General features: G+C 59.2%; 102 protein-coding genes, 3 tRNA genes and 2 pseudogenes (2 of these 107 cut by a window edge). 55 read left to right on the top strand and 52 right to left on the bottom strand.

All coding sequences use genetic code 11. From position 1 onward, the window contains the following. Positions 1-763, top strand: partial view of a single-stranded-DNA-specific exonuclease RecJ gene (gene recJ, locus LRO94_RS23215; protein WP_179179911.1) — the end only. The gene continues 947 nt to the left of window position 1, outside the view; 763 of the gene's 1,710 nt are visible here — the last part of the coding sequence; the start codon falls outside the window, past its left edge; it ends in the stop codon at positions 761-763. A 137-nt stretch (positions 764-900) separates the two neighbouring features. Here recJ and LRO94_RS23210 read toward each other — a convergent pair whose 3' ends face one another. The 4 genes from LRO94_RS23210 to LRO94_RS23195 all read right to left on the bottom strand — a co-directional run bounded on the left by LRO94_RS23210 (position 901) and on the right by LRO94_RS23195 (position 5,483). Then, the gene (locus tag LRO94_RS23210) at positions 901-2,181 is read right to left on the bottom strand and encodes a virulence factor family protein (protein WP_179179912.1); all 1,281 of its coding nucleotides are present in this window, start codon (positions 2,179-2,181) and stop codon (positions 901-903) included. Beyond that, positions 2,181-4,823 carry a bifunctional lysylphosphatidylglycerol flippase/synthetase MprF gene (gene mprF / locus LRO94_RS23205; RefSeq protein WP_032890807.1) on the bottom strand — a complete coding sequence of 881 codons (2,643 nt, stop codon included), beginning with the start codon at positions 4,821-4,823 and terminating at the stop codon, positions 2,181-2,183. Before mprF ends, LRO94_RS23210 begins: the two co-directional genes overlap by 1 nt. Positions 4,824-5,089: 266 nt before the next feature. Continuing rightward, positions 5,090-5,166: transfer RNA gene (locus tag LRO94_RS23200), tRNA-Met, on the bottom strand. Positions 5,167-5,406: 240 nt separating this feature from the next. Beyond that, positions 5,407-5,483, bottom strand: a tRNA-Met gene (locus tag LRO94_RS23195). Between the two features lie 279 nt (positions 5,484-5,762). Between LRO94_RS23195 and dinB the strand changes: the two genes are divergently transcribed. After that, the gene (gene dinB / locus LRO94_RS23190; RefSeq protein ID WP_032890809.1) at positions 5,763-6,821 is read left to right on the top strand and encodes a DNA polymerase IV; all 1,059 of its coding nucleotides are present in this window, start codon (positions 5,763-5,765) and stop codon (positions 6,819-6,821) included. A gap of 130 nt (positions 6,822-6,951) precedes the next feature. Here the strand turns inward: dinB and LRO94_RS23185 are convergent, their stop codons facing one another. From LRO94_RS23185 to LRO94_RS23170, 4 genes are all read right to left on the bottom strand, one after another. Continuing rightward, positions 6,952-7,905 (bottom strand): hypothetical protein, encoded by a 954-nt coding sequence (locus LRO94_RS23185; protein WP_032890811.1) that lies wholly within the window; start codon positions 7,903-7,905, stop codon positions 6,952-6,954. A 20-nt stretch (positions 7,906-7,925) separates the two neighbouring features. Beyond that, positions 7,926-9,641, bottom strand: a complete 1,716-nt coding sequence (locus LRO94_RS23180; RefSeq protein WP_179179913.1) for a proline--tRNA ligase — start codon at positions 9,639-9,641, stop codon at positions 7,926-7,928. A gap of 168 nt (positions 9,642-9,809) precedes the next feature. After that, a complete protein-coding gene (locus LRO94_RS23175; protein WP_032890815.1) occupies positions 9,810-11,342 on the bottom strand; it encodes an AmpG family muropeptide MFS transporter in 1,533 nt (510 codons plus the stop codon). A 43-nt stretch (positions 11,343-11,385) separates the two neighbouring features. Further along, positions 11,386-11,769 (bottom strand): MGMT family protein, encoded by a 384-nt coding sequence (locus tag LRO94_RS23170; protein ID WP_050442874.1) that lies wholly within the window; start codon positions 11,767-11,769, stop codon positions 11,386-11,388. 133 nt (positions 11,770-11,902) lie between these two features. On the opposite strand from LRO94_RS23170, the gene LRO94_RS23165 reads away from it, so the two are divergent. The 5 genes from LRO94_RS23165 (at position 11,903) to groL (ending at position 16,532) form a co-directional block, all read left to right on the top strand. Then, the gene (locus LRO94_RS23165) at positions 11,903-12,910 is read left to right on the top strand and encodes a DUF481 domain-containing protein (RefSeq protein ID WP_179179914.1); all 1,008 of its coding nucleotides are present in this window, start codon (positions 11,903-11,905) and stop codon (positions 12,908-12,910) included. A gap of 106 nt (positions 12,911-13,016) precedes the next feature. After that, positions 13,017-13,748 (top strand): HugZ family pyridoxamine 5'-phosphate oxidase, encoded by a 732-nt coding sequence (locus LRO94_RS23160; protein ID WP_095185794.1) that lies wholly within the window; start codon positions 13,017-13,019, stop codon positions 13,746-13,748. A gap of 66 nt (positions 13,749-13,814) precedes the next feature. Further along, positions 13,815-14,291, top strand: a complete 477-nt coding sequence (locus LRO94_RS23155) for an FxsA family protein (RefSeq protein ID WP_032890823.1) — start codon at positions 13,815-13,817, stop codon at positions 14,289-14,291. 247 nt (positions 14,292-14,538) lie between these two features. Then, positions 14,539-14,835: a co-chaperone GroES gene (locus LRO94_RS23150; RefSeq protein WP_003175874.1), complete on the top strand. Its 297-nt coding sequence runs from the start codon at positions 14,539-14,541 to the stop codon at positions 14,833-14,835. Between the two features lie 50 nt (positions 14,836-14,885). After that, positions 14,886-16,532: a chaperonin GroEL gene (gene groL, locus LRO94_RS23145; protein ID WP_032890825.1), complete on the top strand. Its 1,647-nt coding sequence runs from the start codon at positions 14,886-14,888 to the stop codon at positions 16,530-16,532. Between the two features lie 79 nt (positions 16,533-16,611). Here the strand turns inward: groL and LRO94_RS23140 are convergent, their stop codons facing one another. Further along, positions 16,612-17,331 carry a phosphatase PAP2 family protein gene (locus LRO94_RS23140; protein WP_179179915.1) on the bottom strand — a complete coding sequence of 240 codons (720 nt, stop codon included), beginning with the start codon at positions 17,329-17,331 and terminating at the stop codon, positions 16,612-16,614. 50 nt (positions 17,332-17,381) lie between these two features. Next, complete coding sequence (locus LRO94_RS23135) at positions 17,382-19,331, bottom strand: LTA synthase family protein (RefSeq protein ID WP_179179916.1); 1,950 nt, start codon at positions 19,329-19,331, stop codon at positions 17,382-17,384. 201 nt (positions 19,332-19,532) lie between these two features. Here LRO94_RS23135 and colR point away from each other — a divergent pair, with 201 nt between their 5' ends. From colR to LRO94_RS23110, 5 genes are all read left to right on the top strand, one after another. Beyond that, a complete protein-coding gene (gene colR / locus LRO94_RS23130) occupies positions 19,533-20,216 on the top strand; it encodes a two-component system response regulator ColR (protein WP_027605482.1) in 684 nt (227 codons plus the stop codon). Further along, complete coding sequence (locus tag LRO94_RS23125; RefSeq protein ID WP_179179917.1) at positions 20,206-21,486, top strand: sensor histidine kinase; 1,281 nt, start codon at positions 20,206-20,208, stop codon at positions 21,484-21,486. The genes colR and LRO94_RS23125 overlap by 11 nt, the downstream gene beginning before the upstream one ends. Positions 21,487-21,674: 188 nt before the next feature. Further along, positions 21,675-22,355 carry a class I SAM-dependent methyltransferase gene (locus LRO94_RS23120; RefSeq protein WP_032890833.1) on the top strand — a complete coding sequence of 227 codons (681 nt, stop codon included), beginning with the start codon at positions 21,675-21,677 and terminating at the stop codon, positions 22,353-22,355. A 4-nt stretch (positions 22,356-22,359) separates the two neighbouring features. Next, the gene (locus LRO94_RS23115) at positions 22,360-23,079 is read left to right on the top strand and encodes a lipopolysaccharide kinase InaA family protein (protein WP_032890835.1); all 720 of its coding nucleotides are present in this window, start codon (positions 22,360-22,362) and stop codon (positions 23,077-23,079) included. After that, positions 23,076-23,303 (top strand): hypothetical protein, encoded by a 228-nt coding sequence (locus LRO94_RS23110; protein WP_032890836.1) that lies wholly within the window; start codon positions 23,076-23,078, stop codon positions 23,301-23,303. The genes LRO94_RS23115 and LRO94_RS23110 overlap by 4 nt, the downstream gene beginning before the upstream one ends. Before the next feature lie 54 nt (positions 23,304-23,357). Here the strand turns inward: LRO94_RS23110 and LRO94_RS23105 are convergent, their stop codons facing one another. The 5 genes from LRO94_RS23105 to LRO94_RS23085 form a co-directional block, all read right to left on the bottom strand. After that, positions 23,358-26,384 carry a multidrug efflux RND transporter permease subunit gene (locus tag LRO94_RS23105; protein ID WP_095185788.1) on the bottom strand — a complete coding sequence of 1,009 codons (3,027 nt, stop codon included), beginning with the start codon at positions 26,382-26,384 and terminating at the stop codon, positions 23,358-23,360. 3 nt (positions 26,385-26,387) lie between these two features. Next, the gene (locus tag LRO94_RS23100) at positions 26,388-27,518 is read right to left on the bottom strand and encodes an efflux RND transporter periplasmic adaptor subunit (protein ID WP_032890841.1); all 1,131 of its coding nucleotides are present in this window, start codon (positions 27,516-27,518) and stop codon (positions 26,388-26,390) included. Positions 27,519-27,719: 201 nt separating this feature from the next. Beyond that, positions 27,720-28,817: a DUF1513 domain-containing protein gene (locus LRO94_RS23095; RefSeq protein ID WP_032891083.1), complete on the bottom strand. Its 1,098-nt coding sequence runs from the start codon at positions 28,815-28,817 to the stop codon at positions 27,720-27,722. 2 nt (positions 28,818-28,819) lie between these two features. Next, positions 28,820-29,884 carry an imelysin family protein gene (locus LRO94_RS23090; RefSeq protein WP_032890843.1) on the bottom strand — a complete coding sequence of 355 codons (1,065 nt, stop codon included), beginning with the start codon at positions 29,882-29,884 and terminating at the stop codon, positions 28,820-28,822. A gap of 31 nt (positions 29,885-29,915) precedes the next feature. Further along, on the bottom strand, positions 29,916-31,355 hold the full coding sequence (locus tag LRO94_RS23085; RefSeq protein ID WP_179179918.1) for a di-heme oxidoreductase family protein: 1,440 nt from the start codon (positions 31,353-31,355) through the stop codon (positions 29,916-29,918). Between the two features lie 138 nt (positions 31,356-31,493). Between LRO94_RS23085 and LRO94_RS23080 the strand changes: the two genes are divergently transcribed. Then, a complete protein-coding gene (locus tag LRO94_RS23080; RefSeq protein WP_032890847.1) occupies positions 31,494-32,057 on the top strand; it encodes an NAD(P)H nitroreductase in 564 nt (187 codons plus the stop codon). A gap of 125 nt (positions 32,058-32,182) precedes the next feature. Here LRO94_RS23080 and LRO94_RS28150 read toward each other — a convergent pair whose 3' ends face one another. From LRO94_RS28150 to gap, 8 genes and pseudogenes are all read right to left on the bottom strand, one after another. Next, positions 32,183-32,938 carry a methyl-accepting chemotaxis protein gene (locus tag LRO94_RS28150; RefSeq protein ID WP_371260757.1) on the bottom strand — a complete coding sequence of 252 codons (756 nt, stop codon included), beginning with the start codon at positions 32,936-32,938 and terminating at the stop codon, positions 32,183-32,185. 102 nt (positions 32,939-33,040) lie between these two features. Beyond that, positions 33,041-34,180 (bottom strand): annotated as a pseudogene (locus LRO94_RS28145) (PDC sensor domain-containing protein); the annotation flags it as partial. A 277-nt stretch (positions 34,181-34,457) separates the two neighbouring features. Then, positions 34,458-34,859, bottom strand: coding sequence for a YbaN family protein (locus LRO94_RS23070; RefSeq protein WP_032890851.1), 402 nt, complete (start codon positions 34,857-34,859; stop codon positions 34,458-34,460). 156 nt (positions 34,860-35,015) lie between these two features. Further along, positions 35,016-35,624, bottom strand: coding sequence for a biliverdin-producing heme oxygenase (locus tag LRO94_RS23065; protein WP_179179919.1), 609 nt, complete (start codon positions 35,622-35,624; stop codon positions 35,016-35,018). Between the two features lie 134 nt (positions 35,625-35,758). Continuing rightward, entirely contained in the window at positions 35,759-38,323 is a 2,565-nt protein-coding gene (locus tag LRO94_RS23060) for a TonB-dependent receptor (protein ID WP_179179920.1), read from the bottom strand. Between the two features lie 115 nt (positions 38,324-38,438). After that, complete coding sequence (locus tag LRO94_RS23055; protein WP_122680786.1) at positions 38,439-39,407, bottom strand: FecR family protein; 969 nt, start codon at positions 39,405-39,407, stop codon at positions 38,439-38,441. A 74-nt stretch (positions 39,408-39,481) separates the two neighbouring features. Continuing rightward, positions 39,482-40,000 (bottom strand): RNA polymerase sigma factor, encoded by a 519-nt coding sequence (locus LRO94_RS23050; RefSeq protein WP_032890856.1) that lies wholly within the window; start codon positions 39,998-40,000, stop codon positions 39,482-39,484. Positions 40,001-40,193: 193 nt separating this feature from the next. Beyond that, positions 40,194-41,195 carry a type I glyceraldehyde-3-phosphate dehydrogenase gene (gap, locus tag LRO94_RS23045; RefSeq protein WP_032890857.1) on the bottom strand — a complete coding sequence of 334 codons (1,002 nt, stop codon included), beginning with the start codon at positions 41,193-41,195 and terminating at the stop codon, positions 40,194-40,196. Positions 41,196-41,416: 221 nt separating this feature from the next. Here gap and edd point away from each other — a divergent pair, with 221 nt between their 5' ends. The 4 genes from edd to LRO94_RS23025 are packed head-to-tail and all read left to right on the top strand — an operon-like array spanning position 41,417 to position 46,449. Then, entirely contained in the window at positions 41,417-43,243 is a 1,827-nt protein-coding gene (gene edd, locus LRO94_RS23040; protein WP_032890858.1) for a phosphogluconate dehydratase, read from the top strand. Next, positions 43,240-44,196 carry a glucokinase gene (locus tag LRO94_RS23035; protein WP_032890859.1) on the top strand — a complete coding sequence of 319 codons (957 nt, stop codon included), beginning with the start codon at positions 43,240-43,242 and terminating at the stop codon, positions 44,194-44,196. Before edd ends, LRO94_RS23035 begins: the two co-directional genes overlap by 4 nt. 59 nt (positions 44,197-44,255) lie before the next feature. Continuing rightward, positions 44,256-44,990 carry a response regulator gene (locus tag LRO94_RS23030; protein WP_032890860.1) on the top strand — a complete coding sequence of 245 codons (735 nt, stop codon included), beginning with the start codon at positions 44,256-44,258 and terminating at the stop codon, positions 44,988-44,990. After that, a complete protein-coding gene (locus LRO94_RS23025; RefSeq protein WP_032890861.1) occupies positions 44,980-46,449 on the top strand; it encodes an ATP-binding protein in 1,470 nt (489 codons plus the stop codon). Before LRO94_RS23030 ends, LRO94_RS23025 begins: the two co-directional genes overlap by 11 nt. Positions 46,450-46,569: 120 nt before the next feature. Here the strand turns inward: LRO94_RS23025 and LRO94_RS23020 are convergent, their stop codons facing one another. After that, positions 46,570-47,499, bottom strand: coding sequence for an AraC family transcriptional regulator (locus LRO94_RS23020; protein ID WP_032890862.1), 930 nt, complete (start codon positions 47,497-47,499; stop codon positions 46,570-46,572). Positions 47,500-47,827: 328 nt separating this feature from the next. Here LRO94_RS23020 and LRO94_RS23015 point away from each other — a divergent pair, with 328 nt between their 5' ends. Both LRO94_RS23015 and LRO94_RS23010 read left to right on the top strand, forming a co-directional pair. Further along, a complete protein-coding gene (locus LRO94_RS23015; protein ID WP_032890863.1) occupies positions 47,828-48,169 on the top strand; it encodes an antibiotic biosynthesis monooxygenase family protein in 342 nt (113 codons plus the stop codon). 44 nt (positions 48,170-48,213) lie between these two features. After that, positions 48,214-48,459, top strand: a complete 246-nt coding sequence (locus LRO94_RS23010) for a hypothetical protein (RefSeq protein WP_032890864.1) — start codon at positions 48,214-48,216, stop codon at positions 48,457-48,459. A 124-nt stretch (positions 48,460-48,583) separates the two neighbouring features. Here the strand turns inward: LRO94_RS23010 and LRO94_RS23005 are convergent, their stop codons facing one another. Continuing rightward, the gene (locus tag LRO94_RS23005; RefSeq protein WP_095185779.1) at positions 48,584-49,216 is read right to left on the bottom strand and encodes a flavin reductase family protein; all 633 of its coding nucleotides are present in this window, start codon (positions 49,214-49,216) and stop codon (positions 48,584-48,586) included. Between the two features lie 191 nt (positions 49,217-49,407). Here LRO94_RS23005 and LRO94_RS23000 point away from each other — a divergent pair, with 191 nt between their 5' ends. Beyond that, complete coding sequence (locus LRO94_RS23000; RefSeq protein ID WP_032890866.1) at positions 49,408-50,163, top strand: COG4705 family protein; 756 nt, start codon at positions 49,408-49,410, stop codon at positions 50,161-50,163. Positions 50,164-50,217: 54 nt separating this feature from the next. Here LRO94_RS23000 and LRO94_RS22995 read toward each other — a convergent pair whose 3' ends face one another. From LRO94_RS22995 to LRO94_RS22980, 4 genes are all read right to left on the bottom strand, one after another. Further along, positions 50,218-51,537, bottom strand: a complete 1,320-nt coding sequence (locus LRO94_RS22995) for an MFS transporter (protein WP_032890867.1) — start codon at positions 51,535-51,537, stop codon at positions 50,218-50,220. Positions 51,538-51,702: 165 nt separating this feature from the next. Continuing rightward, complete coding sequence (locus tag LRO94_RS22990; RefSeq protein WP_095185777.1) at positions 51,703-53,037, bottom strand: sigma-54-dependent transcriptional regulator; 1,335 nt, start codon at positions 53,035-53,037, stop codon at positions 51,703-51,705. Further along, positions 53,031-54,797, bottom strand: coding sequence for a sensor histidine kinase (locus LRO94_RS22985; RefSeq protein WP_179179921.1), 1,767 nt, complete (start codon positions 54,795-54,797; stop codon positions 53,031-53,033). The genes LRO94_RS22990 and LRO94_RS22985 overlap by 7 nt, the downstream gene beginning before the upstream one ends. Before the next feature lie 105 nt (positions 54,798-54,902). Next, entirely contained in the window at positions 54,903-56,426 is a 1,524-nt protein-coding gene (locus tag LRO94_RS22980) for a fumarate hydratase (RefSeq protein WP_032890870.1), read from the bottom strand. Positions 56,427-56,644: 218 nt separating this feature from the next. Here LRO94_RS22980 and LRO94_RS22975 point away from each other — a divergent pair, with 218 nt between their 5' ends. Both LRO94_RS22975 and LRO94_RS22970 read left to right on the top strand, forming a co-directional pair. Next, on the top strand, positions 56,645-57,577 hold the full coding sequence (locus tag LRO94_RS22975) for an iron-sulfur-binding ferredoxin reductase (protein WP_179179922.1): 933 nt from the start codon (positions 56,645-56,647) through the stop codon (positions 57,575-57,577). A 30-nt stretch (positions 57,578-57,607) separates the two neighbouring features. After that, the gene (locus LRO94_RS22970) at positions 57,608-58,357 is read left to right on the top strand and encodes an enoyl-CoA hydratase-related protein (RefSeq protein ID WP_179179923.1); all 750 of its coding nucleotides are present in this window, start codon (positions 57,608-57,610) and stop codon (positions 58,355-58,357) included. Between the two features lie 63 nt (positions 58,358-58,420). Here the strand turns inward: LRO94_RS22970 and pyk are convergent, their stop codons facing one another. After that, entirely contained in the window at positions 58,421-59,872 is a 1,452-nt protein-coding gene (gene pyk, locus LRO94_RS22965) for a pyruvate kinase (protein WP_032890873.1), read from the bottom strand. A gap of 175 nt (positions 59,873-60,047) precedes the next feature. Between pyk and LRO94_RS22960 the strand changes: the two genes are divergently transcribed. Then, positions 60,048-60,422, top strand: a complete 375-nt coding sequence (locus tag LRO94_RS22960) for a tol-pal system YbgF family protein (protein WP_032890874.1) — start codon at positions 60,048-60,050, stop codon at positions 60,420-60,422. Between the two features lie 225 nt (positions 60,423-60,647). Beyond that, complete coding sequence (locus LRO94_RS22955) at positions 60,648-61,007, top strand: PilZ domain-containing protein (protein ID WP_095185774.1); 360 nt, start codon at positions 60,648-60,650, stop codon at positions 61,005-61,007. 61 nt (positions 61,008-61,068) lie between these two features. On the opposite strand, the gene LRO94_RS22950 is transcribed toward LRO94_RS22955, so the two are convergent. Genes LRO94_RS22950 through LRO94_RS22925 form a run of 6 tightly spaced genes read right to left on the bottom strand, consistent with a single transcriptional unit; the run spans position 61,069 to position 67,730 of the window. Then, positions 61,069-62,400 (bottom strand): DUF58 domain-containing protein, encoded by a 1,332-nt coding sequence (locus tag LRO94_RS22950; protein ID WP_179179924.1) that lies wholly within the window; start codon positions 62,398-62,400, stop codon positions 61,069-61,071. A 7-nt stretch (positions 62,401-62,407) separates the two neighbouring features. Then, positions 62,408-63,403 (bottom strand): AAA family ATPase, encoded by a 996-nt coding sequence (locus LRO94_RS22945; RefSeq protein WP_032890877.1) that lies wholly within the window; start codon positions 63,401-63,403, stop codon positions 62,408-62,410. Further along, positions 63,400-64,557, bottom strand: coding sequence for a DUF4350 domain-containing protein (locus LRO94_RS22940; protein ID WP_099602758.1), 1,158 nt, complete (start codon positions 64,555-64,557; stop codon positions 63,400-63,402). The genes LRO94_RS22945 and LRO94_RS22940 overlap by 4 nt, the downstream gene beginning before the upstream one ends. Continuing rightward, positions 64,554-66,074, bottom strand: coding sequence for a DUF4129 domain-containing protein (locus LRO94_RS22935; protein WP_179179925.1), 1,521 nt, complete (start codon positions 66,072-66,074; stop codon positions 64,554-64,556). The genes LRO94_RS22940 and LRO94_RS22935 overlap by 4 nt, the downstream gene beginning before the upstream one ends. Beyond that, a complete protein-coding gene (locus tag LRO94_RS22930) occupies positions 66,061-67,041 on the bottom strand; it encodes a stage II sporulation protein M (protein ID WP_179179926.1) in 981 nt (326 codons plus the stop codon). The genes LRO94_RS22935 and LRO94_RS22930 overlap by 14 nt, the downstream gene beginning before the upstream one ends. Next, complete coding sequence (locus LRO94_RS22925; RefSeq protein WP_179179927.1) at positions 67,038-67,730, bottom strand: RDD family protein; 693 nt, start codon at positions 67,728-67,730, stop codon at positions 67,038-67,040. The genes LRO94_RS22930 and LRO94_RS22925 overlap by 4 nt, the downstream gene beginning before the upstream one ends. Positions 67,731-67,897: 167 nt before the next feature. Between LRO94_RS22925 and sbcB the strand changes: the two genes are divergently transcribed. After that, positions 67,898-69,325: an exodeoxyribonuclease I gene (gene sbcB / locus LRO94_RS22920; RefSeq protein WP_179179928.1), complete on the top strand. Its 1,428-nt coding sequence runs from the start codon at positions 67,898-67,900 to the stop codon at positions 69,323-69,325. Between the two features lie 89 nt (positions 69,326-69,414). Here sbcB and mvaT read toward each other — a convergent pair whose 3' ends face one another. Then, on the bottom strand, positions 69,415-69,789 hold the full coding sequence (mvaT, locus tag LRO94_RS22915) for a histone-like nucleoid-structuring protein MvaT (protein WP_003175830.1): 375 nt from the start codon (positions 69,787-69,789) through the stop codon (positions 69,415-69,417). Positions 69,790-70,139: 350 nt separating this feature from the next. Here mvaT and purU point away from each other — a divergent pair, with 350 nt between their 5' ends. Next, a complete protein-coding gene (gene purU, locus LRO94_RS22910) occupies positions 70,140-70,988 on the top strand; it encodes a formyltetrahydrofolate deformylase (protein ID WP_015885632.1) in 849 nt (282 codons plus the stop codon). 86 nt (positions 70,989-71,074) lie between these two features. Then, a complete protein-coding gene (locus LRO94_RS22905; protein WP_163033193.1) occupies positions 71,075-71,245 on the top strand; it encodes a hypothetical protein in 171 nt (56 codons plus the stop codon). Between the two features lie 6 nt (positions 71,246-71,251). Here LRO94_RS22905 and LRO94_RS28140 read toward each other — a convergent pair whose 3' ends face one another. Together LRO94_RS28140 and LRO94_RS28135 are read right to left on the bottom strand one after the other, a co-directional pair. Next, a complete protein-coding gene (locus LRO94_RS28140) occupies positions 71,252-72,016 on the bottom strand; it encodes a methyl-accepting chemotaxis protein (RefSeq protein WP_371260758.1) in 765 nt (254 codons plus the stop codon). Positions 72,017-72,109: 93 nt separating this feature from the next. Continuing rightward, a pseudogene (locus LRO94_RS28135) lies at positions 72,110-73,141 on the bottom strand (HAMP domain-containing protein); the annotation flags it as partial. 190 nt (positions 73,142-73,331) lie between these two features. Between LRO94_RS28135 and LRO94_RS22895 the strand changes: the two are divergent. Continuing rightward, positions 73,332-74,810: a helicase HerA-like domain-containing protein gene (locus tag LRO94_RS22895; RefSeq protein ID WP_032891084.1), complete on the top strand. Its 1,479-nt coding sequence runs from the start codon at positions 73,332-73,334 to the stop codon at positions 74,808-74,810. A gap of 4 nt (positions 74,811-74,814) precedes the next feature. On the opposite strand, the gene LRO94_RS22890 is transcribed toward LRO94_RS22895, so the two are convergent. Continuing rightward, complete coding sequence (locus LRO94_RS22890; RefSeq protein ID WP_032890886.1) at positions 74,815-75,270, bottom strand: DUF721 domain-containing protein; 456 nt, start codon at positions 75,268-75,270, stop codon at positions 74,815-74,817. 294 nt (positions 75,271-75,564) lie between these two features. Between LRO94_RS22890 and secA the strand changes: the two genes are divergently transcribed. The 3 genes from secA to LRO94_RS22875 all read left to right on the top strand — a co-directional run bounded on the left by secA (position 75,565) and on the right by LRO94_RS22875 (position 80,605). After that, positions 75,565-78,300: a preprotein translocase subunit SecA gene (gene secA / locus LRO94_RS22885; protein ID WP_032890888.1), complete on the top strand. Its 2,736-nt coding sequence runs from the start codon at positions 75,565-75,567 to the stop codon at positions 78,298-78,300. A gap of 124 nt (positions 78,301-78,424) precedes the next feature. Continuing rightward, on the top strand, positions 78,425-79,642 hold the full coding sequence (gene argJ, locus LRO94_RS22880) for a bifunctional glutamate N-acetyltransferase/amino-acid acetyltransferase ArgJ (RefSeq protein WP_179179929.1): 1,218 nt from the start codon (positions 78,425-78,427) through the stop codon (positions 79,640-79,642). Between the two features lie 18 nt (positions 79,643-79,660). Further along, positions 79,661-80,605: a Nudix family hydrolase gene (locus tag LRO94_RS22875; RefSeq protein WP_179179930.1), complete on the top strand. Its 945-nt coding sequence runs from the start codon at positions 79,661-79,663 to the stop codon at positions 80,603-80,605. 78 nt (positions 80,606-80,683) lie between these two features. On the opposite strand, the gene LRO94_RS22870 is transcribed toward LRO94_RS22875, so the two are convergent. From LRO94_RS22870 to LRO94_RS22860, 3 genes are read right to left on the bottom strand one after another with little or no spacing between them, the layout of a single operon-like run. Further along, complete coding sequence (locus tag LRO94_RS22870; protein WP_179179931.1) at positions 80,684-81,262, bottom strand: cob(I)yrinic acid a,c-diamide adenosyltransferase; 579 nt, start codon at positions 81,260-81,262, stop codon at positions 80,684-80,686. A 2-nt stretch (positions 81,263-81,264) separates the two neighbouring features. Further along, positions 81,265-83,301: a sensor histidine kinase gene (locus LRO94_RS22865; RefSeq protein WP_032890895.1), complete on the bottom strand. Its 2,037-nt coding sequence runs from the start codon at positions 83,299-83,301 to the stop codon at positions 81,265-81,267. A gap of 46 nt (positions 83,302-83,347) precedes the next feature. Beyond that, positions 83,348-84,265 (bottom strand): putative 2-dehydropantoate 2-reductase, encoded by a 918-nt coding sequence (locus tag LRO94_RS22860; RefSeq protein ID WP_032890897.1) that lies wholly within the window; start codon positions 84,263-84,265, stop codon positions 83,348-83,350. A 123-nt stretch (positions 84,266-84,388) separates the two neighbouring features. Between LRO94_RS22860 and LRO94_RS22855 the strand changes: the two genes are divergently transcribed. Next, positions 84,389-84,874, top strand: coding sequence for a YajQ family cyclic di-GMP-binding protein (locus LRO94_RS22855; RefSeq protein WP_003175814.1), 486 nt, complete (start codon positions 84,389-84,391; stop codon positions 84,872-84,874). Between the two features lie 136 nt (positions 84,875-85,010). Beyond that, entirely contained in the window at positions 85,011-85,850 is an 840-nt protein-coding gene (locus LRO94_RS22850) for a mechanosensitive ion channel family protein (protein WP_032890899.1), read from the top strand. 267 nt (positions 85,851-86,117) lie between these two features. On the opposite strand, the gene LRO94_RS22845 is transcribed toward LRO94_RS22850, so the two are convergent. After that, the gene (locus LRO94_RS22845) at positions 86,118-87,458 is read right to left on the bottom strand and encodes an OprD family porin (protein WP_032890901.1); all 1,341 of its coding nucleotides are present in this window, start codon (positions 87,456-87,458) and stop codon (positions 86,118-86,120) included. Positions 87,459-88,200: 742 nt separating this feature from the next. Between LRO94_RS22845 and LRO94_RS22840 the strand changes: the two genes are divergently transcribed. Both LRO94_RS22840 and LRO94_RS22835 read left to right on the top strand, forming a co-directional pair. Further along, a complete protein-coding gene (locus LRO94_RS22840) occupies positions 88,201-88,626 on the top strand; it encodes an HIT domain-containing protein (RefSeq protein ID WP_032890903.1) in 426 nt (141 codons plus the stop codon). 3 nt (positions 88,627-88,629) lie between these two features. Then, entirely contained in the window at positions 88,630-88,836 is a 207-nt protein-coding gene (locus LRO94_RS22835) for a SlyX family protein (RefSeq protein ID WP_032890904.1), read from the top strand. 69 nt (positions 88,837-88,905) lie between these two features. Here the strand turns inward: LRO94_RS22835 and LRO94_RS27955 are convergent, their stop codons facing one another. Continuing rightward, positions 88,906-89,508, bottom strand: a complete 603-nt coding sequence (locus tag LRO94_RS27955; RefSeq protein WP_032890906.1) for a cold-shock protein — start codon at positions 89,506-89,508, stop codon at positions 88,906-88,908. A gap of 426 nt (positions 89,509-89,934) precedes the next feature. On the opposite strand from LRO94_RS27955, the gene LRO94_RS22825 reads away from it, so the two are divergent. The 20 genes from LRO94_RS22825 to LRO94_RS22730 all read left to right on the top strand — a co-directional run bounded on the left by LRO94_RS22825 (position 89,935) and on the right by LRO94_RS22730 (position 105,001). Continuing rightward, complete coding sequence (locus tag LRO94_RS22825) at positions 89,935-90,408, top strand: Dps family protein (RefSeq protein WP_003193874.1); 474 nt, start codon at positions 89,935-89,937, stop codon at positions 90,406-90,408. A 180-nt stretch (positions 90,409-90,588) separates the two neighbouring features. After that, on the top strand, positions 90,589-90,930 hold the full coding sequence (locus LRO94_RS22820; RefSeq protein WP_095185763.1) for a ribbon-helix-helix domain-containing protein: 342 nt from the start codon (positions 90,589-90,591) through the stop codon (positions 90,928-90,930). 179 nt (positions 90,931-91,109) lie between these two features. Continuing rightward, positions 91,110-91,331: an FmdB family zinc ribbon protein gene (locus LRO94_RS22815; RefSeq protein WP_010208103.1), complete on the top strand. Its 222-nt coding sequence runs from the start codon at positions 91,110-91,112 to the stop codon at positions 91,329-91,331. A 107-nt stretch (positions 91,332-91,438) separates the two neighbouring features. Beyond that, positions 91,439-93,214, top strand: coding sequence for an aspartate--tRNA ligase (aspS, locus tag LRO94_RS22810; RefSeq protein ID WP_032890910.1), 1,776 nt, complete (start codon positions 91,439-91,441; stop codon positions 93,212-93,214). A gap of 135 nt (positions 93,215-93,349) precedes the next feature. Further along, positions 93,350-94,096: a YebC/PmpR family DNA-binding transcriptional regulator gene (locus tag LRO94_RS22805; protein WP_122753129.1), complete on the top strand. Its 747-nt coding sequence runs from the start codon at positions 93,350-93,352 to the stop codon at positions 94,094-94,096. A 157-nt stretch (positions 94,097-94,253) separates the two neighbouring features. Continuing rightward, positions 94,254-94,778 carry a crossover junction endodeoxyribonuclease RuvC gene (gene ruvC / locus LRO94_RS22800; protein WP_032890913.1) on the top strand — a complete coding sequence of 175 codons (525 nt, stop codon included), beginning with the start codon at positions 94,254-94,256 and terminating at the stop codon, positions 94,776-94,778. A 68-nt stretch (positions 94,779-94,846) separates the two neighbouring features. Continuing rightward, a complete protein-coding gene (gene ruvA, locus LRO94_RS22795) occupies positions 94,847-95,458 on the top strand; it encodes a Holliday junction branch migration protein RuvA (RefSeq protein WP_003175802.1) in 612 nt (203 codons plus the stop codon). Next, positions 95,459-96,517, top strand: coding sequence for a Holliday junction branch migration DNA helicase RuvB (gene ruvB, locus LRO94_RS22790; protein ID WP_003175801.1), 1,059 nt, complete (start codon positions 95,459-95,461; stop codon positions 96,515-96,517). Positions 96,518-96,656: 139 nt separating this feature from the next. After that, positions 96,657-97,112, top strand: coding sequence for a tol-pal system-associated acyl-CoA thioesterase (ybgC, locus tag LRO94_RS22785; protein WP_032890914.1), 456 nt, complete (start codon positions 96,657-96,659; stop codon positions 97,110-97,112). Between the two features lies 1 nt (position 97,113). Further along, entirely contained in the window at positions 97,114-97,809 is a 696-nt protein-coding gene (gene tolQ, locus LRO94_RS22780) for a protein TolQ (RefSeq protein ID WP_032890916.1), read from the top strand. 23 nt (positions 97,810-97,832) lie between these two features. Next, positions 97,833-98,285 (top strand): protein TolR, encoded by a 453-nt coding sequence (gene tolR / locus LRO94_RS22775; RefSeq protein WP_160384999.1) that lies wholly within the window; start codon positions 97,833-97,835, stop codon positions 98,283-98,285. Next, positions 98,285-99,358 (top strand): cell envelope integrity protein TolA, encoded by a 1,074-nt coding sequence (gene tolA / locus LRO94_RS22770; RefSeq protein WP_032890917.1) that lies wholly within the window; start codon positions 98,285-98,287, stop codon positions 99,356-99,358. Before tolR ends, tolA begins: the two co-directional genes overlap by 1 nt. 17 nt (positions 99,359-99,375) lie before the next feature. Next, positions 99,376-100,656, top strand: a complete 1,281-nt coding sequence (tolB, locus tag LRO94_RS22765) for a Tol-Pal system beta propeller repeat protein TolB (RefSeq protein WP_032890919.1) — start codon at positions 99,376-99,378, stop codon at positions 100,654-100,656. 55 nt (positions 100,657-100,711) lie between these two features. After that, positions 100,712-101,212: a peptidoglycan-associated lipoprotein Pal gene (gene pal / locus LRO94_RS22760; RefSeq protein ID WP_003209827.1), complete on the top strand. Its 501-nt coding sequence runs from the start codon at positions 100,712-100,714 to the stop codon at positions 101,210-101,212. A gap of 6 nt (positions 101,213-101,218) precedes the next feature. Beyond that, positions 101,219-102,055, top strand: coding sequence for a tol-pal system protein YbgF (gene ybgF, locus LRO94_RS22755; RefSeq protein ID WP_233896895.1), 837 nt, complete (start codon positions 101,219-101,221; stop codon positions 102,053-102,055). Between the two features lie 164 nt (positions 102,056-102,219). Next, positions 102,220-102,867, top strand: coding sequence for a 7-carboxy-7-deazaguanine synthase QueE (queE, locus tag LRO94_RS22750; RefSeq protein WP_095185762.1), 648 nt, complete (start codon positions 102,220-102,222; stop codon positions 102,865-102,867). A 1-nt stretch (position 102,868) separates the two neighbouring features. Further along, positions 102,869-103,546, top strand: a complete 678-nt coding sequence (queC, locus tag LRO94_RS22745; protein WP_122753127.1) for a 7-cyano-7-deazaguanine synthase QueC — start codon at positions 102,869-102,871, stop codon at positions 103,544-103,546. 63 nt (positions 103,547-103,609) lie between these two features. Next, positions 103,610-103,685, top strand: a tRNA-Lys gene (locus tag LRO94_RS22740). Between the two features lie 190 nt (positions 103,686-103,875). Next, positions 103,876-104,454, top strand: a complete 579-nt coding sequence (locus LRO94_RS22735) for an NAD(P)H-dependent oxidoreductase (RefSeq protein WP_032890927.1) — start codon at positions 103,876-103,878, stop codon at positions 104,452-104,454. A gap of 163 nt (positions 104,455-104,617) precedes the next feature. Beyond that, on the top strand, positions 104,618-105,001 hold the full coding sequence (locus LRO94_RS22730; RefSeq protein ID WP_032890929.1) for a MerR family transcriptional regulator: 384 nt from the start codon (positions 104,618-104,620) through the stop codon (positions 104,999-105,001). Between the two features lie 102 nt (positions 105,002-105,103). On the opposite strand, the gene LRO94_RS22725 is transcribed toward LRO94_RS22730, so the two are convergent. The 7 genes in view from LRO94_RS22725 to LRO94_RS22695 are tightly spaced (at most 50 nt apart) and all read right to left on the bottom strand, a layout consistent with a single transcriptional unit that may run on beyond the window. Further along, positions 105,104-107,713 (bottom strand): efflux RND transporter permease subunit, encoded by a 2,610-nt coding sequence (locus tag LRO94_RS22725; protein ID WP_179179932.1) that lies wholly within the window; start codon positions 107,711-107,713, stop codon positions 105,104-105,106. A 35-nt stretch (positions 107,714-107,748) separates the two neighbouring features. Further along, the gene (locus LRO94_RS22720) at positions 107,749-108,579 is read right to left on the bottom strand and encodes an outer membrane lipoprotein-sorting protein (RefSeq protein WP_032890933.1); all 831 of its coding nucleotides are present in this window, start codon (positions 108,577-108,579) and stop codon (positions 107,749-107,751) included. Positions 108,580-108,629: 50 nt separating this feature from the next. Then, on the bottom strand, positions 108,630-109,871 hold the full coding sequence (locus LRO94_RS22715; protein WP_233897090.1) for a DUF1302 family protein: 1,242 nt from the start codon (positions 109,869-109,871) through the stop codon (positions 108,630-108,632). Between the two features lie 44 nt (positions 109,872-109,915). Beyond that, positions 109,916-110,680 (bottom strand): SDR family NAD(P)-dependent oxidoreductase, encoded by a 765-nt coding sequence (locus LRO94_RS22710; RefSeq protein ID WP_095185758.1) that lies wholly within the window; start codon positions 110,678-110,680, stop codon positions 109,916-109,918. After that, positions 110,677-111,414, bottom strand: coding sequence for a 3-oxoacyl-ACP reductase family protein (locus tag LRO94_RS22705; RefSeq protein WP_179179934.1), 738 nt, complete (start codon positions 111,412-111,414; stop codon positions 110,677-110,679). The genes LRO94_RS22710 and LRO94_RS22705 overlap by 4 nt, the downstream gene beginning before the upstream one ends. A gap of 9 nt (positions 111,415-111,423) precedes the next feature. Further along, positions 111,424-114,291 carry an aminotransferase class III-fold pyridoxal phosphate-dependent enzyme gene (locus LRO94_RS22700; RefSeq protein WP_179179935.1) on the bottom strand — a complete coding sequence of 956 codons (2,868 nt, stop codon included), beginning with the start codon at positions 114,289-114,291 and terminating at the stop codon, positions 111,424-111,426. A 44-nt stretch (positions 114,292-114,335) separates the two neighbouring features. Beyond that, a protein-coding gene (locus LRO94_RS22695) for a beta-ketoacyl synthase N-terminal-like domain-containing protein (protein ID WP_179179936.1) crosses the window boundary here: on the bottom strand, positions 114,336-114,435 show its end. Its footprint extends 1,118 nt past the window's final position; the window shows 100 of its 1,218 coding nt (coding positions 1,119-1,218); its start codon lies beyond the right edge, outside the window; its stop codon occupies positions 114,336-114,338.

The following is a 114,435-nucleotide window of genomic DNA, read 5'->3' as shown; positions in this document are numbered from 1 at the left end:
GGACGGCATGAACCAGGACCGTAAATCCATCGAGCAAGGTATGCAGCGCGAGGCTCTGGCCCAGCTCAAGGACTTGCCGGTGGAATCAATGCCCTATGGCCTGTGCCTGTTCGACCCTGAATGGCACCAAGGCGTGATCGGCATTCTGGCGTCACGCATGAAAGAGCGTTATTTTCGCCCGACCATCGCCTTCGCCGATGCGGGTGATGGCCTGCTTAAGGGCTCTGGGCGCTCTGTGCCGGGTTTTCACATCCGTGATGCGCTGGCGGTGGTCGCCAGCCAGCATCCCACTCTGATCGCCAAGTACGGCGGCCATGCCATGGCGGCGGGTCTGACATTGCCAGAGGCGAATTTCCCTCTGTTTGCCGAAGCTTTTGATGCCGAAGTGCGTCGTCAACTGCGTGAAGAAGACCTCACCGGTCGCCTGTTGTCCGACGGCACACTGGCGGTTGAGGAGTTTCACCTGGAGCTGGCCCGCGCCCTGCGGCACGCCGGTCCTTGGGGGCAGCACTTCCCCGAGCCGCTGTTTCACGGGGTGTTTCATTTGGTGGAGCAACGTGTGGTGGGGGAGCGGCACCTGAAAGTGGTGCTCAAGAGCGAATGCGGGTCAGTGAAGCTCGATGGCATCGCCTTTGGCGTGGACCGTGAGGTCTGGCCGAATCCGACCGTGCGATGGGTGGAGTTGGCCTACAAGCTGGACGTGAACGAGTTTCGTGGGAATGAAACCGTGCAGTTGATGATTGCCCACATCGAGCCGCGTTAGATTTTACTAACACCGCAAAACAACTGTGGGAGGGGGCTCGCCCCCGATAGCTGAGTGTCAGTCAACAATGCTGTGACTGACCTACCGCTATCGGGGGCAAACCCCCTCCCACATTTTGATTTGTGTAAGGCCTGGGGTTATTCGCTTTTGGCCTGGTGCTTGACGATGATATCCACCAACCGCTTGGCCAGCGCCGGGTAGTTCTCATCGAAGTGATGCCCGCCGGGCAGCTTCAAAGCCTCGCCCACGGCGGTCTTGTCGGTGCAGCCACTCTCGTCGACTTCTTCGGCGCCGTAGATGCACACCACTTTCTCAGGCGGCAGCTTGGCCATTTCCGGGCCGGTCGCGGCTTCTTTGCCGGCGTTGCCCAGCCAGCCTTCCACTTCGATCTCAAAGCTACCGGTGCGGGCGAAGGCCAGCAGGATGATCGCATCGACGCGCTGTTGCTCGTTCTCCGGCATGCGGTTATAGATCGCTGGCAACACGTCGGCGCCGAACGAATAACCGGTCAGCACAAAGCGCTTGGTGCCCCACTTTTGCCGGTAGTGCTGCATCAGCTCGGTCAGGTCTTTGGCGCTTTGTTCCGGCGTCTTGTGCTGCCAGTAGTAGCGCAGGGTATCGATGCCGACCACTGGGTAGCCGATCTTGGCCATTTCACCGGCCACGTCGCGGTCCAGGTCCCGCCAGCCGCCGTCCCCGGAGAGGAACAGGGTCACGGTGTCCTTAGCCTGGCCTGCCGGGACTTCCACCACGGGAATCGCCAGGCCACCGTTATCCGAACCCACCAGTTGCTTGCGCAGTTCGTTGTTCAGTACTTGCGGGTAGTGAATGTCGTAGTCACTGATGCTGGTTGTGGCGCGTGGTGTATCGCGTACGAAACTGGCGCTTTCGTCGTCAGGGTTGTCATTCCACGCCACCAGCCAGTTGCCGTGCTCTGCAGTTTTCGGCAGTGGATCTTTGCAGCCTTCCTGCGCCAGAGCGAAGCCAACAGAGATGGCATTGGCCTTGTCGTCGTTCTGAGTGGCCAGCCAGCGCCAGGCAAGCGCCGCGCCAGGGCCGATGCCGCTGACCAGCGTCGCTGGGCCCTTGAGCTGGCTCAAGGCGCTTTGCAGCGCTTGTTCCTGCAGCTTGCAGTCATCTTTTGGCAAGACCACCTGGACGATCTGCGCTTTGCCACCCTGGCTCAGGGTTAACAACTGGCTATCGGTCAGGGTTTCGTCGGCCATTACCGCCACGGCCACACGGGCTTTCGGGTTGCCGGCCGGGGTCACGCGGGTCATTACCGAGCCATCGGCCTGGGGCAGTTGCTCCAGGGTCGGCTGCGGGGCAGGGCGTTTCAAATACCAAAAGCCGCCACCCAGAACCAGGGCCAGCAGCACTACAAAGGCCAATACATACCGCCAGGAGCGTCGAATCATCAGCGTTTCACCAATCCAGTCAAGCCACCCGCGATCAGGGCGGCGGTATCGGCCAGTGCCACCAGCGGATCAAGTCCTGCGGGCACGGCCATGTAACGGGGTTCCCAGTCTGGCTGGAACTTGTCTTTGAAGCGGCGCAAACCTTGGAAGTTATACAGTTGCTCGCCACGACGGAACACCATCGAACCCAAACGCTGGGTCAGTGGCGCGCCGCGTCGCGGTTGCAGGCCCGACAACGGCACCATGCCGAGGCTGAAACGGGCGTAGCCGTGACTCTTATAGTGTTGAATCAGACCGACCATCATGAATTCCATGGTCAACTTGGGCGCATCCGGATGGGCGCGCATCAGGTCGAGGCTGGCCAGGTCGTGATTGTAAGTCTCAAGCAAGTTGGCGAAGGCTACCGGGCGTCCTTCGAAGCGAATGATCGCAATCCGAAAATGCTTGAGGTAGTCGTCACTGAAGCGTCCCAGGGAAAACCCTTTTTCGCGCACATTCTTACCGGTAAGCCATGCGTCCGAGATGACTTTTAATTCATCCATCGGCGCCGTACCCGGTTCATGGATCTCCAGGGACAGACCGTCTCGGGTGCCACGGTTCCAGGTGTAGCGCAGATCCTTCATCTCTTTGCCTTTGGCTTCCAGGTCAAAGCGTTTCAGGTCGACGCGCGCCTCTTCGCCCAGCTTGATCGCGGTTAGGCCGATGTCCATGTAGTAGGGCAGGTTCTCTGCCCGTACCTGATAGAACACAGGACGCGCGTGGTGGATGTCGCACAGGTCGCGGAACTGCCAAATCATCTCGGCCCTTGGTTGGGTCGGTCCAATTGGGTCGTACAAGGCCACCAGGCTGCGGCCGCGACGGGCATACATCAGGAAGGCTTCGTCGTTGGGGTGGAACAGCAGCGCCTTGTCACCGGTCAGCGCAAGGCCACCGTCGGGTTGGGACGAAGCCATCAGGATCTTCGAGGCGCGCTCCAGCTCATCCGGGGTCGGCAGGTGGATCACCGGGCGGGCGGTGCGCAGCAACCAGGTCAGCGATACGATCACCAGCAGCACGGCGGCTCCCAGCAATGAGCGCAGGCCGCGTGGGGCGTTGGCATCGAGGGTGAACTGCCACCACAGTTGATGGCTGTACGGCACATCTTGATAGGCAAACAGCAGCAGCCAGATCGAGGCACCCAGCACGCAGACGCTGGACACCAGGTACAGCGGTGAGAACGGCAGTTCTGTCAGGCGGCTGGCGCGGTAGAACGAGCGGCGAAAGATCGCCAGCAGCACCGCCGTCATGGTCATCAGGCTGGCTTCTTCCCAGTCGAAGCCTTTGAGCAGCGAGAGCAGGGCGCCCACCAGCAGCAGCACCATGGTCAGCATCCAGGCCGCCGACAAACGCCGACGCAGGCCCTGGGCCAGCAACAGGCACAGTACGCCTATCAGGCTGGCACCAAAGTGCGAGGCATCAATCAGGCGGTGGGGAATCAGGAAGCCGATGTTTTCCAGGCGTGAATCGATCTCTGGCGTGGCGCCTGAAAACAGCAGGACCACGCCGGACAAAAAAACCAGTACGGCCAGCACTGGCGCCGCCAGACCTGAGGCCACGCGCAGGCTCTGCTGGGTCTGGAATAGTCGTTGCGCCTCGTTGATCAGCAGGAACACGCACGCGATCAGGAGCGGCAACACTACGTAGATCATCCGATACAGCAGCAGGGCAGCGGCCAGTGGTGCGGCGCCGAGCTTGTCTGCAAATGCGGCGAGCAGTATCGCTTCGAACACCCCGACTCCGCCCGGTACGTGGCTGAGCACGCCAGCGGCGAGGGCCAGCAGGTAAACCAGCAGGAATGGACCGAAGGGCGGCGCTTCTGGCAGCAATAGATAGAGGACAGTGGCGGCGGCGGCGACATCCAGGGCAGTGATGACCAATTGCAGGAGCGTCAGGCGCCGGCCGGGCAGGCGCAGGGTGCGACGGCCGACTTTGACCAGCAGGTTGTCCGGGTAAGGTTGCTCCGGCAAGCGGCGGCGGTAAATGCCGATACACAGCGCGGCCGACAACAGCAGCACGGCACCGGCAATCGCGCCGAGCAGGCCTTGCGACAGATGCAGGTAGGTCGACGCTGCAGGCAGGTTGCTCAGTGTCGCGAGTGCGGCCAGCGGGGGCAGGGCGCAGCCCAGGGCCAGGCTGGCGAATACAGTCATATGGGCGACTTCCGAGGCCCCAATGCCATGGCGTGCATATAAACGGTAGCGCACCGAGCCGCCGGAGAGCATCGACAGGCCAATCGCATTGCCAATGGCAAAGGCGGTGAAGCCGCCATGGGCCAGTGTCTTGGCGGGCAGCTTCACACCGGCATAGCGTGCGCCGGAGAACTCATAGCCGAGAAGAATGACAAACCCTGCGACGCCCGCGGCAAATGCTCCCAGCAGTGCAGGCTTAGGCACTTCCAGGATCGAGTCGTGAAGTGCGTACAGGTCGAGTTCCAGCAGAAGGTGGCGGCAAGCGATCAAGGCGATGGCGAACAGCAACAGGGTGACCGCCAGCCCGAGGGGTTGCCGGTACTTGCTGATCAGATCCAGCCAACGCAATCGGGTAGGCGTGATCGGTTGTTCTGCTGTGACGGTGTCTTGTGGTTCAGACGAGTTGGCGCGCATCAATCACCTCGTGGATTGTGCGCGACAGGATGGGGGTATCCAGCCAAGTTACCAATCCCTATGGACAAAATAATTACAAATATTAACGCGTATCACCGGGGGCGGCGACAGCGGCCCTTGGTCGTAGAGGAGTAAGCATAGCGTGCGATGAGATGGACTCTACAAACCGTGTACGGTTTCATGAAAGATGCCATCCCATTGTTTCAGAAGAACTTTTTCACCGGATACAAAAAAGGCCACTCTTTCGAGTAGCCTTTTTTGATGTTTGGTTGCGGGAGCCGGATTTGAACCGACGACCTTCGGGTTATGAGCCCGACGAGCTACCAGACTGCTCCATCCCGCGTCTGTGGGCGGCATTCTACAGCCAAGCGGCGAGGTGTCAACCGTTAATCAACCGATGGTGCAAATAAGTGTGAATTAACCGCCCATGCAACCTAAGTTCTCGATTGAGAAGGCTTTTTGTGGTGAGCAGGCTTGCTCCGCGTCGGGCGCGAAGCGTTCGTAATGAAGTGCACGCGATCCAGGTTTGAAAAACACACGCGCACAAAAAAGGCCACTCTTTCGAGTAGCCTTTTTTGATGTTTGGTTGCGGGAGCCGGATTTGAACCGACGACCTTCGGGTTATGAGCCCGACGAGCTACCAGACTGCTCCATCCCGCGTCTGTGTGTCGGCATTCTACAGAGGATCACGAGTGTGTCAACCTGTGAGTTGAAGAAAAGCGCTTGTGCTTCAATCGGTTAGCTCTCCAGAAAGCCTTGTAAGGGCCGCGCGAGCCAGGCGGGCCAAGGGTTTCGGCTCTATCGGGATGCTGTTTTCGATTGAAAAAATAAATCCATTTGTGAAATTTCCTACCGCTTAGGCAGAAGATTCAAACTACTGGTGCTATATACAGGTGCGAGTGCGATACTGCCCACCCGTAGGATTTCACCCCTCTATATATGACGCAGCGCAAAATCATCCACGTCGACTGTGATTGCTTCTACGCCGCTATCGAGATGCGCGATAACCCGAGCCTGGCGCAAAAGCCTCTGGCTGTGGGTGGCTCGGCGGACCGAAGGGGCGTGATCGCTACGTGCAATTACGAAGCGCGGGCGTACGGGGTGCGCTCAGCCATGTCGTCGCGCCATGCCTTGAAGCTTTGCCCGGACCTGACCATCGTCAAGCCGCGCATGGATGCTTATAAAGAAGCGTCGAAGGAAATTCAGACGATCTTTCGCGACTACACCGACTTGATTGAGCCATTGTCCTTGGATGAAGCCTACTTGGACGTCTCGGACAGCCCGCATTTTGGCGGCAGTGCCACGCGTATTGCCCAAGACATTCGTCGGCGGGTCTCCAACCAATTGCACATCACCGTATCCGCCGGCGTGGCCCCGAATAAATTCCTGGCCAAGATCGCCAGCGACTGGAAAAAGCCCAACGGCCTGTTTGTGATCACCCCGGACCAGGTCGAAGACTTTGTCTCGCAGTTACGCGTGAGCAAGTTGCACGGCGTCGGCAAGGTCACGGCCGACAAGCTGGCTCGTTTGGGTATTGAAGACTGCCTGCAACTGCGCGAGTGGAGCAAACTGGCGTTGGTACGGGAATTCGGTAGTTTTGGCGAGCGACTCTGGAACCTGGCTCGTGGGATCGATGAACGCGCAGTGCAGAACGACAATCGTCGGCAATCGATCAGTGTGGAAAATACCTACGACGTGGACCTGCCGGATCTCTCAAGCTGCCTGGAAAAACTCCCTGAACTGATGGAGACCCTGGCCGGGCGCATGGCGCGCATCGACAGCAGTTACCGTGCGGGCAAACCGTTCGTTAAGGTGAAGTTTCACGACTTTACCCAGACCACCTTGGAGCAGGCGGGGGCAGGGCGGGATCTGGAGAGTTATCAACAGCTGATGACCCAGGCGTTTAATCGTGGTGATAAACCGGTGCGATTGTTGGGTATTGGCGTGCGGTTGCTGGACCTAAGCGGCGGCCACGAACAGTTAGAGTTCTCTTGGTAGAAACCGGAAACAAAATGTGGGAGGGGGCTTGCTCCCGATAGCGGTGGGTCAGCTACGTATAAGCTGACTGATGCACCGCAATCGGGAGCAAGCCCCCTCCCACATTTGGATCTACAGTGTTTTCGAAGTCTCAGCGTGCTCCGGGATCTGCGACTAACCGCCCCGCGTCCTTGGTCAGCGCCTGCAGGAATTCCTGCTGTAGCTCCGGATCATTGCGGGTCAGCTCAATCAGGCTTTGTTCCAGTTCACTGGCTTCTTCTTCCAAGCCCAGCTCCGACAGACGCTTGACCCGGTGCACCCATTGGCTGACTTCGTCGTCTTCCAGGTCGTCGTAGATCAGGCCGTGGGCTTCCAGCAACTTGCCGCGCAAGGTACTGCTGATTGCCAGGGTCGAGTCCGAATGTACGTCGTCCTGGCCATCTTCCACGCTGATCTTCAGCGTCGTGATGCGATTCAGGTCTTGCTCGGCAAACGGGCTGTCCAACAGGTTCAGGCGCAGGACGCCGTTGCGGTCGGTGGTCAGCTCGTGGATCTTTTTGCCGGCGGTGACCTGCACCGGTCGTTCGCTCCAGGGCAGGCTTGAATACTCCACGCGCTTGTCACGCTGGACTTCATCGATACCTGCCAGATTCTGTTGCGCCCGGCCGTGGGATTGCACGTTCATGAACGGGTTGAGACCGTCCACGCCGTAAGTCAGCCAGTCGTGGGTCATGCTGGTAGGCAGGTTGCCGAGGGCGAAGATATTCGCCACGTTGGCACCCGCGCCCGCCACCAATGCCACCGCACCCAGGGGCAACTCATAGAGTTTGCGCCAGGGCTGGTAAGGCGTGTAGCGGTCGTAGCGACGGGTGACTTCGAATTCGGTGACCTCGAACGTCTTCTGCTCGTGAATGCGAACCCGGCGTTGCGGCAGTTCCAGCACTTTGGGATCGCCTACATCGATCTGCAGACTGTGGTCGAGCAACTTACGCTCGACCCGCTCCTCGTGCTCACTGCGTTGCGACATCTGGTTGGCGCAGCCGCTGACCAGCAGGGCGCCGCACAAGGCGGCGCCCCCCAGGGCTCTGGTGTTTCGCTTGAACATGACTTCTCTTGATCTGGTTTTCAGCGACGAATACGCGCCTGAAGGAAAGACAGCACTTCAGCCACCGGCAACGGCTGGGCTTCGGCTTCGGTCCGGCTCTTGTATTCCAGATTGCCATCGGCCAGGCCGCGGTCGCTGACCACGATCCGGTGCGGGATGCCAATCAGTTCCATGTCGGCGAACTTGATGCCCGGGCTGGTTTTCTTGTCCCGGTCATCGAGCAGCACTTCAAAACCGGCGGCGGTCAGTTCGGCATACAGTTTGTCGGTGGCTTCGCGTACTTGCTCGGTTTCGTAACGCAGGGGTACCAGGGCGATCTGGAACGGCGCCAGTGTGTCGCTCCAGATGATGCCTTTCTCATCGTTGTTCTGCTCGATGGCAGCAGCAACCACGCGGGATACGCCAATGCCGTAGCAACCCATGTCCAGGGTGATCGGCTTGCCGTTCTCGCCCAGCACTTCGCACTTCATCGCCTTGCTGTACTTGTTGCCCAACTGGAAGATGTGCCCGACTTCGATGCCGCGCTTGATTTCCAGGGTGCCCTTGCCATCCGGGCTTGGGTCGCCGGCGACGACGTTGCGCAGGTCCGCTACGGTCGGAACTGGCAGGTCACGTTCCCAGTTCACGCCGAAATAGTGCTTATCGTCGATGTTCGCGCCGATACCGAAGTCGCTCATCAACTCTACCGAACGGTCGATGATGATCGGCAGCGGCAGGTTCAGCGGGCCGAGGGAGCCGGCGCCGGCGCCAATGGCGTCGCGCAGTTCGGCATCGGTGGCCATGACCAGCGGGCTGGCCACGCCAGGCTGCTGGGCAGCCTTGATTTCGTTGAGTTCGTGGTCGCCACGGATCACCAAGGCGATCAGCTTGCCTTCTTCCTCGGCGCGCACGATTAGGGTCTTGATGGTCTTTTCAATCGGCAGATTGAATTTTTCCACCAGGGCCGCGATGGTCTTGGTTTCTGGCGTGTCCACCAAGCGCAGTTCTTCAGCCGGCGCTGGGCGTGAGGTTTCGCGCGGTACGGCTTCGGCTTTCTCGATGTTGGCCGCGTAGTCGGAACCGTTGCTGAACGCGATATCGTCTTCGCCGGATTCAGCCAGTACGTGGAACTCGTGGGAACCGGCACCGCCGATGGAGCCATTGTCCGCTTCAACTGCCCGGAACTTCAGGCCCAAGCGCGTGAACACATTGCAGTAAGCCTGGTGCATACGATCGTAGGTGACCTGAAGCGATGCCTGGTCAGCGTGGAACGAATAGGCGTCCTTCATGATGAATTCGCGGCCGCGCATCAAACCGAAGCGTGGGCGGATTTCATCACGGAATTTGGTCTGGATCTGATACAGGTTCAGCGGCAGTTGCTTATAGCTGCTCAGCTCGTTGCGCATCAGGTCGGTGATCACTTCTTCGTGGGTCGGGCCAGCGCAGAAGTCGCGGCCATGACGGTCTTTGAAGCGCAGCAACTCAGGGCCGTACTCTTCCCAGCGCCCGGATTCCTGCCACAACTCAGCCGGTTGGGTGCTCGGCATCAACACTTCGAGAGAGCCGGCGGCGTTCATTTCTTCACGAACGATGGCTTCGACCTTGCGCATCACCTTCAAGCCCATGGGCAGCCAGGTGTACAGGCCGGAGGCCAGTTTGCGGATCATGCCGGCGCGCAGCATCAGCTGATGGCTGATCACGACCGCGTCGGAAGGCGTTTCTTTCTGTGTGGCGAGCAAATATTGACTGGTACGCATGGTAGGCCGTTGTCGGTTGCTTGGACTTGAAATGACTTGGGATTGTACGGGCGCAAACTGCCGCCGTACAGGCATCAGAATATAGGGCTGTTTGAAGGAGCGAGGGGGACGCCTAGTTCTTGCTCGCTATGGGGGCGCCGCAGTCTGGCTTTTAAAGGGCCCCCAAAATCAGTCTTCTGCCGGCGGATTCAACCGAATCCGCCGATTCTCCTGAAACCAGTGCAACGCAATCAGCAGCAGCGTCGGCACCCCCAGCATGCAGGTGATCAGGAAGAAGTTGTGATATCCGAACTTCTCCACCATCACCCCCGAATACCCACCGATCAGGCGCGGCAGCAGGAGCATGATCGAACTGAGCAAGGCATATTGAGTGGCGGAAAACTTGAGGTTGGTAAGGCTCGACAGGTAAGCCACAAATGCCGAGGTGGCCAGGCCGGAGCTGAAGTTGTCCAGGGAGATGGTGAAGATCAGCATCTGCAGGTCGGGGCCCATGTCTGCGAGCATCACGAATAGCAGGTTGGTGCCGGCCGACAGGACACCGCCGATAAACAGGATCGGCAGGATGCCGAACCGCACAATCAGCAAACCACCCATGCCGGCGCCGAGCAGGGTCATGATCAGGCCGAAGATCTTGCTGACCCCGGCGATCTGATCCTTGGTAAAGCCCTGGTCGATGTAGAACACGTTGGCCATCACGCCCATCACGGTGTCGGACATGCGATAGGTGGCGATTAGCCCGAGCAGCAGCAGTGCCTGCCAGCGGTAGCGCAGGATAAAGTCGTTGACCGGTGTCAGCACCGGCGCCAGGCCGCGACGGCCCATGGTCGAGAGGCACAGGGCGGTGAGGATGATATAGAGAATGGCGCGCAGGAACGCGCGGTCCTCCATCAGCAGGTCCCACACGCTGGTGTCGTGGAACACCACGCTTCCGAAGTCGGTGTTGTACAACTGGGTAAACATGGCGGGCACTGACACCAGCAGAACGATCAGCACAAACACCGACATCAGTTGGTGCATGAAACTGTAGCGCCCAGCCTGCAACTGGGTGCGCAATGGCACATTGGGTTCGCGCATGAACAGGGTGGTCAGCAGCGCCGGGATCATCAGCACGCCGAACAGCACATAGGTGCCGGTCCACGCCGAGTGTTTATAGTTGAAACCGGTGGAGCCGAAGCCTTCGGCAAAGAACAGTGCTCCCGCCGTGGCCAGCAGGGCGGCTATGCGGTAGCCGGACATATAGCTGGCGGCCAGCGCGGCCTGGCGGCTGTCGTCGGCGATTTCCAGGCGATAGGCATCGACCGCGATGTCTTGGGTGGCGGACGCGAAGGCGACGACGACGGCAATAGCGATCAGCCAGGACAAATGTTTCTGCGGGTCGCAGAAACCCATGCCGATCAATCCAAGGATCACCAGCGACTGGGCCAATACCAGCCAGGAACGACGCCGTCCAAGTTTGCCGAGCAGCGGCAGGCGCCATTGGTCGAGCAGTGGTGACCAGACCCATTTGAAGGCGTACGCCAGACCGATCAGGCTCGCATAGCCGATGGTCTCGCGGGCCACACCGGCCTCGCGCAGCCACACCGAAAGCGTCGAGAACACCAACATGTAAGGCATGCCGGCGGCAAAGCCGAGCAACAACAGCACTAACGTCGAGGGGCTGGCATAGGCGGCGAGCGCGGCGCGCCAGGTTTTACGGGGCATGGGCTGGAGTCTGCCTCAGGTTTGCGGAAACAAAGCGCGCACTCTAACCGCTGTGCTCTACCGGGCGCCAGCCATGGCGCTGAATATCCACGCGATTATTACGGACAGTGACGCCTTCATCGCGCAAACGCGCACGCTGCTCGTCGCCCGAGGCGCTGCCCACCGGCAGGCTTATCCGACCGCCGGCACCCAGCACGCGATGCCAGGGCAATGTGGTGCCTTCTGGGAGTTGGCTCAAGGTGCGCCCCACCCAGCGTGCAGCGCGGCCCAGCCCGGCCAGTTGCGCCAGCTCGCCGTAACTCACCACGCAGCCGGCGGGGACTTGCGCCAATGTCAGGTACAACGCGGTACGGCGCATCTCGGCCGCGTTTTGCGGGGTGTCGGCAGATTGATTCACTGAGGTGCTATCCGTTGAAAATGTCGGCATATCTGTAAGAAATATGCTGTAAGCAGGGTGTTGAGAATTGAACTCAATACAGATCCTTGAGTCAGTCCTTGCTAACACGTCATCTAAGACGATAATGCCCTCTTTTCGCCAAAACCGAGCCTCGAATCCGCATATGTTGTCCAGAACCCTGCTGTGCCTTGCTGTTTTCAGCGCCTCAACACCTTTGCTCGCCGATACCGTCTGGTTGAAGAACGGTGACCGCCTGACCGGCAAGATCAAGGTATTTGACGGTGGCAAGCTGCTGATCCAGACCGACTACGCGGGTGCAATCCCGGTGGACTGGAAGCAGGTTAAAACCCTGGAGAGCGACCAGGAGTTGTTGGTCAAGCAGGACGCCTACACTGGCGAGAAGGCCAAATCCCTCAAGGCTGCGGATGATGGCAAAGTGGTGCTGGCCAATGGCGAAGCGCCCAAGACTGTAGAACTGGCCAGCATCCAGCAGATCATCAAGCCCAAGCCTGTGATCGAAGACCTGGTGTGGAAGGGCAACGTCGACATGGCGCTGGACTACAAACGCGCCGAGAACGACACCAACGACTACGATATCGACTTCAAAACCACTGCCCGCCATGGCCAGTGGCGGCATACCGGTCAAGGTGAGTACAACCGCGAATTCCAGGACGACGTGGCCACCACCGACAACTGGGCTTTGGAATACGACCTGGACCGGTTCATCACCGAGCATTGGTTCTGGCAAGGGCGTTTGACCTACAAGCGCGACAAAGTGGAAGATCTTGCGCGTCAACGCACGGTCGGTACCGGTCCGGGCTACCAGTTCTGGGACGACGAATTGGGTGCGTTCTCCCTGGGGTCGCTGGTCAACCGCACCGATTATGAATATGCCGATGGCGGTAAGGACAACTTCTATTCCCTGGCTATGAAGTGGAACTACAACCGCTATCTGGTGGGCAAGACCGTCGAGTTCTTCACCACTGGCGAACTGGGCAAGCCTATCGATGCGCCCGCGGATTACTCTCTGGATGCGGAAGTCGGCCTGCGCTACAAGGTCACCGAGTGGGCTTCCCTCAATCTCAAGGCCGAGCGCGACGTTATCAGTGGCGACTCGGAAAGCAGTTTGAGCAAGACCCGCTACACCGCAGGCTTCGGCGTGGCCTGGTAATAAGGCTGCATAAAACCTGCTTGGCAACCTGCGCGGATATTGATTACCTTGTGTTGCGATCCATTCCCATATGGGTTGGGCGGCTGAATACCCTAGGAGTCACACGTTGAGCGCGCACGTTGCCAAGAACGCCCGAGAGCTATTGCTCAAGGAATACCGTGGGGCTCTCGCCACACAGTCAAAAGCCATGCCGGGTTTTCCCTTTGGTTCAGTCGTGCCGTACTGCCTGGACGAACAGGGTCGCCCGCTGATCCTGATCAGCCGTATCGCCCAGCACACCCACAACCTGCAAAAAGACCCCAAGTGCTCACTGCTGGTGGGCGAACGTGAGGCCGACGATGTGCAAGCCGTTGGGCGTCTGACCTACCTGGGTGAAGCCGAGAAGTTGGAGGAGGGCGCCGCCATTGAGGCTGCCGCCGAGCGCTATTACCGCTACTTCCCCGATTCCGCCAACTACCATAAAGCTCACGATTTCGACTTTTGGGTGCTCAAGCCGGTGCGCCACCGTTACATCGGCGGCTTTGGCGCGATTCACTGGGTCGACCAGTTGACCCTCGCCAACCCGTTCGCGGGCAAGGCTGAGCGCAGCATGATCGAGCACATGAACAGCGATCACACCAAGGCCATCGCCCATTACGTCCAGCTTGCCGGCCTGCCTGCCGTGGAGCCCGCGCAATTGGCCGGTATCGACAGCGAAGGCATGCACCTGCGTATCGGCCAATCCCTGTACTGGCTGCCGTTTGCCGAGCCTTGCAACACGCCGACACAAGTACGCGAAGCCCTGGTTTCATTGGCCCACGCCGAAGCCTGGCCGAAAAAAGCCGCGGCTGACGCTTGAATTCACGAAACGGCGACGTCATCTAAGGTGGACTGGCAAGGCATTCTTGCGTTGAGGAACCATTTGATGCGCCCTTTTTTATTGCTCTTTCTGCTGTTCCCGGTGTTGGAGCTGTTCGTATTCGTCCAAGTCAGCAGTGCGATCGGGTTTTTCCCGGCCCTGTTGCTGATCATTCTCGGCTCGATGCTTGGCGTTCTGGTGCTGCGCGTCGCCGGCCTGGCAACGGCACTGCGTGCCCGTGAAAGCCTGAACCGTGGCGAACTACCGGCCCAGACCATGCTTGAAGGTCTGATGATGGCCCTGGCGGGTGGCCTGTTGATCCTGCCGGGTTTCGTCAGCGATGTTGTCGGGCTGTTCCTGCTGCTGCCGTTCACTCGCAAACTTCTGGCGGGCAAGATGCGCCAGCGCGCCGAAGAGGCGGCGATTCGCCAGCGTGCGTTCGCAGACGACCTGCAACCCCGTGGTGGCCCGGCTCCGCGCCAGCCTTTGGGGCGTGAAGGCGATGTGATCGAAGGTGAGTTCGAACACCGCGACAGCAAATAACCGCTTTATTGACACGGCACCTGCGGGTGCCGTGTTGCTTTTATCGCTCGGCGACTGCAAAAAAATTCCGCCGATCGCCCTTGTAATAAGCTTATGCGCCCTTATGTAACGGTCACCGCAAGGTTTCTGGTGGCGACACCAGACAGACTTCCGCGTCTTGCTTGGCGAGGCGCGACCGGCACAGCCGGATAACAACCTGCCGGTACTGACACCGGCCGATGAAAAACACAATTAGGAGAGATCGACAATGAGCAAGCTTCGTCCTCTGCACGACCGCGTCGTAATCCGTCGCAGCGAAGAAGAAAAGAAAACCGCTGGCGGTATCGTTCTGCCAGGTTCGGCTGCTGAAAAAGCCAACCACGGTGTGATCGTCGCTGCAGGCCCAGGCAAGACTCTGGAAAACGGTGACGTACGTGCGCTGGCCGTTAAAGTCGGTGACAAGGTTGTATTTGGCCCTTACTCCGGCAGCAACACTGTGAAAGTCGACGGCGAAGACCTGCTGGTTATGGCTGAGAACGAGATTCTCGCTGTTCTGGAAGACTGATTTCCCCGCTCATTTTCCCGTTACTACAAAGTATTTAAGGAATATCGATCATGGCTGCTAAAGAAGTTAAATTCGGCGATTCCGCCCGTAAAAAAATGCTCACCGGTGTCAACATCCTGGCTGACGCAGTAAAAGCTACCCTGGGCCCGAAAGGTCGTAACGTGATCATCGAGAAGAGCTTCGGCGCTCCGACCATCACCAAGGACGGCGTTTCTGTAGCTAAAGAAATCGAACTGGAAGACCGTTTCGAAAACATGGGCGCGCAGCTGGTCAAAGACGTTGCCTCCCGTGCCAACGATGACGCAGGCGACGGTACTACCACCGCCACCGTTCTGGCTCAGTCGATCGTCAACGAAGGCCTGAAAGCCGTCGCTGCCGGCATGAACCCGATGGACCTCAAGCGCGGTATCGACAAGGCCACCATCGCCGTTGTTGCCGAGCTGAAAAACCTGTCCAAGCCATGCGCTGACACCAAGGCTATCGCTCAGGTAGGTACCATCTCCGCCAACTCCGACAGCTCCATCGGCGACATCATTGCCGAAGCCATGGAAAAAGTCGGTAAAGAAGGCGTGATCACCGTTGAAGAAGGCACTGGCCTGGAAAACGAACTGTCGGTTGTAGAAGGCATGCAGTTCGACCGTGGCTACCTGTCCCCGTACTTCGTCAACAAGCCAGAAACCATGGTTGCCGAGCTGGAAAGCCCGCTGATCCTGCTGGTCGACAAAAAGATCTCCAACATCCGCGAAATGCTGCCAGTGCTGGAAGCCGTTGCCAAAGCCGGCCGCCCACTGCTGATCGTTTCCGAAGACGTTGAAGGCGAAGCCCTGGCGACTCTGGTTGTGAACAACATGCGTGGCATCGTCAAGGTTGCAGCCGTCAAGGCTCCAGGCTTCGGCGACCGTCGCAAGGCCATGCTGCAGGACATCGCTGTTCTGACCGGCGGTACCGTAATCTCCGAAGAGATCGGCCTGAGCCTGGAAAGCGCCACCCTGGAAAACCTGGGTAGTGCCAAGCGCGTGACCATCTCCAAAGAAAACACCATCATCGTTGACGGTGCTGGCGTTGATGGCGACATCCAGTCCCGCATCAACCAGATCCGCGCCCAGGTTGCCGAGACTTCCTCGGACTACGACCGTGAAAAACTGCAAGAGCGTCTGGCCAAGCTGTCCGGCGGCGTTGCAGTGATCAAGGTTGGCGCCGGTTCCGAAGTTGAAATGAAAGAGAAGAAAGCCCGCGTTGAAGACGCCCTGCACGCAACCCGTGCAGCCGTTGAAGAAGGCGTGGTACCTGGCGGTGGCGTTGCGCTGATCCGTGCTCTGGAAGCCTTGGTTGACCTGAAAGGCGATAACGCTGACCAGAACGTCGGTATCGCTGTTCTGCGTCGCGCCGTTGAATCCCCACTGCGCCAGATCGCTTCCAACAGCGGCGACGAGCCAAGTGTTGTGGTCAACGAAGTGAAGAACGGTAAAGGTAACTACGGTTACAACGCTGCAACCAGCGAATACGGCGACATGGTTGAAATGGGTATCCTGGACCCAACCAAAGTCACCCGTTCGGCACTGCAAGCTGCCGCTTCGATCGCCGGTCTGCTGCTGACTACCGAAGTTGCCATTGCTGACAAGCCGAAGGCTGAAGGCGCTGGCGGTGGCGGTATGCCAGACATGGGCGGCATGGGTGGCATGGGCGGCATGATGTAAGCCAGCCTTACCCCTGTACTGAAAAAGCCCCGCCTGCAGTGATGCAGGCGGGGCTTTTTTGTGGGCGTTGCTTTGGGGGTCAGGTGTGCGTTGCGCGCTTGGATGGCCGGTACAGCAACAGGCAATACAGCCCCAGGCAGATCAGCCAGCAGAAAATCGCCGTCCACACGTTATGGGAAAAGAAGTGTGCGCCTTGCATCATACGGCTGACGGAAAAGACGCTGCCCAAGCCGACGGCGAAGATGAATGCGTAGCGAGCCATGCGCGGCTGCCTGTCACGCAGTGCAAAAAACAGCGCGAACAAGGCGAACCCGGTGGCGGCATGACCGCCTGGCCAGCAGCGCCCGGGTTTATCGGTGGGCGGGCGAGGGCTCAGCAGTTTGCTGTAGGTCTCCTGACCGCCGAACTCTTGGACGCTCCATGGGCACTGGACGCCGGTGATGGTTTTCAGCGGAGAGACAAACGCCGTCGCCAGCCCGAGTGAGAGCACCAGGCAGCCCAGTTCGCGGCGATAGGGTTTGAGCCGTTGGAGGACAAACGTGCCGACAAATCCCAGGATCGCCAAGACCGAGAACAGGATGACCAACTCTTTGGCGCGGTCATGCAGGATGTCTTCGAGGAAGAAACTGTAACGCCCGATGAAACCGCCCTCCGCGCCGTTGTAGAACAGCTTGGCGAGGTACATGTCCAGCGAGGTCAGCTCCAGCAACAGCAATAGAAGCGCAGCGCCGCCAGGGATGCCGAGGCATAGCCATAAGTTGAGAGGTTTGGAAGCCGGTACGGCGGGGGTGGTTCGCATGGTGAACCCTGGTGAAACAGTCCCGTACTGACCTGTACGGGACGTTTTGGTTAGCGCGTGCTCAATGCCGGGGCCTCTTCCTTGGGCGCCCTCCAGCTCAGCAACTGTTGTTTGAAGTCATAACTGGCAGCCTGGTAGTAGCTGATCGCCCGCTGGATCAACGGATCATCGCTGCCGACGCGCAGCTCTTTGCTTTCACCCAGGGCTTGGTCGTGGCGGCGTAGGCCCAGGCGCGGGCTGAGAATGGCCAGGTCCTTGCCGTCGAACAATCCCAGGTGCTGGTAGTTACCGACCACGACCCGAGGTGACAGTGGGTTTTCCTGCAGCAGGTTACGGCCAAAGAACGTTGATTCGTAGCTCAGGTTGAGCAGGCCCAGCAGCGTAGGCGCCAAGTCGATCTGGCTGGCCAGTTGTGCGCTTTCTCGTGGGTCGATCAGCTTGGGCGCATAGATGAATAGCGGAATCTGGTAGTTGGTGATGGGCAGATCTTCTTTACCTGCGCTGCCGGCGGTGTGGTCGGCGACGAAGATGAAGATCGTGTTATCGAACCAGGGTTTTTGACGGGCGGCTTCCAGGAATTGGCCGATGGCATGGTCGGTGTATTTCACGGCGCCGTCGCGGCCATTCCCGGATTTGATGTCGATACGCCCATCCGGGTAGGTGTAGGGGCGGTGGTTGGAAGTGGTCATCAACTGCAGCAAAAATGGCTGCTGCTTGGCGTAGTCGGTGTCGGCCAGTTTCAGGGTTTGTTTGTACAGGTCCTCGTCAGCCATACCCCAGGCGTTCTTGAACGAGATTTCCGACTCGGGCACGCTGCTCTGGTCCACGACGCGATAACCGTTACCGCTGAAAAACGCGTTCATGTTATCGAAGTACCCGCGCCCGCCGTACACAAACACGCTGTCGTAACCGACGGCCGTGAGTTGCTGCCCCAGGCTGGCGAAGCCGCTTTCACGACCAATGCGCTTGACGATCGAGCGCCCGGGCGTAGGGGGGATCGCCAGGGTAATTGCTTCCAAGCCACGGTCGGTACGGGTGCCGGTGGCATAGAAATTATTGAAATACAGGCTCTGTTTGCGCAGTGCATCGAGGTAAGGCGTGAGGTTGCGTTCGTCGCCGTTGCTGCCCATGTATTTGGCGCTGAAACTTTCGATAGTCACCAGCACGATATTGGGTTTGCGCGGCGTCCCGGGGTTGGTGATGGCGCGGCGAATATCCAGCGGGTCCTGACCGATAAAACGGGCGTTGGGCTCGCTGAGTTCGGTGCGCATTTGCTGGGCAACGACGTCCGTTGGCAGGGTTTTGTAGAACTGCGGGTAATCCAACTCATTATTACGGAAGGCGGCAAAGAACTGATACGGGCCATTGCTGGCCAGTTCGTTCTTGTAAGCGTTACCGCCCTGGGCGCGTGGGCTGTCTTGGCTGATCAGTTGCAGGCTCAACCCGCTGACGATCAACAGGCCCAAGGCATTCGCCAGCCGGCCACGCATTGTCGGCAGTGGGGCGCTCATCGCCGCGTTGAACGGCTTGCGCAAGGCCAGGCTCAGCACAATGGCCAGCATGGCTAGCAGGCTCAGCAGTTTGCCGATCGGATAGGACTCCAACAGGTTGTTCAATACCTCATCGGAATACACAAGGTAATCAACGGCGATAAAGTTGAAGCGCACGCCGAACTCATCCCAGAACAGCCACTCGGCCACCGAGGTAAACAGCATGGCGAACAGGCTGACGGTGAGCACCGCCTGCAGGAACCAGCGGTGACCGCGACGGCGCCACAGCGCGGGTGGGCATAGCAGCAAATACAGCCCCAGCGGCAGTGCTGCATAGGCCAGGAAACCCAGGTCGTACAGCAGGCCCACGCCAAACACCGGCAGCAGGTTGCCGCCGACTTCATCCAGGTGGGTGATGAGCAGTACGCTGCGAGTGAGCAGGAAAATAACCAGCCAGGCACCGGTTACCAACAGCAAATAGCGCATTGGCGCCATCTTGAGAAACCCCATGTCTATGTTCCTTATATCAATGGGTGGCGATCTTCTGCCTGACACTGTAGTCAGTTTGTGAAGCTATAGTGAAAAACTTGTTCAACTCCTTACAAGGTTGAAAACCTTTATCGTCGTACCTTTCAGCTCTATCCCTTAGCCACACTTGGCCTTAAGCTGCGCGAGCCAACACGGCCGTTACCGCGTACGGAGACACTGCCCATGCGAATTCTATTGGTTGAAGACAACCGCGATATTCTGGCCAACCTGGCCGACTACCTGGGGCTAAAAGGCTACACCGTGGACTGTGCGCAGGACGGTTTGTCGGGCTTGCACCTGGCCGCAACCGAGCACTACGACTTGATCGTGCTCGACATCATGCTGCCTGGCATCGATGGCTACACCTTGTGCAAACGCCTGCGTGAAGACGCCCGCCGCGACACACCGGTGATCATGCTCACCGCTCGCGACCAGTTGGATGACCGGTTGCAGGGCTTCAAGTCCGGCGCCGACGATTATTTGCTCAAACCGTTTGCCCTGTCGGAATTGGCCGCGCGTATCGAAGCCGTGCTACGCCGTGCCCAAGGTGGCGGTCGTCGCGCCCTGCAAGTGGCCGATCTTAATTACGACCTCGATACCCTGGAAGTTACCCGCGAAGGGCGCCTGCTCAAACTCAACCCGGTCGGCCTGAAGCTGCTCGCGGTCTTGATGCAGAAGAGTCCCCACGTACTGCGTCGGGAAGTGCTTGAAGAGGCGCTGTGGGGCGATGACTGCCCGGACAGCGACAGCCTGCGCAGCCATGTGCACCAGTTGCGGCAAGTGATCGATAAGCCGTTCGCCAAACCGCTGCTGCAAACGGTGCATGGTGTGGGTTACCGCTTGGCCGAGGGCCGTGATGGAGTTTAAGCAAAGCCTTGCCCAGCGGATCATCATCGCCTTTGCCTTGATGAGTGCGTTGGTGGCGGGCGCCTTCGCCATGGGCATCGTCGCGACCGTGCACCTGGTGGAAGAGAAGTTGATCTCGGCAGGCTTGGGCGGTGACTTGCAGCGCCTGCTGCTGATGGACACCGTCGAGGACTGGCGGCACCGGCCCGAGCCCGATCAGCTGTTTTACTTCAGCGGTGGCCCCGGCGATTTTGAATTGCCCAAGGACCTGCGCCATCTGGAGCCAGGGTTTCATGAGGTGTTTCGTGAGGCGCTGTCGTACCACGCCATGGTCGAAGTAGTCGACGGTCGGCGCTATGTGCTGCTGCAAGATCAAAGCGATTTCGAAGAGCGCGAGCGCGTGCTGTTTGCCGTGGTGTTGGTGGGCTTCGTGCTCAGCCTGGCGCTGGCGGTGTTCCTCGGTTGGGTGCTGGCCCGTAAGGTGATGGCGCCGGTGGTGCGCCTGGCTCGTCAGGTGCGGCACCGTGACCAGTTGCTTGGCCTGGCGCCGCCCCTGGCGCCCGACTATGCCGCCGACGAAGTCGGGGAGTTGGCCGTGGCCTTCGACGCCACGCTGGGGCGCCTGCGTCAGGCATTGTCACGCGAGCAGTTGTTTACCAGCGATGTCAGCCACGAACTGCGCACGCCCCTGATGGTGCTGGCCAGTTCCTGCGAACTGCTACTGGAAAACCCCGCGATCGATCAGCGTGGGCGTAACCAGGTCGAGCGAATCGCCCGTGCCTGTGAAGAAATGCGTGAACTGGTCCAAACCTTCCTGATGCTCGCCCGTGCCCAACATGACGATGGCAGCATGTCGCCCAAGGTCAACCTGTCGCAGGTGGCTGATGATCTGCTTGGCATTTGGCGCGAGCCCATTGAGCACAAGGGCCTGGAGTTGATCTACCAACCGGGCAACCCTTTGGATACCCGCTACAACGCGACCTTTCTGCATGCCGTGATGGGCAACCTGTTGCGCAATGCGCTGCATTACACCGAACGCGGTTTTATCCGGCTGACCCTGGAGCCTACCGGGTTTGTGGTGGAAGACAGCGGCGTCGGTATTCCCGAAGATAAGCGCGAAGCGATGTTCGAGCCGTTTGTCCGCGGCAGTGACAAGCGCGGTGAGGGCCTCGGATTGGGTTTGTCACTGGTCCAGCGCATCTGCGAGAACCAGGGCTGGAGCGTTACCCTCAGCACTATGGAACCCAATGGCTGTCGCTTTCATGTTCAGTTGAGTCAGGTCAACGCCTGACCGTTTCCCCTGCCGTTATCCTGCCAGAGATCGCCGTAATTCGGCGAAGATGGCCCCATGATATTGCTTGTATCTGTAAAGTCTTGAAATATATGAGATTGGACAGGACAAGTTTTTCACAATGGGTTGACCTGTTGATCACAGGACGCTGCTTAAGGTTGTAGGCATCAGCAACAGGAGATCCGTTGATGCCTACCCCGATCAAACTCGAATTTTCCGACAAGTACGACGACGAACACGCCCACGAATATTTGCTCAAGCATCAGGACAATTTGGCCCGCCGCTTGTCCCACAAGCGCGACGAACAATTGGCCCGTGGTGCGTTGGCGATGGCGGGTGAGCCTAGCCTGGTGCTGGACTTGCCGTGTGGTGCGGGGCGCTTCTGGCCGTTGCTGGCGGAAAAACCCAACCGTGTGATTATTGGCGCCGACAATTCCGCGTCGATGTTGAAGGTCGCAACCGCCGCCCAACCGGCGGATGTGGTGAAACGGGTACGACCTTTGCAGACATCTGCCTTTGATATCGATTTGCCGGATAACTCGGTCGATAGCATTTTCTGTATGCGCCTGTTGCACCACATTGGTGATCCGGCGCACCGACTGGCGATATTGCGGGAGTTTCAGCGTGTTACCCGCGACAGCGTGATCATTTCGCTGTGGGTCGATGGCAATTTCAAAGCCTGGAAACGCAAACGCCTTGAAGGGCAGCGACGCAAGAACGGTGAGCAAGAAGGTTACCAAAACAGATTTGTGTTACCAGCTGCTACTGTTGAAGCAGAATTTGAGCAAGCGGGTTTCCGTGTTCAGGATTCTCTGGATTTCATCCCGCTGTACGCCATGTGGCGAGTGTATGTATTGCGCAAGAGGTAAGAGCATGGCAGTTGAGTGCGTAGCAGGCAGTCACGTAGCTCCCGAAGAAAGATTTGATTATTTCTGGCGCCAACAAGGCGAGTGGGTCGAAGAGCCCAATCGTCGTCGCGGCGGTGAAAGTGGTGTGCAGCGAGTGATGAGCGCCAATGGGCGTCTTCTCTACAGCAAGCGCCAGACTGGCCACATCTACCGCAGTTGGCTGCACCCCTTTGGGCGCCCTACGGTGCTGCGCGAGCGTGATGCCCTCAAGGGGCTGCGCTTGCTGGATGTGCGGGTGCCGGAGTTGGTGTTCTGCGAGGCGCGCCGCGATGCTGAGCACCAGTGGCAGGCGTTGCTGGTTACCGCGTCCCTTGACGGTTTTGACGAAATTGAAAACTGGTACTCCGCGGGTGGCCGTGAACGCTACGGCGAATTGGTCCACGAGCGCGTACTCAAGGAATTGGCCTGCACCCTGGCACGTATGCACAAGGGGCGTTGGCAGCACGGTTGCCTGTACATCAAGCATATCTTTGTAAGGGTGACGGGCGAGGGCGACGCGGCCAACGTGGAAGTGGCACTGCTGGATTTTGAGAAGTGCCGCCAGCGCATTACCGCTCATAAGGCAGCGTCCCACGACATGCTGCAACTGCGCCGCCATTCGTCGTGGAACGATAGCGACTGGGCAAAACTCAGCTACTTTTACGAGACGGCGTTTGGCAGCGCTATCAAGGGTTTAACCAAATGAAGCTAGAAATAGCACGAGGTGTGTTTCTGGTAGGGGCGTTAGGCGTTGCAGCCTTGGCCCTGGCCGCGTGGGAACAGCCTCGCACACAGGTACTCAGTGCGACGCAGGACGGGGCGCAATGCCTGTTGCCGCGCGTCGTCAAGGCGAGTGTGGCGGCCAAGCCTGATCACGAGTTGCTCCTGTTCATGTTTGGAATGTCTCAAGGGATGAGGCCGCAGAGTTGAAACGATTTAAACCACCCCGAAAGGGCCTTGCGATGCGAGGCCCTTTTTTTTGCTTCAAGCCTTATCCGGTTTGGCCAGGAGGGTATAAACGCAGGGCAGTACAAACAGCGTAAACAACGTACCGATCGACATCCCCGTCGCAATCACCATCCCGATATCAAACCGGCTGACGGCACCCGCCCCGGTCGCGAAAATCAGCGGCACCATGCCGAACACCATGGCGGCTGTGGTCATCAGCACTGGTCGCAGGCGAATCGATGCGGCTTCCTCCACGGCTTGTCGGGGCGTGAGGCCCTTGTCCTTACGCAACTGGTTGGCAAATTCCACGATCAGAATGCCGTGCTTGCTGATCAAGCCGATCAGCGTTACCAACCCCACCTGGGTGTAGATGTTCATGCTCGACCAGCCCAGGAACAGCGGAATCAGCGCCCCACAGATCGACAACGGCACCGTCACCAGGATCACCAACGGGTCACGGAAGCTTTCGAACTGCGCCGCCAACACCAGGAAGATAATCGCCAGGGCCAGGCCAAAGGTTACCCACAGCGCCGAGCCTTCCTGAATAAATTGTCGGGACGCACCGCTGTAGTCGAACGCATAGCCGGGCGGGGTTTCTTCAATGGCGATCTGGCGCACGGTGTCGATGGCCTCGCCCATGCTCACGATCGGAAAGCCTGATATCAGCGCCGAGTTGAGTTGCTGGAACTGGTTCAACTGGCGCGGTCGGGCGCGGTCGGTGAGTGTGATCAGGGTCGACAGCGGCAACAATTCACCCTGGGTGTTTTTCACGTAGTAGTTGTTCAGCCAGTCGGGGTTATCGCGGTAGGCCCGTTCTACCTGAGCGATCACCTTGTAACTGCGCCCATCAAGGGTGAACCGGTTGATCTCCGCCTCCGCCAGCAGGGTTGCCAGGGTGCCGCCGAGGTCTTGCATCGACACACCCATCTGCGCCGCCTTGGCGCGGTCGATATCCACCACCACTTCGGGTTTGTCGAAGGCCAGGTCGATGTCGACAAAGGCAAACTTGCCCGACTCCATCGCGCGCTTTTTCACGCGGTTGGCCACTTCCAGCAACGACTCATAGTCATTGGCGGTGTTGATCACAAAGCCAAACGGCAGGCCCTCACCCGTGCCGGGCAGGGACGGCAGGTTGAAGCCGAACACTTGCAGGCCGGGAATCTGCTCGAGGCGATGCTGCACCTCGGGGAGGATTTGCATCTGGGTGCGGTCACGCTCGTTCCACGGCTTGAGCAGGAAACCGCCGATGCCCGATTGCACGCCGTTGAAGCCATTGATCTGGAACGACGAGTAGTACTCCGGAAACTCCTTGAAGATGTTGATGAACTCGTCGGTGTAGGTGTTGAGGTAGTCCAGGTTGGTGGGCTGCGGCGCGCTGGCAATCATGAAGATGATGCCCTGGTCTTCGTCCGGGGCCAGTTGCGACTGGGTGAACTTGAGGAACACCGGGATCAGGCACAGCACGATCAGCGCAAACACGATCACCACCGGCCGCGTATTCAGGGTGCCGTGGAGCATGCGTTGATAGCGCCGCTTGAGTCTGTCAAAAATCCGGTCGAGGCGATGAGCCAGGCCGCTCGGGTTTTCATCGTGGCGCAACAGCAGGGCGCACATCATCGGTGACAGGGTCAGGGCGACAATGCCGGAAATGATCACCGCCCCGGCCAGGGTCAGGGCGAACTCCTTGAACAGCGCCCCGGTGAGCCCTTCGAGAAAACCAATGGGCGCATACACCGCGGCCAACGTGATGGTCATGGACACCACCGGCAGGGCAATTTCCCGCGCGCCTTCCAGCGCCGCATCCAATGGCGTCTTGCCTTCCTCGATATGCCGGTGGATGTTTTCTACGACCACGATGGCATCGTCCACCACCAGGCCGATGGCCAATACCATCGCCAGCAGCGTCAGCAAGTTGATCGAATAGCCCATCAATTGCATGAAAAACAGCACGCCGATCATCGACAGCGGGATGGTGATCACCGGGATCACCACCGAGCGCAACGCGCCGAGGAACAGGAACACCACCACGATGACGATCAGTACCGCCTCAAACAGGGTCTTGACCACTTCGTTGATGGAGGCCTGGATAAATAGCGTGGCGTCGTAGGCAATTTCTGCCTTGAGGGTAGGCGGCAGCTGGGCTTCCAGCTCTGGCATGATCTTGCGCACTTCCTTGATCACCTCCAGCGGGTTGGCGCTGGGGGTAGCCTTGATGCCGATGTACACCGAGGGCGTGCCGCCAAACGAGCTGATGGCGTTGTAGTTTTCCGCGCCCATTTCTACGCGGGCCACGTCCCGCAGCAGCACACGGCTGTCACCGTCGGTTTTAACAGCGATGGCGCCAAAGGCTTCAGCGGATTTGAGGTCGGTGTTGGCGTTGATGCTGGTCACCACGAACTCACCCTTCACCTCGCCGGCGGCGGACAGGAAGTTGTAACGGCGCACGGCGTCGGTGATGTCGCTGGCGCTGAGGCCGAAACCGGCGAGCTTGACCGGGTCCAGCCAGATACGCATGGCGAACACCTGATTGCCGAGGATCTCCGCTTCTGCCATGCCCGGCAGGGTGGCGAGCTTGGGCTGGATGACGCGAGACAAGTAGTCGGTGATCTGCGGGTTGCTCAATTGCTGGCTGGAGAAACTGATGTACATCAGCGCCGAAGCGTCGGCCGCCTCTTTGCTCAACACCGGGTCTTCGGCGTCTTGTGGCAGTTTGTTTTTTACCTCATTGGCTTTGGCCAGCAACTCGGTAAACAAGCGGTCGCTGTTGGCGCCGATGCGCGCGTAGATGGAAATCACCGAAAAGTTCTGGCGACTCACCGACGTCATGTAGTCGATGCCCTCGGCGCTGGCCAGGCTTTGCTGCAACGGCTGAGTGATATAGCCCTGGATGGTTTCGGCGTTTGCACCGGGGTAGGCGGTGGTCACCGTTATCAGGGCGTTTTCCATGGTCGGGTATTGGCGCAGCGGTAACTTGCTGTAGGCCTGCAAACCCAGCAGCACGATGAGCAGGCTGACCACCATGGCCAGCACCGGACGGCGGATAAAGGCGTCTGTGAACTTCATGGCTCAGTGCCCTGCCGGCAGGTTTTTGTCCGGACTGATGGCGATGGGCGTGCCGTTATCCAGCTTGAGCTGACCGGCGCTGACCACCTGCTCACCGGCGCTCAAGCCCTTGCTCACCAGCACCAGGCCGCCGCGTCGTTCGCCGGTCTCGACAAAGCGTCGCTCGGCGATCAGCAGCGGTTGGCCATTGGCGTCCTTTTCCAGCGCGCCGCTTTCGTTCTTCTTCTCGGCCACGGCGTACACCGAGTTGCCGTAGAGGGTGTAGGTAATTGCGCTTTCCGGCACCACGATCTGTGCGGTGGGGTTGGGCAGCAAGACGTCGAGGCTGGTGAACATGCCGGGCAGCAGTGTGTTGTCCGGGTTGGCCAGGGTGGCGCGCACCAGGACATTGCGTGTGCTGTCCTCGACCTTGGGGTTGATTGCGCTGATGCGGCCGGGGAATTGCTGCCCGGGGTAGGCTGAGACCTGCACCTGCACGGTTTGGCCGATGGCGACCTTGGGCACCGCGTGCTCGGGGATATAGAAGTCGACATACAGGCTGCTGATGTCCTGCAAGGTGGCGATCACCGTGCCGCTGGCCAGGTAGTCGCCCACGTCCACCTGGCGAATGCCGATGGTGCCGCTGAACGGCGCGACAATATGCTTCTTCGCCAGCGAGGCCTTGAGCTGGTTGACCGTGGCTTTGTTCTTTTGCAGTTGCGCGGACAGGCGGTCGAACTCGCCCTTGGAAATCGCCTGGCTGCCCACCAACTGGCTGCCGCGTCCGTAGTCCAGCTGGGCCAGGCCCAAGTCGGCCTGGGCAGTTTCCAGCAGCGCGCTTTCTACGGCGCTGTCCAGTTGCACCAGGGGTTGCCCGGCCTTGACCTTCTGCCCGGATTCGAACTTCACGTCTTTGACCGTTCCCGCAATTTCCAGGCTCAGGTTGACGCCTTGCAAAGCCTTGAGCGTGCCCACCGACGGTAGGCGTTGCTGCCATGGCTGTTCGACAGCGGTGGCGACGGCGACACTCACGGGCGGCTTGGGTTTGGAAAAGACCTGGATCTGCTGATAGATGGAAAAGGCTTTATAGCCCGCCAGCAGCAGGACGATTAACAGGACGACACCCAACATGATCAGCATGCGACGGCGCAGCATATTCCGGTTCCTTGGAAAAACTGAGACAGACGAAAACAGACAAGCTCGAAACATTACTCCGAGTGTAGTGGGGATTCCAGACGGTATTTTTGACAGGTCAACGGCCCTGTAATAGCCCGACTTGCCGGCGATGGCGCCTTCAAGCCCTGCGGCGATTTGAAGTACACCATTGCCGGCAAATCGGGCGACTACAGGGGGATGTCAGATCAGGTGGAGATGGTTGTCCCAGAGCCCTGCTGGTAATTCCAGCGGTTTGGCGACCAACTGTTTCTGGCGGCAATCGTAGTAGCGGCAACGGCCTTGGCCGGAGGTGACGACAAATCCATCCTCTACTGCACCGACCCCTGCGCAATCGGGTAACGGACCATCAAGACGCAGTTCGCCGCTGTCCATGTCCCAGATAAAGAAGCGATTGCCACGTGGCGCCGTCAATGCCACCAGGCGCAACTCGCTGTGCACCGCGACGCTGGCGGTGTAATGCCCCATGGCCTGCAATTGCTCGTCTGCCACTGGAAACGCCACGAACGGTTGCCCCGGACGCTTGATCGCCAGCAACTCGGAACGCTCCTGGGACGGCCCCATGAACTGCTGCCCGGTAAGGATGGTGCCATCGCTGGCGATGCCCATATGGCGCACGCTGTTCATCTGCTGGGCCAGGGTTTCCTTGCTGATGAGCGTGCCATCGCGCTGCATCAACACCAGGCTCGGCTCCATGGCATTGAGGTTCATCTCCACGCGGCTTTCGGCTTCGGTGCGAATGCCGCCATTGGCCACGATCAACGTCTCGCCGTCGGGCATCCACGACACCTGGTGCGGGCCAATGCCGTGGGTGGAAAGTTCGCCGCTGTGCACCAGCCGCTCGCCTTCGAACTTATACACACCGAGCAAGCCACGGCCGGGGTCTGACGTATCGTTCTCGGTGGCGTACAGCCAGTCGCCGCTCTTGTGAATCACCGCATGGCCGTAGAAGTGGCGATTGGTGTTCGAGGTGATGGTTTGCAGCAGCGCGCCATCACGCAGGTCGATCAGGTAACTTTCGGTGCCCGGGCGACGGGCGACGAACAGCGCAATCGGCAGTGTCGGGTGGTTGATGATGTCGTGGCAGCGCTGGCCGACCTGAGTGGCAAACACTTGCTTGCCGTCCAAGTGATAGCCCACGGCGTAGTGCTTGCCGTCTGCATCATCGCGCGCCGACAGCAGCAGCGGACCCTTGTCTTTCTGTTTGAACAACGTCCAACCACCCAGTGTGAGTGCGCTGAGCAGTACGCTGCCAACCGCCAAAGCCTGTCGCCTGAGCATCATCAGTCACCGTCGTTGGCGTTAAAGCCCAGTTGGATGCCCAGCGCCTTGGCCAGTTCGCCTTCGTGCAGGCGGTGGACGACGTTGAGGCTGTCATAGATGTCGTTGAGTTGCTGGCGACCGGCGTCATCGTTCAACAGTTCGTTGAGGGTGCGCTGGTTGCTGGCGAACAGTTTCAGGGACGCGGCGTAGGCGGCGTCGATTTTGTCGGCCAATGGTTTCTGATCCGACGGCAGCAGGCCACGCAGGCCTTTGTTGTCGACGCCGACCCATACGGTCTGGGCGGCAGCAAGGCTGGCCTCCAAGCTTTGCAGGGACGACTGGCTGCGCCACGCGTCGGCCTGGAACGGCTGCGGGATGCCCTTGGTCTGGCGGCCCATGGGCGTGCCGAGTTTTTTCTTCAGGCTGTCCAGGGCGGTCACTTGGACGCGCAGCAGGTCGGCGATGGCTTCGTGGGAATCGGCGTAGCGCTGGTTCGGAAACTTGGTCATCTGCGCGAGCATGCCATCGGTGCTGTTCCAGCTGGCTAGGATCTCTTCGGCCAGGGTTTTCTGACGCTCGCCGATGGCCACCAACAGTGGGCAATAACGGGCTTTGTTCGCATCGTCGGCGATGTCGGTCTTGGCGTCGTAGAGGATGTATTCGTAGGCCGACAGGCCTTGCACGACTACGCTGGACTTGGCCAGGGCGGCGCCGTCGATCTGCGGCTGGCTGGTGACCAATTGCTCGACCTGGCGCCCGACCAGGTTTTTCTTGTCCGGCCAGAACTGTATTTGCCATGCACGGTTGCCCTCGGCCAGCGGGCCGATCAGCAGCGGTTGCAACTCGGCCCAGGCTTTTTGCGCATGGATGAAGTCGGCGCGGGCGGTGTCCAGGCTTTCCTTGCCCTGGCAGTAGGCGAGGGCGCTGACGGCCAACTGACGGTCGGCTTCGACCCAGCGGCTGTAGGTCGGCAGGATCACTTGTTTGGCGATCGCTGCAGAGGTCACAGCTTGCGGGTCTTGTGGCGAGCAGGCACCCAGGGCGAGGGCGGCCAGGCTGGTGAACAACAACTTGGGACGGAACATGTCGAGCTCCCTTCTGTAAGTGGGGCGAAGCTTATAAAGAATTCAGGAACGCCAGCAACGCAGCGCGCTGTTCGGCATTAAAGGACAACACATGCTGCTGCGCCGCTTGTGCCTCACCGCCGTGCCAGAGCACGGCTTCCAGCAGGTTGCGGGCGCGGCCGTCATGCAGAAACTGGGTATGGCCACTTACGGTGTGTGTCAGGCCAATGCCCCACAACGGCGGCGTGCGCCAGTCGCGGCCACCGGCCTTGAATTCGCTGCGGTTGTCGGCCAGGCCATCACCCATGTCGTGCAGCAGCAAATCGCTATAGGGGCGGATCACTTGGTTGGCCAATTCAGGCTCGGCGGCATTGGCTGAGGTGGTGAACGTCGGCTTGTGGCACCCCTGGCAACCGGCCTGGAAGAACAGGTTTTTCCCGGCCAGGACTTGCGGATCGTTGACCTGGCGGCGCACGGGCACGGCAAGGTTACGGGTGTAGAACAGCACCAGGCGCAGAATGTTATCGCTGACTTCCGGCTCGCCATCGGCGCCATTGCCGTTGGGCGCCTGTTTGCAGGCCACTTGGGCGTCGGTGCAGTCATCGAAGGGTCTCAGGGACGTAGTGAGGCCCATATCACCAGAAAACGCGTGAACATTTTGTTGATTGAGGTTGGGTTGTCCGGCTTTCCAGCCAAAACGCCCGAGCACGGTTTTTTGCTGGGCGTCATCCCACACCTGATTGGCCCGGCCGACGATGGCTTCTTTATCGGCGGTTTTGGGGTCGGTATTGCGCAGGATGTCCGCGTCGCTGATGGCTTCAAGCAGGCCAAGGCCGATCATCGGCGGGGCGATGCGCGCCGAAAAACGGGTGTCGGGGTGCATTGGGCCGTAGCCGAGTTGGGTGATCTGCAGGTCCGGCTTGCGCAGTTCGACGACGGTGCCGTCCTTGAAAGTGACGTTGACCGGTGTGTAGTCGACCCGCACCTTGCCTTCCGGGGTGACGCCGGGCACGGCCATGTCCTGCAATTGCCCGCCGTATATCGGCTCTGGCACCACGCCTGCTTGCTCGATGAGTTTGGCGTAGGGTTGCTGATCCTGAGTTGGCAGGGCGATCGACAGGCGCACCAGCATCGAGACCGCATTGGCTGCGTCGGGCAACGGCGGGTGGCCACGGCCGTCCTTGATGTGGCAGTTCTGGCAAGCGTTGGTGTTGAACAACGGTCCCAGGCCATCACGGGCGGTGGTGGTGGACGGCGCGATCACCCAAGGACTGCGAAAGAAACTGTTGCCGACGCTGAAGTCCAAGCGGCGCGTCGGCGACAAGTTGGCCGACGGCAGGGAAAACGCGTTCTGGTCGCGCTTATTCACCGTCGTCGCGCCGCCTGCCCGCGATTCACCCGGCTCGGCCTTGGTGAACCTGGGGGCGTCATCGCACGCAGCCAGGCCCAAGGCCATGCATACGACGGACAGACGAAGAAGCGAACGGAACATCGAGTTTCCTGAACGAGCGTGAAAAATATGGTCGCAAAGTCTAACAGGGCCGGGGGGAATGAATAAGAGCAATTATCGTTTGGTGGTCGCCGGTTTATTCCCGCTAGAATGACCGCACATTTTTTCTGGAGGTGGCCAATGCAGGCTCTCGACGCTTTGCTCAACCGTGTTTCCGTGCCGCGTTTGCTGGAGCCGGCACCGACCCAGGAGCAGCGCGACGTGCTGTTCGCCGCTGCCATGCGTGCACCCGACCACGGTCAATTGCGCCCTTGGCGTTTCCTCACCGTAGAAGGCGCCGCCCGTGAGCAGATGGGGACGCTGCTGGCCGAGGCTGCACGCCTGCAAGACGCCGACGCTCCGCAAGCCGCCATCGACAAGGCCCAGAACGGCCCATTGCGCGCACCGTTGGTGGTGGTGGTGATCGCCCGTTTGCAGGAGCACTTCAAGGTACCCAAGTCTGAGCAACTGCTGGCGGCGGCCTGTGCGGCCCACGGCATTCTGTTGGCGGCCTATGCCCAGGGGATAGGTGCGGTGTGGCGTACGGGTGAGTTGTCCTACTCGGCCCACGTTGCCAAAGGCCTGGGGCTGACGGCGGATGAGGAAGTGATTGGCTTCCTCTATTTGGGTACCCCGCAGAACCCGCCGCGTACGGCGCCGAAGGAAGATGTGGCGGCGTTTGTGCAGGCTTGGACGGGTCTCTAAGCAGTACGCGATCAAAATGTGGGAGGGGGCTTGCCCCCGATAGCGGTGTCTCAGTCAATGAATCTGCTGACTGACACACTGCTATCGGGGGCAAGCCCCCTTCCACATTTCACCTGTGGTGTTTCTTAAACCTTGAACTGATCCATGAGTTTCATCTGCTGGCTGGCCAACGCATTGAGTTGGCTGCTGATAGCCGCCGATTCGGTGGCCTGGCCGGTGAGGGTTTCGGTCACGGTGCGGATCGCCGAGACGTTACGGTTGACCTCTTCGGCCACCGCGCTCTGTTGTTCGGCGGCGCTGGCGATTTGCAGGTTCATGTCGCTGATCACCGTCACGGCGTCGCTGATCTTGCCCAAGGCCTGCACGGCCTGATGGATCTGCCCGGCATTGCTCTGGGCCTGGCTTTGGCTTGAGTGCATCGTCGCGACCACGCCACGGGTGCCGCTCTGGATGCGTTCGATCACCAGGCGGATCTCCTCCACGGAATCCTGGGTGCGCTTGGCCAAGTTACGGACTTCGTCGGCCACCACCGCAAAGCCGCGGCCGCTTTCGCCCGCGCGTGCCGCTTCAATCGCCGCGTTCAGCGCCAGCAGGTTGGTCTGTTCGGCAATGCTGCGGATCACTTCCAGCACCGAACCGATTTGCTCGCTGTTGACTGCCAGGGCTTCGACTTCGCCCACGGCCCTGCTGACTTCTTCGGCGAGGATCGTGATGTCCCGCGTACTCTTTTCAATGATCTGCATGCCTTCGCGCGCCGACTGATCGGCACCGCGTGCCGCGCTGGCGGCATTCGAGGCGCTGTTGGCGACGTCATGGGCGGTGGCGCTCATTTCGTTGGACGCCGTGGCCACTTGGTCGATTTCACGGAACTGCACCTGCATGCCTTCGCTGGTCTGGCGGGCGATGGCCGAGGACTGGTCCGCCGTGCCGCGGGCCTCGGTGATGCTTTGCTTGATCTGGGCGATAGTCGGTTGCAGCTTGTCGAGGAAGCGATTGAACCAGTTCACCAGTTCGCCCAGTTCATCCTTTTTACTGTAGGCCAAGCGTTGGGTGAGGTCGCCGTCGCCGCTGGCGATGTCCTTGAGCATCGCGGCCACGCTGTTGATCGGGCGGGTTACGCCGGTGGCGGTCAGCCAGATCAGCAGCAAACCCAGTAGCCCGGCGGCAGCGCCCACCAGCAAGGCCTTGAGGGTGCCGGTCGCCTGGGCTTTGTCGAGGACCTCCTGCAGTTTTACGGTGTCGGCCAGCATCACGTGTTTGGGCAGTTTAATCACCACCCCCCAGGCTTTGGCATCGGCGATCGGCTTGACTGCGTAGACCGCACGAATCGTATCGCCCTGCTCAAGATTGACGTGGCTGTCATTGGCCAGCAGTTGCACGATCTCATTGCCCTCGGCGCCCAGCGTATCGATCAGATTTTTGCCGACCCGCGCAGGCTCGCCGCTGTAGGCGGCAATCAGACCGGTGCTGGAGATAACCTCTAGGTGCGCGGCGCCATCGAACAGCGTCTTTTGGGCCGCATCAGCCAGGGTTTGCAGGCTGTTGAGCGCAATGTCCACACCCACCACACCAATCACTTTTCCATCCACCAGCAGCGGTTGGGAAATGGTGGTCATCAATACCGGTTTGCCGGCCACAGTGTCTTCGTACGGATCCAAGAGGCAGGTGCTGCGGGTGTCACGTGGGCAGGTGTACCAGATGTTGTAGGGGGTGCCGTTTAGGTTGGGGGTGGTCTTGGTCAGGTCTTCCTCGACCATGATGGTGTTCAGGCCTTCACCCCCGGCACGGCTCCAGTAGCTGGAAAAGCGGCCTTTTTCATTGGAGACGCGGGCCTTGTCGTTGATGAATTCGCTGTCCTTACCGTCCAAGCCATCGGGCTCGAACGACAGCCAGATTCCGAGCACCTTGTTGTTGCGTTCAAAGGCGGTTTTCAGGCTCTGATTGAGTTCTTCGCGAAGGGCTGCGGGCTCCAGAGCACGTTTGGCGGCGAGGTTGCGCAAGTCTTTGACTTGGTCGGCCAGGGCGGTGACCGCGGTTAGATTTTCGCCGAAGGTTTTCTGCAACTGCACCGCTTGTTCAGCGGCCCTTGCCTGCAACAGGCTTTGCACGCTGCTGGTGAGCATGCGTGAACTTGAATCGCTGATCAGATGGTCGTTCTGGTCCGTTTCGTACAGATTGATGCTCACGATCAGCGTAATCACCCCCAGCAGGCAAAGGCCGGACAGCAGCACGATTTTCAAGCGGATAGAGAGGGTGTCGAACATAGGTTCACTCACGAATGGTCTTGTTGGAATGCACAGCACGGCCAAGTCCATTCAGCGCTATATCCGGAGCATCGGCGCGGTAGGGGCTTTCATGAGCAGAAGGCGATGGGCGGTAGGAAAACGCCTACAGGTAGGGTTATACGGGCTGTGCGAGCCGTTCGGGGCGTGACCAGATCCACAGATTGCCCAGGCTCATCCCGGCAATCGCCAGGTAGATGGGCCAGCCATGGTCGAGCATCACCAGCATCAGGATCGCGCACAACAGCATGCTCACGGTGGCGCTGACTTTGGCCCGGCGCGCGATGATCTTGCCGTTGCGCCAGTTGAACAGGATCGGCCCAAACAGGCGGTGGTTTTCCAGCCAGGCGCTGAGGCGTGGCGAGCTTTTGGTCGCGGCCCAGGCGGCCAGCAGGATGAACTCGGTGGTGGGCAAACCGGGTATCACAATCGCCACCAGCCCGATGCCCAGGCTGACATAGGCCAGCAGGCCAAACAGGATCTGTGCGATTTTCGAGGTGGATTGGGTTTTGCCGGTCATGGTGAAGCTTTTCTTGGGGAAGGTTTACAAAAAAGTCCGAACTCAAATGCGATCAAAATGTGGGAGGGGGCTGGGTCAGTTACCTATTTGTTGGCTGATGCACCGCTATCGGGGGCAAGCCCCCTCCCACATTGGGTTGCATTTCAATTTGCGGGATCAGGCCAGTTCAGGGGCGCTAGCGTACGCCTGTTCCAGCAACACGGTGAAGCGCACAAACGCATCCACCGCGCCTTTTTCTACTGCGGCCTCTTCCTCGGGGCTGAATTGCAGGCCGTCGAGGGTGCGGGTGAAGCTCTTCCAGCCTTCGGCACGACCGCCGGCTGGCTCACCCAAGTGGCGGGCCCCAAAGGTTTCGCTCAAGCCGAGGTCTACGGCGCGCTTGATCAGGAACGCGGCGCCCAACTTGGAGCCTTCCGAGACGAACAGCCAGCCCAGGGCTTCTGCTTTGCTCGGGTTGCTCACTGCACCGGCCACCGCAGCCGGTACTTCGGTGTCCAGGTCGGCGAGGTCCAGCTTGGCGGCTTCGGCGCGGCAGCGTGCGGCCAGGTCAGGCACGATCTTGATCAGTTCGGCGTCGTTGTACAGGGCCACCAGTTCCGACTGGAACAGGTACTGCGCTACCACGAAACGGGCAAAGTTGGCCTGAGTTTCGAACGGGGCATGGGCCTTTACCAGTGCATCCAGCTTGGTGTGCGGCTCGTTGGTGATCTGGTTCAGGCGCTGGGAGCGCAGGCTTGGACGTTCTGCGTTAGGAGAAGCGGTCATGAAAAAGTCCTTGAGAAGGGGAGCGCCTTGGTGCCCGAAAGAGAGCGGTTATCAACTAGACGAACAAGAAGACGCGGCACAGTAAAAAATCCTCACCTCGTCATTGAAATTTCGACGAGGTGAGAGGGGCTTGGTCAGATATCCCAGATCACGTTAATCGCAAAGTTTCGGCCGGGCTGGGTCAGGCGGTCGAGGTTGGCCGGGCCGGTTACCGCGGCTTCGCCGACGCTGTCGTAGCTGCGTACGTCATCCCAGTTCCAGTACTTCTTGTCGGTGAGGTTGTAGAGGCCGCCATTGATGGTCACGTCGCTGGTGACTTTGTAGTAGGCGGTCAGGTCGACAACGCCGAAGCCGGGCGTCTTGAATGGGCCGCTGGTGTCGCCGTCCGGCGCGTGGAAGGTGGAGCTGTCTACGCGATTCTGCTTCTTCACCAGGGTCCAGCTCAGCAGGCCGCCGTAATTGTCCTGGTCGTAGCCCAGGCCGAACACGCCCTTGAGCGGGTTGACGCTGTTCAGCGGTTCGCCGTTTTGGTCGTTTCGACCGTAGGCATAGGAGACCGCACCCTGGGTGTATAGGCCTTGTGGGGCACCGAATGCATCCAGGTTCAGGCGGCCCTTGGCTTCGGCGCCCTTGACGCTGGCGCGCTTGATATTGACGGCTTGGAACTGCTCGGCAGTGCCGCCGACCACGACGTTGTCTTCGTCGATAAAGTCGCGGTATTTGTTATAGAACACCGCCACCTCGAAGGAACCCTCGTCGAACTTGCCGCGAATCCCGGTTTCGATGCCTTTGCTGGTCTCCGGCTTGAGGTCCGGATTGGGTTCGACGGTGTAGCCCAGGTTCAAGTTTTCAAAGCGGCCGTACAGCGACTTGGCGGACGGCGTGCGGAAACCTTCGGCGTATTGGCCGAACCAGGTGTATTGGTCCGTCAGCGCGTAGGTCAGGCCAAACTTGGGCGTCACGCGGTGCCAGGTTTTCTTCTTGTCGCTCACCGTTTCCGCACCTGTCGGGTTGACGGTGTTGAGGAATTCCTGGGTCAGCTTGGGTTTGAGCTGGGTGTAGTCATAGCGCACGGCGGGGAGGAAGGTCCATTTGTCCCAAGTGATCTGATCCTGTGCGAACAGCGAATAGGTGTTGATGGTCGGGTCGGGGAAGTCGCTGGCCTTCTTCACGCTATCGGAGGCCATCGGGCTGGGCGCGCCGATGGCGGTGCAACCGCTGCCGACGGCCACGCAGGTCGCGCTGCCCTCGCGCGAGCCGGTGACTTTCTGCTGCTTGAGGGTGGTGCCGTAGGTCACTTGGTGATCGGTTTCACCGAGGCTGAACGCTTTGTCCAACTGTGCATCGAAAACCCACTGTTTTTCCTGGTAGAGCGTGTCGCGGGTGCGCAGGACGCGACGACCGGATTGATAGATTTCAGCGGTGGTCTGGTCGGTCTTGGCGATTTGGTAATTGACGCTGGTCTTGATGCGGTCGGCAATCGGCGACTCAAGGGCGAAGCTGTTTTCCAGGCCGAAACGTTCACGGGTGATGGTGTCGTTACCACGACGATCACGGTAGAGGTTGAAGCCTCGGCCGCCGATGAACGGGCCGCCCACCGCGTTCTTCAGGTTGACGTCGCGATCATCCTTGTACTTCTCGTACGTCAGACCCAGGCGGTTGTCATCGCCATAGTTCCAGCCGAGCTTCGCCAGGATGTTAGTGGTGCGCGCTTCTTCCGGGTTGGCGCCTGTGCGATCCAGGCCGGTGGCGTTGTTGCCGTCGTAGGACTCAGTTTCGTGACCGTTGCGCTGGCTCAGGTGCACCAAACCGTCGAAGTCTTGAACGCGGCCGGCGAAGGTGCCAGAGGTCAGCCAACTTTCGTCGGCGGAGCTGTAGCCGGTCTTCAGGCGGGCGCCGAAGTCTTGGCCTGGCTTGATGATGTCAACCGGGTCGAGGGTGAAGTAACTGACGGCGCCGCCGATGGCGCTGCTGCCGTAGAGGGCCGACGCCGGCCCGCGCAGGATTTCCACGCGCTTTACGATTTCCGGGTCTACGTAGTTGCGGCGAGTCTTAGCGTAGGGGCCGTTGAAGAAGTTGCCCGGCACTTCCACACCGTCCACTTGAGTAAGGATACGGTCGCCATCGATGCCGCGAATGTTGAAGCCGGCATTACCTGCTCGTGTACCAGCGCCGCCCACCGAGACGCCGGGCTCGTAGCGCACCAGTTCCCGGATGTTGTTGACGTTCTGGCGGTCCAGTTCCTCACGCTCATGCACACTGACGGTACTCGGCACGCTGTTCACATCCTGCGCGTTACGGGTTGCGCTGATGGTCACCTGTTGCAGATTGAGGGTGCTGCCCGCTGCGCGCTTTTCCAGCACGATGTTGTTATTGCCCAGTTTGCGGTAGCTCAGGTTGGTCCCCACCAACAGCCGGTCCAACGCTTTTTCTGGCGACAACGGGCCGCGTGCGCCAGGAGACGACACGCCCTGGCCCAGCTCTGCGGGCAGGCCGACTTGCCAGCCGGTCACGGCGGTAAAGGCGTTGAGCGCCGAGACCAGCGGCTGCTGTTCGATGCTGAAGGTGTAGTTGCCCTGGCTGCGCGAAACCGGTTCGGCAGCGGTGGCGGCCATGGCCGGCGCGCCGGCCAGCAGGATGGCGGCAGTCAACAAGGACAGAACGGGCGAAGAAGACCGGCGGTTGAAACGAGAGGACATCGAAAGCGCTCCGGGGGACGAATCTTATAGTTGCAAACCGAATCAAATAGGAATCAGTTGCATTGGCTAAGACGAGACGTACCGCCGAAGGTTATCGAGTAAAAATAATTCTCATTTAGTTCAGGATGACCAGCGCCGGGTATTCCGAGAGCTTGGCAGAGGTGATGTGCGCCAGTGAGCGCACGACGTCCAGGGGTTGATCGAGCCGGTAATTGCCGGTGACCGCGACGCTGGCGAGTTGGTCGTTGGTGTTGACGATCCAGCCGGGGTAATAGCGGCGCAACTCGGCGAGCACTTCGCTCATCGGGCAGTTTTCAAAAATCAACCGGCCTTGCACCCAGGCCAGGTCCTTATTGGCGTCCAGCTTGGCCGGTTGGCCGAAGCCTTTGGGGCCGATGCGGATACTTTCGCCGGCGCGCAGGCGTACGCGGGCATCGTCGAAAGTGTTGCTGAGGTCGACATCACCGCGCTGCACTTGCACCTGGGCCTCGCCATTGAGGTAGCGCACGGCGAAGGCGGTGTCGCGCACGCTGGCGCGCACCGGGCCGGCGTCGATTTCCAGGGGCTGGCCATGGTTGGGCACAACTTCGAAAAAAGCCTCGCCCTGGTACAGGCGGGCGATGCGCTGGTGGTCCTTGATGCTGCTGGAGAACGCCGAGTTGGTGTTCAGCAATACTTTCGAGCCGTCGTCCAATTGCAGACGTTGTCGTTCGCCCACCACGGTGAGGTGGTCGGCCTGCAGGCGCACCGGCAGGTTGCTGAAGCTGAACAGCCCGATCAGCAACACGGCGGCGGTGGCGAGCGGTTTCCAATGGGGTTTGATTCGGCGCCAGGCGCTGGGCTTGCGCGGCGCGGCCAGGGCCACCGCGGCGCTGTGAACCGGCGCGCCACCCCAGGCGGCCTGGGCCTTGGCGAAGGCGTTGACGTGGGCCGGATCGCGGGCCAGCCAGGCTTCAAACTCGGCCTGCTGCCCAGCTTGCGGGCACTGCAAGGCAATCAGCCAATCCAGGGCCTGGTCCATAGCCGTGTCTTGCAGCACCTCATGAGCCAGCTCATGAGGGCGCAGTTTATTGGGGTCCGTCACGGTGTTCCTCGGGTCTTCGCCACGTTCTATTCATTATTCCTACAGCTCGGGTCGACATTTCTGTCGCGTGCAGCTTAAGGCCGATCCAGCCGGTCGGCCACACCTACGCAGATGGCCATGATCAATTTCAGTTCCTTTTGCACCGTGCTCAGGGACACGTCCAACTGATCGGCAATCTCCTGATAGCTGCACCCATGCAGGCGGCTGAGGATGAAAATCTGCTGCTGGCGGGCGCTCAATTGGCCCAGGCTGACGCTCAGGTGCTCAAGCAGTTGCTCGGCCTGAGTCGCATCTTCGGGGGTGCTGATAGGGGCGGCGACGCTTTGCAGGATGTCCAGCGGGACATCTTCCTGCAGCGTGCGGGCCTGGATTCTGCGTGAGCGCAGGTGATCCAGCGCGAGGTTACGTGCGGTTTGATAAACGAAGGGTTCAAGGTGATCGATCGGCCGCTCGCTGAGGGCCCGTGTGACGCGCAGGTAGGTTTCCTGCAGCAGGTCCTCGGCGGTGCTGTGGTTATTCACCATCCGCTGCAAGGTGCGTAGCAGAATCACCCGTTGGGTGAGAAAGACTTGGTTGAAGCGAGATTGGCTCACAGTGATACCAGACCGATTTGCAGCAAATGATAATGCTTATCATCAACTCAAATGGCAAGTGGCTATTTCTCTGGGCCTACTTAGAACAATGTGGGAGGGGGCTTGCCCCCGATAGCGGTGTGTCAGTCAACACATTCCTGCCTGATACACCGCCATCGGGAGCAAGTCGAATCGCCCCTCCCAAAGGATCGCTTTATTCGGCGTTACACAGCGCCAGGCAGTTATCCAGCATACGGTTGGAGAAGCCCCACTCGTTGTCGTACCAGGCCAATACTTTGAGCAACTTGCCGCTGACCTTGGTGTGATTGGCGTCGAAGATCGACGACAGCGGGTTGTGGTTAAAGTCACTGGAAACCAGCGGAAGGGTGTTGTAACCGAGGATCTTCGAGTGCTGGCTGGCTTCCTTGAGCAGCGCGTTGACCTCTTCGGCAGTGGCTTCTTTCTTCAGCGTTACGGTGAGGTCTACCAGGGACACGTTGATCACTGGAACGCGCACGGCCATGCCGGTCAGCTTGCCCGCCAGTTCCGGCAGCACCAGGCCCACCGCTTCGGCAGCGCCGGTCTTGCTTGGGATCATATTCTGGGTGGCGGAGCGCGCGCGGTACGGGTCGGTGTGGTAGACGTCGGTCAGGTTCTGGTCGTTGGTGTAGGCGTGGATGGTGGTCATCAGGCCACTCTCGATGCCCAGCTCGCGGTGCAGCACCTGGGCGACCGGCGCCAGGCAGTTGGTGGTGCACGAGGCGTTGGAGATGATCTGGTGGGACTGACGCAGAATGTCGTGGTTCACGCCATACACCACAGTGGCGTCCGCGCCTTTGGCCGGTGCCGAGATGATCACCTTGCGCGCGCCGGCGGTAATATGGGCGGCGGCCTTGTCACGGTCGGTGAACAGACCGGTGCATTCGAATACCACGTCAATCTTGTGTGCAGCCCATGGCAGGTCAGCCGGGTTGCGAATGGCACTCACGGCAATCCGGTCACCGTTGACGGTCAGGCTTTCCTGATCGTGGGCGACCTCTGCGTCGAATGTGCCATGTACGGTGTCGTATTTGAGCAGGTGGGCATTGATCGAGCTGTCGCCCAGATCGTTGATGGCGACGATCTGCAAATCCTGGCGGTAGCCTTGGGTATACAGTGCGCGCAGGACATTACGGCCAATACGGCCAAAACCATTGATTGCGATACGAAGAGTCATTGGAGAGTGCCTGTCGTCGATTTGTTGTAAGAATTACAAGATTATTCGCATAAAAATAGAAAACAAGCCTTTTTAGTGGCAATATTTTGTTCAATCTACAACGAGTGACCTGAATCAACTGGTCCGATGATTCAAACGACACCCTGCCATCCCATGCGCTGCGGGCGTTTGATCAGCATAGACACTCAGGTCGCCACATCCGTTAGCCTGGAGTTCTACACATGCATCCCCGCGTTCTTGAGGTCACCGAACGGCTTATCGCCCGCAGCCGCGCCACCCGCGAGGCTTACCTTGCGCTCATTCGCGGCGCCGCCAGCGACGGTCCGATGCGCGGCAAGCTGCAATGCGCCAACTTTGCCCACGGCGTGGCCGGTTGCGGCACCGAAGACAAAAACAGCCTGCGCATGATGAATGCCGCCAACGTGGCAATTGTTTCCTCATATAACGACATGCTGTCGGCGCACCAGCCGTACGAACATTTCCCTGAACAAATAAAGAAAGCTCTGCGTGAAGTCGGCTCGGTCGGCCAGTTCGCTGGTGGTACGCCTGCAATGTGCGACGGCGTGACCCAGGGCGAGCCGGGTATGGAGCTGAGCCTGCTCAGCCGTGAAGTCATTGCCATGTCCACGGCGGTGGCGCTGTCCCACAACATGTTCGACGCCGCACTGATGCTGGGCATCTGCGACAAGATCGTCCCCGGCCTGATGATGGGCGCGCTGCGCTACGGTCACCTGCCGATGATCTTCGTACCGGGCGGCCCAATGCCGTCGGGTATCTCCAACAAGCAGAAAGCCGACGTGCGCCAGCGCTACGCCGAAGGCAAGGCCACTCGCGAAGAGCTGCTGGAATCGGAGATGAAGTCCTACCACAGCCCCGGCACCTGCACCTTCTACGGCACTGCCAACACCAATCAACTGTTGATGGAAGTGATGGGCCTGCACTTGCCGGGCGCTTCATTCGTCAACCCGTACACGCCGCTGCGTGACGCGCTGACCCGTGAAGCCGCGCATCAGGTTACGCGCCTGACCAAGGCCAACGGCAACTTCACGCCGATCGGCGAGATCGTCGACGAGAAATCCATCGTCAACTCCATCGTCGCCCTCAACGCGACCGGCGGGTCCACCAACCACACCCTGCACATGCCGGCCATCGCCATGTCGGCAGGCATCATCCTCACCTGGGACGATATGGCTGACCTCTCCGAGGTGGTGCCGACCCTGTCCCACGTGTATCCAAACGGCAAAGCCGATATCAATCACTTCCAGGCGGCGGGCGGCATGTCGTTCCTGATTCGTGAGCTGCTGGAAGCCGGCCTGCTCCACGAAGACGTCAACACCGTGGCCGGCAAGGGCCTGAGCCGATACATCCAGGAACCGTTCCTGGTCGACGGCGAGCTGGTTTGGCGTGACGGTCCTATCGAAAGCCTCGACGAAACCATTCTGCGCCCCGTGGCCCGTGCGTTCTCGCCGGAAGGTGGTCTGCGCGTGATGGAAGGCAACCTCGGCCGCGGTGTGATGAAAGTCTCTGCGGTAGCTCCAGAGCACCAGATCGTCGAAGCGCCGGCGGTGGTGTTCCAGGATCAGCAGGATCTGGCCGATGCGTTCAAGGCTGGCCAGTTGGAAAAAGATTTCGTCGCGGTGATGCGCTTCCAGGGCCCGCGCTCCAACGGCATGCCCGAGCTGCACAAGATGACGCCGTTCCTGGGTGTGCTGCAGGACCGTGGTTTCAAGGTGGCATTGGTGACAGACGGGCGTATGTCCGGCGCGTCGGGTAAGATTCCCGCCGCGATTCACGTCAACCCCGAAGCCCAGAGCGGCGGGCCGCTGGCGCGAGTGCGCGATGGCGATATCATTCGTGTGGATGGCGTTACCGGCACCTTGGAGCTTAAGGTGGACGCCGAAGAATTTGCAGCGCGCACGCCTGCCACGGGCCTTCTGGGCAATAACGTGGGGGCCGGCCGCGAGCTGTTTGGATTTATGCGCTTGGCCGCAAGCTCCGCAGAGCAGGGCGCCAGCGCCTTTACCTCTGCCTTGGAGACGCTTAAGTGAAGTTAGCGCTGGTCGGTGATATCGGGGGTACCAACGCCCGTTTTGCAGTGTGGCGGGATTCGGCACTGCATTCGATTCGGGTGCATGCCACGGCGGATTACCCAACCCCTGAAGAGGCGATCAAGGTCTATCTGAAGGAAGAGGGCCTGGAAATCGGGGACATCGGCGCGGTGTGCCTGTCGGTGGCCGGGCCGGTGAGTGGCGATGAATTCAAATTCACCAACAATCACTGGCGCCTGAGCAAGACGGCGTTCTGCAAGACCTTGCAGGTGGATGAACTGCTGCTGGTCAATGACTTCTCCGCCATGGCCCTGGGGATGACCCGCCTGCAACCCGACGAATTTCGCGTGGTTTGTGAGGGCACGCCGGAGCCGTTGCGCCCGGCGGTGGTGATCGGGCCTGGCACTGGTCTGGGCGTCGGCACACTGCTGGATCTCGGCGCAGGTCGTTACGCGGCGTTGCCGGGGGAGGGCGGCCACGTCGACCTGCCCCTGAGCAGTCCTCGGGAAACCCAGTTGTGGCAACACATTTACAACGAGATTGGCCACGTCAGCGCTGAAACGGCGTTGAGCGGTGGCGGCTTGCCGCGTCTGTACCGCGCGATTTGTGCGGTCGACGGTCACGCGCCGGTGCTGGACACGCCCGAAGCCATCACGGCTGCAGGCTTGGCCGGCGACCCGGTGGCGATGGAGGTGTTGGAGCAGTTCAGCGTCTGGCTGGGCCGAGTGGCGGGCAACAATGTGCTGACCACCGGTGGACGCGGTGGTGTGTATATCGTGGGTGGGGTGATTCCGCGGTTTGCCGACTTTTTCATCAACAGCGGCTTTGCCAAGAGTTTCAGCGACAAAGGCTGCATGAGCGACTACTTCAAAGGTATTCCGGTGTGGTTGGTGACCGCGCCGTATTCCGGGTTGACCGGGGCGGGTGTGGCGTTAGAGCAGGCATTTGCTTAGGCAGTGACCTGCCCCCGATGAGGCCATAAAGAACACCCCATAACAACAAGGAGGACCCCGTGAGCGTAATCAGTAAATCGATTCTCCTCGTCGACGACGACCAGGAAATCCGCGAATTGCTGCAAACCTACCTCAGTCGCGCCGGTTTCCAGGTGCGTGGCGTGCCGGATGGCGCGGGGTTCCGCCAGGCGATGAACGAGGCGCCGTGCGACCTGGTCATCCTCGATGTGATGTTGCCGGACGAAGATGGCTTCAGCCTCTGCCGTTGGATCCGCCAGCACCCGCGCCAGGCGCAGGTGCCGATCATTATGCTTACCGCCAGTTCTGACGAAGCCGACCGCGTGATCGGCCTGGAACTGGGCGCCGATGACTATATCGGCAAGCCATTCAGCCCTCGCGAGTTGCAGGCGCGGATCAAGGCCCTGTTGCGCCGCTGCCAGTTTGGCCAGGAGCGCAGTGGGAGTGGTGATGTGCTGGTGTTCGATGAATGGCGCCTGGACATGATCAGCCATCGGCTGTTCCACGTGGACGGCGAGGAAGTGATTCTCTCCGGTGCCGACTTCGCACTGCTCAAGTTGTTTCTCGACCATCCGCAACAAATTCTCGATCGCGACACTATCGGCAACGCCACCCGTGGCCGAGACCTGATGCCGCTGGACCGCATCGTCGACATGGCGGTCAGCCGCCTGCGCCAACGCCTGCGCGACACCGAAAAGCCCCCGAGGCTGATCCGCACCGTACGTGGCAGCGGTTATCAACTGGCAGCCAGCGTGGTTGCCGGCAATGTCCACTGAGCCGGTGACCGAACGCCGGCGCCGCTTCCCGGTACCGCGCTCGCTGCTGGGACGCATGCTGCTGCTGACATTGCTTGCGGTGTTGTTCGCCCAGGCGTTGTCCAGCGTGATTTGGGTTTCGCAGTTGCGTGCTACCCAGCTTGAGGGCCTGGTCACCAGCGCTCGCAGCCTGGCCCATTCGATGACCGCCAGTGTGAGTTACTTCCGTTCGTTGCCGGTGGCCTATCGTCCGCTGGTTCTCGACCAATTGCGTAGCATGGGCGGCACCCGGTTTGTAGTCACCCTTAATGACCGTCCGCTGGACATGCAGGTATTGCCCGAAACCCCACGCAAGCAGGCGGTGCTGGTGGCCGTGGACGAAGTACTTCGCCAGACCCTGGGCGCCGACGTGCACATCTCGGTGGAGTTCGTCAGCGCCGAAGACCTGCGCATCTTCAACGCCGGCCTCAAGCTCGATGAGTTGCCGCGCTCTTGGGCCCATTACGCGCTGACCCTGGAACCGGTAAACCCGCCGGTGCTGGTGACCCAGATCCAACTCGCCCCCGGCGAATGGCTGTACATCGCCTCGTTGCTGCCTGAGCCCTACACCAGCCTTGAAGAACAGGGCCTACCGTCCCAGCAGGTGTGGTTTATCGTGTTGACCAGCGGTTTTCTGCTGTTGTTCATTGGCCTGCTGGTGCACTGGCAAAGCCGCCCCCTCAAGCGCTTGGCGCGGGCGGCGCGAGACATGTCTCTCGGCGCCGATGTGGAGCCGGTGGCCGAAGGCGGCGGCAGTGAAGTGGTGGAAGTGGGCCGCGCGTTTAATGCCATGCGCGAGCGCATCAGCCGCTATTTGACCGAGCGCAGCCAACTGTTCAGCGCGATTTCCCACGACCTGCGCACACCGATCACCCGCCTGCGTCTGCGTGTGGAACTGCTCGAAGACGAAAACCTGCAAACCAAATTCGGCCGTGACCTGGATGAATTGGAGTTGCTGGTGAAGGGCGCGCTGCAATGTGTGAAAGACACCGATATCCACGAGAACATCCAGCCGGTCGACCTCAACCATGTGCTCGAATGCCTGGTAGAGCCTTATGTGGCGCCAAACGGTAATGGCCGTGTGACCCTGGATGGCGCTGCATTGGCGACCTATCCGGGCAAGCCGCTGGCGCTCAAGCGGTGTATCGGCAACCTGATCGATAACGCGTTGAAGTACGGGCAGAACGCGCATTTGCATATCGAAGATGATGGTGCGCAGTTTGTCCTGCACGTCGACGATGAAGGTCCCGGCGTTCCGGAGCAGCGTTTGGAACAGGTATTCGAGCCGCACTTCCGCCTTTCCGGGCAGCAGCAGGGCTATGGGTTGGGCCTGGGGATTGCGCGCAATATTGCCCACAGCCATGGCGGTGAAGTGAGTTTGCAGAATTTGCGGGAGGGGGGCTTACGGGTGACCCTGCAACTACCGCGCACCCTGGATTGAATGCTCGCGGACCCATGTGGGAGGGGGCTTGCCCCCGATGGCAGTGTCTCAGTCTGGTATCTAAAGCAGACCCACCGCTATCGGGAGCAAGCCCCCTCCCACATTTTGATCTTCATTCGGTCAGATGCTTTGGCGCAGGCGGGCCAGATCCCGCAGCGGCGGCGCCCCAAACAATCGGCTGTATTCCCGACTGAACTGCGACGGGCTTTCATACCCCACCCGATACCCCGCCGCTGATGCTTCCAGCCCTTCGGCGATCATCAATCTGCGTGCTTCCTGCAAGCGCAATTGCTTCTGGTACTGCAAGGGGCTCATGGCGGTGATTGCCTTGAAGCGGTGGTGCAATGTCGAAACGCTCAGGTTCACTTCCTTGGCCAGATCATCAATGCGAAGCGGTTGTTCGTAGTTGCCATTGAGCCACTTGATCGCTTGGCTCACCCGATGGCTCTGGCTGTTGGCCACGGCAATTTCATACAGGCGATAACCCTGCGGCCCACGTAGCAAGCGGTAAAGAATTTCCCGGTTGATCAGTGGGGCCAGCATGGCGATGTCTTTGGGCGTATCCAGCAAGCGCGCCAGGCGCAGCACCGCGTCGAGCAATTGGTTGTCAATCCGGTCCACGTACATGCCGCGTGATGTCGGGCGTGTGGGTACGCCCATGGGGCCGGCTTCAGCGATCAGGGCGGTGAGCTGCGCCGGGTCGATATTGATCCGCACCGACAGGTTCGGATCGTCGGGCGTGGCGTCGATGATCCGCCCGGCCACTGGCATCGCCACCGAGAACACCAGGTAATTGAGCGGGTCGTAGGCAAAGATTTCATCCGCCAGGCGCACTTCCTTGCTGCCGTTGGCAAGGATGCACAGCGCGGGTTCCACCAGCACCGGCATAAAGTCGCGTGGCGTGTTGTGGCGGTTCAGGTAGAGCGACGTGATCGCGGTACCGTAGGAGCCATCTTCCCAAGTATGCCTGTGCACGATACTGGCCAGTTCGGCACGCTGCTTTTCCATCTCGGCATCGAGAGGAATGGACTGATATTCGGGCGACGACATGAAGCGTCCTCTGCAGGCGGCTTTGATGGGGTCAGCTTAGCGTCGGCTTTTCAAATAGTGTTAGGTCGATTCTGCACAATCCTTGCCTGATCCTGCGGCATATCGCCAATCAGGCAAGCGTGAGGCCTGTCATCTCCCTGAAATACTGCGTTTGTGCATGGCGCAAAACCAGTGGGCCGAGTACCCGGTTTACGCTTCTCGCAGGATTGTGCAATAAGCCGGCAGGAATCGACTAACCGCGCCTACCTGCGCGCCGTTATCTTTGATCCTGTGGCAGCACACCCTCACCGTGTTTGCCGAGCATCACTTCTCAACGGGAGAGTCGAACATGTCCACCCCCATTCCCGCGAGCCATATGGCCTTTATCCGCGCCCGCACCGGGTGCAGCACCGAACTCGGTGCACGCTTGAGCAGTTTGATCGAACCGGGTCGCCAGGCTCAGGGTTGTCTGCAATTCTCGTTGCAGCATTCCCAGGTCGATCCCGATGTGTGGTTGGTCTCGGGTTTCTGGAGCAGCGAGCAGGCGATGAGTGCCTACTTCAGCTCGCCGGCCCTGATGATCTTTACCGAGCTGTTGAACGACATGGTGGTGCGCAGCATGGACTTCCAAACCTTCACTGATGCATCCGCCACCAACGCCTATGGCGAGTACCTGCAACTCGCTGGGTGAACAGGTTTAGAATGGCCGCCTTTCCATTGGCCAGGACCTGCAACATGGCACGTAAACAATTTGCCCACCACGAAGCCGTATCCGCCGTAGTACCGGGTGAAGGGGGCTACAGCGCCGCCGTCGCCGTCAAGGCACTGGATGGTATGGGGGCACCGAAGTTTCACAAGATCCTGGATGGACAGACTTTCAAGACCGCCTCCGACGCCGATGATGCAGCCACCGTGCAGCTTGAGCGGTTGATCGGTGTGGATGAGGAGGGGCAGCTGACCTGGGCGAGCGCCGCCATCTGAACAACGCCGACAATCTAATGTGGGAGGGGGCTTGCCCCCGATAGCAGTGTGTCAGTCAACAAAGATGTTGAATGTGCCATTGCCATCGGGGCACGCCCCCTCCCACATTTTTGTTGTATTTCAGTCAGGGTTTGCTGGCGCCTGGGCGATACATCTTGAACAGCGCCTCCGGCCCCAGCTGGAAGTAATCCGCCGGGCCGCCACCACGCAGGATCGGCTCGGCGGCGGCGGTGTCGTAGATGCCATCCTTGAGCAACCACTTGGCAATGTGCACCGCGACCACCTCGCCCAGCACCAGCCAGCTCGGCACCAACCCTTTGTCGGCGCGTTGCAGCTGGATAATCTGCGTCACCTTGCATTCGAATGACACCGGGCTTTCGCCCACCCGTGGCACGGCGATGATTTTCGAGGCCACCGGCGTCAGGCCGGACAACTCGAACTCATTCACCTCCGGCGAGACCGCCGCGCAACTCTGGTTCATCTGCTCGGCCAGCGGGCGGGTAGCCAGGTTCCACACGAACTCGCCGGTCTGTTCGATATTGTTCAGGCTGTCTTTGCGCCCGACACTGGAAAACCCAATGATCGGCGGAATGTAGTTGAACGCATTGAAGAAGCTGTAGGGCGCCAGGTTCAGGCGGCCTTCGCTGTCGTGCGACGAGATCCAGCCGATTGGCCGTGGACCAACGATGGCGTTGAACGGGTCATGTGGCAGGCCGTGGCCGTTGGCGGGTTCGTAGAAATGGATATCGTCAGACATGAGCCGGGGTTCCTGCTACGCAATTCTGGGAGGCGGTCATAGTGCAACCCGTGGCAGCGGATTTCCATCAAGCCATGGAATTTTCATTCATCGCCCACCTATTTTTCACAGCGGCCCGTTCAGTCTGCGCTCAAGGTCGACACCCCTATAAGTCGGCCATCGAAAGACTGAGCTTCGGAGCCTTCTACCTTATGAATAAACTTCCTCAGATCACCCTGGCGTTCTGGGTCATGAAAATCTGCGCAACCACCTTGGGCGAAACCGCCGGGGACTTGTTGTCGATGACCCTGAATGTCGGTTATGCGATCAGTTCGATGATTTTGATCAGCGTGTTCCTGGTCACCCTGGTGACGCAACTCTGGTCCAAAACCTACAACCCGGTGCTGTACTGGATCGTGATTTTGTCCACCAGCACTGCAGGTACCACAATGTCCGACTTCATGGACCGTACCCTGGGGCTGGGTTACGCCACGGGGTCGATGATCCTGATTGTGATCCTGATGATCATTTTTGCGCTGTGGCACCTCAGCGGTGACTCGCTGAACGTGAACAAGGTGCAGACCTTCCGGGGTGAGTTGTTCTATTGGATGGCGATCCTGTTCTCCAACACACTGGGCACCGCATTGGGCGACTTCCTGGCGGATGATTCGGGTCTCGGCTTCGCCGGTGGTGCCTTGTTGATTGGCTCGACCATCGCTGCGGTGGTGGCGCTCAAGTACTTCACCCAAATCTCGTCGGTGTTGTTGTTCTGGGTGGCGTTTGTATTGACCCGGCCGTTTGGTGCAACCCTGGGCGACTTCCTGACCAAGCCCCATGAAAAGGGCGGATTGGATTTCGGCACCATTGGATCATCGGCGGTATTGGCGGCGGTGCTGGTGGTGATGATTGCCGGAGCGTCGTATGCGCAGCGGCGGTATGGGCGCAACGAGGTGGCGGAACTGTCCTGATTAACCCAGCGATGTAAAACCAATGGGGGAGGGGGCTTGCCCCCTCCCACATGTTTAGTCCGTGGTAATCCGCGAATGTTTGCGGGTGTCTTTCATGGTCACGTAGACCATCAGCGACACCGCGATACACGCAGTCACGTACCAGTAGTAGCCGGTTTCCATCCCGATGCTCTTGAACCACAGCGCGATGTATTCAGCTGTACCGCCGAAGATCGACACGGTCAGTGCATACGGCAGGCCCACGCCCAGGGCACGGATTTCGGTCGGGAACAGTTCGGCCTTCACCACCGCGTTGATCGAGGTGTAGCCACTGACGATGATCAGCGCGGCCATGATCAGGAAGAACGCACCCCACCAGGACTGGATGGTGTGCAGGGTGGTGAGGATAGGCACGGTGAACAGGGTGCCGAGGATGCCGAAGGCGATCAGGATCGGACGACGGCCGACCTTGTCGGACAGCCCGCCGATGATGGGCTGCAGGCACATGAACAGAAACAGCGTGGCCGCCGAGATGGTGGTGGAGTCGGAGATGCTCATCCCGACGGTGTTCACCAGGTATTTCTGCATGTAGGTGGTGTAGGTGTAGAACGCCAGGGTGCCGCCCATAGTCAGGCCGACCACGGTCATCAGTTCCTTGGGGTGACGCATCAAGGTGCGCATTGCGCTTTCCTTGGCTTTTTCTTTCTTGGTGAAGGACTCGGTTTCTTCCATGCCACGACGCAGGTACAGCGCGACGACTGCGCACAGGGCGCCGATGGCGAACGGGATACGCCAGCCCCACGCGTACAGTTGCTCGGTGGTGAGTACCTGTTGCAGCACGATCAGCACCGCCAGCGCGATGAGCTGGCCGGAGATCAGGGTTACGTACTGGAAACTGGAGTAGAAGCCGCGACGTTCCTTGGTCGCCATCTCGCTGAGGTAGGTGGCGGAGGTGCCGTATTCGCCGCCGACTGATAGCCCCTGCAGCAAACGGGCAAACACCAGCAGGATGGGCGCACCGATACCAATGGATTCATAGCCCGGGCTCAGGGCAATCAGCAGCGAGCCGAAGCACATCAGGTAGACCGAGGCCATCAGGGCTTTTTTACGCCCGACCTTGTCGGCGTACAGGCCCATCAGCCAGCCACCGATCGGGCGCATCAGGAAGCCCACGGCGAAGATCGCGGCGGTGTTGAGCAGTTGGGCGGTGGTGTCGCCTTTCGGGAAGAAGGCTTTGGCGAAGTACAGCGAGAAAGCGGCGTAGACGTACCAGTCGTACCACTCGACCATGTTGCCGACCGATCCGCTGAAGATCGATTTGATGCGGCTGGAGGTGGTGCGTTCTTTTGCCGGCGCTGCCGCCGACCCCAGAGGCAGGGAGTTGGAGTTATCCATTGAAGGATCCTTCATCTAGTTGTTTTTATGGAGCGGCGCGAGCGCTGCCTGGCTGGGCTATAGCAGGAGCTGTGCCAGGTAGATGAAGGCCCGATCTAGAAGGGTTTGCAGATTTTTTTGAGCGGAAACTTGCTGAAGATTCGGGGCCAATGAGCGGAAATCCGCTCATTCGTCCTTGAGGAACATGTCCCGTGCAAGGCCATGGCGCTGCATCTTTTCATTGAACGTCCGGCGGGGCAGTTGCAGCTCCGTTAATACCGCCTTGATATCGCCCTTGTGCCGGGTCAAGGCGGCCTTCAGGCAATGGGCTTCGAAGGCTTCCTGCTGCGCAGCCAGTGATTGCCCGGCCTCGATGCCCTCCGGCTCCGGCTCGCCAAGGCCTAATACCTGGCGTTCGGCGACGTTGGCCAGTTCACGCACATTGCCGGGCCAGTCATGGCTGAGCAGGCGCCCCAAGGCTGGGCCGCTCAACGGCTCGGGCGTGCGGCCTAAGCGTTCGGCAGCGCTGTGGGCAAAGTGCTCGTACAGCAGCGGAATATCTTCACGACGCTCGCGCAAGGGCGGCAGGCGCAATTGTGCGACGGTGAGGCGATAGGCCAAGTCTTCGCGAAAGCGTCCGGCGCGGGCCTCTTCGAGCAGGTCAGGCTTGGTCGCGGCAATGATGCGCAAGTCCACATGGATGCTCTGGTTGGAGCCCAGTCGTTCCAGTTTCTGCTCTTGCAATACCCGCAACAGTTTCACTTGTTGGGCCAAGGGCATGCTTTCGATTTCATCCAGGAACAGCGTGCCGCCGTGAGCGTACTCCAGCTTGCCGATGCGCTTGCCCTGGGCGCCGGTGAACGCGCCGCTTTCGTGGCCAAACAACTCGGCTTCAAACAACTGCTCGGGAATTGCCGCGCAATTGAGCGCCACAAACGGCTTCTTGGCCCGCGGGCCGAAATCATGCAGGCAGCGCGCGACCAGTTCCTTACCGCTGCCGGTCTCGCCACGGATCAACACGTTGACCGGCAAGCTGGCCAAGTCGAGCACCTGGCGGCGCAGGTTCTGCAACCCGCGGGACACGCCGAGCAGGCTGGATTCAAGCTGCGAGCGGTGATCGGCCTGTTGATGCAGGCGACGGTTTTCCAGGATCAGCCCGCGTTTGTCCAATGCACGTCGCAGGCTGTTGAGCAGGGCCTCGGGGCTGAAGGGTTTTTCCAGAAAATCGTAGGCGCCGTCGCGCATGGCTTCGACGGCCATCGGCACGTCGCCGTGACCAGTGAGCAATATCACCGGCAAGTCGGCGTCGCGGCGCTGTACTTCGGCGAGCAATTCCAGGCCGCTGAGACCAGGCATGCGCACGTCGCTCAGGATCACACCGGGAAAGTCTTTGGGCAGGTGCGCCAGGCATTCCTCGGCGCGGCTGAACAACTGCACCTCAAACCCGGAGAGACTCAACCACTGTTCCACGGCCGTGCGAATGCTGGCTTCGTCATCGACCACAATCACCGCATTTAGCATAGGTCCGGCGTCTCCAGCGCGATGGGCAAGGTCAGGGTGAAAGTCGCGCCGTCGCCCTGGTTATCGGCGATCAGGCGTCCACCCAGTTCGTGCACGATAGCGAAGGACACCGCCAGCCCTAAACCGAGGCCGTCACCCACCGGCTTGGTGGTGAAGAACGGATCGAACACGTTGTTCAGGTGTTCTTCGGGGATCCCGCCGCCGCTGTCGCTGACGGTCAAAAGCCAAAGCTGTTGGTCGGCGTGCAGGCGGATCTCAAGGCGCTTGCGCGGTTTGTCGGCCATGGCGTCGAGGGCGTTGCGCAGCAGGTTGATCAGTACTTGTTCCAGGCGGATGGCATCGCCGCGCACCCAAGCCGGGCGTGTCAGGTCCAGCATGACGCCAATGGCTTCATCGCGCAGGCGCGCGTCGAGCAGATGCAGGGACTGGTCGACCACCGTGGCCAGGTCCAGGCGTTCGCGCAGGCCACTAGGACTTTTGCGAGCGAAGGTCTTGAGATGGCCGGTGAGTGCGGCCATGCGCGTGAGCATGTCGTCCAGCGGCGTGAGCGCCTTGTAGGCGTCGTCCACACGGCCGTGATCCAGCAACAGGCGCAGGGTAGCAAGCTGCATGCGCTGGGCCGTGAGTGGCTGGTTGATTTCGTGGGCGAGGGCGGCGGACATCTGCCCCAGCGCCGCCAGCTTGGCTGATTGCACCAAACCATCCTGGGCGGTGCGCAGGGCCTGGGTGCGTTCTTCCACCAGTTGCTCCAGCTCTTCACGGCTGCGCTGGCGCAAGCGGGCCAGGCGCCAGCGTTGGCTCAGGAACAGCGCGAGGAACACCAGCGCCAGCCAGGAACCGGCGGCGGCCAGTCCCGCGTTGCGTTGGTCTTCAAAAGGAAATTGCGGTTTGCGCAGCAGGTGCAGGGCCCAGCCTTCTGCCTTCAATGGCAGGGATTCCCAGATGTATTGGGCGCTGCCGTCGGGGCCGTTGACGCGCATCAGGTGACTGTTTTCGTCGAAGCGCTGCAGGGTGTCGGTTTCCAGCGCCAGCAGTTGTTTCTTGTCGTACTGGCGGGTGGCCTTGAGCTCAGCGAGGTCATTGGCCGATAGCGGCCGCAGGTTCCGATAGCGCCAGCCAGGCTGGTTGGCAATGAACACGATGCCACGCGCATCGCTGACCAGCAGCAAGTCATTCCCCTGGGCCCATTCTTGCTCAAGCTCAGGGAACTCCAGCTTCACCACCATGGCACCAAGGAACTGCTCGTGTTCATCGAGCACCGCGCTGGAAAGGAAGTAACCCGGAATCCCGGTGGTCACACCCACCGCGTAAAAGCGCCCGGTGCCCTGGCTTTTGGTCTGGCTGAAATACGGCCGAAATGCATAGTTGTGCCCGACGTAACTGCTTGGCAGCGCCCAGTTGCTGGCAGCCACGGCCAGGCCGGTGCGGTCCATCAATTCCAGGGTGGACGACTGCGCGGCGCCGTTGATGCGTTCGAGCTTGCGGTTAAGCGCGTCCTGGGTAGCGGTGTCCAACGGGCCCTTTAACGCGCTGATCATTTCCGAGTCCAGCGCGAGCACGGCGGGCAGGGCGCGGTAGCGTTCGATCAGGGTGTGCAGCGAGTTGGCATATAACGCGAGCTGTTGGTTGGCGCGGGCGGCCTCATCCACGAGGGCCTGGCGTTCGGCCTGGCGCGTGGCCAATGCAGCGGCCAGCACCGCACCAGCGATGATCAACAGGGCGTAGAAGGTCAGGCGCAGGGGGCGAGGGATCGCGATCATACGGTGATGAGCAGGCACGGTAAGGGGCAAGCACCATACCACGCGCCATAAAAAAGGCGACTGGGCCATGGGGCCGCAGTCGCCTTTATCCTTGAGGGAAAGTGCTTACTGCACTTCTACCGCCAGGCTTTCACTGATCTTTTGCTGCCAGATGGCAGGACCGGTGATGTGCACGGATTCGCCTTTGCTATCGACTGCAACGGTGACCGGCATGTCTTTGACGTCGAACTCGTAGATCGCTTCCATGCCCAGTTCGGCGAACGCGACAACCCGCGACTTCTTGATAGCTTGCGCCACCAGGTAAGCGGCGCCGCCCACGGCCATCAGGTACACGGCCTTGTGGTCCTTGATCGCGTCGATGGCAGTCGGGCCGCGCTCGGATTTGCCGATCATGCCCAAAAGGCCGGTTTGCTCAAGGATCTGACGGGTGAACTTGTCCATCCGCGTCGCGGTGGTCGGGCCAGCCGGGCCAACCACTTCTTCGCGCACCGGATCAACCGGGCCGACGTAGTAGATGAAGCGACCCTTGAGGTCTACCGGCAGGGTTTCGCCCTTGTTCAGCATCTCGACCATGCGCTTGTGCGCGGCGTCGCGGCCAGTGAGCATCTTGCCGTTGAGCAACACGGTTTCGCCCGGTTTCCAGCTCTGGACTTCTTCCGGGGTCAGGGTGTCGAGGTTGACGCGACGAGCCGACGGGCCGGCTTCCCAGACGATTTCCGGGTAGGCGTCCAGCGGTGGCGCTTCCAGCGACGCAGGGCCCGAGCCGTCGAGCACAAAGTGTGCGTGACGGGTGGCGGCGCAGTTGGGGATCATGCACACCGGCAGGGAGGCGGCGTGGGTCGGGTAGTCCATGATCTTCACGTCGAGCACGGTGGTCAGGCCACCCAGGCCCTGAGCGCCAATGCCCAGTTGGTTGACCTTCTCGAACAGCTCCAGGCGCATCTCTTCGATACGGTTGGACGGGCCGCGCTTTTTCAGCTCGTGGATGTCGATGGACTCCATCAACACTTCTTTGGCCATCACTGCGGCTTTCTCGGCGGTGCCGCCGATGCCGATGCCGAGCATGCCCGGTGGGCACCAGCCGGCGCCCATGGTCGGAACGGTCTTGAGCACCCAGTCGACGATCGAGTCGGACGGGTTGAGCATGGCCATTTTTGACTTGTTCTCGGAACCACCACCTTTGGCCGCCACGTCCACTTCCACGGTGTTACCCGGGACGATGGAGTAGTGGATCACGGCCGGGGTGTTGTCCTTGGTGTTTTTACGTGCACCGGCCGGGTCGGCCAGGATGGATGCGCGCAGGACGTTTTCCGGCAGATTGTAGGCGCGACGCACGCCTTCGTTGATCATGTCGTCCAGGCCCATGGTGGCGCCATCCCAACGTACGTCCATGCCCACGCGCACGAACACGGTGACGATACCGGTGTCCTGGCAGATCGGGCGATGGCCGGTGGCGCACATGCGCGAGTTGATCAGGATCTGCGCCATGGAATCACGGGCTGCCGGCGATTCTTCGCGCAGGTAGGCCTCGTGCATCGCCTGGATGAAGTCAACGGGGTGGTAGTAGGAAATGAATTGCAGGGCGTCGGCAACGCTCTGAATCAGGTCGTCTTGCTTGATCACGGTCATGAGTCGCGCTCCTCTATAAGGGAACATTCAATAAAGGTGGGCTCAGTGGGGTACATCGGTCGGCTGAGCCCACCTTTCCAAGGCACGCCAAAGTGGTGCAGGCGCGACGCTAAAAAGGCGCGGCAGTATAACCCGACGCGGTGGCCGATACACCCGACTATGGTCAAACTGTCGCAGGCATGATTCCCTGTGCGCGTCCCCTGTAATTGAGTCCTTATATGCCTGAACTGTACGTCGGCGAACGCCATTGGTCGGTAACTGCCGGCAGCAATCTGCTGGATGCCTTGAACCAGGCGGGTGTGGCCGTGCCCTACAGTTGCCGGGCGGGCAGTTGCCATGCATGTTTGGTGCGCTGCCGGGGCGAGGTCGAGGACAAGCAGCCCGATGCCCTGAGCCCCGCGCAACGCCAGGACGGTTGGCGGTTGGCCTGCCAGTGCCAAGTGACGGGCGATCTGCAGGTCGAGGCGTTTGACCCGCTGCGTGACGGTTTGGCCGCCCTGGTGGTAGGTGCTGATTGGCTGAACTCGAATGTAGTGCGCCTGCGTCTGCAACCTGAGCGCGGTCTCCGTTATCGGGCTGGACAGCACCTGGTGCTGTGGGCAGGGCACGTCGCGCGGCCTTACTCCCTGGCGAGCCTGCCCCAGGAAGATGCATTTCTGGAGTTTCATATCGATTGTCGGCAGCCCGGTGAATTCAGTGATCTTGCCCGGCAGTTGCAGGTCGGGGATCAACTGCGCCTGGGCGAGCTACGCGGCGGCGCTTTGCAATACGATCCCGACTGGCAATCCCGGCCGCTTTGGCTGCTTGCCTCCGGCACTGGCCTCGGCCCGTTGTGGGGCGTGTTGCGCGAGGCTTTGCGCCAGGATCACCATGGCGCCATTCGTGTGATTCACCTGGCCCATGATGCCGACGGCCATTATCTGGCTGAACCCCTGATAGCGCTGGGTGCACGTCATCCGAACCTTACGGTGGAACTGTGGACCGCGGCCGAGTCGGCCCAGGCATTGGCGCAACTGCGGCTTGTTTCCCGGCAAACGCTCGCCTTACTCTGCGGACACCCCGCCAGTGTCGAGGCGTTTTCCAAGCGCCTGTTTCTGGCGGGACTGCCGCGTAATCAACTGCTGGCCGATGTGTTCCTGCCCCGTGGTTGAGCGCTGAACTCTACAGCCGCGAGACTCACCATGACCGACGCCATCCTGCTGCACCGCGAGCGCGGGTTGCTGACCCTGCAGCTCAACCGCCCGGATAAGAGAAACGCCCTGACCCGCGCCATGTACACGCAACTGGCCGAGGCGCTGGAGCAGGCGGATGCCGACTCAGCGATCAGCGCCGTGCTGATCCAGGGCAGCAGCGAGTGTTTTACCGCCGGTAATGACATCGGCGATTTTCTTGAACAGCCGCCCAGTGATCTCGACAGCCCAGCGTTTCATTTTATGAAAAGCCTACTCAACTGCCGTAAGCCGGTGATCGCGGCAGTGGCGGGAGTCGCGGTGGGGATTGGCACAACCCTCCTGCTGCACTGTGACCTTGTTTACATCAGTCGTGATGCGCGCTTGCGTATGCCGTTCGTCAACCTGGGGCTGTGCCCGGAGTTTGGTTCGAGCCTGATCCTGCCGCGTTTGCTTGGGCATGCGAAGGCAGCTGAACTTTTGCTATTGGGCGAGGGGTTTACCGGGGAGCAGGCTGCCGCCTGGGGCATCGCCACTGAGGCGTTGGGCAGTGGTGAAGCGGCGTTGGCCAAGGCGCGGGAAATGGCTGAGCGTTTTGAAATCCTGGCGCCGGGGGCGGTGCAGGTGACCAAGCAATTAATGAAAAGTGTGGACCGTGATCAGTTACGCCAGGTCATCGAGGAGGAGGGCGCGTTGTTCGTCCACCGCTTGAAGTCACCGGAGGCGATTGCGGCGTTATCGGGGTTTATCGCCAAACGCTAACCCACATTAAAAGCAAAAAGCCCCGCCATTCGCATGGCAGGGCTTCTGTTTTCAGCGTGTCACTCAGACCATTGGGTCGCCAACGTGCAGGATCTTCATGCCGTTGGTGCCGCCGATGGTGTGGTAGCTGTCGCCCTTGGTCAGGATGACCCAGTCGCCTTTCTCCACGACGCCACGCTTGATCAGTTCGTCGATGGCCGCTTGGCTGACTTCATGGGGCGGCAACGAAGCCGGGTCGAACGGAACGGTGTACACGCCACGGAACATGGCCGCGCGGGCCTGGGTTTCGCGGTGAGGGGAGAACGCGTAGATCGGAACCGAGGAACGAATGCGCGACATGATCAACGGCGTGTAGCCACTTTCGGTCAAGGCGATGATCGCTTTGACGCCCGGGAAGTGGTTGGCGGTGTACATGGCTGCCAGGGCGATGCTCTGGTCGCAGCTTTCGAAGACCTTGCCGATACGATGGCTGGAGGTCTTGCTGGTCGGGTGCTTTTCGGCGCCGACACAGATGCGCGCCATGGCCTGCACAGCTTCCAGCGGGTACGGGCCGGCGGCACTTTCAGCCGAGAGCATCACGGCGTCGGTGTAGTCGAGCACGGCGTTGGCCACGTCGGATACTTCGGCGCGGGTCGGCATCGGGTTTTGGATCATCGACTCCATCATCTGGGTCGCGACGATCACCGCTTTGTTGTGGCGGCGTGCGTGCAGGATGATCTTCTTCTGGATACCGATCAGCTCGGCGTCACCGATTTCCACACCCAGGTCACCACGGGCAACCATCACGGCGTCGGACGCTTTGATCAGACCGTCGAGAGTTTCGTCGTCGGCCACGGCTTCGGCGCGTTCGATCTTCGCCACCAACCAGGCAGTACCGCCGGCTTCGTCGCGCAGTTTGCGGGCGTATTCCATATCAGCGGCGTCGCGCGGAAAGGACACGGCCAGGTAGTCCACTTCCATTTCAGCAGCGAGCTTGATATCGGCCTTGTCTTTTTCAGTCAGGGCCGGGGCAGTCAGGCCACCGCCGCGACGATTGATGCCTTTGTGATCGGACAGCGGACCGCCGATGATCACGGTGCAGTTCAGTTCGGTCGGGGTGGCGGTGTCGACACGCATTACCACGCGGCCGTCATCCAACAGCAACTCGTCACCGACGCCGCAATCCTTGACGAGGTCCGGGTAGTCGATACCCACGACGTCCTGGTTACCTTCGGTCAGCGGGTGGCTGGTGGAGAAGGTGAATTTGTCACCGATCTTCAGCTCGATACGCTTGTTGGTGAACTTGGCAATACGGATTTTCGGGCCTTGCAGGTCACCCAGCAGTGCGACGAAGCGGCCGTGCTTGGCGGCCAGGTCACGCACCAGCTTGGCGCGAGCCTTGTGCTCGTCCGGGGTGCCGTGGGAGAAGTTCAGACGGGCAACGTCCAAACCAGCCAGAATCAGCTGTTCGAGGACTTCCGGCGAGTTACTGGCCGGGCCAAGGGTGGCGACGATTTTGGTACGACGGACGGACATGCACAGACTCCTGAGTTCAAGCGCTGAGGAAGGCTACTATGCTCTTTGGTTGTAGTCATTGTTCGTTTGCACTACTTATCGCCGATTCACTTGTTTTCGCGCCGATTGAATAGATGAACATCTTTGAAGATTTTGGACGAGGGGTCGATACACTGCACAAGACAGGAGAACCTTCATGCGAATTTTGCTCATTGCTGCCCTGGCCGTCAGTGTTGTCGGCTGCACCCGCTGGTCGATGGACCACCATTTGAACAACGCCTACCGCGCTTACAAGGTCGGTGACTGCGAGCGTGTCACCTTGGAATTGTCCCAGGTCGACCGCGAGAGCCGCACCCGGCGTTATGTACAGCCAGAGGTCTCGATGTTGCGCGGGCAATGTCTGGAACGACAGAAACTGTTTGTCGACGCGGTGCAAACCTACCAATTCATCATTAATCAGTACCCGTCGAGCGAATACGCCTACCGAGCACGCGCAAGGTTGGACACCCTGCAACAACTGGGTCACTACCGCGGCGTGAGTGTTGCACAGCCGCGTCCAGCCTCATTGTGATGAGATTCGCCACTTTATAACTGGCCTCTTGCCAGTCTTGGGCTATTCTTTGGATGTCCGTTTGTATAGGTTTCTATTCAAATGGAGGCAGGGCCCGGATTCGGCAGCTGTCTAGTGACAGAGCGTTGTCTTTTGTCATACCGAGATCCAGGGAGAGCGAGCAATTACGCTCGTTCCGAATCACTGGACCGGCCACAACCATGGCCACTGCATGGCGATCTCACCATGTTTACCGACCGACGGATTGAGCGGCATCAACTACGTTATTTCCTCCAGGTGTTTAACCGTGTTACCGACAAGCCCATCGGCTATTTGGGCAACGTCTCTTGCGACGGGCTGATGTTGATCAGCGAGTTGCCCATGATGGTCGATGCTGATTTCGAGCTGCGCCTGAAAATTCCCGGGGCTGACGACACCTTCCATGCCGTTGACCTCACGGCAACCTGCCTGTGGAGCCGTGAAGATATCAACCCGCAGCGTTACGACTCCGGGTTCAGCGTGCTTCAGGCTCCAGCGGAATATGGGCAACTGATCAAGTTGTTGTTGCGGTACTTCAGCTTTGACTCATTGCAGGCTTCAGCCTAAGAAGCAGCGAGCGGTCGACGCGGCTGGGGTGTTGCTGTCCAGCCGTAGTCGTACGCTTTTTTCAGAACACTCCCGCTTTCTTCCAATCCAGATAGCGTGTCACCAAGGCTGCTCCCATGTCTGATGGCAACGTATCCAACACCGACAGGCCGTGGGCGTTCAAGCGGTCGTGCAGTTCATTCCGGGTATTGAGGTAGTCGACAGTGCCGCTGTAGGCCAGGGCTTCGGGCAAGGTTTGCACAGGAGACTGGCGCAGTAGATCGAGCACTTCCTCTCGCATGCTGGCCACCATTACCCGATGTTGGCGACTGATGCGCTTGACGGCGCAGAGTAGCGCTTCATCGTCCTCGTCTCGCAGATTACTGACCACAATCACCAATGCCCGACGCTTTTGCCTAGAGAGCAGTTGACTGGCCGCCGCCTCGTAGTCGGCAGTTCGACGGGTGGTGTCCAGGTCATATACCGCATTGAGCAGCAGGTTCAACTGACTGCTCCCTTTGACCGGCGCCAAGTAGCGTGGCTGGTCAGAAGCAAAGGTGCACAACCCCACGGCATCGCCCTGGCGCAAGGCCACGTAACTGAGCAGCAGGCAGGCATTGAGTGCGTGGTCGAAATGGGACAGCTCATCATCCTGGCTCCGCATGCGTCGGCCGCAATCGAGCATGAACACGATCTGCTGGTCGCGCTCGTCCTGATACTCCCTTGCGATGGGGGTACGTTGCCGCGCCGTGGCTTTCCAGTCGATCTGCCGCAGGCTGTCGCCCTCACGAAACTCGCGCAGCTGATGAAACTCCAGCCCCAAACCGCGACGCTGACGTTGACGCACTCCCAGTTGACTCAACCAGTTATCCACCCCCAGCAGTTGTGCCCCGTACAGGCGAGCGAAGTCTGGGTAGACGCGGGTGGCATCCTCGACTTCGATGAAGCGCCTGGCGGACCAGAGCCCCAATGGGCTGGGCAGATGGATTTCGCAGCGGCTGAACGTGAAATGCCCTCGCCGCAGGGGGCGCAGGCGATAGCCCAGTTCACTGCGTGCACCGGGGCGCAACTCAATGGATTGGGGCATGTTCTCCATGCTCAACCCATCGGGGACGTGATCGAACACCTGAACCGTCAGCGCCTGCGAGGAGTCGTGTTCCAGGGCCAGACGTACGTCGCCCCAGCGACCCAGCGCCAGGCTGCCGGGCATATGCCGATGCACGCGAGGCGACGGTCGACGGCGCAGTCGCGCGGCGTCCAGCAAGGCCAGCAGCAACAGCGCCAGGAGCAAGCCCCACGCCACCGAGTGCAAGGTGGCGGGCACCTTGAACTGCAAGGCGGTTGCAGTGCCTAGCAGGATGCTCAAGCCCAGCAGTACGCCAAGCCAAGCTGATAACAGGCGGGTCGGTTTCATGGGCGATTCATTGCCGGGGAGCTGCAATCTGGTCGAGTAACTGTTTGAGTACCTGGTCGACCTCCAGCCCGTCGATGTCCAGTTCTGCCGCTATACGTACGCGATGACGGAGTACTGCAAGAGCGCAGCTCTTGACGTCATCCGGCGTGACGAACTGGCCCCCGCGCAACAATGCTCGAGCGCGGGCGCCGCGGACCAGTGCGATGGAAGCTCGCGGGCCTGCGCCGATGGCCAGACCTGGCCAACTGCGGGTGGCTCGTGCAAGGCGCACGGCATAGTCGAGTACGTGTTCATCCAGGGCTAGCTCACTGGCGATCTGTTGCAGTTGCAGCACATCTTCGGCCTGTAGCACGGTGCGCAACGGTTGCACATCCAGCATGTCGGCCCGTGAAGAGCGTGTCACTTCGCGCACCATATCCAGTTCCTGCTGCGCGTCGGGATAGTCCATGCGTACCTTGAGCATGAACCGGTCCAGCTCGGCTTCTGGCAGGGGGTAGGTGCCTTCTTGCTCGATAGGGTTCTGGGTGGCCAGCACCATGAAGGGTTGCCCGATGGGCAGCGCTTCACCTTCGAGGGTTACTTGTCGTTCCTGCATGGCTTCGAGCAGGGCGGCCTGGGTCTTGGCCGGGGCGCGGTTGATTTCGTCGGCCAGCAGCAGGTGGGTGAATACCGGTCCCTTGCGCAGCTTGAATTGCTCGGTGTGCAGATCGTACACGGCATGGCCAGTGACATCGCTGGGCATCAGGTCAGGGGTGAACTGAATCCGCGCGAAGTCGCCGTCAAAGCAGCGGGCCAAGGCGCGTACCAGCAAGGTCTTGCCCAGCCCGGGTACACCTTCAAGCAATACGTGGCCGCCGGCGATCAGTGCAGTCAGCACATCATCGATCACCTGATCCTGCCCGATCACCGCCTTGCGCAGTTCCATGCGCAAGGCCTGGGCTTGCTGGCTGGCGTGCTGTAAGGCTTCACCGGACAGGGTGTTAGCGCTGGGAAATTCGCTCATAGGGCATTCCTGAGAGTTTGCAGGCATGCCACCTGCCGGCTGAAATCGGCGCTGGAAAGCCGTTTTGCCGGGAGTGGGCCGAGGGCCTGGCTGATGACGTGAGAGGGTTGGCGCGTAAGGTGTTCCAGTACCCGCCATTGTTCTGAGTTGTCGAGATGTTCGAAGCCTGGATGGCGGCGTCGGGCCGCACGTAGGATGTCGTGCTGCAAAGCCTTCAGTAGCGTGCCTTGGCCGCTGCGGCGCAGCAGGAAGTCGGCGCTGGCTTTCAGGTGTTCGTGCAACTGCCGGCGCGCCTTCGAGGCGGGGGCTTGGATCGGGCCCTGGCGCATACCCGCCTGCCAGAGTACGAGGGTTATCAGCGCAATGAGTGCTACCACCGCCTGGGGGAAATATCGCAACAGCAGGGTGAACAGATCATCCACGTCGCTGTTGAACAACAAAGTCACGGCAGTCCCCTGGTTCAGGTGCCACAGCAGCCAGGCATTGTCGTGTTTGCCGATATCGGGTGTTTTCCACAATTCGCTGTCGGTGATTACCGTAACGCGGCCTTGCCCGAGGTTAAGTTGCATCAGGTGGCTAGACCTGGCGCTATTGGCTGAAAATTGTGCCATGTGCTTGGGGTCGATGAGGTTGAAGTCAGTGTCGAAGCTGAAGTAGGCCGGAGCGGTGTCATTGTCGACATAGAGCTTGGTCAGGTCTGGCGTTTTGTTTTTACGGGCCGGTGCGGGTTCTTCGGGGTCGTCACTCAGCGTCTGGTGGATATGCAGGCGATCTAGCAACAGGTCGCCGCTCTTGCCGGTCTCTTCATCCCACAGCGCTTCGGCCACTAACAATAGATGTCCGCCGGATTTGGCCCAATCCAGCAGTTGCCCTACCTGGCGTGGCGACATGTTGCTACGTTCGCCCAGTAACAACAGGCTATTGCCGGCGGCGGGCAGGGTGGCCAAGCGTTCGAGGCTATTGGCATGTGCCACGGCCAGGCCTTGCTGGCGCAGAAAATATTCGGCAGCCAGATAGGGGTTGGCAAGGGCTTCCGGGGCGGGGCCGCGGTCCACCACTTTTTCATAGGGGGTCGCTTTGCTCCAGGCGTAAAATCCGCCCGCAGTAAGCAGGCATGCCAGGAGCAATCCTATCCCTAATAAAAAACGGTTCATCGGGCGCCCTCCGAGCTGAACAGGGCACGCCAATCGCTGCATAATTTTTGCTGTGCTGAGTCGGGTGGGAGTTGATGGCCGTAGGCTAGGTTTTGCCAGTGCCGAGTCAACTCTTCACTGAACGCCAGCAGTTGCGGTTGCTGCAGCAGGTAAACGCGTTGCAGCACCTGGCCTTCAGTGTCGGCGTTTTTAAGTGGCAGGTTGAAGTCATGCAACAAGCGGCTCAGAAGACCACGATACAAAAGACCCAGGGCTTCCCGTGGTTGGCTAGGCCAGAGTTGTTCTGCAGTGCTGGCGATATCCGTGGGCAAGGTCTCGGTGCCCAATTCGAGGCCGAAAAGTTGTGCGGGCACTGGCCTGGCTGCTTTGGGGCCGCGTGGTCCGCGCCGGGTGACAAAGGTGCGTAGCCAGTCACGATAGCGCCACACCAACAGGGCCAGGCCGCCGATAAGTACGCTCCACAGCAGCACTTCCAGGCCTTGGGCCACATGCTTGAAAGTATCGCTGTTGAGGTTATCCAAGAGTGTCTGCAGCCACGCCGGAAGTTTGCCGTCACCGTGTGCCTTGTTTTTAACGGCGGGCTTTTCCTCACCAAAGCGATAGCGGGTGACGGTTTCCGGGTTTTTGAACGGGGGCTTTTCCAGCAGCGAATGGATTGACTGGCTTGCGCTTTCAGGGCTCAGCGGTTTGCTTTCATCAGCCATGGCGGGTGGGGTGTATGGCAGTAATGTCAGCCCTAACGCCAGTAATAAAAGTGACGCCACATTGCTCAGGCGCTGGCGTAGGCGGCGGAATACCAGTTCCAGGTCCCAGGCTTCCAGCACGGTGCGACGATTGAGATAAAGGCTGAAGCCACAGGCGACATAGACGGGCTCCCAAAACACCAGAATCAAGGCGTAGAACGCGTTGCCCAGATGCTCCAGACACACCGCTTCGGAGCCGGTCGCCAGCGCCAACCGCTGCCAATCCCAATCCAGTTCAAGTTGTTGCGGGATGAGTAGATAGAACAGCGCCATGCAGCCAAACCATAGGCCGATTTCCAGGTGCACCCCGACAGTGGTTAACCAGCGAGCGGCGCCGGCGTTGCGCTGCAGCAGTACACCCAGGCGTTGCTGACGCGCCTGGCCGTCCATGCCTTCAAGCTGACTGACCGGCATCACAAAACTGCGGCTGAGGCTGAGTCTGCGCCAGGTCAGGCTGGCCAGCAGTTGGCTGTTAAGCAGTTTTGGCCATTGGCGCACAGCCTGCTTGAGGCTAGGCGCTTCGCCGAACAGGGCTGTGGAGAGGATATATAAAGGTAAGCGGTCGAAAGCCGGTTTCAACCACCAGAACAGGAACATGGCCATGGAGGGGTAATTCCATAGCAGTGCGGTGAGCAACGCAAAAACCGGAAGGGTCACCAGCGCCCAGCTCCCCATCAACAGCAAGCGATGTTCCTGGGCCATTAATACGCCAAGATCCATGGCCTCCCAGGCGGTGCGTGGGCGAATCACCACGCTGGCATCACTCAGACGCATGGCGAGCCCTTCCGGCAAAGGTCAGGTAAGCGCCCACCAACAGCCACAGTGCAGCGCCCACCAGGTATTTGATCCAAGGGGCTACCTGGGTGGTGGAAGACCAGTAGGCTTCGATAAAGGCTGCGATCAGTAGAAACACCATGACGCCGCACAGGAGTTGCACGCTCTTGCGAGCGGCAAGTCGCAAGGATTCGCTTCGTGTCAGTTGCCCAGGTGCAATCAGCGCCCAGCCCAGTTGCAAGCCTGCGGCGCCAGCGAGGGCGATAGCCGTCAACTCAAAGGCACCATGGCCGATGACAAATGACCAGAAGGTCTGCCCATAGCCGATTTCAGTCAGGTGCCCGGAAATCGCGCCGATGATCAGCCCGTTGAATATCAGGAAAAACACACTGCCCAGGCAGAACAGCAACCCGGCGGCAAATGTCTGGAAGGCGATGCCGATGTTGTGCATCACGTAGTAGCCAAACATCATCCAGTCTTCGCTCGATGCTCGCTCGGCGGCTCGACCCAAGCGGCTGGCATCGGGGTCATACATGCCCTGCATCTCCGCCACTTGCTGGGGGCTGACAATGCTGTAGATCAGGTCGGGAAACAGATAGACCAGCAAGGCAATGCTCAGCAGGCTGCCAAAGAACAGCAGGCTGGCAATCAACACGAAGCGCCACTGTTCCCGCACCTGTCGCGGAAAGTCGGCCAGCACAAAGCTCAGCACTTTCGCCGCCAATTGGCTGCGGTGGCGATAGAGTTGTTGATGTCCGCGCAACGCCAGTTGTTGCAGCGGGTCCACCAGGTAACTGCTGTAACCGCGCTCCTGGGCCAGGGCCAGGTGCTGGCATAGACGCCGGTATTGGTGAGGGAAATCGGCCATGTCACCGGCCTTGGCCTTGCCTTGTTCCAACTGTTTCAGTTGTTCGGCAAAGGCTTGCCATTGCGGTTGGTAACGGCTTTCGAAGAGGCTCTGTTTCATGTTGGCCCCAACAGGCCACGGGCCAAGCCATTGAGTTGCTCCACGGCACGGGCGGGGGAGACTTGAAGCGGCGTTGCGAGGATGGAAGCGAGTTCGTGTACCCGCTCGGCGGAGAGTTCGCCTTGGCGTTCCGCGAAACCCAGGATCGCCCGCTGTTCACTCAGGTCCAGGGCAAACGGTAAGCGCAGTGCTACAGCTTGAGGCACCAGGGGGCGTTTCAGGGGCTGTTCTCGGTAGATCACCAGGGTGCCGGCGGCCAGGTCACCAAGGCGTTTGAAGTGAGGGTGTTGCAGGCAACTGATCGCGCCAAGAAAGTAGCCGAACGGCAGCATGTCGACAAACCGCAGCAAGTTGCGGATCAGCGAGGCTGACCAACTGATGGGCGTGCCGTCGTCCTGCACGACCCGCAAGCCCATAACCTGTTTACCCGGTGAGCAGCCCTGATTGAGCACCTCGAACAGCACCATGTACCACCAACTGACCAGGAACAGCAGCAGCGAGCCCAGGCCGATACCAATATTGCCGAGCAGGGCCAGTGGCACCAGAAGTACGCCCATTATCACTGCGCGGGCGACGAGGTCGAAGGCAAATGCCAGCGCCCGTGGCACCAAGCCGGCGGGGCGCAGTGGCAGGTCGATTCCTTCTGGGGTCTCGATCTGGTAGCGGGTATCCAATGGGGTTGATGGCATCGCGATCCTTGGCAGTGCAGAGCGGCTGGGTGGCACGGATGCTAACAGCGTCGGCGATGGAAGCAACTATTCAAGGTTTTGCTGGATGTTTGTACAGGTTATTTGGTGCTGGCCCCGAACAGGGCTCAACGCCTAGACTTTGTGGATCTTCAGCACAGGAATAGCCCGTGACCTCCATTTTCTGGTACGACTACGAAACCACCGGCATCAACCCGCGTAGCGATCGACCGCTCCAGGTAGCTGGCATTCGTACGGATCTCGAACTGAACGAGGTCGGCCCACCGGTCAACATTTACTGCCAGCCCAGCGACGATATTCTGCCCCATCCCGCCGCCTGTGCCATTACCGGGATCACCCCTGCCATTCTGGCCGAAAAGGGCCTGGCCGAGGCTGATTTCATGACTCGCGTACATGCCGAACTGGCGGCTCCGGGGACGTGCGGTGCCGGCTATAACACGTTGCGGTTTGACGATGAAATGACGCGCTACAGCCTGTATCGCAATTTTTTCGACCCTTATGCGCGCGAATGGCAGGGCGGTAATAGTCGTTGGGACTTGATCGACGTGGTTCGCACCGCTTATGCCCTGCGCCCGGAAGGTATCGAGTGGCCGCAGCAGGACGGGCGCGTGACCCTCAAGCTTGAGCGTCTGACTGCCGCCAATGGTATCGACCATGGTCAGGCCCACGATGCGTTATCCGACGTGCGCGCCACAATCGCCCTGGCTCGATTGGTGCGCGAGAAACAGCCCAAGCTTTATGATTGGCTGTTTCAACTACGCAGCAAACAACGGGTAATGGACCAAGTGCGATTGCTGCAACCGATGGTGCATATCTCCGGGCGGTTTTCCGCCGAACGTCATTACCTGGGCATTGTGCTGCCCCTGGCCTGGCACCCGCGCAACCGCAACGCGCTGATTGTCTGCGACCTTGGGCTCGATCCTCAGGGGCTGCTGGATATGGATGCCGACATTTTGCGTCGACGCTTGTACACCCGCCGTGATGAGCTCGCAGAAGGTGAGTTGCCGGTACCGCTCAAACTGGTGCATATCAACCGCTGCCCCGTGGTTGCGCCCTTGAACGTACTGCGGGTCGAAGATCGTGAGCGCCTGCAATTGGACATGAATGTTTTCCAGTCACGGGCTCTGCGGCTAACTGACGCACAGGAACTTTGGCTCGATAAATTGGCAGTTATTTACGGCGAGGAAGATTTTGCACCGAGTGTCGATCCCGAACAGCAGCTTTACGAGGGTTTTATCGGGGATCGTGATCGACGGTTATGTGAGCAAATTCGCGCGGCTGAACCTGCGCAATTAGCTCGTCAGCAGTGGCCTTTTGATGATCACCGTTTGCCTGAATTATTGTTTCGCTACCGGGCGCGTAACTTCCCCGATACGTTGAACAGCGAAGAGCTACAACGCTGGAAATTTTTCTGTCAGCAGCGTTTGTCAAATTCCGAATTTGGCGCACCGAATACCCTTGAGGCATTTAATCAAGCGCGACTGGAGTTGATGGTTAGTGCGACGCCGTTTCAGCAGCAGGTGCTGGAGCAATGGCAGGAATATGCCGACTCTTTAGCTGCTCGTATGAATCTGTGACAGAGGTGTGTAAAAAATACGATCAATAAAAAACGCCAGCATGCTGGCGTTTTTAATGGGTCGCGCATCAGGCGCAGACCTGGTGAAGCTTAGCCCAGCAGGGTAGCCCAACCTTCAACCACGTCACCGCCCCACTTGGCTTTCCACTCTTTCAGAGTTTTGTGGTTGCCACCTTTGGTTTCAATCACTTCGCCGTTGTGCGGGTTTTTGTATTGTTTGACTTTGCGAGCACGTTTGGTGCCGGTAGTTTTCACAGCGCCACGTGGAGCTTTAACTTTCGACTCTGGGTCCAGCAGCGCGATGATGTCACGCAGGGATTTGGAGTACTCACCCATGAGGGTGCGCAGTTTGCCTTCGAATTCCAGCTCGGTTTTCAGTTTGTCGTCTTGGGACAGGTTCTTCAAACGAGCTTGCAGCTCTTTGATAGCTTCTTCGGTGGCGCGGTATTCGTTGATCAGAGACATGTGGACTACCTTATGTAGAACGCTGATTGACAGGGATAGTGGCCTAATAATAGTCAGGCGATTTGCTCAAGTAAACATTTAAGACTGCATTTAGGTGAATTACTTTGAATGTTTGTGAATGCGCTATGCAATCGAGTTAATTAAGTAGGTGATGCACCTGAAGATAATGCCGTTAATTTTTTGTATAACTGCGTCAGCCTGCGCTGTTCGTTCATATAGGGGTGGTAAAACCATACGCTATTAAGGGATGTGCCTCGGGGGCGGATCAGAATAAGGCTCATTGAATACTGCAGTTTTTCTGCACAATCGCTAGAATGGCGGCCTTTGCGAAGTTCTGGAGTTTCCCCCTAATGCGCACTTTTCGGCTGGTGATTGCTTGCCCGGACCGGGTCGGCATCGTTGCCAAGGTCAGTAATTTTCTGGCCTCCCATAACGGCTGGATTACTGAGGCGAGCCATCACTCGGACAATCTCAGCGGTTGGTTCTTCATGCGTCACGAAATTCGTGCCGACACACTGCCCTTTGGCCTTGAGGCTTTTCGCGAGGCATTTGCGCCAATCGCTGAAGAGTTCTCAATGACTTGGCATATCACCGACACCGAGCAGAAGAAGCGCGTGGTGTTGATGGCAAGCCGCGAATCTCACTGCCTGGCCGACTTGCTGCACCGCTGGCACAGTGACGAACTGGACTGCGAGATCGCTTGCGTAATCTCAAACCATGACGACCTGCGCAGCATGGTCGAGTGGCATGGCATCCCTTACTACCATGTGCCGGTCAACCCTCAGGACAAGGAGCCTGCATTCGCCGAGGTTTCTCGCCTGGTGAAGCAGCATGAGGCTGACGTGGTGGTGCTGGCGCGCTACATGCAGATCCTGCCGCCGGAACTGTGCCGCGAATACGCCGGCAAGGTGATCAACATTCACCATAGCTTCCTGCCGTCCTTTGTGGGGGCCAAGCCTTACCATCAGGCGTCTCTGCGTGGCGTGAAGTTGATTGGTGCAACTTGCCATTACGTCACCGAAGAGCTGGATGCCGGCCCGATCATCGAGCAGGACGTAGTGCGTGTCAGCCATAGCGACAGCATCGAGGACATGGTGCGCTTCGGTCGCGATGTCGAGAAGATGGTGCTGGCCCGTGGCCTGCGTTACCACCTGGAAGACCGCGTGCTGGTGCACGGCAACAAGACCGTCGTGTTCTGATCAAGCCGTTTTGATTGAAGAAAAAAGGGCCTGGGCGTTAAATCGTTGCAGGCCCTTTTTCTTTGTCTGTCGTTGAGGATTGATCGATGAGTGACCCACTGGAAAAAGCCACCTCCAAAGCACCGTCGACACTAGGTGAGGGGTGCTTGAGCCGTTACGACCCGGAGGATCTGGACAGTGAGGACGGCACCGAATTTCCCGGTGCCGCCGAGTTATGGGAACGCGAGCAGGCCAAGTCAGATCCCGCCGCAAAATAAAGCGAATCAGATCCGGAAGCTGCCCACCAATTGTTTCAACCGCGCCGCCTGCTGTTCCAGATCGGAGCACGCGCGCAGGGTCGATTGCAGGTTTTCCACGCCTTCCTGATTGAGGGTGTTGATTTCAGTGATGTCCATGTTGATCGACTCTACGACCGAGGTCTGCTCCTCAGTAGCAGTCGCCACTGACTGGTTCATGCCGTCGATTTCCCCAATACGTTGGGTGACGCTGTTAAGACGCTCACCGGCCAGGTTAGCGATTTCCACGCTGTCATGACTGTGTCGCTGGCTTTCGCTCATGGTGCTGACCGACTCCCGGGCGCCGACTTGAAGTTCCTCAATCATCTTTTGTACTTGTTGCGCCGATTCCTGGGTGCGGTGTGCCAGGTTGCGCACTTCGTCGGCGACGACTGCAAACCCGCGTCCTGCTTCACCGGCACGTGCCGCTTCAATCGCAGCGTTCAGCGCCAGCAGGTTGGTTTGCTGGGAAATGCTGGTGATCACTTCGAGAATCTGGCCGATGTTCACGGTCTTGCTGTTAAGCGCTTCTATATTGCTGCTGGAGGCGCTGATCATCGCGGACAACTCAGTCATCGCCTTGATATTGCGCTCAACCACCTGTTGACCGTCTTCGGCCAAATGCCGCGCATCGCTGGCCTGGTTGGAGGCTTGCGCGGCATTACGCGCGATTTCCTGAGCTGCGGCGCCCAGTTCATTGATGGCAGCAGCCACGCTGTTGGTGCGGTTGGCCTGTTCGTCGGAGTTGACCATCGACGAGTTGGATGCGCTGACAACCCGTAGTGCTACTTCATTCACCTGCTCGGTGGCCGAGGACACTTCGCGGATGGACGTGTGAATACGCTCCACGAAGCTGTTGAAGGCATTACCCAGGATGCCGAACTCATCGTGGTTCTGGATGGTCAGGCGACGCGTAAGGTCACCTTCGCCGTCGGCGATGTCCTGCATGGCGCGGGTCATCACATGCAGCGGTTGCAGCAGGACGCGAATCAGCATGCCCAGCAGGGCAATGATGATCACTACGGCAATGATCGTGGCGATCACCGCTGAGGTGCGAAATTCGCTGAGCATGGCGAAGGATTTATCTTTATCCACCGAAATACCCAGGTACCAGTTCACCGACGGCAGGCCTTTGATCGGTGTGAAGGTCACGATGTTGTCCTTGCCATTGGCTTGAACTTCACTGAAGTCGCCGCTGATCTTCGGCGTGCTTTTTGGATACATGTCGGCCAGGGTTTTCATCACCAGGCTTTTGTCCGGGTGTACCAGCACTTTGCCGTCGGCGCTGACCAGGAACGCGTAGCCCATGCCACCGAAGTTCAGCGCGCCAATGTTATCCACCAGGGTTTGCAGGCTCAGGTCGCCGCCCACCACGCCAATGCTCTGGCCGCCTTTGGCGCTGGGGGTGGCGATGGAAATGATCAATTGACCTGTAGCGGCGTCGATATACGGCTCGGTCAGCGTCGAGCCGTTGCTGCTCTGGGCGCCCTTGTACCAGGGGCGAACACGTGGGTCGAAGCCATCCGGCATCTTGGTGTCGGGGCGGATGGTGAAGGCCCCTTTGCTGTCACCAACGTAGGTTGCCATGAAGGACGACGTCAGGGTTTTCTGTTCCAGCAGGCTGGCAACGGTCGAAGGCTCAGGGTTGATAGCGATGTTTTGTGCAGCGTTTTCCACCAGCGCAATACGCCCGGTGAGCCAGGTTTGAATGTTGCTTGCGGTGACATCGCCCATTTCGTGCAGGTAGCTGTTGAGGTCTTCACGAATGGCGTTACGTTGCAGGTAGTCGTTGTAGAGGGTGAATAGAGCGAAGGCCGCGATGACGATAAGGGAGGCTGCAAGCAGGATCTTGTGGCTGAAACGCAGATTTTTATTCATAGCTTGAAGGGTCCGCTAAGGTCTTAATATCCAAAGCGCGTCCTTGTGGAACACGCGGAAGGGTAGCGTAAAAAAAGTTTGATATTTCCGTTGGTCCATGTAGGAGATATCTGAGCGATTTTTAGACTTTATGGGTCTCACATCTCTCTTATCGACCTGGCGGCACTAAAGATTAACCATGGGTGACGAAATGCCTGACTCCACACAACTTCTTATCGGTGCCGGTCTTGATGGCCAGCCAATTGCCCAGGCCATGCGCCTTGCCAACCGCCACGGGTTGATCGCAGGCGCCACGGGCACAGGCAAGACCGTCACGTTGCAGCGCCTGGCCGAAGCCTTCAGTGATGCGGGCGTCGCGGTATTTGCGGCTGATATCAAAGGCGACCTCTGTGGCCTGGGTGCCGCCGCCAACCCTCAGGGCAAGGTGGCCGAGCGTATTGCCGGGATGCCTTTCCTTAATTACACGGCCAAGGCTTACCCCGTCACGCTGTGGGATATCCATGGGCAGTCCGGTCATCCGTTGCGCACCACCATCAGTGAGATGGGGCCGTTGTTGCTTGGCAGTTTGTTGGAGCTGACTGACAGCCAGCAGTCGGCCCTTTACGCCGCATTCAAGGTGGCGGATCGCGAAGGCCTATTGCTGCTGGATCTCAAGGATCTCAAGGCACTTCTCAATCACCTTCGCTACCACCCGGAACTGCTTGGCGAAGACGCGGCGCTGATGACCACAGGCTCCAGTCAGGCGCTGTTGCGGCGCTTGGCTGTCTTGGAACAGCAGGGTGCCGAGGCGTTGTTTGGTGAGCCGGCCTTGCAGCTTGAAGACATCTTGCAGCCCACAGGCGATGGGCGGGGACGTATTCACTTGTTGGACGCTAGCCGCCTGGTGCATGAAGCGCCGAAGGTGTATGCGACCTTCCTGTTGTGGCTGTTGGCAGAATTGTTCGAACAACTTCCGGAGCGCGGTGATGCGGACAAACCGCTGCTGGCGCTGTTCTTCGACGAAGCGCATCTCTTGTTTGCCGACACTCCCAAGGCTTTGCAAGATCGCTTGGAGCAAGTGGTGCGGCTGATTCGTTCCAAGGGGGTGGGGGTGTATTTCGTCACTCAATCGCCGGGCGACTTGCCGGATACCGTGCTGGCGCAACTCGGTTTACGGGTGCAGCACGGCCTGCGGGCGTTCACCACGAAAGAGCAGAAATCCTTGCGGGCGGTAGCGGACGGCTTCCGCCCCAACCCGACATTCGATGCGTTATCGGTTTTGACTGAGCTGGGCACCGGTGAGGCATTGGTGGGTACGCTGCAGGAAAAAGGCACGCCGGAGGTCGTTCAGCGCGTATTGGTCGCGCCGCCGCAATCGCGCATCGGGCCGCTCAGTGCGGCAGAGCGTGCCGCATTGGTGGCCACTTCACCGTTGCAGGGTCGCTATGACAAGCCGATTGATCGGGAGTCCGCCTATGAAGTGTTGATGGCGCGCAAGGAGCTTGGGCCTAACGAAGAGCCTCGGCAGGGCGCCGAGGAGCCCAGCTTCACAGACAAAGCTGGGGCGTTCCTTGGAACAACCGCAGGCAAGGCGCTGAAGTCAGCGATGCAGCAGGCGGCCAACCAGATGGGGCGTCAATTGGTGCGTGGTTTGTTGGGGTCTTTGCTGGGCGGCAGTAAGCGCAAGTAGTGCCTCAGGCCTTGGGCTTGCCATGGGCGGCCAAGCGCTCAAGCGCGGCGCGCAAGCCTGGATCGTTGATGCCGTCGGCCGTGGCCTGAATCGTCTCGGCCGCATGCTCCGACAGGTCCAGAGTGTGTCCGACTGCGCCTTGCTGCACGGTCGGTGGCTGTACCTTGAACTGGATACGCGTCAAGCTGGCGAACTCATCGAATGCCATCAATTGACGCTGCAGGCGTTTTTGCTGATAGCGCAAACGGGTCGCCCAATGACCGTCGGTGACAATCAATAGCAAATTACCTTCACGCCACGACGCCACGTGGCAATGCTCGCGGGCGGCGGGTTGTAGTTGGCTTTCGAGCAGGCGTTGCAAATGGCCCAAGCGTTGTGCATGGCCAAAGATGGCTTTCAGCGGCTTGGCTTCGCGAAGCAACACGCTGGGCGCGCGGGCTGTAAGAGGGCGAAATGCCATGATTGGACACCTTAAGTAACAGAGCGGCCATCTTAGCAGAATGCGTCTGCGCGGCCCCTGACAATGCATTGCCGGGCGGTTTCCCAGGAAATCAATCGGCTCCATGGGTTGAAGTTCGCGCAAAAGCCCTTATTTTAAACAAGCCCTCTCACAGCACCATGCCAGCATCGGGGAACAACGCCACTTTCCTCACCCACGATTCCGGGTAGAATGCGCGTTCGCATGCGGCCGTGAGGGCTGCTCGGGCCACTCACGGTGCGCCCTCCATCCCTATGTGTGGAAGAACCTGCCGATATGTTTGCGCCTTTGTTAAAGAAACTTTTTGGAAGCAAGAATGAGCGCGAAGTCAAACGCATGCTCAAGACGGTGCAGCTGGTCAATGCCTTCGAAGAGCAGATGGTTGCCCTGTCGGACGAGCAATTGCGCGCCAAGACCCAAGAGTTCAAGGCCCGCATAGCCAAAGGTGAAACCCTCGACAAGCTGCTTCCCGAAGCCTTTGCGGTTGCCCGTGAAGCCGGTAAGCGTGTCATGGGCATGCGCCACTTCGACGTCCAGTTGATCGGCGGCATGACCTTGCATGAAGGCATGATTGCCGAAATGCGTACCGGTGAAGGCAAGACCCTGGTAGCTACTCTGGGTGTTTACCTCAACGCACTGTCCGGCAAGGGCGTGCACGTTGTGACGGTGAACGACTACCTGGCTCGCCGGGACGCCAACTGGATGCGCCCGCTGTATGAATATCTCGGCCTGACCGTCGGCGTAGTAACGCCGTTCCAGCCGCCGGAAGAGAAGCGCGCTGCTTACGCGTGCGACATTACCTACGGCACCAACAACGAATTCGGTTTCGACTACCTGCGCGACAACATGGCGTTCAGCATGGATGAAAAATTCCAGCGTGAACTCAACTTTGCCGTGATCGACGAAGTCGACTCCATTCTCATCGACGAAGCCCGTACCCCACTGATCATCTCCGGCCAGGCCGAAGACAGCTCGCGCCTGTACACCGAGATCAACAAGTTGATCCCGCGTCTGGAGCAGCACATCGAAGAAGTGGAAGGCGTTGTGACCAAAGAAGGTCACTTCTCCATCGACGAGAAGACCCGCCAGGTCGAACTCAACGAAGCCGGTCACCAGTTCGTCGAAGACATGCTGACCCAGATCGGCCTGCTGGCTGAAGGCGAGAGCCTGTACTCGGCGCACAACCTGGGCCTGTTGACCCACGTGTATGCGGGCCTGCGCGCCCACAAGCTGTTCCATCGCAACGTCGAATACATTGTGCAAGATGGCCAAGTGGTATTGGTTGACGAACACACCGGCCGTACCATGCCGGGTCGTCGTCTGTCCGAAGGCCTGCACCAGGCCATCGAAGCCAAGGAAATGCTCAACATTCAGGCCGAAAGCCAGACGTTGGCCTCCACCACCTTCCAGAACTACTTCCGTCTGTATAACAAACTGTCCGGCATGACCGGTACTGCGGACACCGAAGCGTTCGAATTCCACCAGATCTACAACCTGGCCGTGATGGTGATCCCACCGAACAAGCCGCTGGCGCGTAAAGATTTCAATGACCTGGTGTTCCTGACCGCCGAAGAGAAGTACGCGGCGATCATCAACGACATCAAGGACGGCATGGCCCAGGGCCGCCCGATTCTGGTGGGTACCGCCACCATCGAGACTTCCGAGCACGTGTCTAACCTGCTCAACAAGGAAGGTATCGAGCACAAGGTTCTTAACGCCAAGTTCCACGAAAAAGAAGCTGAGATCATTGCCCAGGCCGGTCGCCCAGGCGCACTGACTATCGCCACCAACATGGCCGGTCGTGGTACTGACATCCTGTTGGGCGGTAACTGGGAAGTGGAAGTCGCCTCCCTGGACAACCCTACCCCTGAGCAGATCGCCCAGATCAAGGCTGACTGGCAGAAGCGCCACCAGGCCGTGCTCGAATCCGGTGGTTTGCAGGTGATCGCGTCCGAGCGTCACGAATCGCGCCGTATCGACAACCAACTGCGTGGTCGTGCCGGCCGTCAGGGTGACGCCGGTTCCAGCCGCTTCTACCTGTCTCTGGAAGACAGCCTGATGCGCATCTTCGCCTCGGATCGGGTGAAGAACTTCATGAAAGCCTTGGGTATGCAGTCCGGTGAAGCGATCGAGCACCGTATGGTGACCAACGCCATCGAGAAGGCCCAGCGCAAGGTTGAAGGCCGTAACTTCGATATTCGTAAGCAACTGCTTGAGTTCGACGACGTCAACAACGAACAGCGTAAAGTGATTTATCACATGCGTAACACGTTGCTGGCCGCTGACAACATTGGCGAGACCATCGCCGATTTCCGTCAGGACGTGCTCAACGCGACCGTCAGTGCACACATCCCGCCACAGTCCCTGCCAGAGCAGTGGGATGTTGCTGGCCTGGAAGCCGCGTTGAAGAGCGACTTCGGTGTCGACTTGCCGGTCCAGCAATGGCTCGACGAAGACGATCACCTGTACGAGGAGACGCTGCGCGAGAAGCTGATGGCCGAGCTGCTGGCCGCGTACAACGAGAAAGAAGAGCAGGCGAGTGCCGAAGCACTGCGCACCTTCGAGAAACAAATCGTACTGCGCGTGCTGGACGACCTGTGGAAAGACCACCTGTCGACCATGGACCACCTGCGTCACGGCATCCACCTGCGTGGTTACGCCCAGAAGAACCCGAAGCAAGAGTACAAGCGCGAGTCTTTCACGCTGTTCTCCGAGTTGCTGGATTCGATCAAGCGCGATTCGATTCGCGTGCTGTCCCATGTTCAGGTGCGCCGCGAAGACCCGATCGAGGAAGAAGCTCGCCTGCGTCAGGAAGCCGAGGCACTGGCTGCGCGCATGCAGTTCCAGCACGACGAAGCGCCTGGTCTGGAAGCGCCTGAGGTGTTGGGCGAAGAGGTCGATGTGGCCTTGGCTCAGGCGCCGGTTCGCAATGACCAGAAGCTGGGCCGCAACGAACTGTGCTACTGCGGTTCGGGCAAGAAATTCAAACACTGCCACGGCCAGATCGAATAAGATTTTCGCCTGACGCTGCAATACCTAGCGCCGCGACCGGCCTCTGCCGTCGCGGCGTTTTGCCATTAATTTCACCGTCGATCACGACGGCACAGACATCATCTATTTTTTAAGGAGCGCGTTCATGGCTGTTGGTCTTGGTCCTTTGCCCACATTGCACCCGGTTGCCGGTTTTGAGCTCGGTATCGCGTCGGCCGGCATCAAGCGCCCGGGGCGCAAGGATGTGGTGGTGATGCGCTGTGCCGAAGGTTCGACCGTCGCCGGTGTTTTCACCCTCAACGCCTTCTGTGCCGCTCCGGTGATCCTGGCCAAGCAGCGCGTTGCCGGCTCCATCCGTTACCTGCTGACTAACACTGGCAATGCCAACGCAGGCACCGGTGAGCCTGGTCTGGTCGCTGCTGCGCGTACCTGCGCCAAGCTGGCCCAGTTGACTGGCGTGGATGCCAGCCAAGTGTTGCCTTACTCCACCGGTGTCATCGGCGAGCCGCTGCCGGTTGAGAAAATCGAAGGCGCCTTGCAGGCCGCGTTGGACGACCTGTCTGTGGATAACTGGGCGGCCGCCGCCACTGGCATCATGACCACGGACACCCTGCCGAAAGGCGCGAGCCGTCAGTTCGTGCACGATGGCGTGACCGTCACCGTGACCGGTATCAGTAAAGGCGCGGGCATGATCCGCCCGAACATGGCAACCATGCTCGGCTACATTGCTACCGACGCCAAAGTTTCCCGCGACGTGCTGCACAGCCTGATCCTCGACGGCGCCAACAAGTCGTTTAACCGCATTACCATCGATGGCGATACCTCGACCAACGATTGCTGCATGCTGATCGCTACCGGCAAAGCTGATCTGCCGGAAATTTCCGAGGCCAGCGGCCCACTGTTCGCGGCATTGAAGCAGGCTGTGTTCGAAGTGTGCATGGACGTGGCTCAGGCCATCGTGCGTGACGGCGAAGGTGCCACCAAGTTCGTGACGGTTGAAGTCAACGGCGGCGGCAATCACCAGGAATGCCTGGATGTCGGCTACACCGTGGCCCACTCGCCGCTGATCAAGACGGCACTGTTCGCCTCCGACCCCAACTGGGGCCGCATCCTCGCCGCCGTTGGCCGTGCTGGTGTGCCGGATCTGGACGTGAGCAAGATCGACGTATTCCTCGGTGACGTGTGCATCGCCAGCCGTGGCGCTCGTGCCGAGAGCTATACCGAAGCACAGGGCTCGGCGGTGATGCAGCAGGAAGAAATCACCATCCGCATCGAGTTGGGCCGCGGCGATTGCAGCGAAACCATCTGGACCACCGACCTGTCCCACGAGTACGTGAAGATCAACGCGGAATACCGTACCTGATAGAAGAGGATAACCGCGGTGAAACGAGTGCATGTAGCAGCAGCGGTGATCCGCGGTGTCGACGGCAGGATCCTGCTGGCGCGCCGCGCGGATACCCAGCATCAGGGCGGTCTCTGGGAGTTTCCCGGTGGCAAGGTGGAGGCCGGTGAGTCGGTCGCCTCGGCCCTGTCCCGTGAATTACAGGAAGAACTGGGTATCCAGGTCGCCACGGCTCGGCCGTTGATCAAGGTGCAGCATGACTATCCGGACAAGCAGGTCTTGCTGGATGTCTGGGAAGTCTCGGCTTTTACCGGCGAGCCCCACGGTGTCGAAGGGCAACCCCTGGAATGGGTGGCGCCTCGGGATTTGCTCAACTACGAGTTCCCGGCCGCTAACGCTCCAATCGTTGCCGCCGCGCGCTTGCCTGCCGATTACCTGATCACCCCCGGCGAACTCGAAACCCCGACGCTGTTACGCGGGATTCAGAAGGCTGTCGCGGGCGGCATCAAGCTGGTCCAACTGCGTGCGCCGAACGGTTACGACCCCAAATACCGCGACCTCGCGGTAGATGCGGTGGGTCTGTGCGCTGGCAAGGCGCAGTTGATGCTTAAAGGACCGTTTGAATGGCTGGGGGATTTTCCTGCCGCCGGCTGGCACATGACCTCGGCGCAACTGCGCAAATACGCGAGCAAGGGCCGGCCGCTGCCGAAAGACCGTTGGTTGGCTGCTTCCTGCCACAACGCTGAAGAACTGGCGCTGGCAGAAATGATGGACGTGGATTTTGTCACGCTGTCGCCGGTGCAGCCGACCCAGACCCACCCTGATGCCATGCCTTTGGGTTGGGAGCAGGCGGCAGAGTTGATCCGTGGGTTCAGCAAACCGGTGTTTCTGTTGGGTGGGGTTGGACCTGCTGATCGGGAACAGGCTTGGGAAGCTGGGGCTCAGGGTGTAGCGGGTATCAGGGCGTTCTGGCCACAAGTTTGAAACTGCTCTGGCGGGCCTCATCGGGTGCGACGATTCGACTTGCCCCCCGATCAGGCCCTGTCAGTCAGCGAATCATGATCAGTGTGGCTTAGCCGCCGCCTGCCACAAAATCTCCGCAATCCCCTGGCGCCTGGCAATCACCCGCGCCGCCACAAACAGCAAATCCGACAGCCGATTGATATACGCCAACCCCACTCCCTCTAACGGCTCCACCGCGTTGAGGTGCTGACAGCGCCGCTCCGCACTGCGCGCCAGGCTGCGACACACATGGGCCTGGGCGATCAACGCCGAGCCACCGGGCAGGATGAAGTTTTCCAGCGGCCCGACCTCTTCATTCCAGCGATCAATCGCGGCCTCCAGCCGATCCACTTCCGCTGCGTTCAGCGCCTTGTACACCGGCATCGCCAGCTCACCGCCGAGGTCGAATAATCGATGTTGGCATGGGGTCAGTACCTCGATCACATCTTTGAGTTCCGGATGCTTGCCACTCTGCTCTTCCAGGCCCGCCAGTAATAATCCCAGTTGGCTGTTCAGCGAATCGACTTCGCCGATGGCCTCAACTCGCGGGTGGTCCTTGGTTACACGGCGACCGTCGCCGAGGCCGGTTTCGCCTGTGTCTCCAGTACGGGTGTAAATCTTCGACAGGCGAAAGCCCATGGTCAGTGCTCCAGTTGGGTCAGTTCATTGGGCGGCAGTTGGCTGCCCGCCAAGGGTAAGCGCAGGGTAAAACAGGTGCCTTGACCGAGGGTGGAATGCACCTCCATCTGCCCTTTGTGGTTGTTGGTGACGATGAAGTAAGAAACCGAAAGCCCAAGCCCAGTGCCCTGGCCGATCTCTTTGGTGGTGAAGAACGGCTCGAAAGTGCGTTTACGTACGTTCTCACTCATGCCGATACCGTTGTCTTCCACCTGAATCTCTGCCCACGGCGGGTTAAGACGTGTGCGCAGGATGATGCGCCCCGGTTCGCGATCGTCTTCACGCAGATGAATGGCCTGGGCTGCGTTTTTTAGCAGGTTGAGCAGTACTTGTTCCAGCTCGTTGGCAGTGCCGGGCACCGGGCCCAATTGGGGGTCGAACTGACGAATGATCGCCTGGCCCTTGAAGTCGAAACCGATGGCCAGATCGAAGTCGTTACCGGCAATTTCCACGGCCTGGTCGATCAGCGCCGGCAGGTCGCAAGGCGCCATCTGCCGGTTGCTGCGGCGGCTGAAGCTGAGCATGTGAGTGACGATCTTGGCCGCTCGCGCACCGGCTTGCTGGATGCCATCCAGCAATTGTGGCACCTCACGGCCTTCCAGGTAGCGGTTGATCTTTTCCAGTTCGATACCTGCCTGCTCGGCGAATTCCAGGTTTTTGGGTAGGTCGGACGACAGCCGGCGCCGGATGTTCTGCACGTTATGCAGGATCGCCCCCAGCGGATTGTTGATCTCGTGAGCCATACCGGCGGCAAGCCCACCGACCGAGAGCATTTTTTCCGACTGCACCATCATTTCTTCCAGGGACAGGCGCTGAGTGATGTCGTCGATACGGATCACCACGCCCCGCCCGGCTCCGCCCATCAGAGGGTAGAAGGTCAGGGCGTAATGCTTGGGTTCATCATCCTTGATCCAGGTGACACGCTCGATGCGTTCTACCGTGTGCTGCTCCACCGTAGCCTTGATCTGCGGCAGGTACGGCTTGAGCGGTTGAAAAGCGAGGTAGATCGGCTGATTCAGCGCTTCATCCAGACGCGTACCGGAAAGCGCGCTGGCCTCCTGGTTCCACTGGGTGACGTAGAGTTGTTCGTCCAGGGCGATCAGCGCCGAGGGCATCGAGTCGATGATGCTGTTCAGGTAGTTTTGAAAACCGGTGAGTTTTTTCTCGATCTTGCTGCGAACCTGGACTTCCAGCTCCAACTTTCGGTTGGTATGGCGTGTTTCTTCGGCCAAGCCTTGGGCTTGGTCATAAGCGGCCTGGGAGTCGTCCCTTGCGCGCTTGAGCTGCTGTTCGCGAGCTTCGATACGCGAGAGCATAGTGTTGAAAGCTTCGGCCAGGCTGCCGATTTCATCGCGGTTACCACGGCCGGCGCGCAGGGCGTAGTTCTCTTCGCGGGTTACTTGGCGCGACAGTTCTTCCAATTCGTGGATCGGCCGGGTAATCAGGCGCTTGATCTGCCGGGCGATGATCAGCCATAGCAGCACACTGAAAATCAGGATACCCAGGCTGGCCGTCAGCGTGCCGGTGTAGAAGGCCACCGGCAGTTCGCTGCTGGCCACCAGCAGCAAATGCCCGGAAGGCTGGCCTGCCCGGGGCAGGGTGATGATCTGGTTACTGCGAAACTCGGTAACACGCCACGCCTCGATATGCCGATAGTTGTCCGGCAAGTGCAGGCGATCACCGTGTTGCATCTGCGCCAGCCGGTTGCCTTCGCCGTCATACAGGGCGGCGGCGCGTAATGGCGAATAGCTGGTCAGCTCACTGAGCAGGGCATCGGCTTGGGCGGGGGATTCGAGTGCTTCGGCGGCGAGGCCCGGGTTGGATACCAGGCGACCGATGGCCTGCAACGCCTGAGGTGCCATGCTTTCCTGGGAAATCCAGTACGCAGCGCTGATAAAGGTCAGGTTGGCCACCAGCAATACGGTGGTCAACAACACCAACAGGGCGGCCAGCAGTTTCTGCCCAACCGGTAGATTTTCGAGGCGCTGGCGCAGCGGCATCAGGGTTATCCCAGGTGATAGACAGGCGGGCAGGGTAGCGCGTGGTTCAGTCGCGGGGCAATCCGCGTGCAACTAACTGATCAATCAAACGCACCTGCAACTGCTGCAAATGCGGCAGGTTCAATTGGTGGCGTGCGGCCGCCTGGCAAGCATAGCCCAACAGGTAACTGATTTCGGTGCGGCGGGCGTTGGCGACGTCCTGGTACATGGAGGAGTAGTTAGCGGCTGTGGCGTGGATCACCCGTTCCACTTCGTGTTGCAGGTCCAGCGCGGCGTCGGGTTGGCCGCAACATTCCAGCAGCTCACCGAGTTCAGCGCACAGGGTTGCCACTTCACATTGATGGGTTTGCAGTTCGCCGTTGCGGCACTGGTAAAGCACGGTCAGCGGGTTGATCGCGCAATTGAGCGCGAGCTTGCGCCATAGCCTCGTAAGAATGTCGGTGCTCCATTCGTGGGGGATGCCGGCGGCGTGAAGGTCGTTCAGCCACAGCGGTGGGGCAGGGTGGGCTGCATCCCCCAGCCAGGTGTAGCCGTGGCCTGCAAACACCACGCGCCAATCGCCGTCGCGAAACGCGCCTTCGGTGCTGGAGGCGAAGATGCAGCGTGCTTGGGGGAACTGAGCAACCACTGCGTCCTGGCTGCCAAGGCCGTTTTGCAAAAGGACCAGCTCGGCGTGTGGCGACAGGCGATGCTGCAAATGTGCGACGGCGCTCTGGGCGTCGTAGGCTTTGCACGCAACCAGCAGGCGATGAATCGGCTCGGGGTTGTCAGGCGTTTCGCCAATCACCGGATAAGTCTTTTCTATACCGTGTTCGACCAACGTCAGCCCCTTACCGGCCTGATAGCTGGCAAGGCGCGCCTTATCGCGCAGAATCATCCTCACGGGCAGGCCGGCGCGAGCCAAGCGCGTGGCCCAGAGTGTGCCCAGGCTGCCGGCGCCGAGAATATGCCAGGTGGTCGACATCAGTTTGTGCTCCGTAGGGTCGCCTGCGGTGAACGGGGCGAAAGAACCGCTATAATGCCCCGGCATTTTAGCTCGGGCGCGCTCCATCTCTACTGAACCCGCCCCTTATATTGGAGAAATCACATGCCTTCGTTCGACGTGGTATCTGAACTGGACAAACACGAAGTCACCAACGCCGTCGAGAACGCCGTCAAGGAGCTGGACCGTCGCTATGACCTGAAGGGCAAGGGCAGCTTCGAGTTCAAGGAAAAGGAACTGACCGTCAACCTGACCGCTGAAGCCGATTTCCAGCTGGAAGCGATGATCGAGATCCTCAAGCTGTCGTTGGTCAAGCGCAAGATCGATGCACAGTGCCTTGAAATCAAGGACGCCTACGCTTCCGGCAAGCTGATGAAGCAGGAAGCAGTGTTAAAGGAAGGCATCGACAAGGAGCTGGCGAAGAAGATCGTCGCCCATATCAAGGACGCCAAGCTGAAAGTCCAGGCGGCCATCCAGGGTGAGCAGGTTCGCGTCACTGGCAAGAAACGTGATGACCTGCAAGAGGCCATCGCTGCCCTGCGCGCCAAAACCTTCGACATGCCGCTGCAGTTCAATAACTTCCGCGACTGATGGCATTTTGGGGAACCAGCGGGCGATTTTGACGTCCCACGCCCCATAACCTGTGCCTGCACTTGAGCCCTACGGGGCTCATTTGCGTTTTTAGGCCGTCAATAAAGCCGCACATCCGCCAAACAGGAGACGATAGATGGATTTCAATGCTGAAGTGGATCACCTGATCAAGACCTCACAGTCGTGGATCCCGATGATCATGGAATACGGCAGCCGAGTACTACTGGCAGTGATCACCCTGGCCATTGGCTGGTGGCTGATCAACGTATTGACCCACCGTGTAGGTCGCTTGCTGGCTCTGCGTAACGCGGACCTGGCACTGCAACACTTCATCACCAGCCTGGCGAACATTGCGCTGAAGGTCATGCTGATTGTCAGCGTGGCCTCGATGATCGGCGTGGCGACTACCTCGTTCGTGGCGGCCATCGGTGCCGCGACCCTGGCCATTGGCTTGGCATTGCAGGGCAGCCTGGCCAACTTCGCCGGTGGCGTGCTGATTCTGTTGTTCCGCCCATTCCGCATTGGTGACTGGATCGAAGCCCAAGGCACCTCGGGCACTGTCGACAGCATCCAGATCTTCCACACCGTGCTGCGCACTGGCGACAACAAGACCGTGATCGTACCTAACGGCATCCTGTCCAACGGCATCATCACCAACACCAACCGTCAGCCGACCCGCAAGGTGGTGTTTGATGTGGGCGTGGATTATGACGCCGACCTGCAAAAAGCCCGTGACGTGCTTCTGGAACTGTCAAAAGATCCCCGTGTACTGACTGATCCTGCAGCGGTTGCGGTGGTCTCGACCTTGGGCGATAGCTCCATCACGGTTTCCCTGCGTTGCTGGACCAAAACCCCGGATTATTGGGATGTAGTCTTCATGCTCAATGAACTGGCGCGTGATCGTTTAAAGGCGGCGGGGATTGATATTCCGTTTCCGCAACGGGTTATTCGTGTGGTTCAGGAAGCGGCTGTGTAATCAGTTGCTTTATTAACTTGGCCGCTCGGTCAGCTATTGCTGTTAAAGACAAGGGGCTTCATGCCCCTTGTTTTTTGTCACTCCCCTTTGGCAACTATCAAGTTTTAATCGACGCCGAGTAACACAACTAGTAAGCCTAGGTTTCTTAGTTAGCTTGCTATGTAAAATTGAAGCGCTTTTTGTAGGTCATAAAAAAACCGGCGACCTGATTAAGGGCGCCGGTTTTTATTAGCGTTACGCGTTAGCGCAATCAGCTGACCACTGAAATTACAAGATGCTCAGTGGGTATTCTACGATCACACGGGTGTCGACCAGGTTGTCGTAGTTGGTCGCGCGGTAATCGCTGTTGGTGCCGCTGTAGATTGCGTTACGAACGCGGAAGGACAGACCTTTGGCCGGGCCTTCTTGCAGTACGTACTTGGCTTCCACGTCCCACTCGTGCTCTTTACCATCGCTGGAATCTGCAACGGTAACGTTGCTACCGCGAGTGTAACGGGTCATGAAGCTCAGACCTGGCACGCCGAACGAGGCCATGTTCAGGTCGTAGCGAGCCTGCCAGGACTTCTCGTCTTCGCCAACGAAGTCGGAGATTTGCACGGAGTTGGCCAGGTAAACGGTACCGCCACCGTCGACACCGTAGTTGTAACCGGTTTTACCAGAGGACTGCTGGTAAGCCAGGGTGAACTTGTGTGCGTCGATGCTATACGCAGCTGCCAGGCTCCAGACGCGGTTGTCCAGGTCGCCGTTCAGCTTCTTGCCGTCGTCCTTGCTGCGGTAGCCGTTGAAGTCGAAACTCAACGATTGCTTGTCGCTCAGCGGCAGGGTGTAGAAGACGTTGACGTACTGTTTCTTCCAGTAGTCTTCAACATCGGAGGCGTGGAACGCGAAAATGAAGTTCTCAAGGCCCGAGTAGGTAAAGCCAGCGATATTCGCTGCACTCAGCCCTGGGTTTTGCTTGCCGGTAACACGGCTGCGACCGTTGATGCTGTCACGGCCCATGCCGGTTTGCGCGCTCAGTGCGGTGAAGCGGCCAGCGGTCAATTCCAGACCTTTGATCTCGTTGCTGGTGATCAAGGTGCCGGTGGCGACTTCAGGCAGCAGACGGCCGTCGTCGGTAGTGAAAACCGGGCTGGATACGAACTGGTTGCCATATTTCAGCACGGTGTCGGAGATGCGGAGTTTTGCTGCCCCAGCCACTTTGGACTGAGTGGATTCTGGCTCGCCAGCGCCATTGGTTGCGAACAGACCGTTACCGGCACGGCCCGCACCGCCATCAAGCTTATAGCTGCCCATGGCCATGGCATCGACGCCGAAGCCGACGGTGCCTTGGGTGAAGCCGGATTGGTAGGTGAGCAACTCGCTGATACCGGTGTCTTGACGGTAGCCGCTGACTTTGTCGTCGGTGCCGGTGGTGTAGGTACCGTTACCACGACGCACGTTACCCACGCCGTCCTTGTAGTCACGGTTCATGTACATTGCACGGGTTTTCGCGGTCAGGGTGCTATCTTCGATAAAGCCCTTTGCGTCGTCCTGAGAGGACGCGATTGCGAACTGCGAGGTGCCTGCAGAAACAGCCAGGGCGATCATGCTCCACTTCATCACGCGCATCGTGATTTGCTCCTTTGGTTTTCGGAAGAGTACTGCCGTCCCACCTGTATTTTTATCTGGGCGGCTCTTTCTTTTTTGTGTCGGCGCAAAGTTATATCACGCAGACTCTAATGACGATACTTACCAAACTTTCCTTTCAGCTTCTTTACGAGGCTGTCGTAAATTGCTAGCTCCATGTCGCAAATTCACAGTCCTGAATGTTACGGGACTGACAACTTCAATGCTGTTTTCAGACCTCTTTCGAAGTTTGAAACCTTCCGTGGGGCGCATCGAAACGCTGCTGTTCTTTTATCGCGAAACACCTGCTTCCAAACGGGTGTCGTTGCCGACGATGTGAGTGTGAATGCAACAAGCGCGCCCAAACCGGTAACCGAATGTCATTTTTTCGTGAAAAGCGTGGTGGGCGTGTAAAAACCTCATAAGTACGGTGTTTTTACGCCGTTTTGTTTGGGCTTGACGTGCATGGGTTACGCCTGTTCGGTGGTACTAAAACACTGTGCCAGAGAAAAACGTTACCGGTTCACCCTACAAGTGGGTAGTCGGCGGATCCCTTTGATGCACAAGTGGGTCATTTTGGTGCGCCCTTGAAAGGCCCGGATTAGCGTAGCTCAAATATTTGCCTGCCTCTTAAGAGTGCAGGTTTTTATCGGTTTGCGTTACGTTGCTGCCATTCGCCGTGAAGCCTGGCGCGTTCAAAGGTATGCTGGCGCCTGAAACTGACCTGCCGAACGGAGTGCCCGTGGTGTTCGCCTTAGATCAACGTTTGCAACAAGACACACTGGTCATCGGGGACTTCCCGCTGTGCCGCCTGCTGCTGTCCAATGATTCGAACTACCCCTGGTTCATCCTGGTGCCGCGTATCAACGGTATCAGCGAAGTGTTTCAGCTGGATGTCGCAGATCAACATACCCTGTGGCAAGAGACCACGGCCTTGGCGCAGTGGCTGAATGAAGGGTTGGCCGCCGACAAGATGAACATTGGCGCGCTGGGCAACGTCGTCAGCCAATTACATGTGCATGTGATCGTACGCAAGCGTGATGACGCTGCCTGGCCTGCTCCAGTGTGGGGCAAGCATCCGGCCCAGCCGTACACTGAAGAGCAACTGGTCGCCATTCGTTCGCGTCTGCGCGAGCTGCTGCCCGCCGACTTTATCTTTACCCAGGGCTGAACCATGGATCTGCAAGACCGCGTCACTGAACTGGAAAGCCGCCTGGCCTTCCAGGACGACACCATCGAAACTCTGAATGACATCCTGGTCACCCAGCAGCGGGCCGTCGAACGGCTGCAGTTGCAGATGACCGCGCTGCTTAAGCGCCAGGAAGAAATGGGCGGGCAATTCGAGTCATCTGAAGAAGAAGCGCCGCCGCCTCACTACTGATCGACAGGCAATAAAAAAACCGCGACCCAGCCAGGCTGGATCGCGGTTTTTTTGCTGCGACGGCTGGAATCAGCGACGCGGCAATGCAGCGATCACGTCTTCGGCTTGTAGGCCTTTGTCGCGATTCATCACGGAAAACTCCACGCGCTGGCCTTCAACCAGAACACGATGGCCTTCGCCGCGAATGGCCCGGAAGTGGACGAAGATATCGTCGCCCGAATCACGGGAAATAAAGCCGAAGCCTTTGGATGTGTTGAACCACTTGACGGTACCGGTATCCCGATTGGTCATGTCGTAGTTTTGCGACGCGGCCGCGGGGGACGAGCGGTAGAAGCTGATAGCCAGGTGAAGAGCGATGGCGACCACAGCAATTACCAGGCTGAGCAGGATGGCCGGATGGCCGCCGACTTCAGGCATGGGTGCCAGGAGGGTGAGGGTTTGTACGACAACGGTCAGTACCAGCAGCGCGCTGACCAGGTTTTGCAGTTGATGGCGCGTGCCTTTGTTCCAGTAAGGGATTACTGGGGCGAGCGTCAGGTTAAGAAGGCCGAACAAGGCCAGGTACAAAGCGTCATGTTGTTGCAGGTAGGGCAGGCTTTCAGGCTGCAGGCTCGGGATAAAGGACAGCAGCAACGCTGCAACGCCCGTTAGCAGGTGGACGATTTTCAACATTTTGATTAACTCACGTTAAGACGGATCACAAGGAAGAGCTGACTGGCACGGTTCGCTTCTGAACAATGGGAGGCGTTGGGCACGTGCACGGGTATCAGCCTATGCCGCTCGCCGTGAAAAAACGGCGGCGACACGCTGCCTATTTAACAGCAAAGGCTGTGCCTACTCAAATCAAGCATTTTCGTGCTTTGCAGGGTGCGGGGCATTTCTGCGTGAAACGCCGGTCCTAGACAGGTGCGGGTGTTTTTTGGGCGTTTGGCGGGAATTTTCCTGCGTGGCTCAAATGACTTGGTTGCCGCCGAAGAGGGCGTAAAGCGCAGGACCATTTGCCGCACCGTGTCCTTGGCGGGCTGCGCGTCAGCAGCACTCTTGCTACAGTGGTCCTGCACCTGATCAATGAATGCTTGTCAATTGAAGGGGATAAACATGGCAATCGATATCGGTATCAGTGAAGAAGATCGTAAATCCATCGTCGATGGGCTATCACGACTGCTTTCCGATACCTATGTACTGTACCTGAAGACCCACAACTTCCATTGGAACGTCACGGGCCCCATGTTTCGGACGCTGCACTTGATGTTCGAAGAGCAGTACAACGAGCTGGCGCTGGCGGTTGACTCTATTGCCGAGCGTATCCGTGCCCTGGGTTTTCCGGCGCCGGGCGCCTATTCGATCTATGCCCGTCTGTCTTCCATCAAGGAAGAAGAGGGCGTACCCAGCGCAGAAGAGATGATCAAGCAGTTGGTGGCGGGCCAGGAAGCTGTCACACGGACCGCGCGGGGTATTTTCCCGCTGCTTGATAAAGTCAGCGATGAGCCGACTGCAGACTTGTTGACTCAGCGTATGCAGGTTCACGAGAAAACCGCGTGGATGCTGCGCTCTCTGCTCGAAAATCAGTAGTCGTTGACCCGGAGTGGCGCCATCGCGGCGCCACTTGCTTGTTTCCATGCATTTCCTAGCGTTGTCCTACGACTTTCAACGTCCCGTCTTCTGGCTGCCTGCCTCGTCCTGCTGTTTTATAGGGTCACTGCCCAATGGGAGGACCCGTGGGCTGCTGTTTGGCAATGGAGTGTCAGGTGTATGTCACGTGGAGTGGATATTGGAGTAATGGAAACCGGTGGTTTTCATAAGATAAACGTCGACCCCTTCGCCAAGGGGTTCGATATGGGGCTGGCCAAGCCAATGTCCCGATCGGTACGGCTCAATGGGTTTTCCACTTGTCTGCGGCTCGAGCAGATCTATTGGAACATCCTCACGGAAATAGCCAGGATCAATGCCTGCTCTGTCAGTGCGCTGCTGTCCTATGTCGATCGGGAAGTGCACTTGCGGTATGGAGGTGTGAAGAACTTCAGTGGCTTGGTCAGGGTTGTGTGCGTGGTTCATCTATTAAAAGGCCGTGTTGCCTCGCCAAACCCTGAGTGATCGGTCGGCTTTGGGGCCGGTCCGCCGTCGAAGTGGACCAGGCTCCGGGCAGAAAGCCGGCTGCGCTGCCTCGATTTACCAGATATAATCTCGCGCTTTGCTGCTGCCGGGGCTTTCTCCCTCTGCTCTACTCCAAGAGCGGGCGCGGCACAGTAACGATCGATCGCCGAGACATCGCCATGCCCATGTACGACTATCAATGTGCTTCCTGTGGACATCAGTTGGAAGCCATCCAGAAGATCAGCGCCGCGCCGTTGGTCGATTGCCCGGCCTGCCAGGCACCCGAGCTCAAGAAGATGTTGTCCATGCCAGGCTTCCGCCTGAGCGGCAGCGGCTGGTACGAGACCGATTTCAAGACCGGCTCGAAGAAGAATCTGGCCGGCGGCGACAAAGCAGACTGAGTTGAACTCCACGCGCAGGCTACTGCATTATCCGTCCCCTGCTTAACTGTGCGGTGACGAGGCAAGCCTCCACCGAATTTCGAATTACGAGAAGTGAAACCACGACCATGATGCGCAGCCACTATTGCGGCCAACTGAACGAGACCCTGGAAGGTCAGGAAATTACCCTTTGCGGATGGGTTCACCGTCGCCGCGACCACGGCGGGGTGATCTTCCTCGATATCCGTGATCGTGATGGTCTGGCCCAAGTGGTATTTGACCCGGACCGCGCCGAGAGCTTCGCCGCCGCTGACCGTGTGCGCAGCGAATACGTCGTGAAGATCACCGGCAAGGTTCGCCTGCGTCCGGCCGGTGCCGTGAACGCGAACATGGCGTCCGGTGCGATCGAAGTGCTGGGTTATGAGCTGGAAGTGCTGAACGAGTCGGAAACTCCGCCGTTTCCACTGAATGAATATTCCGACGTCGGCGAAGAAACCCGCCTGCGCTACCGCTTCCTCGACTTGCGTCGTCCGGAAATGGCCGAGAAGCTGCGTCTGCGTTCGCGCATGACCACCAGCATCCGCCGCTTCCTCGACGAAAACGGCTTCCTTGACGTAGAAACGCCGATCCTTACCCGGGCCACCCCGGAAGGCGCGCGTGACTACCTGGTGCCTAGCCGTACCCACGCCGGTTCGTTCTTCGCTCTGCCGCAATCGCCGCAGTTGTTCAAGCAACTGCTGATGGTGGCCGGCTTCGACCGTTACTACCAGATCGCCAAGTGCTTCCGCGACGAAGACCTGCGCGCCGACCGCCAGCCGGAATTCACCCAGATCGACATCGAGACCAGTTTCCTCGATGAAAAAGAGATCATGGGCCTGACCGAGCAGATGATCCGCAACCTGTTCAAGGAAGTGCTGGACCTGGAATTCGGCGAATTCCCGCACATGACCTTCGAAGAAGCCATGCGCCGCTACGGCTCCGACAAGCCAGACCTGCGTAACCCGTTGGAACTGGTGGACGTTGCCGACCAACTGAAAGAAGTTGATTTCAAAGTTTTCAGCGGCCCGGCCAACGACCCTAAATGCCGCATCGCGGCCCTGCGCGTGCCTGGCGGCGCGAGCATGCCGCGCAAGCAGATCGACGACTACACCAAGTTTGTCGGCATCTACGGTGCCAAGGGCCTGGCGTACATCAAGGTCAACGAGCGCGCCAACGGTGTTGACGGTCTGCAATCGCCGATCGTGAAAAACATTCCGCTGGACAACCTCAACGCGATTCTGGATCGCGTTGGCGCGGTCGACGGCGACATCGTGTTCTTCGGTGCAGACAAAGCCAAGATCGTCAGCGAAGCCTTGGGCGCGCTGCGTATCAAGCTGGGCCACGACCTGGACCTGCTGACTTGCAAGTGGGCACCGATGTGGGTTGTCGACTTCCCGATGTTCGAAGAGAACGACGACGGCAGCTTCAGCGCCTTGCACCATCCGTTCACCGCGCCGAAGTGCTCGCCTGAGGAATTGGAAGCCAACCCGGCTGGCGCACTGTCCCGTGCCTACGACATGGTGCTAAACGGCACCGAACTGGGTGGCGGTTCGATCCGTATCCATCGCAAAGAGATGCAACAAGCGGTATTCCGCCTGTTGGGCATCAACGAAGCGGAGCAGGAAGAGAAGTTCGGCTTCCTTCTCGACGCCCTGAAGTACGGCGCGCCGCCTCACGGTGGCCTGGCGTTCGGTCTCGACCGTCTGGTGATGCTGATGACCGGTGCCCAGTCGATCCGTGAAGTGATCGCCTTCCCGAAAACCCAGAGTGCTGCGGACGTCATGACCCAGGCTCCGGGTGTGGTGGATGCCAAGGCGCTGCGCGAACTGCACATCCGTCTGCGCGAGACGCCAAAGGCTGAGTAAGGCTGCTGCGTGAAAGCGCTATAGGGTTTTACGCAGTCAAAAAGGCGCATCTTCGGATGCGCCTTTGCGTTAAAGAGCTGTATCCCGCCTGGGGCGGGGTTGATCAAGGTTTCTAGAGAATTTCGGAGTTGTGTTATGGCTGGCCATTCCAAGTGGGCGAACATCAAGCACCGCAAAGAGCGTCAGGATGCCAAGAAAGGCAAGATTTTCACCAAGTGGATTCGCGAGCTGACCGTCGCTGCCCGTCAAGGCGGTGGTGATCCGGGCTCCAACCCGCGTCTGCGCCTGGCACTGGACAAAGCGCTCGGCGCCAACATGAGCCGCGACATTATCGACCGCGCTGTGGCCCGTGGTGCCGGCGCTGCCGATACCGACGACATGGTTGAGCTGACCTACGAAGGCTATGGCCCAGGCGGCGTGGCGGTGATGGTCGAGTGCATGACCGATAACCGCAACCGCACTGCCGCAGCTGTGCGCCATGCGTTCAGCAAATGCGGGGGCAACCTCGGCACCGACGGTTCGGTGGCTTACCTGTTTGAGCGCAAGGGCCAGATATCCTTCGCGCCGGGTGTGGATGAGGATGCGCTGATGGAGGCCGCCATGGAGGCCGATGCCGACGATGTGGTCACCAACGAAGATGGCTCCATCGACGTGTTTACCTCGTTTGCCGGATTCTACGCCGTGCGTAACGCCCTGGAAGCGGCCGGCTTCAAAGGCTCCGACGCCGAGATCGTGATGCTGCCGACCACCAGTGCCGAGTTGGACTTGGATGGCGCGCAGAAGGTGCTGAAGCTGCTGGATATGCTGGAAGACCTGGATGATGTGCAAAACGTGTATTCCAACGCCGACATCCCGGAATCCGTGGCCGAACAGCTAGTCTGAGGAATGACGTAGATCCAAATGTGGGAGGGGGCTTGCTCCCGATGGCGGTCGTCCAGTTAGACATAAGCTGACTGACACACTGCTATCGGGAGCAAGCCCCCTCCCACATTGGAACTACGGTGTATCAAAAAATGTGTTTATCCAACCTGCAGGCGTTATGACTTTAATCCTAGGTATCGACCCCGGTTCGCGCATCACCGGCTTTGGTGTGGTGCAACACACCCCGCGCGGCTGCGTCTATGTCGCCTCGGGCTGCATCCGCACCGGCGCGGGCGAGTTAGCCGAGCGCCTGCAGATTGTTTATCGCGGCGTGCGCGAAGTGATCCAGACCTACGGGCCGGTGACCATGGGCATTGAAAAGGTGTTCATGGCAAAAAACGCTGACTCGGCGTTGAAGCTCGGCCAAGCCCGTGGCGCTGCCATCGTCGCCGGCGCCGAAGAGAGCCTGGAAATCGCGGAATACACTGCTACTCAGGTCAAGCAGGCCGTGGTCGGCACCGGCGCCGCTAATAAAGAGCAGGTTCAGATGATGGTCATGCACATGCTCAAGCTCACCTCAAAACCGCAGATTGATGCCTCTGACGCCCTGGCTATTGCCATTTGCCATGCACACACCCGTTCCAGCCTGCTTCCCCACGGGTTGGGCACAGCACGCAGTCGTGGCGGGCGGCTGCGTCTCTGATAGCATCAGCGCAATCGAAATTTGCGGTCAGGCCTCGTTCTGACCCCCACGCTTTAAGGATTTGAACCGTGATTGGACGCTTGCGCGGCACCCTGGCTGAGAAACAGCCGCCGCATCTGATTCTGGATGTAAACGGGTTGGGGTATGAACTCGAAGTGCCCATGACCACACTCTATCGCCTACCGTCGGTCGGTGAGCCGATAACGCTGCATACCCATTTGGTGGTGCGCGAAGACGCGCAACTACTCTATGGTTTCATCGGCAAGCGTGACCGAGACTTTTTTCGCGAACTGATTCGCCTCAATGGCGTAGGGCCGAAACTGGCGCTGGCCTTGATGTCGAGCCTGGAAGTAGACGAGTTGGTGCGTGCCGTTTCGGCCCAGGACACCTCGGCTTTGACCAAGGTACCGGGTGTGGGCAAGAAAACCGCCGAGCGCCTGTTGGTCGAGCTCAAAGACCGCTTCAAGGCCTGGGAGGTTGTGCCGAGCATGTTCGCCCTGGTGCCGAACCAACCGGATATGCCGGCGGGCCAAGTAGCGAGCGCCGAAAGCGATGCGGTCAGCGCGCTTATCTCTCTGGGCTATAAGCCGCAGGAGGCAAGCAAGGCGGTGTCGGCGATTAAAGACAAGAACCTGAGCAGCGAAGACATGATCCGCCGAGCCCTGAAGGGAATGATTTAAGTGATTGAAGCTGATCGTCTGATTGCGGCCACTGGTCCGCGCGACCGTGAAGAAGTTCAGGACCGGGCCATCCGCCCCCTGAGCCTGGCCGACTACATCGGCCAGCCCACCGTGCGTGAGCAAATGGAGTTGTTTATCCAGGCCGCGCGCGGGCGCAGTGAGTCCCTGGATCACACATTGATTTTCGGTCCACCGGGGCTGGGTAAAACCACCCTGGCCAATATCATTGCGCAGGAAATGGGGGTGTCGATCAAATCCACCTCCGGCCCGGTGTTGGAGCGTCCGGGTGATCTTGCGGCGCTGCTCACCAACCTTGAACCTCACGACGTACTGTTTATCGACGAGATTCACCGGTTGTCGCCCATCGTTGAGGAAGTGCTGTACCCGGCGATGGAGGACTTTCAGCTCGACATCATGATCGGCGAAGGTCCGGCGGCGCGCTCGATCAAGCTCGACCTGCCACCGTTCACCCTGGTGGGGGCGACGACTCGTGCGGGCATGCTCACCAACCCATTGCGAGACCGTTTCGGCATTGTTCAGCGTCTTGAGTTCTATAGCACGGCGGATCTGGCGACCATCGTCAGCCGTTCGGCGAGCATACTTGGCTTGCCCTTGGACCCGGAAGGCGCGTTTGAGATTGCGCGTCGTGCCCGTGGCACGCCACGGATCGCCAACCGATTGCTGCGTCGTGTGCGCGATTTTGCTGAAGTGCGGGCCAAGGGGCATATCACCAAGGCAGTGGCTGACTTGGCGCTGAACTTGCTGGACGTGGACGAGCATGGTTTCGATCACCAGGATCGACGTCTACTCTTGACCATGATCGAGAAATTCGACGGCGGCCCGGTGGGCGTTGACAGCCTGGCTGCGGCCATCAGTGAAGAGCGGCACACCATTGAGGATGTTCTTGAGCCGTACCTGATCCAGCAGGGCTACATCATGCGTACGCCAAGGGGGCGGGTGGTGACGCGTCACGCTTATCTGCACTTTGGGTTAAACATTCCGTCACGATTGGGTGAGATGCCCGTGGTAGACGAATTCCTCGATGCAGTGGACGATTAAAAGCTTCATGGGAGTCGATTTATTCGATGTTTGTGCTGTCCCAGTGTCTGGCGTCGTCATTCAGTCACTGCAAATGTTTCAAAGAATGAAAAAACAGTTGCCCAGCCGGATTGGCAACCTCAGGAGTAAGCACTAGAGTATGCGCGCGCAAAACGGGGATCAGTCGTTCGCACATCGCTGTCGCGTTTATTACGAGGACACCGATGCCGGCGGCATCGTTTATTACGTCAATTACCTCAAGTTCATGGAGCGGGCTCGAACCGAGCGGCTACGGGAGCTGGGCTTTGCCCAATCCCAGCTGGCAGGGGAGGACCTGTTATTCGTCGTGCATTCCAGCGAGGCGCGTTACCACGCGCCGGCGCGACTGGACGACGAGCTTCTGGTTAGCGCTGAAGTAATCGAATTGAACCGTGCCAGCCTGCGTTTCAAGCAGCAGGTCAGGCGGGCAACGGATGCAACGCTGCTCTGTGAGGGGCAGTTCCTGGTGGCGTGTGTACGCACCAACAGTTTGAAACCTCGGGCCATTCCCGAAACTCTACGTGCGGCCTTTGCCGCCGTGAGCGGCGCGGGTAAACAATCAAAGCAGGAGATTTAGCGTGGAACCTACCGTCGTCGACCATTCCTCCATGTGGAGCCTGGTCAGCAATGCCAGTGTTGTGGTTCAACTGGTGATGCTGATCCTGGTAGCCGCATCGGTTACCTCTTGGGTCATGATTTTTCAGCGCAGCAACCTGCTGCGTGCCGGTCGACGTGCCCTGGAGAGCTTTGAAGAGCGCTTCTGGTCGGGTATCGACCTGTCCAAGCTCTACCGCCAGGCCGGCAGCAACCCGGACCCGGATTCGGGTGTGGAGCAAATCTTCCGGGCCGGCTTCAAGGAATTCTCGCGTCTGCGTCAGCAGCCGGGTGTTGATCCGGAAGCAGTGATGGAAGGCGTGGCTCGTGCCATGCGCGTCGCCATCTCCCGTGAAGAAGAGAAGCTGGAGCAGAGCCTGCCGTTTCTCGCCACCGTTGGTTCCGTCAGCCCGTACATCGGCCTGTTCGGTACCGTGTGGGGGATCATGAACTCCTTCCGAGGCCTGGCCCAGGCCCAGCAAGCTACCCTGGCCACAGTGGCCCCAGGTATCGCCGAAGCTCTGATCGCTACCGCGATCGGCCTGTTCGCCGCTATCCCCGCTGTTATCGCCTACAACCGTTTTGCCGCGCGCGGCGAGAACCTGATTGGCCGTTACTACACCTTCGCCGATGAATTCCAGGCGATCCTGCACCGTAAAGTGCACACCAGCGAAGAATAAGCAGGTACTCCCCGATGGCTTTAATCACTCGAGCTCGAACCAAGCGCAAGCCGGTCGCCGAGATGAACGTAGTGCCTTACATCGACGTGATGCTGGTGCTGCTGGTGATCTTCATGGTGACCGCGCCGATGCTCAACCAGGGTGTGAAGGTTGATCTGCCCAAGGTTTCCAGCGAAGCCTTGCCTCAGGACAACAATACCCAGGTCTTGACCATCTCGATCAAGGCTGACAAGACCTATTACTGGAACCTTGGCAGCGAAGTCGACACCCAGAAGCAGCAGGACAAGGCTCTGACCCTGCCGGCGATGACTGATGCTGTGACCAAGATCATTCGCTCCGGCAACGAAGGCGGCAAGCACACCCAGGTCTTCATTCGCGGCGACAAGTCGGTCGACTACGGCTCCGTCATGGGCGCCATGGGCGGGCTGCAGAAGGCCGGCGTCGGTAACGTTGGCTTGATTACCGAGGCGCCCTGATGCAGCAACAGCGAGAGCCGTCCGCCTCGGAAAGCTACTTCTGGCCTAGCGTCTGGGCAATTGCCCTGCACGTCCTGGTGTTTGGCATGTTGTTCGTCAGCTTTGCCATGACCCCGGACTTGCCGCCAGCCAAGCCGATCGTGCAGGCGACCCTGTATCAGCTGAAATCGAAAAGTCAGGCCACCACCCAGACCAATCAGAAGATTGCGGGTGAGGCCCAGAAGTCGGCTGCGCGCCAGACTGAAGTCGAACAGATGGAACAGAAGAAGGTCGAGCAGGAAGCGGTGAAGGCTGCTGCGGAACAAAAGAAAGAAGAGGCGGCTCAAAAGGCCGAGGAATCGAAAAAGGCTGACGAAGCGAAGAAGGCCGACGAGGCGAAAAAGGCTGATGAAGCCAAGAAGTCCGAGAAAGCTGCCGAAGCTAAAAAGGCTGAAGAGAAACAATTGGCTGATATAGCCAAGAAGAAATCTGAAGAAGAAGCGAAAAAAGCTGCCGAAGAAGAGGCCAAGAAAAAGGCCGCTGAAGAGGCCAAGAAAAAGATAGTCGAAGACGCGAAGAAGAAAGCCGCCGAAGACGCCAAGAAAAAAGCTGAAGCAGACGAGGCGAAGAAGAAGATCGCCGACGACGCGAAGAAGAAAGCTGCCGCCGACGCCACCAAGAAAAAGGCCCAGGAAGCAGCGCGTAAATCCGCCGAAGAGAAAAAGGCCCAGGCCTTGGCAGATTTGCTCTCCGACACGCCGCAGCGTCAGCAAGCCTTGGCCGATGAGCGTGGTGATGAAGTCGCGGGCAGTTTCGACGACCTGATTCGGGCACGGGCAGCAGAAGGCTGGACACGTCCACCTTCGGCGCGCAAAGGCATGACAGTAGTGCTGCAGATCGGCATGTTGCCGGACGGTACGGTGACTTCGGTCAGCGTGGCCAAGTCCAGTGGTGATGGTTCGTTCGACAGTTCGGCGGTTGCCGCAGTCAAGAACATTGGCCGGTTGACCGAGATGCAGGGAATGAAACCAAGCGACTTCGCTCCCTATCGTTCATTCAAGATGACATTCACACCTGAGGATCTAGCCTTGTGAGAAACCTTCTTCGAGGAATGCTTGTCGTTATTTGCTGTATGGCAGGGATAGCGGCGGCGGATGAAAAGAACATCCTGGTAACCAGCGGTAGCGACCGGGCCACCCCGATCGCTGTTGTACCGTTCGGTTGGCAGGGCGGCAGTGTGTTGCCGGACGACATGGCCCAGATCGTCAGCGACGACCTGCGCAACTCCGGTTACTACGCGCCGATTCCGAAAGGCAATATGATCAGCCAGCCGAACCAGGCCAGCGAAGTCGTGTTCCGTGACTGGAAAGCCGTTGGCGCCCAGTACCTGATGGTCGGCAACATCGTGCCGGCCGGCGGTCGCCTGCAAATCCAATACACCTTGTTCAACGTGGCCACCGAGCAACAGGTCCTGACCGGCAGCGTTTCGGGCACCACCGAACAACTGCGGGACATGGCCCACTACATCTCGGACCAGTCGTTTGAAAAACTCACCGGTATCAAAGGGGCGTTCTCAACACGCCTGCTTTACGTAACGGCTGAGCGTTTCTCTGTAGATAACACCCGCTACACTCTGCAGCGCTCGGACTACGACGGCGCACGTGCCGTGACGTTGCTGCAATCGCGTGAGCCAATCCTGTCGCCGCGCTTTGCGCCGGACGGCAAGCGCATTGCCTACGTGTCGTTCGAGCAGAAGCGTCCGCGCATTTTCGTCCAGCACATCGATACTGGTCGTCGTGAGCAGATCACCAACTTCGAAGGCCTCAACGGCGCGCCAGCCTGGTCGCCGGATGGTTCGCGCCTGGCATTCGTGCTGTCTAAAGACGGCAACCCGGATATCTACGTGATGAACATGGCTTCGCGCCAGATCAATCGTGTTACCAGTGGCCCGGGTATCAATACTGAACCGTTCTGGGGCAAGGATGGTTCGACCATCTATTTCACCTCTGACCGGGGCGGCAAGCCACAAATCTACAAATCGAGCATTAGTGGTGGCGGCGCGGAACGAGTGACCTTTATTGGTAACTACAACGCTAACCCTAAGCTTTCGGCTGATGAAAAGACGTTGGTGATGATTCACCGTCAGGATGGCTTCACTAATTTCCGGGTTGCGGCCCAGGATTTGCAGCGTGGAACCGTAAAAATCCTCACAGATACCAACCTTGATGAGTCAGCTACTGTTGCGCCCAACGGCACCATGGTAATCTACGCCACCCGCCAGCAGGGCCGGGGAGTCTTGATGCTCGTGTCCATTAATGGACGCGTGAGGCTCCCGCTTCCTACCGCTCAAGGCGAAGTCAGAGAACCGTCCTGGTCCCCTTACCTGAACTGACGCGGCGCTACAAAAAGAAGTACTTAACACACTGGGGTTCATTAGGAGTTTCACGATGGAAATGCTGAAGTTTGGTAAGTTTGCTGCTCTGGCTCTGGCTCTGTCCGTAGCCGTTGGTTGCTCGTCTAAAGGCGGCGACAATGCCGGTGAAGGCGCAGCTGTTGATCCAAACGCTGGTTACGGCGCTAACACTGGTGCAGTTGACGGCTCCCTGAGCGAAGAAGCTGCTCTGCGCGCTATCACCACTTTCTACTTCGAATACGACAGTTCGGACCTGAAACCAGAAGCCATGCGCGCTCTGGACGTTCACGCGAAGGACCTGAAAGCTAACGGCGCTCGCGTTGTTCTGGAAGGTAACACCGACGAACGTGGTACTCGTGAGTACAACATGGCACTGGGCGAGCGTCGTGCGAAAGCCGTTCAGCGCTACCTGGTACTGCAAGGTGTTGCCCCAGGCCAACTGGAACTGGTTTCCTACGGTAAAGAGCGTCCAGTTGCTACTGGCCACGACGAGCAGTCCTGGGCTCAAAACCGTCGCGTCGAACTGCGTAAGTAATTCGTCATGCGAACGTGCCGTCGTGCTCTAACTGTATTGGCTCTCAGCTTCGCACCGCTTGCGGTGTGGGCTGCGGTTCCTGTGGAAGATAGCAACTCTGGCTATAACAATAGCGGGAGCAGCTATCCGCCAGCAGGTTATGGCACGAACGGCGCCTATGCTGGGGGGGCGGCTACGTCCGCCCCTTCGGCACAGGGCGAACTGTTCAACCAGCTGCAACGCATGCAGGATCAATTGGCGCAGCAACAAGGCACCATTGAAGTTCTGCAGAATGAAGTGCGTCAGCTGAAGCAAGAAGGCCTGGAGCGTTACCAGGATCTTGATCGACGCATAGGAGCCGGCGTTACACCTGCCGCTACTCCTGATAATTCTTCTGCCGGTGGCGCGCCAAGCGCCGCTGCCGGTGGTGCAGCAGTAGGGGCCGCGGCCGCGAGCCAAGCCCCTGCCTCCAGCAGTGAACCGGGTGATCCTGCGAAGGAAAAGCTGTATTACGATGCAGCCTTCGACCTGATCAAAGCCAAGGATTTCGATAAGGCCAGCCAGGCGTTTACCGCCTTCCTGCGCAAATACCCAAACAGCCAGTACGCGGGCAACGCCCAGTACTGGTTGGGCGAGGTGAACCTGGCAAAGGGTGATTTGCAGGGGGCGGGCCAGGCATTTGCCAAGGTCAGCCAGCTGTACCCCAAGCACGCCAAGGTGCCGGATTCGCTGTACAAACTCGCTGACGTAGAGCGCCGCCTGGGTCATACCGACAAGGTCAAAGGCATTCTGCAGCAGGTCGTTGCCCAATATCCGGGCACTTCTGCTGCACAGTTGGCTCAACGGGATCTGCAACGCTTGTAAGCGATGCTGTCCGTTTAGAAGAAACCCGCGCCTGGCGCGGGTTTTTTCGTTAGAATCCACGCCCTTTTATGACACCCGCTTCCTGGGGCCTACGCGTTGGCGGGGTTCCTTGAAGTGCCTGACGGAGGCGGACAGCCTGTTTAGCTGTTACGCCCGTGGCGACTATGCAAGACACATTACGCATCACCGAAGTTTTTTACTCGTTACAGGGTGAAACGCGCACCGCCGGCCTGCCCACAGTATTTGTGCGCCTGACCGGCTGCCCGTTACGTTGCCAATACTGTGACAGCGCCTATGCCTTCAGTGGCGGCACCGTTCGGACCCTTGAAGACATTCTGGAGCAGGTTGCTGGCTACCGGCCGCGTTACGTCTGTGTGACAGGCGGCGAGCCCCTGGCTCAGCCCAACGCCATTCCTTTGCTCAAGCAGTTGTGTGATGCCGGTTACGAAGTCTCCCTGGAAACCAGCGGTGCTTTGGATATCTCCGCGGTAGACCCGCGTGTGAGCCGAGTGCTAGACCTCAAAACCCCAGGCTCCAAGGAAGCGCACCGCAACCTTTACGAGAACATCGAACTGCTGACGCCCAACGATCAGGTCAAGTTTGTCATCTGTTCTCGTGAGGATTACGACTGGGCCAACTCCAAGTTGATCCAGTACGGCCTCGAACGCCGTGCCGGTGAAGTGCTGTTCTCCCCCAGCCACCATGACCTGAACGCACGCGATCTGGCCGACTGGGTGGTTGCCGATAACTTGCCCGTACGCCTGCAATTGCAGCTGCATAAATACCTGTGGAACGACGAGCCGGGGCGCTGAGATGACTGATCAAAAGCGCGCAGTCATTCTGCTATCCGGTGGTCTCGACTCCGCCACATTGGTGGCCATGGTGCGAGCGCAAGGCTATAGCTGTTACACCATGAGCTTCGATTATGGCCAGCGTCACCGCGCCGAGTTGAACGCGGCTGCGTGCGTCGCCCGCGACCTCGGTGTGATCGAGCACAAGGTGGTTGGCCTGAATCTAGGCGGGATGGGTGGTTCGGCGTTGACCGACAGCACCATCGACCTGCCAGAAGCACCCTCGGAAGGCATCCCGGTCACTTACGTACCGGCACGCAACACAGTGTTCCTGTCCCTGGCCCTTGGCTGGGCCGAAGTGCTTAACGCCCGCGACATCTTTATCGGCGTCAATGCGCTGGATTATTCCGGTTACCCGGACTGCCGTCCGGAGTTCGTCGAATCCTTTGAGCGCATGGCCAACCTGGCGACCAAGGCCGGCGTAGAAGGGCAGGGGTTTCGTATTCAGGCGCCGCTGCAAAACATGAGCAAGGCCGATATCGTGAAGGCTGGCGTAGGACTTGGCGTCGATTACGCGCTGACTGTTTCCTGCTATCAGGCAGACGAAGGCGGTAGTGCCTGTGGGAAATGTGACAGCTGCCGGCTGCGTGCAGAGGGCTTCAAAATGGCCGGAATTACGGACCCAACGCGTTATTTCTGATTTATTTCAAATAAGGTGTTGAATAATCCTTAGAAATCAGTATTATACGCGCCACCACACAGCGGGTCGTTAGCTCAGTTGGTAGAGCAGTTGGCTTTTAACCAATTGGTCGTAGGTTCGAATCCCACACGACCCACCATTTTTGGCGGTTTAGAAAATCCGGAAGGCCCACGTAAGTGAGGATTTCCGGGTTTTTTTTTGCCTGCGATTTGGAGCTTACCTGCCGGTGCGCAATGCACCAGGCTATACCAGCATTTGGCAAACCTCCCTGTTGACTCTCCCGTTACGGGCACACCCTATTCTGAACGCTCAACTTTCAGGATGAAGTGATGATGAGTAAGCGAGTTCTGGTGATTTTGGGGCATCCCTCAACCGACAGTTTCTGTGGAGCACTGACCGACACTTATGTGGAGGCGGCTACACGTGCGGGGCATGAGGTGCGTCTGTTACGGCTGGATGCGCTGCGCTTCGATCCCGTGCTGCACGATGGCTACAAGCAGGTTCAGCTCTTGGAGCCTGATCTGCTCAAGGCGCAGGCTGATATCACATGGGCTGAGCACCTGGCGTTTGTGTATCCAATCTGGTGGGGAGGGATTCCGGCCTTGATGAAAGGCTTTTTCGATCGGATATTCCTTCCCGGTTTCGCCTTCAAGTACCGCGAAGGCAAAGCCTTTCCCGACAAGCTCTTGAAGGGGCGCACCGCTCACCTGCTGGTCACGATGGATACCCCGCCGTGGTACTACAAATGGTTCTATCGCATGCCGGGGCTGCACCAGATGCGCAAGACCACGTTGGAGTTCTGCGGCATCAAACCGTTGAAGACCCTCACGTTCGGGCCGATCCTCGGTTCCGGCGATTCCCAGCGACAAGCCTGGCTCAAGCAAGCTCAGGAGATCGCTGCTCGTTGACACACCGCTGTACAGCATCGCCTTGCAACAGGCGATGCCTGCTTCATCTCTGCCACTGCATAGCCTTTTGACACTGTCGGGTTTCAGACGCCGCACACATGTGTGAAGATGCGGCGCGCCAAAGTGCGCACCCCCCGTCTGTGCCATAAAAAAGGACTTTTACATGTATATCGGCAAAGCAGCCCAGCTGTCGGGCACGACAGTCAAGACCATCCGCCACTATGAAGACATTGGTTTGCTGCCACCGCCTGCGCGCGAAGGTAAGTACCGGGTCTATAGCCAGCAAAGCGTTGAACTGCTGACGTTCATCAAATGCGCGCAGCAGCTGGGCTTCAAACTCAAGGAAATGCAGGCGATCCTTCAGGATCACCGCGGCCAGGAGCTGCCGTGGGATTTGGCCAACCAGGCCATTGCGGATAAAAAGCTGGAACTGAAGACTCAGATCGAAGGGTTGCAAAGCATCTACGACGGCCTTGAACAGTTCGAAAGCAGCCTCAAGGACGCCCAGTACCAATGCCAGTTTGAACATCTGTCCAAAACGGCCTGAACGAACGTGCTGCACAATCTCATGAAGCGGTGTGTGCGCTTCGCAAACGCCGGCAATCCGTGGGTGCTCAATGGATATGGCCGGCGTCGTCCTCTTCAGCGTCTATCCCAAAGCGCCCTGGCGTTCTGGGTGTTCGCGTTCATCTCCCCGTTGCTCGGGCACAATGGCTGCGAAGAACCACGGAGATATCAGCGTTACTAACAAAATGGTCATCACACCGCTGGAGAACAGAGCCAGCGCGACCAGCGTGCCCAAGTCAATGACCGGCTTGTAGGCGGAAAACAGCAGGGCCAGGAAACCTACGGAGAAAATCACCACGTTGACCACCGTCGAACGCCCGACACTGTGCATCGCCGTCAAAATCGCCTCGTCCACGTGGATACCTTCCTGGACCAGCAACTTGATACGCGACAGCAGGTGCACCGCGTAATCCACCACGCCCACTACAAGGAACGTTACCAGTGTCGTGCCAATGTTCAGCTCAATGTTCAGCAGGTACATAAAGCCGTACACCGTCACCGAGGTGGTCAGCAGCGTCAGCATGCCCAGAATCCCCAGCCGAACGGATTTCAACCAGAACATCATCATCAGCGTGACCACCAGCAGCGCGAGCGAGAAGCTCAGGACTTGGCCCTGGGTGATCTCCGCCAGGATGCCGGTCCAGATTTTCGGCGTACCGGCATGGGTCACCTGCAGGTTGGCCGGCTTGTTCACCAACAGCCAGGCGTCCAGGCGATCAAGCATGTCTTTGTAGTCGCTGGCCACCGAAGAGGTCATGGTGTAGAGCGTCAAGGCCTTGGAGTAGTCGGCATTGAGCACGTTCTGCAAGTCTGAGCCGCCGCCGTTCTCGAACATCATGATGTGTTGCTCGATCAGCGAGTTTCCGTCGACTTCAAAGGTTTCCGCCTGCCCCTCATCGTTGAGCGACGTCACCTGCTCCACGGCCTGCGGTACTCGCAGGTATTCGGGGGTCATGTCATTGAGCACAAGGTTCATGCGCTTGACGTAGGCCGCCACCGAATAGGTATAGCTGACGTTGGGCTGGGACTTGAGAAAGTGGTCGAGTTTGTCGAGGAACTGCACGGTCTCAGTGGTCAGCGCGCCACGCGGAGTCTTGGTATCGAACGCAATCCAGCCAGGTGAAGTGCCCGCGATCCGTGAGCGGTTGATGAACTCATCGGAAACACGCACCGGGCTGTCTTTCTTGAAGTAAGCGATGCCCGAGTCTTCGATATCGACCATGAAGGTAAACACCGTCATCAGCGCCAACATCGGCAAGCTGACCAACAGCACCGGTTTGCGCCAGCGGATCAGGCGGGCACAAAAAGCCACCAGGTAGCGCGAGATAATCGACTCTTTGTGTACGGTTTTACGCAACGGCTGGTCTTTACCCCAGATGGAAATCCACGCCGGAATCAACAGCAGCGAGATGATCAGCGCGGCCGTCAGCCCGATGGACATGAATACCCCGAAATTGCGGATGCTGACGATGTTGTTGGTGGTGGAGATCATGAACGTGGCGATGGTGGTCACGGTGGTCAACACGACCGGGACCACCATGCGGCGCATAGTCTCGCGGTTGGCCTCGCGGTACGTCTTGCCCGCATTGAGTTGCTCATAGTACTCAGCCATCACGTGTATCGCGTCGGCACAGCAGATCGTGAACAAAAATACCGGCAGCACACTGGTAAGCAGGTCGATGGGCACCTTCAACAACGCCATCAGCCCCAGCGTCCAGATCGTGCAGAAGAGGATATTGAACAGCGGCAGGAACACGCCCAAGGGCTTGCGGAAAAAGAACACCAGCATGGAGGTCACGAGCAGGAACACGATCGGAAACAGCAGCGCCAGGTCGTGATCGATGATCTCTTGTTGGGCGGCGATGAAGATCGGGGTTCCGGCGATGAACACTTCATCGGTGAACTGCGGATGTTTGCTCTGATAGTCAGCGACGATCTGGCGAACCTGTTGGTAAGCCCGCAGTTGCGCCTGAGCATCGTCTTGCTTGGTGCCTAACTCGGCCACCACCACCGCGACTTTCCTGTCAGGGGAAACCACTCCACCGACCATTTGCTCATTGCCCATGATCTGGGCTTCGACGAGTTGCGGGTCCATGTCCAAGGCGTGCAGTGTCTTGTGAATCCACAGTTCGCCGTCGGCGCTCAGGCTGATGTTTTCCAGGTCCGCCATCGAGGCCATTTCCTGGATCGGATTGATCCGTTCTGCCAGGAAGGCTAGAAACTGCTGATCGCGTTCCTCCCAGCCCTGGCTGCGGGCGTGATCGCGCAGGGCCTTGGCTTGGGCGTAATCGTTCTGGCTGAACCCATCGCCGAGGATATCGCTGGCCAACAGTTGGGCGCGACTGTCGCTTTCGTGTTTGCCGACAATGCGGCGCAACTCGACCTCATCGTCGGCATTGGCCAGCATCAGCCGGCGAAGGGCCTGGGAGATTTCGAACTGGGCGTTAAGCGACTGAGTGTTAAACACACTGTGCGCATTACTCTGGGCCACCATGACCGAGTCATAGGTGCCGGTGAACTCGTGTTGCAGTTCAATAATGGTTTTTCGCGCTGGATGGCTTTCCTTGAGCAAATAGGGATTGGTGTCCGACATCAGCGAGCCGAGGGCGTAGGTGAAGTAGGCCGTGATCGCCACCAGCACAAATACAATCGTGCGCGCATAGCGCTCAACGAAGTTCAGGTATCGTTCCATAGTTCAATCGGTTCCACGAAAGGCAGGCGCAGTATTCAGCGAGCGGAGACGGCAAATTCAGGCAGGTCGCCAGTTTTGAGGCCGCGTTTGATCGCGGTCTGGTTGAACAGCCAGTCGTCCAGTTCGACGTTGTACTGCAACTGGTTGAACTTCAGTTGGGAGCGCGTGCCGGCGATGAAGTCTTCGGTTTCGCTGAGGGTGATGCTGTCGATTTGATCGACTGTCTCGACTTTCAGCGTCCGCATCTGCTTGAACATCACGCCTTTGACGTCGAAGAAATCCTGACGCATGACCAGCCTGTTCTGCTTGTCGATCCAGACCTTGAGTTGGTTGTAGCCGGTTTTGGCCAGGATCTGCGCAGACACCGGCGTGCGCTCGATGACGTAGCATTCACGCCCGTTGATGGTCTCTTCGCCTACCAGTGTCTGGCTGTAGTCATCGGCCCGGATCTTGTCCAAATCCGCGTAGGAGTAATCACTGCCCATGAATGCGCCACGCTTGTCGGTGGTCGAGATCCGGCGGGTTTGCCGGCTGACCGGCAGGTACATCCATTGGCTGTCCTCGGCACTCAGGGCTTCGTGGGGGTTTTCGATGTGGAATGCGACATTGCGGACATCGTTGGGGGCCGAGAAGTACATGGTGAACTTGTCACTGTCCGGGTAATCCTTTTGCAGGTAGCTGAACTCGCGCACCCGGCTGTTGCCTTGCTTGTCCAGCAGGATCAGCGAAACCTGCGACATGAAGCTCTTGCCGTCATTGCGGTCACGGGCCTGACGAATGATTTCGTCGGCGTTCGGGGCGGCCAGTGCCCCCATGCTGGTGAGCATCAGGAGGCTGGCGGTCAGGACCTTGAGGGGCGGCAACATAGAAATTTCCTTTTCTTGAAGTGGTTTTTTTATTGAGGTCGGAACGGGGCTCAGAACAGATAACCCGCCGACACACGCAGTTGGTCGCGCTGGCTGTATTGGCCAAACGTGCGGTCTTCTTTGCCAAAAAACACATCCACCTCCAGCCCCAGCTTCAGCCAGTCCACGGGGGTGTACGTGAAGATGCCTTGCAGCAAGGCGTCGTCCTTGGCGGGAGGGGACATCGCCAGTACCAGGCGGGATTTGAGGCGGTCACGCAGGTGGGTGCCTTCGGCGGACAGCGTGAACAGCGGCTCGCGTTTGTCCTGCACCATGCCCTGCTGCCAGTCGAGCAATTGCTGCTCCTGCCATTGCACGGAGATCAGCCAGTTGCGCAGCAGGTAGTCCACGCCCAGCAAGGACTTGACCATCGGGCTCTGGCTGCTGCCGTGGTTACGGTACGGATTGGTGACGTGCCAGCGGTCGAAGTAGGCCACCTCACTGCGCACCACGATGCTGTGGCCGGCGTCGATCGCCAGGCCGGCACCGCCCATGCTGTAGCGGGGGAACTGGCGCTCCAGAACCACGCGCTGATCGTCAGCGATACCTTCGACGGCATACACCGGGTCTTGCTGGCGGGCGTTGAGGGCGACAAAGCTGGCGTCCACCGAACCGATCCTGCCGTTGGCGCTCATGCCATAGGAGAACCCCTTTTGCCCGCTATAGTCCGGCTTTGAACCGACCAGGAACAGGTTCGGGTCCGGTACTGCGAACAACGGAGCGTCGAATTCGCTGCCTTGGGCCGGCGCCTGGTTTTTCAGGAAGTCGGTTATCCACAAGGCTTCTACTTCCCACTCGCCCACGGGTTGGGTCAAACGCACCATCGGCACCGCGATGCGGCTGTCTTCAAGCAAGGCCGTCACGCCTTCGCGGTAATCGATAGGGTTGATCTGGTCCAGCACCCGCAACTCATCGGCGCGGCCCCAGACGACTTGCTGCCAACCCACGGTGACCTCACCGTCACCCAGGTAATGGCCCCAATACAGATGCCGCCAGTCGGCACTGAAACGGTAGTCATCCCGTGCCTCCTGGCTATAAGGGTTATGCCCGTCATAGCGCGCGTCGTAGCGTACCCGGCCCTTGGCCTTGTAGTAGCCGCTGTCCCAGTTGTCTTCCAGGTTGGCCTTGAAATACACCGCTTTCTGCGTGACCGGATCATCCCCGTGCAAGCGCAGGGCACTGGCCAATCCCACTTCCGCGTCGGCATGGGTCGGCAGCAAGTCCGCACCCGCCAGGCGTGGCGCCAGCGACATCAGGCCAAGCAACAGGCTGCGTGTGAGCAATGCTGTGTTCATGGCTACATCCCCAACCCGGCGCCGCCGTCGATCATCAGGCTCTGGGCCGTGACGCCGGAGGCCTCCGGGCTGACCAGGTAACGCACCATGGCGGCGACTTCATCAGCCTGGATAAAACGGCGCAACGGCAGCTTTTTCTTGGCATTGCGCAGGATCTGCTCCTGACTGATTCCGGCAATACTGGCTTGAGTCGCCAATTCGCCTTGAAGCATTGGCGTATCAATCCAGGCTGGCAAAATCGCGTTCACGGTAATCCGGCGCGGTGCCAGGTCCAGCGCCAGTGCCTTTGTCATGCCGATAATGCCGTGCTTGGAGGCGCAGTAAGCGGTGTTGCGGACCTTGCCGATGCGGCCCAGGATCGACGACAAATTGATGATTCGCCCTCGGTCCGCCAGCAGTGGCAGGCACAGCGAAGTGACATAAAAGGTGCCGTTCAGATTGACCGAAATCACCTTGTGCCAGTTGTCCAAGTCCTCCGGTTCGTTCTCGTTGCAGACACCGGCGCTGTTGACCAGGACATCGATGTAACCGAGGCGCACCGACAGGTCGTTGAATAACGCTTGCACGCTCGCAAGGTCGGCGATATCGACGCCATGGGTTTCGATGCTTGCGGCAAATGCCCCGTTGCCGACCCAGCTTTGTAGCTGGGCCAGGTCACGGTCCACCAGGATCAGGCGATGGGCCTCGTCGGTGGCGAAGTGTTCCGCAACTGCGCGGCCAATGCCGTTGGCGGCACCGGAAATTAAAAAAGTTCGAGATGCGCTCATGGCATTTTCAACCCGCCATTGACCGACAACACTTCGCCGGTCACATAGGTGGTGCGGTCGGCCAGGTACAGCACGGCCTCGGCGATATCCCCTGGCACGGCAAAGCGCTTGATCAGCAGACGCGACTGGACCTCCTGCTCGTGGGTTTCGAGCAAGGCGGCGGTCATGTCGGTGCTGACGATCCCCGGCGCCACCGCGTTGACGCGGATATTGCGCGGCGCCAACTCGACCGCCAGGGCACGTGTCAGCGCCTCCACACCTCCCTTGGCGGCGGCGTAGCTGCTTTGGCCTTTGCCGGGCTTTTGCGCCGCCACCGAACTCAGGTTGATGATGCAGCCTTGACGCTGGCGCATCATGCCGGGCACCACCTGTTGGCAGCAGAGCAGTGTGCCGATCAGGTTGGTCTGGATCACCTCACTGATGGCCTCGACCGAGAGCGTTGCCAGCAAACCATCCCGAGTAATCCCGGCGTTGTTGACCAGCAGGTCGATGCGTTCGAAGTGTTGTTCAACCTGTTCGAAAAACGCCTTGATGCTGTGCGCATCGCTGATGTCGCACTGCGCGGTAAGGCATTCGCCGCCCATCTTTTCGACTTCATCGCGCACCGCCAGGGCCGCCGCTTCGTCACGCACGTAGTTGAATGCAACCCGGTAGCCGGCCTCGGCCAGTGCCAGGACAACCGCTTTGCCGATGCCGCGACTGCCTCCGGTGACTACCGCTGTTTTAGTGGTCATGGCCGTTCCTTAGAGTGAGTTGTGGGTCTTGAACTGCGCCAGGCCAAAGCCATGGATCGCCGCCAACGCACGAATCTGCTGCACTTGTTCGCGGCTGATGTCGCCGTAGGAGTAATGCTGGGTAATTCCCGCAAGCCCCATCAGCACCGACTCGGCCATGCAGGCATACAACTGGCCCTGTTTCAGGTAGGCCCGCACATTCGGCGCGAGCCCGTCGTCGAACGGCGTCTGGACAATGCCACCGTGCATGTACAGCACGTCGCTGCGCTGGGTGCCGATCGCTTGGTCAACGTTCAGCGGCACGGCGATGTCGCAGATCACGCTGTGTTCGGCGAAATGCCCAGCGTCGAGAAACGGCTGCGCTGCGTTTGCCGCACACAGCACGATGCGTGCGCGCTTGAGTGCTTGCAGGTCATCGGTGACGGTAATGAAGGCGTTGGCCCCCACGCGTTCTTGCACCAGGCGCGAGACCTGCAGGCCCAACTGCGAGCTGCTGCCGAAGTCCTTTAGCAGCGCGTGAATGCCGTCGATGTCGAGCAGGCGCTGCGCCAGCAAGTCGTCGCTGGCCGTGCCCTTGAGAATCGAGCGGGCCGCGTCGGCGTAAATCAGATGGGCGGTTTTTTCCAGACGGAGCAGCGAGCCATCGCGGCCGCTGCCAATCAGGATCACGTGGTCGACAGCGGCTGACAGCAGCGACGCATAGGTCGACGCCACGTTACCGGCCGCGCCGACCACGGCTGCCGTTTGTGCATGCAACTCAAGCCCCTGTTGTTTGCAGCCTTGCTCGATGGCCTCAAGGCCCATGCCGATGGTCAAGGCGTTACCGGACGTCAGCGCCATGTCCGGAATTTTCAGGGCCTGGCAGTTGTTGGTCACGATGGAGGTGTACATCCCCAACCCGGCAACGCGGTAGCCATCGGCGCGTGCGTCCAGGATGCGATTGCCGACTTCTTTGCGAATCACATCGAGATCGCCGCTGATGATGTAGTCCGCCATGGCGTTGGAGTCCATGCACAGTGGGTACAACGTGAACTCCACGGCCATGCCCAGCTTCGAGCGGATCACCACCGGGCCCACGGGCGCCGCCCGGCGTTCCGGTGCGGTGCGTTGCATGAACACACATTTTTGTTCGGTGCTCAGTTGGCCGAGTGAGGGATCGACATCACCGAGGATGTCGGCATCGATCAAGTGATTGATAAAGGCCACGCGGGCGACGATGGGGGTGTCCTGCGGGGCGTTGGGCAGGGCGTTGACCTGGAAGCCGGTGTCGCGCGGCGCGACCGCCGGGATCAGGTCATTGCAAATGGTAGCGGCCAACGGGAACGCATCTCCGCGTTCCAGCATGTCGCAGACCTTTTGCAGGGCTTTGATCAGCCCGTCGATCTCGGCGAATGTGATGCAGGCGGGCGGCTCCAGGCGGATCACATTGGAGTTGCTGCCCGAAGGCGCCACGCGCAGGGCTTCAAACTGCAAGAGGTAGCCGGCAATCAGGTAACCCAAGGCGTCGTTGTACTGGGCTGAAGCCTGCACCAGCGAGCTGTTGGTGCTTTGGTCATGCAGCTCAAAGCCCAGCAACAGGCCGCGGCCCCGCACATCGGCGATCACCCCTGGGTAGGCCGCCTTGAGCTCAAGCAGTGAGGCCTTTAGGTATTCGCCCTTGGTGTGCACGTCCTTGAGCATCGCTTGGTCATCGGCAAACAGACGATTGAGTGCCGAGAGGGCGATGTGGCAGGAGGCATCGTCTTCGGCGAAGGTCGAGCTGTGGATATAGCTGAAGTCTTTTTCATAGTGGCTGCTGCGAATCACGGTGGCCGCGATCTTCATCAGGCCACCGCCCAGCGCTTTGGACAGGCAGTAGTAATCGCCTTGCAGATTGAAATGACTGCTGGCCAGGAAGGTGCCGGTCCGTCCGAAGCCCGACTGCACTTCGTCGATAATCAGCGGGCACTGCTGCTCGTTACACAGGCGACGCAACGCCCGGTAAAAATCAGTCGAGAATTCGATGATGCCGCCTTCGCCCTGGATCGGCTCCATCAGTACGGCGGTGATCGCGCTGAACGCATCGCGCTTGACCAGCAGTTGATCCCCGCTCCATTGCAGGCTCAGCCAATGTCGGGTGTGGCGCGCGGGCAGCTCCTGGAGTTGATGGGGTTGCTGGGGGTCAATGAACTCCACGTTCAGGCCGAACCGCGCGAACGGCTGGCGATACTGGCGGCCGTACGTCAGTTGCACAGTGTTGACCAGCTTGCCGTGAAAACTGCCGCGCAAAGCGACAAAGACCGGCTCGACATGTAATTCGGCGAGGTTGTGCTGGCGCACCGCTTCAACCACCTGGCGCACCGTGGCCGTGTTCAGGTGCGCGGGCAGCAGGCCTGCCGGCAAGTCGAGGTCAGCGACATCCACTTCGCGGTAGGCGCGGTCGCTGGAGGTCAATTGGGCCAGGGTGAAGTCGAGTTCGTCGAACTGGCGTTGCAGGTTTTTCTGACGACGAAACTCGGCATGTTTGACGGCAATTTCGACCGCTTCTGCACCACTGTTAGAAAAGGTCGAAATGTATTGTTCGTTGTTCTTCAGCTCGCGATTGAAGGCTTCGCTCAACGCGCGCGCTAGGGCTCCGGCCGTGCCGCGGATCGACATCTGGGCGTTAAAGGGCACGTCATTGCGCAACAGTGTGCAGAGCTGTTCGACAAACTGCGGGTCGTTGTGACCAAACAACGCCGCGCCATAGCCACCGAGAAAATCCGTCACGGTGACCTCGTCACCCTTGCGGTTGCGGTAGAACAATTGACTGCCCAGTGCGCGTTTGAACTCACACTCAAGCCCCAGGGCCTGGAGCAGATCTACAAACTTTGGGCGAACAAAATCACGGTAATCCATCACATCCATGTCCTATAAAAGAGGAGGGTGTTGTACAAAAAACGTCAGGCGTTATTGGCCTGCTCGCTGTACTTCAATTGGTAACAAGCGCTGAAACCGTTGTCGTCGCGGTTGAGCACCAGGCACTCGGTGAGCGTCGTTGAA

Origin of the sequence: Pseudomonas sivasensis (assembly GCF_021391435.1) — a bacterium.
Taxonomy (GTDB): Bacteria; Pseudomonadota; Gammaproteobacteria; order Pseudomonadales; family Pseudomonadaceae; genus Aquipseudomonas; species Aquipseudomonas sivasensis.
The sequence above is the reverse complement of the archived record's forward strand: the minus strand, read 5'-3'. Positions and strand labels throughout refer to the sequence as shown.

Excerpts from the sequence above, each read along its gene's own strand:
- LRO94_RS23210 (WP_179179912.1), bottom strand. The coding sequence starts at position 2,181 with ATGATTCGACGCTCCTGGCGGTATGTATTGGCCTTTGTAGTGCTGCTG.
- mprF (WP_032890807.1), bottom strand. The coding sequence starts at position 4,823 with ATGCGCGCCAACTCGTCTGAACCACAAGACACCGTCACAGCAGAACAA.
- dinB (WP_032890809.1), top strand. The coding sequence starts at position 5,763 with ATGACGCAGCGCAAAATCATCCACGTCGACTGTGATTGCTTCTACGCC.
- LRO94_RS23185 (WP_032890811.1), bottom strand. The coding sequence starts at position 7,905 with ATGTTCAAGCGAAACACCAGAGCCCTGGGGGGCGCCGCCTTGTGCGGC.
- LRO94_RS23180 (WP_179179913.1), bottom strand. The coding sequence starts at position 9,641 with ATGCGTACCAGTCAATATTTGCTCGCCACACAGAAAGAAACGCCTTCC.
- LRO94_RS23175 (WP_032890815.1), bottom strand. The coding sequence starts at position 11,342 with ATGCCCCGTAAAACCTGGCGCGCCGCGCTCGCCGCCTATGCCAGCCCC.
- LRO94_RS23170 (WP_050442874.1), bottom strand. The coding sequence starts at position 11,769 with ATGCCGACATTTTCAACGGATAGCACCTCAGTGAATCAATCTGCCGAC.
- LRO94_RS23165 (WP_179179914.1), top strand. The coding sequence starts at position 11,903 with ATGTTGTCCAGAACCCTGCTGTGCCTTGCTGTTTTCAGCGCCTCAACA.
- LRO94_RS23155 (WP_032890823.1), top strand. The coding sequence starts at position 13,815 with ATGCGCCCTTTTTTATTGCTCTTTCTGCTGTTCCCGGTGTTGGAGCTG.
- LRO94_RS23150 (WP_003175874.1), top strand. The coding sequence starts at position 14,539 with ATGAGCAAGCTTCGTCCTCTGCACGACCGCGTCGTAATCCGTCGCAGC.
- groL (WP_032890825.1), top strand. The coding sequence starts at position 14,886 with ATGGCTGCTAAAGAAGTTAAATTCGGCGATTCCGCCCGTAAAAAAATG.
- LRO94_RS23140 (WP_179179915.1), bottom strand. The coding sequence starts at position 17,331 with ATGCGAACCACCCCCGCCGTACCGGCTTCCAAACCTCTCAACTTATGG.
- LRO94_RS23135 (WP_179179916.1), bottom strand. The coding sequence starts at position 19,331 with ATGGGGTTTCTCAAGATGGCGCCAATGCGCTATTTGCTGTTGGTAACC.
- colR (WP_027605482.1), top strand. The coding sequence starts at position 19,533 with ATGCGAATTCTATTGGTTGAAGACAACCGCGATATTCTGGCCAACCTG.
- LRO94_RS23125 (WP_179179917.1), top strand. The coding sequence starts at position 20,206 with ATGGAGTTTAAGCAAAGCCTTGCCCAGCGGATCATCATCGCCTTTGCC.
- LRO94_RS23120 (WP_032890833.1), top strand. The coding sequence starts at position 21,675 with ATGCCTACCCCGATCAAACTCGAATTTTCCGACAAGTACGACGACGAA.
- LRO94_RS23115 (WP_032890835.1), top strand. The coding sequence starts at position 22,360 with ATGGCAGTTGAGTGCGTAGCAGGCAGTCACGTAGCTCCCGAAGAAAGA.
- LRO94_RS23110 (WP_032890836.1), top strand. The coding sequence starts at position 23,076 with ATGAAGCTAGAAATAGCACGAGGTGTGTTTCTGGTAGGGGCGTTAGGC.
- LRO94_RS23105 (WP_095185788.1), bottom strand. The coding sequence starts at position 26,384 with ATGAAGTTCACAGACGCCTTTATCCGCCGTCCGGTGCTGGCCATGGTG.
- LRO94_RS23100 (WP_032890841.1), bottom strand. The coding sequence starts at position 27,518 with ATGCTGCGCCGTCGCATGCTGATCATGTTGGGTGTCGTCCTGTTAATC.
- LRO94_RS23095 (WP_032891083.1), bottom strand. The coding sequence starts at position 28,817 with ATGCTCAGGCGACAGGCTTTGGCGGTTGGCAGCGTACTGCTCAGCGCA.
- LRO94_RS23090 (WP_032890843.1), bottom strand. The coding sequence starts at position 29,884 with ATGTTCCGTCCCAAGTTGTTGTTCACCAGCCTGGCCGCCCTCGCCCTG.
- LRO94_RS23085 (WP_179179918.1), bottom strand. The coding sequence starts at position 31,355 with ATGTTCCGTTCGCTTCTTCGTCTGTCCGTCGTATGCATGGCCTTGGGC.
- LRO94_RS23080 (WP_032890847.1), top strand. The coding sequence starts at position 31,494 with ATGCAGGCTCTCGACGCTTTGCTCAACCGTGTTTCCGTGCCGCGTTTG.
- LRO94_RS28150 (WP_371260757.1), bottom strand. The coding sequence starts at position 32,938 with ATGCAGGTGCAGTTCCGTGAAATCGACCAAGTGGCCACGGCGTCCAAC.
- LRO94_RS23070 (WP_032890851.1), bottom strand. The coding sequence starts at position 34,859 with ATGACCGGCAAAACCCAATCCACCTCGAAAATCGCACAGATCCTGTTT.
- LRO94_RS23065 (WP_179179919.1), bottom strand. The coding sequence starts at position 35,624 with ATGACCGCTTCTCCTAACGCAGAACGTCCAAGCCTGCGCTCCCAGCGC.
- LRO94_RS23060 (WP_179179920.1), bottom strand. The coding sequence starts at position 38,323 with ATGTCCTCTCGTTTCAACCGCCGGTCTTCTTCGCCCGTTCTGTCCTTG.
- gap (WP_032890857.1), bottom strand. The coding sequence starts at position 41,195 with ATGACTCTTCGTATCGCAATCAATGGTTTTGGCCGTATTGGCCGTAAT.
- edd (WP_032890858.1), top strand. The coding sequence starts at position 41,417 with ATGCATCCCCGCGTTCTTGAGGTCACCGAACGGCTTATCGCCCGCAGC.
- LRO94_RS23025 (WP_032890861.1), top strand. The coding sequence starts at position 44,980 with ATGTCCACTGAGCCGGTGACCGAACGCCGGCGCCGCTTCCCGGTACCG.
- LRO94_RS23020 (WP_032890862.1), bottom strand. The coding sequence starts at position 47,499 with ATGTCGTCGCCCGAATATCAGTCCATTCCTCTCGATGCCGAGATGGAA.
- LRO94_RS23015 (WP_032890863.1), top strand. The coding sequence starts at position 47,828 with ATGTCCACCCCCATTCCCGCGAGCCATATGGCCTTTATCCGCGCCCGC.
- LRO94_RS23010 (WP_032890864.1), top strand. The coding sequence starts at position 48,214 with ATGGCACGTAAACAATTTGCCCACCACGAAGCCGTATCCGCCGTAGTA.
- LRO94_RS23005 (WP_095185779.1), bottom strand. The coding sequence starts at position 49,216 with ATGTCTGACGATATCCATTTCTACGAACCCGCCAACGGCCACGGCCTG.
- LRO94_RS23000 (WP_032890866.1), top strand. The coding sequence starts at position 49,408 with ATGAATAAACTTCCTCAGATCACCCTGGCGTTCTGGGTCATGAAAATC.
- LRO94_RS22995 (WP_032890867.1), bottom strand. The coding sequence starts at position 51,537 with ATGGATAACTCCAACTCCCTGCCTCTGGGGTCGGCGGCAGCGCCGGCA.
- LRO94_RS22990 (WP_095185777.1), bottom strand. The coding sequence starts at position 53,037 with ATGCTAAATGCGGTGATTGTGGTCGATGACGAAGCCAGCATTCGCACG.
- LRO94_RS22985 (WP_179179921.1), bottom strand. The coding sequence starts at position 54,797 with ATGATCGCGATCCCTCGCCCCCTGCGCCTGACCTTCTACGCCCTGTTG.
- LRO94_RS22980 (WP_032890870.1), bottom strand. The coding sequence starts at position 56,426 with ATGACCGTGATCAAGCAAGACGACCTGATTCAGAGCGTTGCCGACGCC.
- LRO94_RS22975 (WP_179179922.1), top strand. The coding sequence starts at position 56,645 with ATGCCTGAACTGTACGTCGGCGAACGCCATTGGTCGGTAACTGCCGGC.
- LRO94_RS22970 (WP_179179923.1), top strand. The coding sequence starts at position 57,608 with ATGACCGACGCCATCCTGCTGCACCGCGAGCGCGGGTTGCTGACCCTG.
- pyk (WP_032890873.1), bottom strand. The coding sequence starts at position 59,872 with ATGTCCGTCCGTCGTACCAAAATCGTCGCCACCCTTGGCCCGGCCAGT.
- LRO94_RS22960 (WP_032890874.1), top strand. The coding sequence starts at position 60,048 with ATGCGAATTTTGCTCATTGCTGCCCTGGCCGTCAGTGTTGTCGGCTGC.
- LRO94_RS22955 (WP_095185774.1), top strand. The coding sequence starts at position 60,648 with ATGTTTACCGACCGACGGATTGAGCGGCATCAACTACGTTATTTCCTC.
- LRO94_RS22950 (WP_179179924.1), bottom strand. The coding sequence starts at position 62,400 with ATGAAACCGACCCGCCTGTTATCAGCTTGGCTTGGCGTACTGCTGGGC.
- LRO94_RS22945 (WP_032890877.1), bottom strand. The coding sequence starts at position 63,403 with ATGAGCGAATTTCCCAGCGCTAACACCCTGTCCGGTGAAGCCTTACAG.
- LRO94_RS22940 (WP_099602758.1), bottom strand. The coding sequence starts at position 64,557 with ATGAACCGTTTTTTATTAGGGATAGGATTGCTCCTGGCATGCCTGCTT.
- LRO94_RS22935 (WP_179179925.1), bottom strand. The coding sequence starts at position 66,074 with ATGCGTCTGAGTGATGCCAGCGTGGTGATTCGCCCACGCACCGCCTGG.
- LRO94_RS22930 (WP_179179926.1), bottom strand. The coding sequence starts at position 67,041 with ATGAAACAGAGCCTCTTCGAAAGCCGTTACCAACCGCAATGGCAAGCC.
- LRO94_RS22925 (WP_179179927.1), bottom strand. The coding sequence starts at position 67,730 with ATGCCATCAACCCCATTGGATACCCGCTACCAGATCGAGACCCCAGAA.
- mvaT (WP_003175830.1), bottom strand. The coding sequence starts at position 69,789 with ATGTCTCTGATCAACGAATACCGCGCCACCGAAGAAGCTATCAAAGAG.
- purU (WP_015885632.1), top strand. The coding sequence starts at position 70,140 with ATGCGCACTTTTCGGCTGGTGATTGCTTGCCCGGACCGGGTCGGCATC.
- LRO94_RS22905 (WP_163033193.1), top strand. The coding sequence starts at position 71,075 with ATGAGTGACCCACTGGAAAAAGCCACCTCCAAAGCACCGTCGACACTA.
- LRO94_RS28140 (WP_371260758.1), bottom strand. The coding sequence starts at position 72,016 with ATGGTCAACTCCGACGAACAGGCCAACCGCACCAACAGCGTGGCTGCT.
- LRO94_RS22895 (WP_032891084.1), top strand. The coding sequence starts at position 73,332 with ATGCCTGACTCCACACAACTTCTTATCGGTGCCGGTCTTGATGGCCAG.
- LRO94_RS22890 (WP_032890886.1), bottom strand. The coding sequence starts at position 75,270 with ATGGCATTTCGCCCTCTTACAGCCCGCGCGCCCAGCGTGTTGCTTCGC.
- secA (WP_032890888.1), top strand. The coding sequence starts at position 75,565 with ATGTTTGCGCCTTTGTTAAAGAAACTTTTTGGAAGCAAGAATGAGCGC.
- argJ (WP_179179929.1), top strand. The coding sequence starts at position 78,425 with ATGGCTGTTGGTCTTGGTCCTTTGCCCACATTGCACCCGGTTGCCGGT.
- LRO94_RS22870 (WP_179179931.1), bottom strand. The coding sequence starts at position 81,262 with ATGGGCTTTCGCCTGTCGAAGATTTACACCCGTACTGGAGACACAGGC.
- LRO94_RS22865 (WP_032890895.1), bottom strand. The coding sequence starts at position 83,301 with ATGCCGCTGCGCCAGCGCCTCGAAAATCTACCGGTTGGGCAGAAACTG.
- LRO94_RS22860 (WP_032890897.1), bottom strand. The coding sequence starts at position 84,265 with ATGTCGACCACCTGGCATATTCTCGGCGCCGGCAGCCTGGGCACACTC.
- LRO94_RS22855 (WP_003175814.1), top strand. The coding sequence starts at position 84,389 with ATGCCTTCGTTCGACGTGGTATCTGAACTGGACAAACACGAAGTCACC.
- LRO94_RS22850 (WP_032890899.1), top strand. The coding sequence starts at position 85,011 with ATGGATTTCAATGCTGAAGTGGATCACCTGATCAAGACCTCACAGTCG.
- LRO94_RS22845 (WP_032890901.1), bottom strand. The coding sequence starts at position 87,458 with ATGCGCGTGATGAAGTGGAGCATGATCGCCCTGGCTGTTTCTGCAGGC.
- LRO94_RS22835 (WP_032890904.1), top strand. The coding sequence starts at position 88,630 with ATGGATCTGCAAGACCGCGTCACTGAACTGGAAAGCCGCCTGGCCTTC.
- LRO94_RS27955 (WP_032890906.1), bottom strand. The coding sequence starts at position 89,508 with ATGTTGAAAATCGTCCACCTGCTAACGGGCGTTGCAGCGTTGCTGCTG.
- LRO94_RS22825 (WP_003193874.1), top strand. The coding sequence starts at position 89,935 with ATGGCAATCGATATCGGTATCAGTGAAGAAGATCGTAAATCCATCGTC.
- LRO94_RS22820 (WP_095185763.1), top strand. The coding sequence starts at position 90,589 with ATGTCACGTGGAGTGGATATTGGAGTAATGGAAACCGGTGGTTTTCAT.
- LRO94_RS22815 (WP_010208103.1), top strand. The coding sequence starts at position 91,110 with ATGCCCATGTACGACTATCAATGTGCTTCCTGTGGACATCAGTTGGAA.
- aspS (WP_032890910.1), top strand. The coding sequence starts at position 91,439 with ATGATGCGCAGCCACTATTGCGGCCAACTGAACGAGACCCTGGAAGGT.
- LRO94_RS22805 (WP_122753129.1), top strand. The coding sequence starts at position 93,350 with ATGGCTGGCCATTCCAAGTGGGCGAACATCAAGCACCGCAAAGAGCGT.
- ruvC (WP_032890913.1), top strand. The coding sequence starts at position 94,254 with ATGACTTTAATCCTAGGTATCGACCCCGGTTCGCGCATCACCGGCTTT.
- ybgC (WP_032890914.1), top strand. The coding sequence starts at position 96,657 with ATGCGCGCGCAAAACGGGGATCAGTCGTTCGCACATCGCTGTCGCGTT.
- tolA (WP_032890917.1), top strand. The coding sequence starts at position 98,285 with ATGCAGCAACAGCGAGAGCCGTCCGCCTCGGAAAGCTACTTCTGGCCT.
- tolB (WP_032890919.1), top strand. The coding sequence starts at position 99,376 with ATGCTTGTCGTTATTTGCTGTATGGCAGGGATAGCGGCGGCGGATGAA.
- pal (WP_003209827.1), top strand. The coding sequence starts at position 100,712 with ATGGAAATGCTGAAGTTTGGTAAGTTTGCTGCTCTGGCTCTGGCTCTG.
- ybgF (WP_233896895.1), top strand. The coding sequence starts at position 101,219 with ATGCGAACGTGCCGTCGTGCTCTAACTGTATTGGCTCTCAGCTTCGCA.
- queE (WP_095185762.1), top strand. The coding sequence starts at position 102,220 with ATGCAAGACACATTACGCATCACCGAAGTTTTTTACTCGTTACAGGGT.
- queC (WP_122753127.1), top strand. The coding sequence starts at position 102,869 with ATGACTGATCAAAAGCGCGCAGTCATTCTGCTATCCGGTGGTCTCGAC.
- LRO94_RS22735 (WP_032890927.1), top strand. The coding sequence starts at position 103,876 with ATGATGAGTAAGCGAGTTCTGGTGATTTTGGGGCATCCCTCAACCGAC.
- LRO94_RS22730 (WP_032890929.1), top strand. The coding sequence starts at position 104,618 with ATGTATATCGGCAAAGCAGCCCAGCTGTCGGGCACGACAGTCAAGACC.
- LRO94_RS22725 (WP_179179932.1), bottom strand. The coding sequence starts at position 107,713 with ATGGAACGATACCTGAACTTCGTTGAGCGCTATGCGCGCACGATTGTA.
- LRO94_RS22720 (WP_032890933.1), bottom strand. The coding sequence starts at position 108,579 with ATGTTGCCGCCCCTCAAGGTCCTGACCGCCAGCCTCCTGATGCTCACC.
- LRO94_RS22715 (WP_233897090.1), bottom strand. The coding sequence starts at position 109,871 with ATGTCGCTGGCGCCACGCCTGGCGGGTGCGGACTTGCTGCCGACCCAT.
- LRO94_RS22710 (WP_095185758.1), bottom strand. The coding sequence starts at position 110,680 with ATGAGCGCATCTCGAACTTTTTTAATTTCCGGTGCCGCCAACGGCATT.
- LRO94_RS22705 (WP_179179934.1), bottom strand. The coding sequence starts at position 111,414 with ATGACCACTAAAACAGCGGTAGTCACCGGAGGCAGTCGCGGCATCGGC.
- LRO94_RS22700 (WP_179179935.1), bottom strand. The coding sequence starts at position 114,291 with ATGGATTACCGTGATTTTGTTCGCCCAAAGTTTGTAGATCTGCTCCAG.